Raw genomic sequence first — 110,150 nt, forward strand, 5'->3', positions numbered from 1 at the left:
TCCAATTGTCAAAGAACACGGCAGAACAAATAACCGCCGTCATACCCCAAGCAACTCACGCCGCCAGAGCGTCCAAAACTCACGGGGCCAGGCCCCAGGTTTCGATCAGATCCAACAGAACCGCCAGACAGTAGAGCGAAGTCTTCCGCTCGCCGCCGGCGCCGCCCCGTCGATGAGCGGTTTATAGATCCACCCCGACCAAACTGTCAACGCCCCATCCCACCAAAAATCAAAAAACCGCCAAAACCGCCTAACCCACTGTTCCAGCTCAGCCTTCCACTCAGCCCACCGCGTCACTCCCACGTCACCATGACAATCCCATGCAAAAATATCCGCCCTCCCAGACGGTGAGACGCGCATGGCATAGGGACGAGCCGAACGGCACCGAAGGCTCCTTCCCTTTCCGCTTACCGCCGATCGGCTGTCCCGTCGGAAAGGCGTTCTTCTCTCCCCTCCCCTCTCCGGAACGGGAATGTCGCAGGGGGCTAGGATCGCGACGGATTGACAGACCGCGCTCGGAAAACGCTTATTCCAGCGGAACGCCAATCGGTTGGACGCCTCGTCCACGTCCCGATTCCGCCAATATGTTTGTCGAAGGCCGCTGACGAAATGACGTCTTGGATGTGGGCAGCGATTTGCGGCAACCGGTGACCTTCGGCGAAGCGCCGCCTCTCGTGGCCGACCGGCGGCGCCGGCCGGACCGGCGGCAGGTCTCGGCGCGCTGGCTGGCGGGGACGCTTCTGACCGGCATCACGTCGAGCGCCCTGATGGGCATCGCGCTCGCCGCCGCCCTCGACGGCCATCGCGACCTTTCCAGTCCGCGCCGCGTGCTGATCGCCCGCAGCCAGCCGGACATCCTGCCCGACAAGGGCGAGCGCGTCGTCGAGACCGTGCTGCCGACCGTGCGCAATCGCGCGACGCTCGAACTCTCCACCATGAGCAAGGAGGGCGACCGCGAGGTCATCCGCACGCTCCCCTTCGGCTATGTGAACATGGCGCTCGCCGCGCGCCACCCGACCCCCCTCACCTATCCGCCCTTCGACGCCATGAACGTCTTCAGCAGCGGCGAGGACGCGATCGCCGCCGCGCCGGACGGCGACGGCGAGGCGCAGCTCTATGGCGCCAAGGTGGAGAGCGAGATGAGCTTCAAGGTCGAGCCCTTCTCCTTTTCCGGCGGCGATTTCGGCGAGGAGACGACGACGGACGAGGCGGAGGCGCTGGTGCGCGCGGTCGCGCCGACCCTGTCCTATGCGCCGGTGCAGGTCGCCTCGATCGAGCCCTTCGACGCCTCCCGCTTCGCGCCGGACAGCGATGTCGCGGTCTACGAGCCGGGCTCCGCCTTTCGCGTCGTCGCCGAGAACGTTTCCGTCGCGCCGCGCGGCAGCGAGGCGGAAGCCTCCCGCTATGCCGAGGAAATCATTCCGCTGCGCGAGACGACGGCGATCGCCAAGGCTCTGGCGGAGAACGGCTATGCGGACGAGAACGCCGTCGCCGCGGCGGCCAGTCTCGCCGCCGCCCTCGGCTCCGATCGGCTCGAGTCCGGGTCGGTGCTGCGGATCGGCAGCGAGATGCGCGGCGCCGCCAAGCGCGTCGTCCGTCTTTCCGCCTATCAGGGCACGTCGCATGTCGCGACGGTCGCCGAACGCGACGGCGCCGGCTTCGAGCCCGCCGCCGAGCCGGTCGGAGCCGAGGCGGTCGCCGAGGCCTTCGACGAGGACGCGACCGAGACGCCGCTGCGCTCCGACATGCCGACCGTCTATGACGGCATCTATCAGGCCGCACTTTCCTATGGGCTCAACGACCGCATGTGCCAGCAGCTGCTGCGCATGCTGGCGACCGATGTCGACTTCCAGGCGCATGTCGGCCCCGACGACCGGCTGACCGTGTTCTATTCGATGGACGAGGGCCAGGATCAGGCGACGGAGAATTCGCAGATCCTCTATGTCGAGGCGCTCTTCGGCGGCAAGGCGAAGCGCTACTACCGGTTTCGCGCCAATGGCGAGGACCATTACGAATATTACGACCAGGAGGGCCGCAGCGCGAAGCAGTTCCTCATCCGCACGCCGGTGCCCAATGGCCGCTTCACCTCGCCCTTCGGCGTGCGCACCCATCCGATCCTCGGCTATGCGCGGCCGCATTGGGGCGTCGACTGGGCGGCGCCGACCGGCACGCCGATCCTCGCCTCCGGCGACGGCATCGTCGAATCCGCAGGACAGACCAGCGGCTATGGCCGGCAGACCATCATCAAGCATGGCAACGGCTACGAGACCTCCTATTCGCACCAGAGCTCGATCGCGCGTGGCGTCGTGCCCGGCGCGCATGTGCGCCAGGGTCAGGTGATCGGCGCCGTCGGCTCCAGCGGCCTCTCCACCGGCAGCCATCTCCACTACGAGGTGATCGTGAACGGCCAGAAGGTCGATCCGATGCGCATCAAGTTCCCGTCCGGCCATATCCTGCAAGGCGAGGAGCTGGACGTCTTCCGCAAGGAGCGCGACCGGATCGACAATCTCCTGAAGGACGGCGCCGAGGCGCAGCGGATCGCCGGCCGCTGAACGCGCCGCCTCGCGTCGGCGCCTCCTCCTGCATCGTCCCGTCCGCGGCGATTCCGAGATCGGCGCGCATCTGCGGCGAGAGGCCGGAGGCGAAGCGGCGCAATCCCCGATCCGCCCGCCTCCGCCGATAGCGATCGATCAGCGTCGCGATCCGTTCGGAGAGCATCTGCCATAGCGTGATCATAGCCGTTGCCCTTTCCATCGACAGGAGAATGGACAGGAGTATCGGCCGTCCCGATTGATGAGAGAAGCGAATAGTTTTAAGCTGTTCTTCGTGTGTTTCTCACAGATGGCAGGCGATGACACCGGCGCTCGAAATCGATCTGCTGCGGACCTTTCTCGCGATCGCCGAGACCGGCAATTTCTCGCGCGCGGCGGAGCGCGTCGCACGCACGCCCTCGGCCGTCAGCTTGCAGGTGAAACGTCTGGAAGAGGCGGCCGGTCAGCGCCTGTTCCATCGCAGCACGCGCGAGATCGCTCTCAGCGAGGCGGGCGAGACGCTGCTCTTCTATGCCCGGCGCATTCTCGTCCTGCACGATGAAGCGGCGAGCCGCCTCGCCGCTCCGCGCATCGAAGGCCGCATCCGCTTCGGCGCGCCGAACGATTCCGGCATCTACGCCATTCCCCAGATGCTGCGGCGCTTCGCGCGAACCCATCCGCATGTCGACGTGGACGTGCGGCTCGGCATGAGCGCCGCGCTGCATCGCGCCTGCGACGCGGGCGAACTCGATCTGGCGATCTATACGAACGAGGCCGATCGCCCTTCGCTGGCCCGGCCGATCTTCGAGGAGGATCTGGTCTGGATCGGCTGCCGGGGCGGCGTGGCGGCGACGCGCCGGCCGCTGCCGCTCGCCGTCGCGGAAACCGGCTGCGGCTGGCGCGCCCGGGCGCTCGATGCCCTGGCGCGGACCGGGATCGGCTATCGCGTCGCCTATTCGAGCGAGCATTGCCAGGGGCAGATCGCGGCCGTGGAAGCCGATCTCGCCGTCGCGCCGCTTCCCGTCAGCATCGCGCGCGCGCCTTTTACGCGGATCGGACCGGATGCCGGCCTGCCGGAACTCGGCCGCTACGGCGTCTTCCTGCAGGTGCGGCAGGGCGCCCACCCCGCCGCCGAGGCGCTGGCGCAGCATGTGCGCGAGAGCTTCGCGGCGGCGGAAGGGCTCGGTCAGCGGCTCTTCGCCTGATCGGCGGATCGCCGCGCCGGGGTCAGGCCGGCTTGATCGCCGACTGGCTGCGCCAGAGATCGATGCCGCCTTCGGTGGCATGGGCGTCGATCTCGCGCAATTCTTCTTCGGAGAACTCCGCGCGGTTCAGGGCGTCGAGCGAATTGTCGAGCTGCTCCACCGTGCGCGCGCCGATCAGCGCCGAGGTGACGCGCGGATCGCGCAGCACCCAGGCGATCGCCATCTGCGCCAGCGTCTGGCCGCGCCGCTCGGCGATGGCGTTGAGCTGCCGCAGCCGCTCGACGTTTTCCGGCGTGACGAGGTTCTGCGAGAAGGAGGCGTTCTTGGCGGCGCGCGAATCCTCGGGCACGCCGCTGAGATAGCGCTTGGTCAGAAGCCCTTGCGCCAGGGGCGAGAAGGCGATGCAGCCGAGGCCCGTCTCGGCGAGCGTGTCGAGCAGACCGTCCTCCACCCAGCGGTTCAGCATGGAATAGGACGGCTGGTGGATGATGAAGGGCGTGCCGAGCGCCTTCAGGATGCGATGCGCCTCGCGGGTCAGTTCCGGCGAGTAGGAGGAGACGCCGACATAGAGCGCCTTGCCGGAGCGCACGATCTGGTCGAGCGCGCCCATCGTCTCCTCCAGCGGCGTCTCGGGATCGGGACGGTGATGGTAGAAGATGTCGACATAGTCGAGCCCCATCCGCTTGAGGCTCTGATCGAGACTGGCGATCAGGTACTTGCGGGAGCCGAGATTGCCATAGGGCCCCGGCCACATGTCCCATCCGGCCTTGGACGAGATGACGAGCTCGTCGCGATAGGGCCGGAAGTCGAGATCCATCCAGCGGCCGAAATTCTCCTCCGCCGAGCCGTAGGGCGGCCCGTAATTGTTCGCGAGGTCGAAATGGCTGACGCCGCGATCGAAGGCGCGGCGCAGGATCGCCCGCCCCGTCTCGAATACGTCGGTCCCGCCGAAATTCTGCCAGAGCCCGAGCGAGATCGCCGGCAGCTTCAGGCCGGAGCGGCCGCAGCGGCGATAGGGCATCGGCTCGTAGCGGTTCTCGGCGGCGATATAGGGCACCATGGCGAATCTCCTCCTTGCTCGCGCCGCCGAACTAGCACCGGCAACGGCGGACGCAACCGCCGGCCCGACTATTTACAATAGGTGGCACCGTTGCGCCGCGCCGCGATGTCGAGATGGAAATGCGTCGCGTGGTCGGGATCGGTGCCGGGTCCGAGCACCGTCTTGAACGGGCCGCAGGCGCCCGCCCGCACCGTCGCCTCGAACCGTGTCTCGGGCGAATCCTCGGGCTTCGCCGCGACGCCGATCTCCGGCCCCTTGTCGAAGACGAAGCCGCCGATGTCGATGGCACTGCCGCGCGCATGTTCCGAGATGCCGGTCTCGCTGGCGCGGGGCCGGCAGACATAGGTGGAGGCCTGACGGAATTCGGTGAGCTTGCGGTCGGGAAAATTCGCCTTGGCCGCCGGCTCGACGCTGTCGCTCATCCAGATGTCGAGCGCCAGGGCGGCGCGGCAGAGCATCTGCGTGCGCGGACCGACCTTGACCCCGGAGGACAGCCGCTCCACCGCGACGGGCCGCAGCACGCCGCATTCGCCCTCGCTGATGCTTTCCCCGACGGTGAAGGCGACGCCGCGCCGCTTCAGCTCGGCCTCGCATTCCTTGGCGTCCTCGATCGCCGCCGCCGCGACGACGCTGGTCGCCGGATCGATCACCGGCTCGCGCGACTTCAGCTTCTCGGTCGAGTTCGGCGCGTCCTGCGGCGGCGCGGGGTTGGGGGCCGGGGCCGGCGGACCGGCCGTCTCCCCGCCGGAGGGCTGGCCGGGCGCCGGGGCGGCCTCCACCGGCGCGTCGGCCGGCCGCTTCTCGGGCACCGGAATCTCCTCGACCGGCTTGGTCTCGGCGGGCGCCGGCTGAAGCTCGTTCGGCCGACCGGGCACCGGTTGCGGCTCGGCGGGCGGGGGCGGCGGGCCCGCAGGCGCCGCTTCCGGCTTGCCGTCGGCGGGCTTCGGCGCGGCCTCCTGCGGATTGGGGCTCGGCACCGGCACGTCGGCCGGCGCCGCCGCGCTCGCCGTGGGAGCGGGCAAAGCCTTCTCCTTCGCCGCCTCGCCGGGCTTTTCCTTCGGAGTCTCGGCCGGCTTCGCCGCCTCGGAGCGGGCCTCCTTGCGCGCGGGCGGCTTGGCCTTCTCCTTCGGATGCGAGCCTTCGAGCGGATTGGCGTCGCTCCAGGGCAGGTTCGACTGCGCGGCGGCGGCAGAAGGCAGCGCGAGGGCGAAGCCGCCGGCGAGCGCGAGAGCGAGGCGCAACCTCATCCCTTGAACTCGACCACGGTGCGCTGCGGCTGCACGAGGCGGGCAAGGGCATGCGCGTCCCAATTGGTCAGGCGCACGCAGCCATGGCTCGCCGTCTTGTCGATCTCGGAAGGCTCCGGCGTGCCGTGGATGCCATAGGTCGGCTTGGAGAGATCGATCCACATATTGCCGACCGGCCCGTTCGGCCCCGGCGGCAGGGTCAACGCCTTGCGGTTCTTGCCCTGCACGAAATTCTTCGGATCATATTCGTATTCGGGATCGGCCTTGCTGCCATTGACCTTCATGGTGCCCGAAGGCGACGGCGTATCGGACGAGCCGATCGTCGCCGGAAGCGCCAGGATCAGCGCCTTCTCCTTGTCATAGGCGAAAAGTTCGCCCCGGCTCTTGTCGACGACGATCCGCTCGACCTTCCTCTCCGCCTCGGGATCGGGGCCGGGCTCGGCGACGAGGAGCTTCGTCCCCGCCTTGCCGAAATCGGCATCCGGGTTCAGCCGCTTCAACAGGTCCTCGTCCATATGGAAGCGCTCGGCCAGCATCTCGGCGACGTCGCGATAGCCGAGCCATTTCAGCTCGGCGAGCTTGGCATAGTCGGCCGGCAGGTCCGGCACGTAATCGCCTCCCGCATCCTCGGCCGTGATCTTGTAGGTTTTCACGGCGGGACCTGCATCCTTCCCGAGCGCCTGCCAGAGGGCCTCGCTCGGCTGGTCGCCGGCATTCAGGTCGTGCATCTCGCCGAAGGCCCGGATCGCCTTGGCCGTGTTGCCGCCCGCCAGTCCGTCGATGACGCCGGGCGAGGCATGGGCGCGGTCGAGCAGCACCTGAAGGCGGATGAGGAAGGGGTCGGGATCGGCCTTCGGCGCCTCGGTCGCGATCTTCGCGGCCACCGGGTCGCCCTTTGCCGGATCGCTCGCCGCCCGGGCGGCATCGACCTGTGCCTTGCGGCGCGCCTCGTATCCGGCGAAATCGGCACCGTTGATCGCCGCTTCCGAAAGATCGGGCGCGGCGGGCTGCGCCGCCGGTGCCATGCTGGTCGTGGCGGCCGGCGCGCCGGGATCGGGCGCTTCAGCCGTCTGGGCCCGCACCGCCAGGGCGGAGGCGCCAAGGAGCGCGGCGGCGAGAAGGGCGGCGATGGGGCGGGAGGACATGGGAGGACACCGGCGGATCAACTGAACGCTAGAACGCCGCCGCTCGGTTTCGGCTCCTCGCCACCCCTACCAAGATTTGAGGATTGCTATTCCAGGAATTCGACGGTCGTTCCCGGCTTCACCATGCGGGCGAGTTCCGTCGCGTCCCAGTTCGTCAGGCGCACGCAGCCATGGCTGTTGGTCTTGCCGATCTTGGAGGGCTCGGGCGTGCCGTGGATGCCGTAGGTCGGCTTCGAGAGCGCGATCCACATCGTGCCGACCGGCCCGTTCGGTCCCGGCGGGATCTGGAGGATCGACTTGTTCTGCCCCTGCGTGAAGTTGATCTTCGGATTGTAGGTATAGCCGGGATCGAAGGCGATGCGCGCCACCTGCACCGTGCCGCTCGGCGAGGGCGTTTCGGAGGAGCCGATGGTGGACGGATAGGCGACGAGAAGCCGGCCGGCCGCGTCGTAGACTCGCACCTGCTCGCGCCCCTTGTCGGCGATGATCTTCGCCACCTCGCCGGTCGCCCCCTCGCCGGTGGCGGCCACCTTCAGGATCGTGCCCGGCCGGTTGAAATCCGCGTCCGGGTTGATCTCCTTCAGATAGTCCTCGTCCATGTGGAAGCGCTCGCCCAGCATTTCCGAGACGCGCGCATAGGCCATGGCCGGCAGCTTCGCCTTCTCGGCATAGTCCTCGGGGATCGAGGCGACGTAAGGCCCGGCGACGTCCTTGTCGGTGATCGTGTAGGAGACGATGGCGGGTCCGCCGGTCGCGTCGAGCTCCTCGACCAGCGCCTGCGCATTGCTCGGATCGAGCCTTTCGCCGAACTTCTCCTCATAGGCGGCGACCGCCTTGTCGACATTGGAGCCCATGCGCCCGTCGATGACGCCCGGCGAGATGCCGGCGCGGTCGAGCAGGATCTGGAAGGCGGCGATCTGCGCCTTGGCGTTCTTGCCCTTCGGCCCGACGACCTTCGGCGCGGGGCGGGATTCCGGCGCGGTGGAATCGTTCGGCCCGGTGATCGGCGCGCCGGCATCCGGCAACTGCCCGTCGAGCCCATAGGCGTCCCGGCGCGGATCTTGCGCATCGGGCGGCACGTCGTCGAAGCCCTGCAGGCCGTCGTCGGAGGGCTGGCGCTCGACCTGCCGTTCGAGATAGGCGGGCTCGGCGCGGCGCCGCTCCTGGCGCGGGCGCTCGATCGCGATGACGCGGCCGCGCTCGTCCACCGTCACCCGGCGGCCGAATTCGTCGACGAAGGTCTCGACCCGGCCGCTGTCGCGCGGCTCGTTGTCGTAGAAGGGATCGTCGTAGAACTGCGCCATGGCGGCCGGCGCGGCGGCGAGAAGGCCCGCCACCGTGGCGAGCGCCAGCCCGAGACCGTAAAAACGGCTGCGCGAGGTCCTGCTCATCCTAACTCCGTCACTGGGCGGCCGCCATCGGGGAGCGGCGTTCCGATCGCCGCCCGCTTCGGCCTCGCCGATGGCGGAGGAACCCGACATCAAGATGGCCGCCTTCGGCATTTTCGCCGCCCGACATGGCCCGGAGCTTGCCGTCCGGTCAGATGACCGCGAGCGGCCGCTTCTCCTTCGGCGGCGGAAAGGCGGCGTCGAGATCCTGCCGATCCTCGCGCGTCAGCACAATCTCGGCGGCCGAGGCGTTCTGGCGCACATGGGCGAGCGTGCCCGCCTTCGGAATGGCGACGATGTCGTCGCCCTCGACCAGGAAGGCGAGCGCGATCTGCGCCGGGGTGGCGTTGCGGCGCTTGGCGACGCGGGCCAGCGCCGGATGGTCGAGAAGCGCGCCGCCCTGCCCCACCGGCGAATAGGCCATGACCGGCACCGCGCGCTCGGCGAGCCAGGGCAGAAGGTCGAATTCGGCGCCGCGTTCCTCGAGATTGTAAAGGATCTGGTTCGTCGCGCAGTCGGAGCCGCCGGGAATCGCGAAGAGCTCCTCCATGTCCTCGACATCGAAATTCGAGACGCCCCATTGGCGGATCAACCCGTCGCGCTTCAGGCCGCGCAGCGCTTCGACCGTCTCGGCGAGCGGAATGCTGCCCGGCCAATGGAGCAGGTAGAGATCGAGTCGGTCCGTGCCGAGCCGGCGCAGCGAGGCCTCGCAGGCGCGCCGCGCGCCATCGCGCGAGGCATGATGCGGCGCGACCTTGGAAACGAGAAACACCTCGTCGCGCCGGCCGCGGATCGCCTCGCCGACGAGTTCCTCCGACTTGCCATGGGCATAGATCTCGGCGGTGTCGATCAGCACCATGCCCGCATCGATGCCGGCGCGGAGCGCGGCGATCTCGTCCTCGCGCCGATGACGCCCTTCGGCCATCATCCAGGTGCCCTGGCCGATGACCGGCACGGCGAGGCCCTCCGGCAATGTCGCAGTCTTCATCGCTCCTCTCCCTTCCGATCCGCGCGGAACGCCCCGATGCGGCCCGCGTTGCGATCGCAGAGCAGGATAATGGAGAGGATCGTCATGTCATCCACGATCGGCACGGAAGAAATGACGCCGCATCCGACTTCGGCGGACAATATCGAGGCGAGCCGCGTCAGCGGCACCGCCGTCTATTCGACCGACGGCGACAGGCTCGGCTCGATCGACGACATCGTGCTGGGAAAGCGCGACGGCCAGGTGAAATACGCGATCCTCGCCTCGGGCGGCTTTCTCGGTATCGGCGAGGACTATTATCCCCTGCCCTGGCAGGTCCTGAAGTATGACGAGCGGCAGGGCGGCTATGTCGTCGGCATCACCATCGATCAGCTTCAGGGCGGCCCAAAATACGGCCGCGACACCCGCCCCGCCTGGACCGATGCCAGCTACGGCACGCGCATCGACGATTATTACCGACCCTTCCCGATATTGTGACGGAGGGGCCGACATGAGGCGACGCTGAAGGTCAGACGAGTCCGGCTGCTATTCCCATGTCGTTCGAGATCGCTTTCGAATAGCTGTCGCCATCGCCAAGACGAATCTCTGCTCGCCCAACGCGAGCGTCGCGCGAAAAGGGCAGCCCGTCAGGCCGCCCTTCGCATGTCTCAGGCCGCGACGCGGTCGCCCGCCGCGCCGAGCTTCGAGCCGACCACATGGAAGATCAGGTGGTCGCCGCCGCCGGAAATCTTCACATGGTTCTCGTCACGGATCTCGCCGAGCAGGATCTTCTCGGCGAGCGGGTCCTGCACCTCGCGCTGGATGACACGCTTCAGCGGCCGCGCGCCATACGCGGGATCGTAGCCCTTCGCCGCCAGCCAGTCGCGGGCCGTGCCGTCGAGGTCGAGCACGATCTTGCGCTCGGCGAGAAGGCTCTCCAGCCGCTTCATCTGAATATCGACGATGGCGCCCATCTCGCTCCGCCGCAAGCGGTGGAACAGGATGGTCTCGTCGACGCGGTTCAGGAATTCCGGCCGGAAGGAGGCGCGCAGCACCTCCATGACCTGCGGCCGCACCACGTCGACATCCTGGTCGTCCGTCAGCGTCGTCAGATATTCGGCGCCGAGATTGGACGTCATGATGACCAGCGTGTTGCGGAAATCGACCGTCCGCCCCTGCCCGTCCGTCAGCCGCCCGTCGTCCAGCACCTGGAGGAGGACGTTGAAGACATCCGGATGCGCCTTCTCGATCTCGTCGAACAGCACGACCTGATAGGGCCGGCGCCGCACCGCCTCCGTCAGCGAGCCGCCCTCCTCGTAGCCGACATAGCCGGGAGGCGCGCCGATCAGCCGGGCGACGGAATGCTTCTCCATGAATTCCGACATGTCGAGCCGGACCATCGCCGTCTCGTCGTCGAAGAGGAAGCGCGCCAGCGCCTTGGTCAGCTCGGTCTTGCCGACGCCGGTGGGGCCGAGGAAGATGAACGAGCCGATCGGCCGGTTCGGGTCCTGTAAGCCGGCGCGGGCGCGGCGGATGGCGCGGGACACGGCCTGCACCGCCTCGCCCTGGCCGACGACGCGCTGCCCCAGCGCGTCTTCCATGCGCAGAAGCTTGTCGCGCTCGCCCTCCAGCATGCGGTCGACCGGAATGCCGGTCCAGCGCGACACGACCTGGGCGATATGGTCGGGCGTCACCGTCTCCTCGACCATCGAGGCGCCGCTGCCCTCCTTCGCCTCGGCCGCCGCCAGATCGCGTTCGAGCTGCGGGATCTCGCCATAGGCGAGCTCGCCGGCGCGCTGATATTCGCCGTTGCGCTGGGCGATGGCGAGGTCGTTGCGCGCCTCGTCGAGCCGCTTCTTCAGATCGGCGGCGAGCCCGAGCTTCGACTTCTCCGCCTGCCAGGCCTGGGTGATGCGGTCCGATTCCTCCTCCAGATTGGCGAGTTCGGTCTCCAGCCGCACCAGCCGGTCGCGCGAGGCGTCGTCGTTCTCGCGCTTCAGCGCCTCGCGCTCGATCTTCAGCTGCATGACGCGGCGGTCGATCTCGTCCAGGGCCTCGGGCTTCGAATCCACCTGCATGCGCAGGCGCGCGGCGCTCTCGTCCACGAGGTCGATCGCCTTGTCGGGCAGGAAGCGGTCGGTGATGTAGCGGTTCGACAGCGTCGCCGCCGCCACCAGGGCGGAATCCGAGATGCGCACCTGATGGTGCTGCTCGTATTTCTCCTTGATGCCGCGCAGGATCGAGATCGTGTCCTCGACGGTCGGCTCGCTGACGAAGACCGGTTGGAAGCGCCGGGCGAGCGCCGGGTCCTTCTCCACATGCTTGCGATATTCATCGAGCGTCGTCGCGCCGACGCAGTGCAGCTCGCCGCGCGCCAAGGCGGGCTTCAGGAGGTTGGAGGCGTCCATCGCCCCGTCCGCCTTGCCGGCGCCGACCAGCGTGTGCATCTCGTCGATGAACAGGATGACCTGACCCGCCGCGCCCGTCACCTCGGCGAGCACGGCCTTCAGGCGCTCCTCGAACTCGCCGCGATATTTCGCGCCGGCGATCAGGGCGCCCATGTCGAGGGCGAGAAGCTGCTTGTCGCGCAGCGATTCCGGCACGTCGCCATTGACGATGCGCAGCGCCAGCCCTTCGGCGATCGCGGTCTTGCCGACGCCCGGCTCGCCGATCAGGACCGGATTGTTCTTGGTGCGCCGCGACAGGACCTGGATGGTGCGGCGGATCTCGTCGTCGCGCCCGATCACCGGGTCGAGACGGCCCTCGCGCGCATCCTTCGTCAGGTCGCGGGCATATTTCTTCAGGGCATCGTAGCCCTGCTCGGCGGAGGCGGAATCGGCCGTGCGGCCCTTGCGGATCTCGTTGATCGCGGCGTTCAGCCCCTGGGCTGTGACGCCGGCATCAGCGAGGATCTGCGCGGTCTTCGCGCTCTTCTCCACTGCGAGGGCGAGAAGGAGCCGCTCGACGGTGACGAAGCTGTCACCCGCCTTCTTGGCGATCTCCTCGGCCGTGGCGAGAACCTTCTGCAAGGCCTGCGACATATAGAGGCCCTGGCCGCCCGACACTTTCGGCATCGCCGCCAGCGCCGCGTCGACGGCGAGGCGCACATCGGCCGAGCGCCCGCCCGCCTTGTCGATCAGGCCGGCCGCGAGACCCTCGCGGTCGTCGACCAGGACCTTCAGAAGATGTTCGGGAGCGAGCTGCTGGTGATCGCGCGAGACGGCCGCCGTCTGGGCCGACTGGATGAAACCGCGCACGCGCTCGGTATAACGTTCCAAATCCATGAAGTGCCTCCTTGCCACGCGCCCCCCGCAGGCGGACGCGATGATGGAAACCTGCCCCCGAAACCGGCGGGCCGTTCCGCTGCAATATGGGATGGCGGCAAGAAGCGTGAAAGTGCCCGCCGGGACGGAATTTGTTTCCGACCCGCGCGAACTCTCCGAAGCCTTGGCACAACGCGGCGGCCGGGAGCCGTTCGAACCTTCCCCGCCAAGGATTGCGGGCGATCGGTGAAAGGTCGGCGCCATGCGAAAAGGGCGCCGGATCGCTCCGACGCCCTTTCGATCTCCTGGTCTCTCGCTCAGCCGTTCGACGCGAGAAGGAAGTCCGGCAGATGGTCCGTGCCGCCCTCTTCCGCCTCGGCATCCGCCTTCTTCTTGCGGGGACGGCCGGGACGGCGCTTGGCCGGCGCCTCGGCGGCGGCCTCGCTCGGCGCCTCGCTTTCGGCGGCGGGCGCCGGCGCCTCGACGGCCGGTGCCTGCACCGGCGCCGCAGCCTCCTCGGCGGCGATCGTCTCGCCTTCGCCATAGCGCGCCCGGCGCGGGCGGCCGCGACGGCGCGTCTCGCGCTCGGCCGGCGCCGCCTCGTCGCCCGAAAGGATCGCGCCTTCCGGCTCGACCAGCACCTCACGCGCCGCCGGCGCCTGGCCGAAGCCGCTTTCCTGCTCGGTGACGGCGGAGGTCGTCACCGGCTCCTGATGCTGCGCCTCGGTGAAGCGCTCTTCGCGGCGCGGCGCATCCTCGAAGGATTGCGGGCGCGGCGCGGTCTCCTCGCCGGCCGGCGGCTCGCCGACCGAGGGCTGCGGCCCGAGGCCGTTCGGCACGGCCGAGCGGTCCTGCCAGTTCTGGCGCTCGCGGCCTTCCCAGGCGCGGCGCTCGCCGCCTTCCTGCCGATTGTCGCGGTTGCGGTCGCGGTTGTCGCGGTTGAAGTTGCGGTCGCGATTGCGGTCCTGCCGCTCGCCGCGATCCTGACGGTCGTTGTTGCGATCGAAGCGCTGCTCGCGATTGTCGCGGCCGCCGCCGTCGCGATTGTTCTGGTAGTCGCGGTTCTGATCGCGATTGCCGTTGCCATAGTCGCGATTGTCGCGGTTCTGGCCCTGGCCCTGCATCTGCGGGCGCTCGCCCTGGGCGCGCTCCGGCACGGGATAGGGATGGCCGTTCGGCCCCATCGCGCCTTCCGGCACCATGTCCTCGTCGCCGTCCTCGTATTCGCCGTCGAACACGTCCGGCTCCTCGCGCTGCAGCTGGAAGCTGCCCTGCGCGGCGGCGACGATGCGCCCGTAATGCTCGGCATGCTGGAGATAGTTCTCGGCCATGACGCGGTCGCCGGATGCCGTCGCGTCACGAGCAAGAGCGATGTATTTTTCCGCGATATGCTGCGCGTTGCCCCTGATCTTGACGTCCGGACCGTTCGACTCGTAGCTCCGCGAGAGCGGATTGGGCCCTTTGCGACCGCGTCCGCGCATGCGCTTGTTCTGCTGACCTGGCCTCATATTCATCCTGTCTTCGGGTAGGCCGGCTGCGAGCCGGTGCGGTTCGGGGTCTTGCGGCGGCGCGGTTGCCTTGCCTCACAGGGCTCGGCCCAATGCTCGCGACCGTCCACGAACCTGTCCAATCGATTGAACCAAGCGATTCCCCAATCGCCTTCGTCCCGGACGGCCCAGCCGCGTCGATCATCCTGGCCTGCCGTATCGGCAATTGCCGTCGGATGTTCCCCATCGAGTTCCGTGACGCCTTAAAATCTAGAGTGTCGCGGATGCTCCCACAAGCCCTTTTTCGCCAATAGTTCCTGATTTCCCTACGTTTCGCACCGAAACAGCAAGGCTCGCTCAATCCCCGCGAGGTCGCGGGCCCGTTCGACGGCGGCAAAACCACGGGCTGCGAAGAGGCCCACGACATCGTCGCCCTGCCCCGCCCCGATCTCCACGGCGACATGGCCCCGGCCGCCCAGCACCTGCCGCGCGCCCGCCGCGAGCGCCCGATAGGAGCGCAGCCCGTCCGGCCCGCCGTCGAGGGCGGCGCGCGGATCGTGCTCGCGCACCTCCGGCGCCAGCGTCGCGATCTCGGCGCTCGGAATATAGGGGGGGTTGGAGACGACGAGATCGACGGCGCCGCGAACGGGCGCGAGATGATCGCCGAGAAGCGGCACCATGCGCGCGGCGACGCCCGCCGCCGCCGCGTTCTCCATCGCCGTCGCCAGCGCTTCGGCGGAAATATCCACCGCCTCGGCGCGGGCCTCCGGATAGAGCGCCAGCAGCGAGACGGCGATGGCGCCGCTGCCGGTGCCGACATCGACGAAGCGGCAGACACCCGTCTCGGCGATCGCGGCCTCGATCACCGGCCGGCAGAGATCGACCAGGATTTCCGTGTCGGGTCGCGGCTCCAGCGTCGCGGGCGAGAGCTTGAACTCATGGGCATAGAAGGCGCGGCGCCCGAGGATGCGATGCGCGGGCTCGCTTTGGAGCCGCCGGGCGACGCGCGCGGCGACAAGGGCGCGGATCGCGTCCGGCACCGTCTCGCCGCCCTTCAGGATCAGTCCGGCCGCGTCGAGACCGAGCGCATCGGAGACGAAAAGTCGCGCGTCGAGATCGGGCGACGGGGCGCCGCCCGCCCGCAATCGCGCCCGCGCCTCGCGCAACAGCGCATCGACCGTCGTCGCGGTCGCCTCCGTCACGCCGGCTCGCCGGCGGCGGCCAGAAGCTGGGCGCGATGATCGGCGCCGAGCGCGTCGACCAGCTCGTCGAGATCGCCCTCCATCACCTTGTCCAGCTTGTAGAGCGTCAGGTTGATGCGGTGGTCGGTGACGCGCCCCTGCGGGAAATTATAGGTGCGGATGCGCTCCGACCGGTCGCCGGAGCCGACCTGGGCGCGCCGCGCCTCCGAACGCTCCTCGGCGGCGCGCTGGCGCTCCTGGTCGTAGAGCCGGGCCTTCAGCACCTGCATGGCGCGGGCGCGGTTCTGGTGCTGCGACTTCTCGGAGGAGGTGACGACGATGCCGGTCGGCAGGTGGGTGATGCGTACGGCCGAGTCGGTGGTGTTGACATGCTGGCCGCCGGCGCCGGAGGAGCGCATCGTGTCGATGCGGATATCCTCGGCCCGCACCTCGATGTCGATATCCTCGGCTTCCGGCAGCACGGCCACCGTCGCGGCGGAGGTGTGGATGCGCCCGCCCGATTCCGTCACCGGCACGCGCTGGACGCGGTGGACGCCGGATTCGAACTTCAGCTTGGAGAAGACGCCCTTGCCGCTGACCCCGGCGACCACTTCCTTATAGCCGCCGACCTCGCCCTCGCTGGCCGACAGGATCTCCACCTTCCAGCCGCGCCCTTCGGCATAGCGCTGATACATGCGGAAGAGATCGCCGGCGAAGAGCCCGGCTTCCGAGCCGCCGGTGCCGGCGCGGATCTCGAGGATGGCGCCCTTCTCGTCGGCCGCGTCCTTTGGCAGGAGCAGGAGACGGATCTCGTCGGACAAAGCCGTCTCGCGCGCTTCGAGCTCGAAGAGCTCGGCCTCGGCGAGCTCGCGCATCTCCCGGTCGGCGGCGGGGTCGGCGGCAAGGCCGCGCGCATCCTCGATCTCGCGGGCCAGCGCCCGGTGCCGCTCGATCGCCCGCGCGATGTCCTCCAGCGCCGAATATTCGCTGGACAGCGCGGCGAAGTCCTCGCGCCCGCCGCCCTTGGCCATCTCCGCCTCCAGATAGGCGAAGCGGCGGGCGATCTCGTTCATCCTGTCCGTCGGCAGACTTGCCATATGTCCTTCTGAATCCACTGAAGTTCCGCCGGCATGCCGGCCGGTCCGCCGCCTTTCGCGACGGCGGTCCTAGACGGGAATGCCGTTCGCCTCGGCGAAGGCCTGCAGGCGCTCGCGCACCGAGGGCCCGATGCCGGCCCCGTCCTCCAGGATCTCGGCGATCAGCGCTTCCAGCTTCGGCAGGTCGAGCGTCACCAGCATGGCCTTGACCGGGCCGATGGCGGAGGAGGTCATCGAGATCGACCGGAAGCCGAGGCCGACCAGGGCCATGGCCGAGAGCGGCCGCCCGGCCAGTTCGCCGCAGAGCGTCACCGGCACGCCGTTGCGCGCCCCGGCGTCGAGAATCCGCTTCAAGGCCCGGAAGAAGGGAGCGGAAAGCGGATCGAAGCGCGAGGCGATGCGCGCATTGCCGCGATCGGTGGCGGTGAAGAACTGGAACAGGTCGTTCGAGCCGATCGAGACGAAGTCGACGAGCTGCATCAGCGGATCGAGCTGGAAGAGCAGCGAGGGCACTTCGATCATCGCGCCGAGCTTCAGCCGGCGCGGCATGACATGGCCGAACTTCGTCAGGTACTGGAACTCGCGATTGATGAGGTCGCGCGCCTGCCGCAGTTCCGAGATCTCGGTGATCATCGGGAACATGATGCGCAATTCGCGCCCGGCCGCCGCCTTCAAGAGGGCGCGCAGCTGCGTGCGCATCAGGCCCGGCCGGTCGAGCGCCAGGCGGATGGCGCGGTAGCCGAGCGCCGGGTTCTCCTCCGGCGACTGGCGCAGATAGGGCAGAACCTTGTCGCCGCCGATATCGAGCGTGCGGAAGGTCACGGGCCGCTCGCCCGCCGCGTCCAGCACCGCCGCATAGAGCTGCTCCTGCTCGCTGGCGCGCGGCATGGAGGAGGCGACCATGAATTGCAGCTCGGTGCGGAAGAGGCCGATGCCGGCCGCGCCCGAATCCTTCAGCTGCGGCAGGTCGACAAGCAGGCCCGCATTGATCTGGAGCGAGACCGGCGTGCCGTCGGCCGTCTCGGCCGGCCGCTCGCGCAGCGCCCGGTACTGTTCCTGGCGCTTGGCGCGGAACTGCACCTTCTCGACATAGGTCCGCTCCACGTCGGCGGGCGGGCGCAGATGCGCCGAGCCGTCGTCACCATCGACGATGATCGGATCGTTGTTCTCCGACATGGAGACGGCGCCCATCGCCTGGCCGACGACGGGAATGCCGAGCGCCCGGGCGACGATCACCACATGGCTCGTCTGGGCGCCCTCCTCCAGGATCAGACCCCGGATCTGCTCGCGCCGATAGTCGAGGAGTTCCGCCGCGCCCATCGAGCGGGCGACGATGATCGCGTCCTTCGGCCCCTCGCCGTCGACCAGCCCGTCGCTCGTGCCGATCAGCTGGCGCATGAGACGATTGGCGAGATCGTCGAAATCGTGCATCCGCTCCCGGATATAGGGATCGGGCGTATGGATCATGCGCGCGCGCATGTCGCTCTGCACCTTCTCCACCGCCGCTTCGGCGGTGAGGCCGTTGCGGATCGCCTCTTCCAGCCGCCGCGCCCAGCCCCGGTCATGGGCGAACATGCGATAGGCTTCGAGCACGGCGCGGTGCTCGCCCTCCACCGCCATCTCGCGGCGCGACAGCATGTCCTCGATCGAGATGCGCAGCGAGCTCAGCGCCTTTTCCAGGCGCAGGATCTCAGTTTCGGCATCCTCGTTGAAGAGATTGGTGACGACGACGCGCGGCTCGTGCAGCACGACATGGCCGAGGCCGATGCCGTCGGCGAGCGGGATGCCCTTGAAGGAGACCGGCCGCGACAGGTCGAGCACGACGCCCGGCCGCGACAGGCCTTCCAGGCTGCCGGCGGCGATCAGCTCGGCGACGACCATCGCGACGGTCTCGAGCGCCTCGACCTCCTCCTCGCGATAGGTCCGCATGGCGCGGTTCTGCACGTCGAGAACGCCGAGCGTGCGCCCGGCCCGGAGGATCGGCACGCCGAGAAAGGCGTTGAAGGGCTCCTCGTCCGTGCCCGGAATGAAGGTGAAGGCGGGATGCTTCTGCGCCTCGGCGAGATTCAGCGGCCGCGCCGTGGCGGCGATCGTGCCGACGAGGCCCTCGCCGAGCTTCAGCTGGGCATGGTGGACGGAGCCGGGATTGAGGCCCTCGGTCGCGTAGAGTTCGAGCACGCCGTCGGCGCGCAGGACGTAAAGGGAGCAGACCTCGGCGACCATGTTGGCCGCGATCTGGCGCACGATCGCGTCGAGGCGCGCCTGGGCCTCCAAGGGCTCGGCCATGAGCTCCCGGATGCGGCGCAGGAGGACCCGAGGTCCGAAAGAATCGCTTCTCGGCAATGGCGTGGTCCAGGCAAGGGCCGCAAGGAACATCGATCCGGCCGAAGCCCGCGACGCGCCGAAGCGGCGACGCGGGTCCCTATCAGCCTATAGAGGCGGAAAAGCATCGCCGACAAGCGCCAAGCCGCCGGCGATCGTCACGCGAGCCGCCGTCAGGCGACCGCCTTGTCGAGCCCGTAGGCCGAATGGAGCGTGCGCACGGCGAGTTCCGTGAATTCCCCGTCGATCAGGATGGAGATCTTGATCTCCGAGGTGGTGATCGCGCGGATGTTGATGCCGCGATTGGCCAGCGCCTTGAAGGCCGTCGCCGCGACGCCGGTATGCGAGCGCATGCCGATGCCGATCACCGAGACCTTGGTGAGGCCGGGCTCCGACTGGAGAACGTCGAAGCGCATCTCCGGCCGCGCCTTTTCCAGAAGCGCGTTCGCCTTCGGCAGGTCGGCGGCTGGCACGGTGAAGGTCATGTCGGTGCGCGTGCCGTCCTCGGAGACGTTCTGCACGATCATGTCGACATTGACGCCGGCATCGGCCAGCGGCGCGAAGATCGCCGCGGCGACGCCCGGCCGGTCCTCGACGCGCCGGAGGGAGATCTGCGCCTCGTCCTTGGCATAGGCGATGCCGGTCACGACCTGGGCTTCCACGATTTCATCCTCGTCGCAAATGAGCGTTCCGGGCGGGTTCAGAAGATCGCCCATGCCGGGGGCGTCCGGGTCCTCGAAGGACGAGCGCACGAAGAGGCGGACCTTGTGCACCATGGCGAGCTCGACCGAGCGCACCTGCAGCACCTTCGCGCCGAGCGAGGCCATTTCGAGCATTTCCTCGAAGGCGACCTTGGTCATCCGCCGCGCCTTCGGCTCGATGCGCGGATCGGTCGTATAGACGCCGTCGACATCGGTATAGATGTCGCAGCGATCGGCCTTCAGCCCCGCCGCGACGGCGACGGCCGAAGTGTCGGAGCCGCCGCGCCCGAGCGTCGCGACGCGATTGTCCGGCGCGAGGCCCTGGAAGCCGGCGATCACCGCCACCTGCCCCTCGCCGAAGCGGCGGACGATCTCGGTGCCGTCGATCGATTCGATGCGGGCCGCGCCATGTGCGCCGTCCGTGCGGATCGGGATCTGCCAGCCCTGCCAGGACCGGGCGTTGATGCCCATGGCCTGGAGGGTGATCGCGAGAAGGCCCGCCGTCACCAGTTCGCCCGAGGCGACGACGGCGTCGTATTCGCGCGCGTCGTGCATCGGCGAGGCCTGGCGGCACCAATCCACCAGTTCGTTCGTCTTGCCGGACATGGCCGAGACCACCACCGCCACCTCGTGGCCGGCATCCACCTCGCGTTTGACGTGGCGCGCGACGTTGCGGATGCGATCGATGTCGGCGACGGAGGTTCCGCCGAATTTGAGGACGAGACGCGCCATGAAGGGACGGAGGTTCCGAAAGCGCCGCTTTGCACGGACGAATGAGCGAACGGCCCGCGCGAGGAAGCCCGCGAGGGCACCCTTCATTGCTGATGCGGGCGGGCGCGGGATAAACGAATTGGCGCGATGTCGCAAGGACGGCCGAAACGCTTGACTTGACCGCGCGCGACCAAACCTTAGGCGCTACCCACGAGAATCGAAGGCAGGACGGCCATGAGCGAAGCGCAGGCGACGACGATCGACCAGGGCGAGATCGATCGCTTCTCGCGGCTCGCCGCCGAATGGTGGAATCCGAAGGGCAAGTTCAAGCCGCTGCACAAGTTCAATCCGGTGCGCCTCGCCTATATCCGCGAGCAGGTCGGGATGAATTTCGGCCGCGACCTGACGGGCCTCACGCCGTTCGAGGGCCTGTCCTTCCTCGATATCGGCTGCGGCGGCGGCCTGATCTCCGAGCCGATGGCCCGGCTCGGCGCCGAGGTCGTCGGCGCCGACGCCTCGGCGACGAATATCGAGGTGGCGCGGCTGCATGCCTCCGAGAACGGCGTCTCAGTGGATTACCGCGCGACGACGGCGGAGGCGATCGCGGCCGGCGGCGAGCGCTTCGACGTCGTCCTGGCGCTCGAAATCGTCGAGCATGTCGCCGATGTCGACCTGTTCCTGTCCGCCTGCGCCGGCATGGTGAAGCCCGGCGGCCTTCTCCTCGTCGCCACGATCAACCGGACGCTGAAGGCCTATGGCCTCGCGATCTTCGCGGCCGAGACCATCCTCGGCTGGCTGCCGCGCGGCACGCATCGCTACGACAAGCTGGTGCGGCCGGAGGAGATCCGCCGGCCGGTCGAGGCGGCGGGCCTTGCGGTGCTGGAGGAGGTTGGCGTCGTCTACCATCCGCTCGCCGACGAATGGCGGCGCTCGCGCGACATCGACGTCAACTATATGAGCCTCGCCCGGCGGCCCTGACCTTCCTTCCGCCCGATTTCGGCGCGAATCGGCCTGTCCGGGTCGCGGAGACGCTTGGCCGCGACGCAGCGACGATGCTATAAGCTGCCCGCTTTTCTCATATTTAGGCGGCCGGCCTGACGCCCCGGTCGACGGACTTCGGAATGAGCGCATCGCATCTCGCCCTCGCGACGTCGGACATCCGGGAGGTTCCGGCCTTCCGGCCCTGTCCGACCGCCCTCCAGCTGGCGCAGCGGCACGAGCCGAGCGCGGCGGAGCGGCTCGATCTCGACCGCCTGCGCTGGATGGCGTTGCGCAGCCAGCTCGCCCCCCGCCCCGACCTCGAACGGGCCTGCTTCCTCCTTGCTGGCGAAACCGGCGTTTCCTTCGAGCGTTTCGCCATCGCCTTCTTCCGGGGCCTCCAGGCCCGGGCGCGCCTGCCCATGACGCTCTACCGACCGGGCGCCCGCCATATGAGCGACGACGAGGTCTGGCTTCTCCGCCTCGTCGCCGCCTGGCGGCGCGGCGAGGACAAGGGCGCGGCCGCCCTCGTCGCCTGGCGGGTGGAAGCCTCCGGCCGGCGCTGGATGCGCTTCCTGTCGGCGGGGATGGTGAGGGCCATGGACGAACTCTGACACGCCGGCCGGCCGTCGCGCCAGTTTAGAATCGTTCAAAAGAAGAGTTGCGTAGTCAACGAAACAGGACTAGAACTCCATTCAGTTTGGAATCGTTCTAAACTCGGCTCAAGCGGCGAGAAGGAGATGACGATGGGACTGGTTGCGGCGAAGATCGAACCGACGGCGAAGGAAGAGATCGTCAACGGCCTGACGCAGGCCCTGGCCGAGACCGCGGTCGAGACGACCAAGGCGCAGAACTTCCACTGGAACGTGACGGGCATGAGCTTCGGCCCGCTGCACGAGCTGTTCCAGGAGATCTACGAGGATCATTTCGAGGCCCAGGACTTCCTGGCCGAGCGCATCAAGGCGTTCGACGCGCATGCCGAGGGCCGCTATTCGGTCTATCTCGAGCGCAGCGCCGTGGCCGAGCATGACGGCAAGACCGATGCCAAGGGCATGATCGCGGCACTCCTCGCCGACCAGGAAACGCTGTCCTCCACCCTGTCGTCGCTGGCGCAGGTCGCCGAGCAGCATGGCGACTGGGCGACCAACGACATGGCGACCAACCGCATCGAGAAGCACGACAAGTTCGCCTGGATGCTGCGCGCCCATCTGAAGTAAGGGCGACCCGGCGGGGCTCCCCGCCGATGCACGCCGAAGACGAAGGGCCTGCCGCGGCTTCGCGCGGCGGGCCCTTGCTGTTTCCGCCGTCCGCCCCACAACGGTTTGGAGGAGAGGCGCCATCGCGGGGGCGATCGCGGCCGGCGCGACGGGCCGCTTCGGCGACGCGTCTCCGAGCGTGGGATACCGAGTTGACGGGATGGCGACGGACGCGATGATCGACCCTCTGTCGTTTCTCGCCGGCGGAGGCGAGGCGGCGCGGATGATCCGCGCGCGCGACTGGACCGGTCATCCCCTCGGCGCGCCGGAGGTCTGGCCTTCGTCCCTCAAGGTCGCGCTCAGCCTCGTCCTCAACTCGCCGGAATCGATGATCCTGTCCTGGGGACCGGATCTCCACTTCTTCTTCAACGACGCCTATTTCCCGCTGCTCGGCCCGCGCCTGTCCTGGGCGATGGGCGCCCGGTTCGACGAGGTCTGGGCCGATGCCATGGCGCAGGCCCTGCCGATCATCGAGGCGGCGATGGCCGGCGAGAGCCGGCGCTTCGTCGACCTGCCCTGGAAGCTCGCCACCGATCGCGGCGCCGCCGATACGTGGTGGACCTTCTCCTATTCCCGCGTGCTCGAAGCGGACGGCTCGATCGCCGGCCTGTTCATCTTCACCAACGAGACCACCGAGGCGGTGCTGAACGCCGCCGCCGTGCGCGCCAATCTGGAGCGGCAGGAATTCCTGCTCGGCCTCGAAGGCCAGCTCCGCCTCCATTCCGATCCGGCACCCATCATCCTCGCCGCCGTCGCGGCTCTCGGCCGGCAGCTCGGCGCCCATCAGGTCGCCTATGCCGATGTTGACGAGTGCGGCGCCGTCGCGACGGTGGAATACGATTGGAACGACGGGCCGATCCCGAGCAATGCCGGGGCGCATCGCCTGGACGATTACGGGCCCGATTTCGCGGCGGACCTGCGCGCGGGCCGCCCTATCGTCGTTGCCGATATCAGCGCCGATCCGCGCACCGCCTCGCCGCTGTCGGCGGAGAGTTTCGAGCGCGCCTCGGTCGGCGCCTTCATGCTGGTGCCGATCGCCGACGACGGCCGCCTGAAGGCTGCCTTCTGCATCAATCAGGCCGCGCCCCGCGCCTGGACGGCGGCTGAACTGGCGCTGGCCCGCGACGCGGCCGATCGCACCTGGGCGACCATCGTGCGGGCGCGGGCCGACGCGGCGCTGCGCGAGAGCGAGGGGCGGCTGCGCTTCCTGGACGAGCTGGCGCGGGCGACGGCCGGGCTGGTGGAGGCCGACGCGCTTCTCACCACCACGACGCGCATGGTCGCGACCCATATGGGCCTCTCGATCTGCGCCTATGCCGACATGGACGAGGACGAGGACGGCTTCACCATTCGGGGCGAATGGACGGCGCCCGGCGCGCCGAGCCTTCTCGGCCATTTCCGGCTGCGGGATTTCGGCGAGGCGACGCATCGCCGGCTCGGCTCCGGCGAGACGCTGGTGATCGACGACAGTCGCGCCGAACTTCCGCCGCAGGAGGCGGCGGCCTTCCAGGCCCTCGGCATCTCGGCCACGGTCTGCATGCCCCTCGTGAAGAACGGCCGCCTGACGGCGCTGATGGCCGGCCATCGTCGCGAGGCGCATCGCTGGACGGCGGCGGAGATCGCCTTGATCCGCGAAGTCTCCGAACGGTCCTGGGCGCATATCGAGCGCGCCGGCGCCGCGGCCGAGCTGAAGGCGACGGCCGGCGCCCTCGCCGCGCTCAACGCCACGCTGGAGGAGCGCGTGCGCGCGCGGACGAGCGAGCTGATGCGGATCGAGGAAGTGCTGCGCCAGTCGCAGAAGATGGAGGCCGTCGGCCAGCTGACCGGCGGTCTCGCCCACGACTTCAACAATCTTCTCGCCGGCATCTCGGGCAGTATCGAGCTGGTGGAAAGCCGTCTGGCGCAGGGCCGGGGGGACGAGGTCGCGCGCTATCTCGCCAATGCGATGGGCGCGACGAAGCGGGCCGCCGCGCTGACGCACCGGCTTCTCGCCTTCTCCCGCCGGCAGACCCTCGCGCCGAAGGCGACGGACATCAACCGCCTGGTGGCCGAGATGGCGGATCTGGTGCGGCGCACGGTCGGGCCGGCGATCGAGGTCGCGACCGCGACGGACGGAGAGCTCTGGCCCGTGCTCGCCGATCCGAACCAGCTCGAGAACGCGCTCCTCAACCTCTGCATCAACTCGCGCGACGCGATGCCGGATGGCGGCCGTCTGGTGGTGAGGACGGCCAATCTCGATCTCGGCCCCGATGCCGCCGCCGAGCGGCGGCTCGACCTGCCGCCCGGCCAATATGTCGTGCTGTCGGTGTCGGATGACGGCACCGGCATGTCGGCCGACGTGATCGAGAAGGCCTTCGACCCCTTCTTCACCACCAAGCCGATCGGCGTCGGCACCGGGCTCGGCCTGTCGATGATCTACGGCTTCGCCCAGCAGTCGGGAGGGCAGGCGCGCATCGAATCGACGCAGGGCCGAGGCACCACCGTCTCGATCGTCCTGCCGCGCCATCACAGCCCGGAAGCCCTCGCCGAGGACGTGCGGGCGGCGCCCGCCCAACCGATGGCGAAGGCGAGCGAGACGATCCTCGTCATCGACGACGAGCCGCTGATCCGCATGCTGATCGTCGATGTGGTGCAGGATCTCGGCTATGTGGCGATCGAGGCCGGCGACGGGCCGGAAGGCATGGAGGTGCTGCGCTCGGCCCAGCATCTCGACCTGCTGATCACCGATGTCGGCCTGCCGAACGGCATGAACGGCCGGCAGGTGGCGGATGCGGCCCGCGAGCTGCGGCCCGATCTGAAGGTGCTCTTCGTCACCGGCTATGCCGAGACGGCGGTTCTCGGCCACGGCCATCTCGCCCCCGGCATGGAGGTGATGACCAAGCCCTTCCAGATGGAGGAGCTCGGCCGGCGCATCGAGACGCTGATCGCGCGCGGCTGACCGGCGCCGGCATCAGGTCTCGGCGAGGTCGTCCAGCGGACAGGGCACGCCCTCGCGCTCGCATTTGCGGCGATAGCTCGCCACCCAGAAGGCGGGATTCTTGTGCTCGGCTTCGAGCCGGGCGATCAGCGTCTCGAAGAAGCGCCGCTTCGCCTCGCCGCTGCCGGAATGCGGAAAGGAATCCTTCTCCATCTTGGTCATGGAGCAGCCGATGCAGCGGCCCTGGCGCTTGTACTTGCAGATGTCGATGCAGGGCGACGGCGCATCGGCGAAGGGATCGGACATCGCGGGTTCCTCGAAGCGGGACGGCGACCGCCTCAGGCGGCGCGGTCGAGACCGTCCGGCTGTTCCAGCTTGTCGAGCGGACAATCCGCCGCCTTCTTGAGGCAGCGGCGGCGATACATGCGCGACCAATAGGCGTAGCGATCGCGCGCCACCAGCCGCTCGCGCAGCATCTCGAAGAAGGGGCGGCGTTCCGCCTTGCCCTTCAGCCGCTTGAAGCGCTTCTTTTCCGGCTTCGTCATCTGGCAGCCGATGCAGCGGCCCTCGTCGCGGAACTTGCAGACGCTGATGCAGGGAGAAGGCGCCTTGGCCCAGGTCTTCGCCATAGGGTCAGTTCTTGTCTTCCGGGAGGGGCGGCAGCGGCAGGGCGGCGATGCCCTCCTCCGCCAGGCTCTTCACTTCGGGCGGCGTCGCCTCGCCATAGATGCCGCGCGCCTGCGACTCGCCATAATGGATGCGCCGCGCCTCTTCCGCGAAGCGCGGGCCGACATATTCGGACCGGGCGCGCATCTCGCGGGCGAGATCCTGGAGGCGCGCCAGCGCCGCCGCCGCATCCGCCGACGGCGCGGGCGCGGCCTCGCGCGTGCCGGAGACGGCGGGCGCCATCAGGCCCTTGTGCACCTCGCTCGAACCGCAGGCCGGACAGGCGACGAGCTTCAGCTGGCGCTGGCGCTCGAAGTCCTCGCTCGATCGGAACCAGCCGTCGAAGGCATGGTCCGCCGGCTCGCAGCGCAGGGAATAGGTGATCACTCGGCGGCCTCGGACCGGCTCTCCGCAGGCCGCGCCGCCGGAAGCTCGAACTCGCGGGCGTTCTTCAGATTGGGAATCTTCGCCCGCGCATCCGCCACCGCAGCCGTGTCGATCCGCGCCAGCGCGATGCCCGGCTCGGCGCCGTCGACCTCGGCGAGGACGCGGCCCCAGGGATCGATGACGATCGAATGGCCGTAGGTCTCGCGGCCGTCCTCGTGCACGCCGCCCTGGGCCGCCGCGACGACGAAGGCGCCGTTCTCGATCGCCCGGGCGCGCAGGAGCACATGCCAATGCGCCTCGCCCGTCTGCCGCGTGAAGGCGGCGGGGGCGGTGAGGATCTCGGCGCCCGCCAGGGCCTCGGCCCGGAAGAGCTGGGGAAAGCGCATGTCGTAGCAGACGCCGAAGCCGAGCCGCGCCGGCCCGTCCGCGAAGGCGAGATCGGCGACGACGGCGCGCGCGCCCGGCCGATAGGTGCGCGATTCGCGCCAGCTCTCCCCGCCGGCGAGATCGACGTCGAACATGTGGATCTTGTCGTAGCTGGCGGCGGTCGAGCCGTCCGGCCGGAAGAGGACCGAACGATTGGCGACCTTGCCGTCGGACAGGAGCACCGCGACCGAGCCGATATGGAGATGGACGCCATGCGTCCGCGCAAGGTCGGCGCCCGCCCGCAGCACCGGGTCCTCCGCCTCCGGCCGGATCACCGCCATCAGCGCCGCGCGGTCGCGCTGCACGAGCCCGGTCATTTCCGGCGTCTGGAGATAGGTCGCGCCCTGCCCCGCCGCCTCGGCGACGAGTTCGTGCAACGTGGCGATGTTGCGCTCCGGCTCGGTGCCGGAACGCATCTGGAGAACGGCGGCGGTGAGAACGGTCATCGACGCCCCTCAGGCCGCGAGCAGCGGATCGAGCTCGCCCGCCTGATCGAGCGCGTAGAGATCGTCGCAGCCGCCGACATGGCGCTCGCCGATGAAGATCTGCGGAAAGGTGGTGCGGCCCCGCGCCCGCTGCGTCATCTCGGCGCGCAGGTCGGGCGAAAAGGTCGCGTCCTTTTCCTCGAAGGCGACGCCCTTCTTTTCGAGCAGTTGCTTGGCGCGCGCGCAATAGCCGCAAAGCGCGCGCGTATAGATCGTGACCTCGGCCATGATGCTCACCGCAGACAAATATCCCCAGCATATGGACGCATGGCTATGTTCCCGCAACCCTTGCGAAGACGAGGACGTCGACAGACGCCGCACCACCGCGCCGCAGCGCCAGCGTCGCGGCCTCGACCGTCGCCCCGGTGGTGAAGACATCGTCGACGAGAAGGATGCGCCGCCCTGCGATGCGGGGGCGCTGGCTGTCCGGCACGCGGAAGGCGCCGCGCACGTTCTCCTGGCGCTGCGCCCGGCCGAGCCCGACCTGCCGGCGCGTCGCGCGGGCGCGGACGAGGAGCTGCGGCGCGAAGGGGCGGCCGGCCCTGCGCGCCACCAGCCGGGCGAGTTCGGCCGACTGGTTGAAGCGCCGCCGGAGAAGACGGAAGCGGTGAAGCGGCACGGGCACGACGAGATCGGCCTCGGCCAGAAGTTCGGCCCCGGCCCGCGCCATCCAGCCGGCCAGCATCGGAGAGAGATCGGTGCGATCCGCATATTTCAGCCCCGCCGCCAGCCGGCCGGACGCATCGCCGTAAAGCACGGCGGCGCGCAGGCGGTCGTAGCGCGGCGGGGCGGCGATGGCCGCCGGCGACAGGGCGCCCTCGCCCATCTCCTCGGCGAAGGGCGTGCCGAGCCGGGCGCAATAGGGCCGCTCGATGAAGACGAGGCCCGTCCAGCAGGCGGGACAGAGGGCATGGGCGCGCGCGACGGGCGTGCGGCACAGAGCGCAATGGGGCGGAAACAGTCCGTCGCCGAGCCCGGTCATGATAGAGCGAAGGCCGAATCGCAGTTCCATTTCCCTTCGCGCCCAAGCTCCTCGATGCCTTCACGCCTTGACGATAAAGCCGCCCCGGTCAGCTACAAGCCCATGCCGAGCGCAAGCGACGATTCCTCCCCGCCGGGCGGCGCCCAGACGCTGTTCGACCGCGACCTTCTCGACCGGCGGCGCCTGCGGGCGCTCGCCGCCGGCGACACGGGCGCGCGCTATCTCCTGAAGGCGATCGGCGCCGAGCTCGCCGAGCGCCTGTCGCTGGTCGAGCGGCGCTTCGCCGAGGCGGCGGAGATCGGCGGTCATACCGGCGAGACCGCCGCGCTTCTCCAGGCAGGCGGCCAGATCGATCGTCTCCTGCGGGTCGAGCGCCATGCCGATCTTCTGGCGGACTGGCCGGGCGGGCTCGTCGGCGACGACGAGGCCTTGCCGCTTCCCGAGAACGGGCTCGATCTCGTCGTCTCGCCGCTCGCCCTCCACCTCACCAACGACACGCCCGGCGCGCTCATCCAGATCCGCCGGGCGCTGCGGCCGGACGGGCTGTTTCTCGGCGCGGCGCTCGGCGGCGACACCTTGAGCGAGTTGCGGGCGGCGCTGATCGGCGCCGAGGCGGAGCTGACGGGCGGCGTCTCGCCGCGCGTCGCGCCCTTCATCGACGTGCGCGACGCGGGCGCGCTCCTGCAACGCGCCGGCTTCGCACTGCCCGTCACCGATCAGGACCGGATCACCGTGCGCTACGATTCGATGTTCGAGCTGATGCGCGATCTTCGGGCGATGGGCATGACCAACATGCTGCGCGAGCGCAGCCGCCGCCCCGCGACGCGCGGCCTGTTCCTTCGCGCGGCGGCGCTCTATGCTGAGCGCTTCGCCGATGCCGATGGACGCGTCCGCGCCACCTTCGACATCGTCTACATGTCCGGCTGGAAGCCGCATGAGAGCCAGCAGAAGCCCCTGCGGCCGGGTTCGGCGAAGACGCGGCTCGCCGACGCGCTGCGCGACCGCTCCGGCGAGTCCGGCGCGGGCTGACGCCGCTTCAGGGCGTGAAGGCGGCGGCGATCCGGCCGAACGTGTCGGTCACGCCGGAGCTGACCGCCGGCATGCCGGCGATGATCGCCACGGCCATGGCGGCGGCGATGAGGCCGTATTCGAGCGCGACGGCCGCGCGCTCGGAATCGGCGAAGCGGCGCAGTTTCGTGATCTGGCGTTTCACCATCAGCGGCAGGCTCCGCGTTCGGTCCCGTCGGGGAACATCAGGCAGGGACCCTGGTCGAGACGGCTCGCATCCGCCCATTCGAGCCCCTGGCGCTCGGGCGCTGGAGCGATCGAACCCGTCATCGTCGCATCGAGATCGGGGGCGACCTCGGCCCCGTGATTGCGCCGGTCGATGTCCGGCAGAACGATCAGCGCCAGGGCGGCGGCGATCGAGCCGAACAGCAGCCCCGCGCGCGCCAACCCCGCCGCCGCATCCGCCAGCGAGCCGAAGCCTTTCCCGCGCCGTCTTCCCATCGCCATTCGCATGACCGGCCCCATCGTCGCATGCCATATCCGCCCGATCGGCGGTTTCGGCGACAATCGTCGGCGAGCCGTGAAGAAGCCCTTAAGCGCCCGGAGCGGTCTTTACCGGCGGTTTGCCGAGGCGGCTCTCGCGCAACTCAGCCGAGGAGATCGACCAGGAAGGGGATCAGCGGCGCGTCGGCCGGCGGCATGGGCAGGTCGCGCAGAGCGCTCGCCCGCAGCCAGCGCAGCCTCTGCCCTTCGCGCGGCTGCGGAATGCCCTGGTAGCGCCGGCACACGTAGAGCGGCATAAGTAGATGAAATGTCTCGTATTCGTGGCTCGCGAAGGTCAGCGGCGCGAGGCAGGCGGCCTGCGTCTCGATGCCGAGTTCCTCGCGCAGCTCGCGGATCAAGGAGGCTTCGGGCGTCTCGCCGGGCTCCAGTTTGCCGCCCGGAAACTCCCAAAGGCCGGCCAGCGACTTGCCGGCAGGCCGCTCGGCGACGAGCACGCGGCCGTCGGTATCCACGAGCGCGCAGGCGGTGACGAGGACGAGTTTCTTCGCGGTCATGGTGAACCCGTTCTGAACGCCACGCGGCGCGGGGCACGGAGGGCGAAAGGTTTCGGTCCGGTCAGGCCGGCGGCGCGCGATAGGCGTAGCGATAGGCTTCGCGGAAGCCGAGCCCGCGATAGAGCGCGAGCCCGGCGGCGTTCGCCGCCTCGACCTGCAGCCAGCCGATCCGCGCCCCCTTCAGCAGCGTGTAGCGCAGCGCGTTGGCCACGAGATCGCGGGCGATGCCCTGGCGCCGCCAGCCTTCGGCGACGGCGACATCGAGAACGCCGGCGAGGTCGTTGTCCTGGATGGCGAAGGCGACGGCCACCGGCGTCTTTTCCGCCGCTTCCTGCACGAAGAAGGCGGCCGGCGGCTGGATGGCGGAGAGCACCTCCAGGAGGCCCGCGCCTTCGCCGGGCGCGCGTCCGTGGACGCCGAGGCTCGCCGCGACGTAGCGCGCCGGATCGCGCCCCGGGATGCGCTCCATCGCGACGTTGAGATCGAGCGTCGCGAGCTCGGCGGTCAGGACGAGGCTTTCGCCGAAGACCGACCAGCCCTTCTCGTCGAGATGGTCGATCAGCGCCTGCGGCGCCAGCGGCGACTGGCGGAAGATGAAGGGCCGGCCGAAATCCTCGAACCGCGCCCGCGCCCGCTCGATCCGCGCCTCGATCTCCAGATGGTCGGACGGGTCGAGCGGATTGACCGAGTTCAGGCGCTTGGCCGGAAAGCCGCTCGTCAGCCGCACCGCCCAGGTGCCGTCATAGACGGTCGAGGTCGCCGGAAAGGCCCGGAAGCTTGCCGCTTCCAGCCTCCGGACGATCGCCAGCCGGTTCATGTCCTCAGCTTCGGTAATCGCCGTTGATCTCCACATAGGCCTTGGTGAGGTCGCAGCTATAGACGGTCCAGCGCCCGTTGCCGAGGCCGAGATCGGCCGTGACGCGGATCTCGTCGCGTTGCATCTCGGCCGAGGCCGCCGCCTCGTCGTAGGACGGGTCGCGCTCGCCCTCATGCGCGACGCGCACGTCGCCGAAGGCGATCGTCAGGCGGTCGCGATCGGCCGGCTCGCCGGACTTGCCGACCGCCATTACGACGCGCCCCCAATTGGCGTCCTCGCCGGCCACCGCCGTCTTCACCAGCGGCGAATTGGCGATGGACAGCGCGATGCGCCTGGCGGAGGCGTCGCTCACCGCCCCCGTCACCGTCACCTGGATCTCCTTGCGGGCCCCCTCGCCGTCGCGCGCCACCTGCCGGGCGAGGTCGAGGAGAAGGTCGGACAGGGCGGCGCGGAACTCGCCGAGCGCCTCATCCTCGGCCGTCTCGATCCGGCGGTGGCCGGCGGCGCCCGTCGCGAAGAGGAGCAGCGTATCGGAGGTCGAGGTGTCGGAATCGACGGTGACGGAATTGAAGCTCGGCTCGACCGCCGCCGAGAGCATCGCCTGGAGCGCCTCGGGCGCGATGGCCGCGTCGGTCGCGACGAAGGACAGCATCGTCGCCATGTCGGGCGCGATCATGCCGGCGCCCTTGGCGATGCCGTTGATCGTCACCTCGGCCTCGCCGAGCCGGACGCGCCGCGTCGCAACCTTCGGATAGGTGTCGGTGGTCATGATCGCCTCGGCCGCCTCGCGCCAGGAACCGCCCTTGGCGGCGGGCACGAGACCGGCGAGGAGGCCAGAGAATTTCGAGGCGTCGAGCGGCTCGCCGATGACCCCGGTCGAGGCGAGGAACACCTCACCGGGCGCGCAGCCGACTGCCGCCGCCGCCGCCTCGGCGGTAAGCGCCGTGGACTCGCGGCCCTTGCGGCCGGTGAAGGCATTGGCGTTGCCGGAATTCACCACCACGGCGCGGGCCTTGCCGCCGGGAAGATTGGCGCGGCAGAAATCGACCGGCGCCGAGGGGCAGCGCGACTTGGTGAAGACGCCGGCGACGCTCGTGCCCTCGTCCAGCACCATCAGCATCACGTCGGTACGGCCGCGATACTTGATGCCGGCCGCGGCGGTGGCGATCCGCAGGCCACGGATCTCGGGCATGGCCGGATAGGTCTTCGGCGCCAGCGGCGAGACGGGGTGCGACATGGGGCGGGCTCCTCGAAGCAGCGTCGATCCGCCGCTCCTCTGCCCGACCCGCCTGTCACCTGCAAGGGGGCGCCGCGCGGCGCCGGCTCGACCTGGGACGATCGGCGGCACATGCCGCCGACCGGAAGCGGGCGATCGGCGCTTACTGCGCCGCCGGAGCGGGCGCGGCCTCGGCCGGGGCGCCCTCTTCCTTGCCGGCCTTCTCCATCGCCTCGATCTGCGCCTTCAGCTTGGGGTCCACGTAGTCGACCTTGGCGTCCTCGCGGGCCTTGCGCACGAGCTCCACATATTTCTCGCGCATCACGACCTGGCGGAGCTGGTCCTTCACGTCGTCGAAGCTCGGCAGCTGCTGCGGCCGCTTCTCGACCACCTGGATGACGTGCCAGCCGAACTGCGTCTGCACCGGCTCCTTGGTATAGTCGCCGGGCTGGAGCGCGAAGGCGGCCTTCTCGAAGGGCGGCACCATCTGGCCGGGGCCGAAGAAGCCGAGATCGCCGCCATCCGGGCCGGAGGGGCCGGAGGACTTCTCCTTGGCCACCTCATCGAAGGACTTGCCGCCCTGGATCTCCTTGATGGCCGCCTCGGCCTCCTCCTTGGTCTTCACCAGGATGTGCTTGGCATGCACCTCCTCGCTCGGCTTCACCTTCTTGATCTCGGCGTCGTAGCGCGCCTTCAATTCGTCGTCGGTGATGCCGTCGATCGCCTGCTTCTGGAAATAGGCGTTGTGGAGGGCGCGCTCGCGCAGGAAGGCGATGCGCTCCTTCACCGCCGGATCGTCCTGGAGCTTGGCCTTCTCCGCCTCGCTCGCCAGCGCCTTGATGTCGATCAGCGCCGACAGGACGGCGAGGCGCTTCTGCTCCGGCGGCATCTGCGCGAACTGGTCGCCGAGATCGCCCTCGGCCAGCGACAGGTCCTTCTCGGTGATCTCGGACTTGCCGACCTTCGCGAGAACGTCGCCGTCGGCGGCGAGGGCCGCCCCTCCGAACCCGACAAGGGCGAGCGCGGTGGCGGCGAGAAGCGGGGCGAGCAAGCGGGTCATTGCGAGGCGATTCCTACGATGAAAGGCGGGGGAAGCGGCGGCGCGGGGGCCGGGCCGCCGATTCTGAAACGTCTGGAAGTGCCGCCTTTACGGTGTTTTCGAGGCCGGAGCGACCCCTTCGCGCGAGATTGACATCGCTTTGACCCCCTCTTATCTCTCGCGCGGCGCCGGAGTAAGCCGCCCAGCGCGCCTTGCGGCCCCATCGATCTGGAGGCATCGGCCGGGCGTCGGCCTCCTCAGGAACCGCTGTCGGGATGGGTCGGGGCGACGCGGGTGCGCCCGACTTTCGGCAGACGGAATGCCTGGGCTCACGCGAGCCTTCATTGGAAAGGCCAATTCATGGTCAGTTTCGGCGCTATCGCCCGCGCGCTGTTCGGCTCGTCCAACGAGCGGATCGTGCGGCGCCACGACGGCACGATCAAGGCGATCAGCGCGCTGGAGCCCGAGCTCGCCAAGCTCTCCGACGACGAACTGCGGGCGCGCACCGCCGCCTTCAAGGCGGAGGTCGCGGGCGGCAAGTCGCTGGACGACATCCTCGTTCCCGCCTTCGCCACGGTGCGCGAGGCCGCCAAGCGCGCGCTCGGCATGCGACATTTCGACGTCCAGATGATCGGCGGCATCGTCCTCAACTCGCGCGCCATCGCCGAGATGCGCACCGGCGAGGGCAAGACGCTGGTCGCCACCCTGCCCGTCTATCTGAACGCGCTCGCCGGCAAGGGCGTCCATGTCGTCACGGTGAACGACTATCTCGCCAGCCGCGACGCGGAATGGATGGGCAAGGTCTATCGCTTCCTCGGCCTCTCCGTCGGCATCATCGTCCACGGCATGTCGGACGAGGAGCGGCGCGCGGCCTATGCCTGCGACATCACCTACGCGACCAATAACGAGCTCGGCTTCGACTATCTGCGCGACAACATGAAGTACGAGCGCCCGCAGATGGTGCAGCGCGGGCATTTCTTCGCGATCGTCGACGAGGTGGACTCGATCCTGATCGACGAGGCGCGCACGCCGCTGATCATTTCCGGCCCGCTCGACGACCGCTCCGACCTCTACCGCCTGATCGACGGCTTCATCCCGCAGCTGGCGCCTGAGGATTTCGAGCTGGACGAGAAGCAGCGCCAGGTCTCCTTCACCGAGGACGGCACGGAGAAGATGGAGCGCATGCTGGAGGCCGCCGGCCATCTTTCCGGCACCTCGCTCTACGACATCGAGAATGTCGCGATCGTCCATCACGTGAACAACGCGCTGAAGGCGCACAAACTGTTCCAGCGCGACAAGGACTATATCGTCCGGGGCGACGAGATCGTCATCATCGACGAGTTCACCGGCCGCATGATGCCGGGCCGCCGCTTCTCGGAAGGCCTGCATCAGGCGCTGGAGGCGAAGGAACACGTCACGGTCCAGCCCGAGAACCAGACGCTCGCCTCCATCACCTTCCAGAACTATTTCCGCATGTACGAGAAGCTTGCCGGCATGACCGGCACGGCCTCGACGGAAGCGGCCGAATTCGCCGATATCTACGGTCTCGACGTGATCGAAGTGCCGACCAACCTGCCGGTGCAGCGCATCGACGACGACGACGAGGTCTATCGCACGGCGGAGGAGAAGTACCGGGCGATCGTCAAGGAGATCCGCACGGCGGCCGAGCGGCGCCAGCCGATCCTCGTCGGCACGACCTCCATCGAGAAGTCGGAACATCTCGCCGACCGCCTGCGCAAGGACGGCATGCAGGACTTCCAGGTCCTCAACGCCCGCTATCACGAGCAGGAAGCCTATATCGTGGCGCAGGCCGGCGTGCCCGGCGCGGTGACGATCGCCACCAACATGGCCGGCCGCGGCACCGACATCAAGCTCGGCGGCAATGTCGAGATGCGCGTCGAGCGCGAGCTCGCCGAGATGCCGGACGGGCCGGAGCGCGAGGCGGCGATCCGGGCGATCGAGGCCGACGTGCAGCGGCTGAAGGAGGAGGCGCTTGCCGCCGGCGGCCTCTACGTGCTCGCCACCGAGCGCCACGAATCGCGGCGCATCGACAACCAGCTGCGCGGCCGCTCCGGCCGCCAGGGCGATCCCGGCCGCTCGAAATTCTACCTGTCGCTCCAGGACGACCTGATGCGCATCTTCGGGTCGCAGCGCATGGACACGATGCTCCAGCGCCTCGGCCTCAAGGAAGACGAGGCGATCATCCATCCCTGGATCAACAAGGCCCTGGAAAAGGCGCAGAAGAAGGTCGAGGCGCGCAACTTCGACATCCGCAAGAATCTGCTCAAATACGACGACGTGATGAACGATCAGCGCAAGGTGATCTTCGAGCAGCGTCTGGAACTGATGGACGCGGAAGGGCTGACCGAGTCGATCACCGACATGCGCCATGCGACGATCGAGGGCATGGTGGCGCGGCACATTCCGGAACGCGCCTATCCCGAACAGTGGTCTACCGAGGAACTGCAGGCGGAAGCGCTGGAATTCCTCAATCTCGACCTGCCGGTGAAGGACTGGGCGGCCGAGGAAGGCATCGACGAGAACGACATTCGCACCCGCCTGATCGAGGCGGCCGATAAGGCGATGGCCGACAAGGCCGAGCGCTTCGGCCCGGATGTGATGACCTATGTCGAGCGCTCCATCGTGCTCCAGACGATCGACGCGCTCTGGCGCGAGCATCTCGTCAATCTCGACCATCTGCGCTCGGTCATCGGCTTCCGTGGCTATGCGCAGCGCGATCCGCTGAACGAGTACAAGTCGGAAAGCTTCGAGCTCTTCCAGTCGATGCTGACGACGATGCGCGAGCGCGTGACCCAGCAGCTCGCCCGCGTCGAGCTGATGCGCGAGGAGGCGCCGATCGCCCCGCCCGCCCCGCCGGAGATGGAAGCGCATCATCTCGACGCCTCGTCCGGCATGGACGAGATCGGCAATGGCGCGACGATCCTCACCGCCGACTTCAACCCGCCCGAGGCGGAACGGCTGGCCATCGATCCCGACCGGCCGGAAACCTGGGGCCGCATCGGCCGCAACGAACTCTGCCCCTGCGGCTCGGGCAAGAAGTTCAAGCACTGCCACGGCGCCTATGTCGCGCAGGCGTGAGGGATAGGACGGGGTTTCGCCGGGGGTGAAGACACGAGCATCGAACGTGTCGGCATCTCTCCGAATAGCGAGATGAGCCGATAGCGCATCTCGGACTGCGGAGCGGCGGCGGGTCGCCACTCCACCGCCGTGCGGTTCGAAGGCTTTCGCCTTCGCACCCCTCTGCCTGCCGGCATCTCCCCCTCAAGGGGGGAGATCAGGCTAAGCGCGGACGGTGGTGTCCGGCATCGCGGCGGCAGCTGGAATTGCGAGACCTCGAAGCTGCGATCTCCCCCTTGAGGGGGAGATGGGCGGCAGCCCAGAGGGGGGTGGCGAGCGTCAGCGAGGTCCACCCGTTCCACCGCCGCGTTGTCAGCCCCGCACCCTCCCCATATTCTCCCCTTCAGATTGAAAATCCTCCGATCGGCCAAACCATGACCGAACCAGCATCGGCAATGCGGACGGCCTCCGCCCTCCTGGCCGGCCTCGTCCTTCTGACGGCCGTCCCGGCCTCCGCCGACGACAGTCCCCTCCCCGCCATGGGATCGGCCTTCCGCCCGGTGGAAGCCGGCGCGATCCGCGTCGAATCCGGGTCGGTCACGGCGATGCGGCAAGGGGAAGAGGAAGGTCGGGGTCTGCTCACGATCGCCAATCGCGGCACCACGCCCGACCGTATCACCTCCGTCTCCTCGCCCTCGGCGGCCGAGACACGGCTCGTCGGCCCGGAGGATGCGGCGGAGATCCCAGCGCAGGGCCGGCTGACGATGCGGACGGACGGCGCGCATCTCGTCTTCTCGCATGTCGCCGAGCCGTTCCGGGCGGGCGGCGAGATCGCGGTGACGGTGACGTTCGAGACGGCCGGCCCGATCGGATTGCGCCTGCCGGTGGTCGGGAACTGAGGTCGGCCGCGTCCGGACTCCACCAGCGTCACATCATCAGGGGTGGCCGGCTGCGCCGCCCCTCATCGCCTGCCGGCACTTCTCCCCGTCGGGGAGAAGAACGCGGTGGCGGGGGTTCATATTCTGGAAGTCGCCGGCCGCGAGCGATCGGGCGTTGCTATCGCAGCGGCCGTCGACGGGGCCGTTCGGCCCCTGCCCGTCTCAGCGCCCCGTCAGCGGCGCGAAGACGCTGGCGGGCTTCTGCTCCACCGGCTTGCCGAGCCGGTCGAAGCCGGGGCGGCGGTGCTGTTCGGCGGCATAGGCCTCGGCGGTGATCGGCATGCCGGGCTTGTAGGCGAAGGTCGTGGTCTGGGCGAAGTCGGAGGGCTTCATCGTCGCGACGAGCTTCTCTTCCTCGGCCTCGTCGGCGATGCGCTTGGCCGCGACATTCACCGGCTCGGCGACGGACGGGCACGGGCCGTTCGGCGACAGGGTCTGGCCGGCCTCGAGCTTTGGATCGAAGACATAACGCTTCTCGCAGACGCCGATCTCGATCGGCTTCTTGGTCAGCTCGAACCGGTCCGAGCCCTGCTTCAGCATCTTCCAGAAGGCGTAATGGTCCGACTGGCGATGGCGCGCCATGTTCTTCGGCGTCATGCGGAAGGGAAAGGCCTGAAGCTGGAACTCGCGCTGGCCGCCCTTGAAGGCGTCACGAGCGAGCGCGTAGAGCTCCTCCACCTGCCAGTCGTCCATGGCGTAGCAGCCGGACGAGTTGCAGGAACCGTGCACCATCAGATGCTCGCCGGTGGCGCCATTGGCCCGGTCGTACTGGTTCGGATAGCCGATATTGAAGGCGAGATGGTAGTTGGAGGCCGGATTCATCTGGCCCTGGCTGATGCGGTAGAAGCCTTCCGGCGCCTGCCGGTCGCCCGCCTCGCGCTTCGGGCCGAGCTTGCCGGACCAGGCGCAGATCGAATAGGTCTTCAGGAGCGCGTATTCGCCGTCGGTCTTCTGCTTCCAGACCTCGAGCTGCGACTCCTCCTTGTAGAGGCGCACGAGCAGCGGCGCGGCGACGGCCATGTTCTTGGCCTGCATCTCCTTGACGAGCTTCGGCGGCACCGGGGCGTCGGCCCCGAGCAGCGAGCCGAGATCCGGCCCGCTCTTCTGGCAGGACGCCGCGGCCAGCAGCGTGAACCCGAGCGCGGCCATTCTCGCAAGACGTCCGACCCGCATTCCCTTCCCCTCGTCACCACCCGCCGAAGCGCGGGCACCTGATCCCGTCTTTTTGCAGGGATCGCGTAAAGAGAACGTTAACCGCCGAACCCCTCGCGGCCCGCATTCCCCGCAGCGCCAGACGCGCCGTTCCCGCATTCTGGCGAAGAATGGTGGTTTTTGGGAGTCGCCATCCGTGGCAGGGCGGCAACGGTTGCCCGCAAAAGCGCAGCGTTTTCAGAGGTTGCGGCCGATGGCGAGGAACTTCTCGCGCCGCTGGCGGCGCAGCGCCGGCCCGTCGAGCCCCGCGAGTTCACCCAAGGCGACGGCGACGCGCTCGCCCGTCTGGTCGATGACGGCGTCCGATTCGCGATGGGCGCCGCCGATCGGCTCGGTGACGATCTCGTCGATCACGCCGAAGCCCTTGAGGTCCTGGGCGGTGATCTTCATCGCCTGCGCCACGTCTCGCGCGCGTGTCGCGTCGCGCCAGAGGATGGAGGCGCCGGCCTCCGGCGAGATGACGCTGTAGATCGCGTGTTCCAGCATCAGGACGCGATTGGCGGTGGCGAGCGCGATCGCGCCGCCCGAGCCGCCCTCGCCGATGACGACGGAGACGAGCGGCACTTCGAGATTGAGGCAAGCCTCGGTCGAACGGGCGATCGCCTCGGCCTGGCCGCGCTCCTCCGCGCCGATGCCGGGATAGGCGCCGGCCGTGTCGACGAGGGTGAGGACCGGGATCTTGAAGCGGTCGGCGAGTTCCATGATGCGCACCGCCTTGCGGTAGCCTTCCGGCCGCGCCATGCCGAAATTGTGCTTGAGGCGGGTCTGGGTGTCCGACCCCTTCTCCTGGCCGATCACGGCGATGGACTCGCCCCGGAAGCGGCCGAAGCCGGCAATCACCGCATGGTCTTCCGCGTAGTAGCGATCGCCGGCGAGCGGCGTGAAGTCGGTGACGAGCCGGCCGAGATAGTCGACGCAATGCGGCCGGTCGGGATGGCGGGCGACCTGGGTCTTCTGCCAGGGCGTCAGCTTCTTGTAGAGATCGACCAGCGCCTCGCGCGAGCGCGTCTCGAGCCGCCGGATCTCCTCGCTGACATCGACGCCCTGACCGTCGCTGGCGAGGCCCTTCAGCGCCAGGATCTGGCTTTCGAGATCGGCGACCGGCTTTTCGAAATCGAGATAGTTGTGCATGGGGCTCGCTTGGTTGCCGGGCACATGAAGGAGGGCGAAGGCCCTGTCAAGACGGGCGGCGGGCGCTCAGTCCCGGCTCGCTTCCGACAGGGGATGGTGGTCGGCGACGAGGCGGATCAGCCGCTCCTCCAGGACATGCGTATAGATCTGCGTCGTGGAGATGTCCGCATGGCCGAGCAGTTCCTGCACGGCCCGAAGATCCGCCCCGTTCTGGAGAAGGTGGCTGGCGAAGGCATGGCGCAGCACATGGGGCGAGACGCGGCCCGGCGCAATCCCGGCGCGGATCGCGAGGTCCTTCAGGTCGCGCGCGAAGGCCTGCCGCGTCAGGTGGCCGCTTTCGGAAAGCGCCGGAAACAGCCAGACCTCCGCCTCCCCGGTCCGGCCGAGGCCGCGCATCGCCTCGCCGAAGCCCGCCAGCGCGTCGCGGGCCCGCTCGCCGATCGGTACCATGCGCTCCTTGTTGCCCTTGCCGTTGACGACGATCATCCGGCTGCGCGAGCGCAGCACGGCGCGCGGCAGGCTGACGAGTTCGGAGACGCGCAGGCCCGTCGCGTAGAGGATCTCCACTAAGGCGAGCATGCGCTTCGCCCTCGCCGAGGCGGCGGGGGCGAGATCGGCGCGCGCCGCCTCCGTGGCGGCCGCGTTCAAGAGGCGGTCGACCTCCGCCTCGCTGAGGATCTTCGGCAGGGGGCGCCCCTTCTTCGCCGACTCGATCGGCCCCATCGGGTCGTCGCCGCGCATGTTCTCGGCATAGAGGAACTTGAAGAACTGGCGGAGCGAGGACAGGCGGCGCGACTGGCTGCTGGCGGCGAAGCCCTGGGCCGCCAGATGCGAGACATAGGCGCGGATGTCGTCGGCGCCGGCCAGCGACAGGGAAAGCCCCCGGCCGGCGAGAAAGGCGGCGGCGTCCTCGAGATCGCGGCGATAGGCGGCGAGCGTGTTCAGCGCCGCGCCGCGCTCGGCCGCCATCATCTCCAGGAAGGCCTCGATATCGAAGCGGGCGCGTCCGCTCACGGCCGCATCCCGAGGCCGGAGGCCGAGACGCTGGCCGCGCCGCCGTCGAGCCGCAAGGGCACGTCGATCACGACTTGATGCGGCACCGGCTCGACGAGATAGACGAGCGCCGCCATCGCCGCGAGAACGACGGCGACGACGAGACCGAGCGTGGTGAGAAGGCGCACGAGGGTTGGCATGGCTGGTCGACCGTCTCCCTCGCCAGGCGATGCGATAGCGTGGGCATCGTCTTCGCCCAAGCCCGCCCGTCGCGCAAGCGGAGAGATGCCACGCCCCTCCTGCAATTACCGGAGCTTGACGCTCTCGAAAATTTGCTATTCCCCGTCAGCGAAGGAGAACTTGCCTTCATGCAAAGCGTGGCACCGCCGAGGGCGGAAGACATCACGGCGCGGCTGGGATCGCGCTCGATCGTGCTGGTCGGGCTCATGGGGGCCGGCAAGTCGACGGTCGGCCGCCGCCTGGCCCAGCGCCTCGCCTTGCCCTTCCACGACAGCGACACCGAGATCGAGACGGCCGCGCGCATGACGATCGCGGAGCTCTTCTCCGCCTATGGCGAGACGGAATTCCGGGCGCTGGAGGCCCGCGTCGTCACCCGGCTCGCGGCGGAAGGGCCCAAGGTTCTGGCGACCGGCGGCGGCGCCTTCATCGCCGAGGCGACGCGCACCGCGCTCGCCGCGAGTTCGATCACGGTCTGGCTGAAGGCCGATCTCGATATTCTAATGGAGCGGGTGATGCGGCGCGGCAACCGGCCGCTCCTCAAGACGGCCGATCCGCGCGCCACGATGCGCGACCTGATGGAGCGCCGCTATCCGATCTACGCCCTCGCCGACATCACCATCCTGTCGCGGCAGGTGAAGCGCGAGGTCGTGGCGGAGGAGATCGTCGAGGCGCTGGACCGCAACCTGCCGGCGGCGCGCGGGGCGGAAGCGAGAGCATGAACGAAGTGACCACCCGGACGGTGCGCGTCGAACTCGGCGCGCGGAGCTACGACATCCTCATCGGAGAAGGGCTGATCGCCGGGGCCGGCACGGCGATCGCGGCACGCCTGCCGGGGCTGCGCGCCGCCATCGTCACCGACGAGACGGTCGCGGCCCTCTATCTCGAACCGCTGCGGGCCTCGCTGAGGGCGGCCGGCATCGAGGCGACGCCGATCGTGCTGCCGCCCGGCGAGACGACGAAGAGCTTTTCCCATCTCCAGACGGCGGTCGAGGCCGTGATCGCGGCGCGGCTGGAGCGCGGCGACGCGGTGATCGCGCTCGGCGGCGGCGTGATCGGCGATCTCGCCGGCTTCGTCGCCGGCATCGTGCGGCGCGGCATGCGCTTCATCCAGGTGCCGACGACGCTCCTGGCGCAGGTCGATTCCTCCGTCGGCGGCAAGACCGGCATCAATTCGCCGCAGGGCAAGAATCTCGTCGGCGTCTTCCACCAGCCGAGCCTCGTCCTCGCCGATACGCAGGTGCTGGACAGCCTGCCGCCGCGCGAATTCGCCGCCGGCTATGCCGAGGTCGTCAAATACGGGCTGATCGACCGGCCGGACTTCTTCGAATGGCTGGAGCGGCACCGGGCGGGCATCTTCGCCGGACAGGCGGCGCGGGCCGAGGCGATCGCCGAAAGCTGCCGGGCGAAGGCCGAGGTTGTCGCCGACGACGAGCGCGAGGAAGGCCGGCGCGCCCTGCTCAATCTCGGCCATACGTTCGGCCACGCGCTGGAAAAGGCGGTGCGTTACGACCCGGCGCGGCTCGTGCATGGCGAGGGCGTCGCGATCGGCATGGCCATGGCGCATCGCTTCTCCGTGCGGCTCGGTCTCTGCTCGGGCCAGGATGCCGGCCGCGTCGCCCGTCATCTCGAGGCCGCCGGCCTGCCGACGCGGCTCGGCGAAGTCCCGGGCCCCGGCTTCACGGTCGCCGAGCTGATGGGCGCGATCCGCCAGGACAAGAAGGTGAGCCGCGAGCGGCTGACCTTCATCCTGACGCGCGGCATCGGCGAGGCCTTCATCGCGAAGGATGTCGAGCCGGCCGGGCTCGAAGCCTTCCTCGCCGACGAGATCGCCGGTCGATAGGTCTCAGCGGCCGGTCGGCGCCACGACCGGCACGAGCTCGTAGACGACGCCGCTTTCGGTGAGGAGCGTGATGCGCTGCGGCTCGACGGACAGGAGCCGGGCGAAGGTCGTCGGCGCCCGCCCATCGGTCGGCGCGCAGGTCGCGGTGCCGGTGCGGAACGGCCCGGCCGGCAGCACGATCTGCGCCGCGCTGGTCAGCGCCGCCTCGCCATAGCGGCGATGCAGCTCGTCCATCACCTCCGCTTCCGAGCCCTCGCGCGTCGAGATCGCCACCTTGCCGTCGCAATGCGCGATCATCGGCCCGGACAGTTCGACGCGCGAGATGGTGACGCGGGCGCTTCGCAGGTCCTGCGCGTGGCTCTTCGCCGCGTCGAGACAGGGCATGAAGCAGAAGCTGTCGGCGATGGCGAAGCTGCGCGGCCGCGAGAGGGCTTCGGCGGCCTCCTCCGCTCCGGCGGGCGGGCAGAGGGCGACGGCGGCGGCAAGTCCGGCGAGCGCGCGCCGGCCGGCTCGGCCGATCGTCCATTCCGCCTTCCGCCCCCGATGTCTGGTCGACGAACCGGTCATGGTCATGACGATCCTCCCAGGGCTTATCCCGGAGAAGCTAGACCGTCCGCGCCCGGCTTCAACTCGTCCGGGCGCCGCGCGCCGCGCCGGCCGACGGTCCGGGGCACCGGGCGGCGGATGAGAAAGCCCTCGCGCCAGCGCGGCGGAATGGCGAGCGAGACGAAGCCGAGCGCCATGGCCGCCCCGGCCGAGGCGAGAAAGGCGAGCCGGCCGAGGCCCGCTTCCAGAAAGGCGCCGCAGACCGTGCCGGAAAAGAGGCCGATCCAGGGAATGATCTGGAGCCACCAGCCGGGATGGTGCTGGCCGGTGAGGAGGCGGCCGAGGCCGCGCCCGAAGCGCGACAGGGCGCCGGTGACGTAGGAGACGCCGAGCGGATGGCCGCTCACCTCCTCCAGCGCCACGTTGATGAGGCCCATGGCGAAGGCGACCGAGAGGATCGCCGCCGGGTCCAGCGCCGCGAAGATGCCGAACGCGCTGAACAGGGCGACGGCGAGGAGCACGACGAGCTGCCGGCGCCCGGCGAAGCGGTTGAGGACGACACCGGCGGCATTGCCGACGACGAACATCAGCAGGATTCCCGCGAGCCGCAGCGCGGCGCCCGTCCGGTCCTCGGCGAGCGCGATCGACAGGCGCGTCGTGTTGCCGCTCATGAAGGAGACGAAGTCGCCCGCCGTCAGGAAGCCGACCGCATCCGTCATGCCGCTGATGAAGGACAGGCTGACGGCGAAGAGGCAGCCGACGACGAGGCGCCGCCGCTTGATCGCGGCGCGGCGCGAGAAGCGGCTCACCGGCGTGTGGGCTCGCCCGGCGCGCTCGCCTCGATGGCGAGCGCATGGACGCCGCTCGCGAGCTCCTCCCGCAGCGCCTCGTTCACCGCGCGGTGGCGGGCGAGCCGGCCGAGCCCGGCGAAGCCCGGCGCCACGATGCGGACGCGGAAATGGGTGCCGCCCGAGCCGTCGAAGCCCGCGTGATGGTCGCTGCCGCCGTGATGGTGGCCGGCATGGAGATGGCTCTCGTCGATCACCGCCAGGCTCTCCGGCGCGAAGGCGGCGCGCAGTCTGGCCTCGATGCTTTCGCGGGAATGGCGGCTCATGCGGCGGGTCCGGTGGCTATCGGTTTCGACCTGCCGGACAAGACCCTTTTTCCCGATCTGTCAATTCTTGTTCGCACCCGCTCCTCCCCCCATAATCGGCGAATGAAGCTCGACTCCAAACTCTTTGACGGCATCCGCGTGCGCCCCGATCGCAAAACGGCGGAAAAGGCGAAGGCGCCCACCTGCGAGTGGCAGGGCTGCGAGGCGCCCGGCATCTATCGCGCGCCGCGCGGCCGCGACCAGGAGGGGCAGTATTTCCACTTCTGCGTGGACCATGTCCGCCAGTACAACAAATCCTACAACTACTTCTCCGGCCTGAACGACAAGGACATCCAGTCCTATCTGAAGGACGCGATGACCGGCCACCGGCCGACCTGGACGATGGGCGCCGACAAGGGCACCGGCGCCGCGGCGACGACCGGCCAGCCGCCTTTGCGCGCCAAGCGCTGGAACGGCCGGCCGCGCGACGCCTTCAATCTCTTCGGCGACGAGGCCGCCGCCGCGAAGGCGCGCCGGCCGAAGCCCGTGCGCTCCCTGGAGGCGAAGGCCTTCGAGACGATGAACCTCTCCGCCGAGGCTTCCGGCGAGGCGATCCGGGCGCGCTACAAGCTGCTCGTGAAGCAGTATCACCCGGATTCCAACGGCGGCGATCGCGGCCACGAGGATCGCCTGCGCGAGGTGATCCAGGCCTACAAGCTCCTGAAGCAATCCGGCTTCTGCTGAACTCCGACGCGAGATAGCCCGTTGAGGCTCAATCGAGCGCTTGCCGTCCGGCACGGTGGGCGCTAGGCGGAATGGGTTCGGATTTCGGCCTCGCCATCGGGCGCTCGGGCCATGGAGGTAAGATGAGTGCAGCGGTCCAGGATGTGGCGCGGCTTCCCGACACCACGATCTCCGTCCGCGAGACGTTCGGTTTCGACAGCTCGCTGAAGGTTCCCGCCTTCAGCCGTCCCGACCCGCATGTGCCGGATCTCGATCCTGACTATCTGTTCGACAAGCAGACGACGCTGGCCATCCTCGCCGGCTTCGCGCGCAATCGCCGCGTCATGGTCGCGGGCTATCACGGCACCGGCAAGTCGACCCATATCGAACAGGTCGCCGCGCGGCTCAACTGGCCCTGCATCCGCATCAATCTCGACAGCCATGTGAGCCGCATCGATCTCGTCGGCAAGGACGCGATCACGGTGCGCGAGGGCATGCAGGTCACGGAATTCCGCGACGGCATCCTGCCCTGGGCCTATCAGAACAATGTCGCGCTGGTCTTCGACGAATACGATGCCGGCCGGCCGGACGTGATGTTCGTCATCCAGCGCGTCTTGGAGACCTCGGGCCGGCTGACGCTGCTCGACCAGAGCCGCGTCGTGACGCCGCATCCCGCCTTCCGCCTCTTCGCCACCGCCAACACGGTGGGTCTCGGCGACACGACGGGCCTCTATCACGGCACGCAGCAGATCAACCAGGCGCAGATGGACCGCTGGTCGATCGTGACGGTGCTGAACTACCTGCCGCATGACAACGAGGTCGGCATCGTCCTCGCCAAGGCGAAGCATTTCGACACGAAGGACGGGCGGCAGACCGTCTCGAAGATGGTGCGCGTCGCCGACATGACGCGCTCGGCCTTCATCAACGGCGACCTTTCGACCGTGATGAGCCCGCGCACGGTCATCACCTGGGCGGAGAATGCCGAGATCTTCAACGATGTCGGCTTCGCCTTCCGCCTGACCTTCCTGAACAAGTGCGACGATCTGGAGCGCCCGCTCGTCGCCGAGTTCTACCAGCGCGCCTTCGGCCAGGACCTGCCGGAATCGGCGGCGAACGTCGTCCTGGACTGAGACCGAGATGGCGGGGCGCGGCGACAACGCGAAGCAGAATCCGAAGGCCGGGGCGCCGGATCGCGAGCCGTTCCGCCGCGCGATCGCCGGCTGCATGCGCGCCATCGCCGCCGATGGCGAGCTGGAAGTCACCTATGCCAACGAGCGGCCGGGCCTCGTCGGCCAGCGCGCCCGGCTGCCGGAACTGCCGAAGCGCGCGACGCTGAACGACGTCGCCGTGGTGCGCGGCCTCGGCGACGCCATGGCGCTGCGCCGGGCGCGGCACGACGCGAAGATCCATGCGACGCTCTCGCCCGACGGCAAGGCGGCGCGCGCCATCTTCGACGCCGTGGAACAGGCGCGCGTCGAGGCGATCGGCGCCAATGCGATGCAGGGCGTCGGCGACAACCTGACCTCGATGATCGAGGACAAATATATCCGCGCCAATCTTCAGGACGTGACCGACCGCGCCGAGGCGCCGCTGGAGGACGCCGTGGCGCTGATGGTGCGCGAGCGGCTGACCGGCCGCCCGGTGCCGAAGGCCGCCGAGGCGCTGGTCGAGGTCTGGCGCGACTGGATCGAGGACAGGGCGGGGGCGCGGCTCGAGAAGCTCGGCGAGGCGATCGAGAACCAGAACGCCTTCGCCAGGGCCGTGCGCGATCTCCTCAGCGCCATGGACATGGCCGAGGAGCTCGGCCAGGAGGCCTCCGAGGACGAGAGCGACAACGAGGAACAGGGCGACAACCAGAGCCGCGACAGCGACGACGGCAGCTCGGAGCGCGAGGCCGGCGCCGAGGACGCCCAGGCCGAGGAGACCGAGAGCCAGGGCGAGAGCGAGGATGCGGCCGAGGCCGAGGATTCGCAGATCACCGCCGACGACGCGACCGAGGACGACGACCCGGATTCGGAAACGCCCGGCGAGTCGCGCCGGCCGAACCCGCCGCCCGGCGGCCCGCTGGAGACCAGCGACTATCGCAGCTTCACCACCGCCTTCGACGAGATCGTCGGCGCCGAGGATCTCTGCGACGAGGCGGAGCTGGAGCGCCTGCGCTCCTTCCTCGACAAGCAGCTCGCCAGCCTCCAGAGCGTCGTCGCGCGGCTCGCCAACCGCCTGCAGCGCCGCCTGATGGCGCAGCAGAACCGCTCCTGGGACTTCGATCTCGAGGAGGGCTATCTCGACTCGGCCCGGCTGTCGCGCATCGTGATCGATCCGACGCAGCCGCTGTCCTACAAGATGGAGCGCGACACCGACTTCCGCGACACGATCGTCACGCTGCTCATCGACAATTCGGGCTCGATGCGCGGCCGGCCGATCACGGTGGCGGCGACCTGCGCCGACATCCTCGCCCGCACGCTGGAGCGCTGCGGCGTCAAGGTCGAGGTGCTGGGCTTCACCACGCGGGCCTGGAAGGGCGGCCAGGCGCGCGAGGCCTGGCTGAAGAGCGGCAAGCCGGCCAAGCCCGGCCGGCTGAACGACCTGCGCCACATCGTCTACAAGTCGGCCGACGCGCCCTGGCGGCGCTCGCGGCGCAATCTCGGCCTGATGATGCGCGAGGGCCTCTTGAAGGAGAATATCGACGGCGAGGCGCTGATCTGGGCCCATTCGCGCCTGATGGCGCGCCCCGAGCAGCGACGCATCCTGATGATGATCTCGGACGGCGCGCCGGTCGACGATTCGACGCTGTCGGTCAATCCCGGCAACTATCTGGAGCGGCACCTGCGCGCGGTGATCGAGGAGATCGAGACGCGCTCGCCGGTGGAGCTTCTCGCCATCGGCATCGGCCACGACGTGACGCGCTATTATCGCCGCGCCGTGACGCTGGTGGATGCCGAGGAACTGGCGGGCGCGATGACCGAACAGCTCGCGGCGCTCTTCGAGAACGAGCAGACGCTGCCCGGCGCCCGCCGCCGGGCACGGGCCGGCCGGTGAGGGCTGGCCGCCGGCTGCGGCGCGCCCTCGCCCCCGCCCTGCTTCTCGCCGGCGTCCTCGTCCTCGCCGCGCCGGGCACGGCCACCCTGCAGAGCGCGACGGACATCGCCGTGACGGCGCGGGCCATTCCGCGCTTCGACCCCAATCCCGCCGCGCCGGTCCGCTTCGGCGGGCTGGAATATGTCGGCGGCTTCTCCTATTCGAGCCCGAGCCCCTGGCTGATGGGCATCTCGGCGATCCGGCTCCTGAAGGGCGGCCGGTTCCTGGCGGTGAGCGATACCGGCCTCTGGTTCGCCGGCCATCTCGACCGCGACGCGGCAGGGCGGCCCGTCGGCATCTCGCAGGCGCGGCTCGCGCCGATCCTCGATCCCGGCGGCCAGCCCTATCGCCGCAAGAGCGATGCCGATGCCGAAGGGCTGGCGATCGGGCCGGAGGGCGAGGCGCTGGTCTCCTTCGAGGTCAACCATCGCATCGCCGCCTATGCCGATGCGGCGGCGCCCTTCGGCGCCAAACCCCGTTTCCTGCCCTTGCCCATTCCGCGCAAGGAACTGCGCTCGAACCAGGGGCTGGAGACGATCGCGACGGCGCCGCGCGGCACGCCGCTGGCCGGACGCAGCATCGTCGTCGCCGAACGCTCGCTCGACGCGGACGGCAATCTTCTCGCCGGAATCCTCGGCGAGGGCGGCGGCGCCTTCGCGGTCCGGCGCGACGAGGCCTGGTCGGCGACGGACGGCGTGTTCCTGCCCGATGGCGATTTCCTGCTGCTCGAACGCCGCTTCCAGGGGCTGACCCGCGTCGGCATGCGCATCCGGCGCATCGAGGGGCGCGCGATCCGGCCGGGCGCGCTGGTCGACGGGCCGGTGCTGATGGAGGCCGATCTCAGCAAGGAGATCGACAATATGGAAGGGATCGACGCCTATCGCGCCGCCGACGGCTCGACTCGCCTCGTCCTCGTCTCGGACGACAACGGCTCCTTCCTCCAGCGCAACCTGCTGCTCGAATTCAAGCTGATCGAGCCCGGCCCGGCGGCCTCGAACTGAACGGACCCTCCCGAACGACGAAGGGCGCCCCGTTGCCGGCGCGCCCTCGATCCGCGATGCGATGATGGGTGACGGGGTTCAGAACTCTTCCCAGCTGTCGGCGGCCGGTTCCGCCTTCAGCGCGGCGCCGCCGCGACCGGTGGTGCGCGCCTGCGGCAGGCCGCGCGCCGGCGCGACGGCAGCCGGCCTGCCGGACGGCGCGAAGGCCACCCGCGAAGGCGCGGTATTGTGGGGCGTGGTCGAGAAGCGCTGGGTGAGGCCGGCCAGTTCTTCCGTCTGCTGCTGGAGCGCCTGCACGGCCGCCGTCGTCTCCTCCACCATCGCGGCGTTCTGCTGCGTCACCTTGTCCATCTGATCGGCCGCCGTCGAGACCTCCTTCAGCGAGCCGGCCTGTTCCTTGGCCGAGCGCGCGATGCCCGAGACGAGACCGGTCATCTCGCTGACGCCGCCGACGATATCCTCCAGCGACCGGCCGGAAGCGGTGACGAGTTCGACGCCGCGTCCGACCTGCGTCGTGGAGACCGAGATGAGATCCTTGATCTCCTTCGCGGCTTCCGCCGAACGCTGCGCCAGACCGCGCACTTCCTGCGCGACGACGGCGAAGCCCTTGCCCGCCTCGCCGGCGCGTGCCGCCTCGACGCCCGCGTTCAGGGCCAGAAGATTGGTCTGGAAGGCGATCTCGTCGATCACGCCGATGATCTTGCCGATCTCGGCCGAGGAGCGCTCGATCTCGGTCATCGCCGCCACGGCCTCGCCGACGATGGCGCCGCCCTTCTCGGCATTGCGCTGGGCGCCGCCGGCGGTGGTCTGCGCATGGGTCGCGGCGGTCGCCGTTCCGTCGACGCCGCCGACGACGGCGGTCAGCGCGGCGATCGTCTGTTCCAGGCTGGCCGCCTGCTGCTCGGTGCGCTGCGACAGGTCGGTCGAGGCCGTGTTGATCTCGCCGAGCCCGAGCCGGATGACCTGCGCCGCCGCGACGACGCGCCCGACCACCTCGTCGAGCTGCTCGATCGCGCTGTTGAAATCGCGGCGCAGCGGCTCGAATTCGGCGGAGAAGGGTTCCGTCAGCCGGAAGTTCAGCTCGCCTTCGGCAAGGCGCTTCAGGCCGCCCGCCAATCCCGCCGTGGCGCGGTTCAGCCGCTCGCGCGCCTCCATCTCCGCCCGCTGCTGCGTCGTCCGCCGTTCCTCTTCGACCCGGGCGCGATTGGTTTCGGCCTCGGCCTGAAGCTGCTGGTTGGCGAGCGCCCCCTGGCGGAAGATTTCGAGCGCCGCCGCCATGTCGCCGATCTCGTCCTTCTGCCCGGCGAAGGCGATCTGGATGCCGGTCTCGCCGCGCGCCAGCGCCGCCATCAAACCGGTCATGGCGCGGATCGGCCGCACGATGCTGAAGAACAGGAAGACCGACGAGCCGACGAGGAGGAGACCGACGAGCAGCGCGGAGATCGAATCGATCGTGTCGCGCCGCGCCAGCGCCCCTTCGAGCACCGTCTTCGCCTCCGCCGTGAAGCGGACCGCGTTGCCCTTCGATTCGTCGATGGCCTTCTCGACCTTCTCGGAGACCGCGACGATATCGGCGTTCGGCACCACCGCCTGCGCGGCCGCCGCCGTCGCGTCGAGGTCGTCCGCACGCGCCGGATTCTTGACGATGAAGTCCTTGATGGCATCCAGCCGCCGCCGGGCCTGTCCTTCATATTGCTTGATGGACTGACGGATATCCTCGAGCACCTGCGGCTTCAGAGCGATGGCAATCGGCTTATCCAGGGCCTTCCAGCCATTGCTGGCATGTGTGTCGATCTGTCGGAAGGCTTGATCGAGCAGGTCGCTGCGGTCCGCGCGTTCGCTCCCCTGAGCCTCGAAGCGCAGCTTCTGGAAAGCGAGCTCGGCGCCGCTGATGCCGTCGAGAATGGTCTCTTCGCGGGTCAGCGCCGCCTGCCCGGAATTGATCCCGTCATTGGAGAGCTTCTGGTTGATCGCGCTACCGACGAGAACGATGATCCCAATTCCGGCGGAAAGCGCCAGCTTCGTCCCGATTTTTATGTTTCGCAGCATTGCCGTCGCCCCTCTGCGCCATATTGTCGCATATGTGGCTAGCTATGCGCTTCGGGAGTTGCTTAAGGCTTAACTTCGTAGACGGCGAAATATCGAGGCATCGGCACCGCAAAGTCAGTCGCGGCGAAGGTTTTGTCCTTCGCGATGCAAGGAAAGGCGACGCCGCTCGTCGCAGTCCTCACCATGGCGACGCGGGTTCCCGGATCGTGCGCCTCGCGACGATTGCCGCGTCGCCGGTCAGGCGTAGCGCAGCATCGGCGCCTCGGCCGTGGTCGCGGCCAGCGCCTGCGCCACCGCCGCGCGGATCGTCGGCACGGTGAAGGGCTTGTCGACGACGCCGACGATGATGCGCGCCAGATCCTCGGCGGCTTCGCGCTGCTCGGCATAGCCGGTCATCAGCAGGATGGGCAGATGCGGCCAGGCGGCCGCGACCTCGTGGGCGAGTTCGATGCCGGTCATCGCCGGCATGCGGATGTCGGAGAGAACGAGATCATAGGCCCCGTCATCGGCCTGGAGACGTTCGAGCGCCAGCTCGCCATCCTCGCATGCGACGACCTCGTGGCCTTCGAGACGGAGGGCGCGCGAGACCAGGAGCCTCACGCCGTCGTCGTCTTCGGCGACAAGTATGCTTGCCATGCCTTCGCTCGATCCCTGTTCGTTCTCTTCGCCCCGACAGGAGGGGTCCGTGACGACCCTGGCAGACAAAGCTTGCCTCGGCCTTACTCTTCCTCGGCCTTACTCCAGGAGGCGCCCGACGAAGGGCAGTTCGCGGAAGGCGTGGCCGACATCCATGCCGTAGCCGACGACGAAATGGTCCGGGCATTCGAAGCCGACATAATCGGCCTCGATGCCGACCTGCCGCTTCATGGTCTTGTCGAGGAGCACCGCCACCTCGACGCCGCGCGCGCCGCGCGACAGCAGCAGTTCGCGGGCGAATTTCAGCGTGCGGCCGGATTCGAGAATGTCGTCGACCATGATCACCGTGCGGCCGGCGACATCCGTCTCGACATCGCGCAGCACCCGCACCTCGCCGCCCGCCGTGCCGGCGCCATAGCTCGACAGCGAGATGAACTCGACCTCGGGCGCGAGATGGGCGCCGTGCAGCGCGCGGATGAGATCGGCCGCGAAGACGAAGGAGCCCTTCAGCACCGCGACGACGAGCAGCTCGCCGCTGGCCTCGGTCGGGTGGCGCCCGGCGATCTCGCCGGCGATGCCGGAAATGCGCTCGGCAATCGCCTCGGCGGAAAAGAGCGGCTCGATACGCTTGCCGCGAACCGTGATCATTTTCTGATGGTTATCCTGTCGCCTCTGCCAGGAGCCGCCGGGGCCGCTCCAGCGGCAGTGGTAGCGGAGGGCGCGGCCTGCGTCGAGTGCGGCGCGGGCTTCGGCAGGTCCGGCACCGTCCAGGCGGCGAGCGTGGCGACGAGCGCGACCGCGACGCCGACGCTCGCCTGGCGCCGGCCGGCCTCGTCCGAAAGCCCGGCGGGGCGCGCCGTGGCGGAGGCTTCGGGACGCGGGGCCTTCGGCCGGGCATAGCCGCGCGCGGCGCCCTGGAAGAGAAGGTCCGGCCCCATCGGCCGCGGCCGGGCGAAGGGCAGGTCGGCGCGGGCATTGTCGTTGATGGGCGCGGGCTGCGCGGGGCGCAGCACCTTCTGCGGCGCGACGGAGATCCGCTCCACCACGACGGCGCTTCCCTCGATGACATGGCCCGTCCGGGCGGCTCGTGCGGTTCGGCGGGCCTGCATCGCCACCCCTTTCTCGAAAAGTCCAGGGACGGTTAAGGCTGGAGGATTAACCAGAACTGACCCCGCCACAAAGCGGCCGGGGCGGCGCGAAATCGACACGAAGTCGGCGTCTTACGAACGGACGCCGGATGGCAGGCGGATGAGGCGGGGCGCGCGGTGATACGGTTCGAGAATGTCGGCTTGCGCTACGACATGGGTCCGGAGGTGCTGCGCGACCTGAGCTTCGAGATCAAGCGCCAGTCCTTCCAGTTCCTCACCGGCCCGTCCGGCGCCGGCAAGACGAGCCTCCTGCGCATGCTGTTCCTGGCGGTGAAGCCGACGCGCGGCCTCATCACCATGCTCGGCCGCGACGTCTCGACGCTGGCGCGCACCGACCTGCCGGCGATCCGCCGGCGCATCGGCGTCGTCTTCCAGGATTTCCGGCTGCTCGACCACATGACGACCTACGAGAACGTGGCGCTGCCGCTGCGCGTGCGCGGCAAGGCGGAATCGAGCTATCGCCAGGACGTGATCGACCTCATCAAATGGGTGGGCCTCGGCGAGCGGATGCATGCCCTGCCGGTCGTCCTGTCCGGCGGCGAGAAGCAGCGCGCCGCGATCGCCCGCGCCCTCATCGACCAGCCGGACGTGCTCCTCGCCGACGAGCCGACCGGCAATGTCGATCCGCCGCTCGCCCGCCGGCTCCTGCGCCTCTTCCTCGAACTGAACCGCACCGGCACGGCCGTGGTCATCGCGACGCACGACCTGTCGCTGATGGATCAGGTCGAGGCCCGGCGCCTCATCCTCCAGGACGGGAGGCTGGAGATCTATGACTGACGCCGCCCCCTCCCCCGTTCGGCGCCGTCCGGCGCTGCCGCTCGCCCGGCTCGCCCGCCGCCCGGGCGAAGTCCGCCCGGCGCCGATCGTGCCGCCCGCCAATGTCGCCGGCCGGGCGCTGGTGACGGTGATCGGCATCATGACCTTCCTCGCCAGCCTGACCCTCGGCGCGGTGACGCTGGTCTCCGACACGGCCGCGACCTGGGAATCGGAGATCGCCCGCGAGATCACCGTCCAGATCCGCCCCGAGGACGGGCTCGACATGGCGGCGGCGATCGCCACCGTGCGCCAGATCGCCCTCGCGACGCCCGGCGTCACCAGCGCCGAAGCGATGACCGACGCGGCCACCTCGCGCCTGCTCGAACCCTGGCTCGGCGCCGATCTCGAGCTCGACGAACTGCCGGTGCCGCGCCTCGTCCTCATCGGCATCGACGAGAACGCGCCGCCGGACTTCACCAGCCTGCGCGTCGGCCTCATCGCCGCCGTGCCGCAGGCCAGCCTCGACGACCATCGCGCCTGGGTCTCGCGCCTCGTCTCGATGGCCAATGCGACCGTGCTCGTCGGCATCGGCATCCTGACGCTGGTGCTCGTCGCCACCGCCCTCACCGTCGTCTTCGCGACGCGCGGCGCCATGACCGGCAACCGCCAGATCGTCGAGGTCCTGCATTTCGTCGGCGCGCGGCCCGCCTTCATCGCCGCCGAGTTCGAGCGCCATTTCCTGAAGCTCGGCCTCTTCGGCTCGCTCGCCGGCGGCTTCGTGGGACTCCTCCTCTTCCTCGCGATGGGCTATTGGACGGAGGTGAACCAGGCGACGCCGGAAGCCGACCAGATCAGCGCGCTCTTCGGCTCCTTCGCGATCGGCTGGAAAGGCTATGCGGGCATTCTCTGCGTGGTCGCCGTCATCGGCGTCCTCACGGCGGCGACCTCGCGCTGGACGGTGATGCGACAGCTTGCCGCCATCGACATGCTGTCGCCGGTGGAAAGCTGACGGGGTCGATTTCGTTGAGAAGCTTCGCGAACGCTAAGGATCGTTAAAGAGTTTACGCGCAAGTTGAATCGATAGACCGGAATGCATTGGGCGAACCGATGCCGCATGAACCGAACCCATCCCCCCGTCCGAGGCGCCGCCATCTGCGGCGGGCGCTTCTCGCCGGCTGTCTCGTCCTCACCGTCGCCGGCGGCTATCTGACCGGCGGCTTCATCCGCTTCGCGCAGGAAGTGGCCGAGTTCTCGCGCCTGCCGGGCGTCGACCGGGCCGACGGCATCGTCGTCCTCACCGGCGGCGCGCTGCGCCTCGACCAGGCGATGGACCTCCTGAAGGACGGCAAGGGCCGGCGCCTCCTCATCAGCGGCGTCAATCCGGGCACCAGCGCGGGCACGCTGTCGCGCCTGACGGCGACGGACCGCGCGCTGTTCGACTGCTGCGTCGATCTCGACTATGCGGCGCTGAACACGATCGGCAACGCGGAGATGACCGACCGCTGGGCCCGGGCGCGCGGCTTCGACGATCTCATCCTCGTCACCAGCGACTATCACATGCCGCGCACGCTCCTGGAATTCGGCCGCGTCGCCCATGTGCCAGTGATCAAGCCCTATGCCGTCACCCGCGCCGATCTCTGGAAGGGCGAAGGCGCGGTGCCGAGCGGACGGGGCATCAAGGTGCTGCTGGTCGAATATGCCAAGCTGCTGGCGACGCGTATCCGCTTCGCGACGGGGATCGAAGACCGCAAGGCCGTCAGCGAGACGGCGCAGCTGACGCACAAGTCCTCTTCCTGAGGCGGGCGGCGCCCGAGTTTTCGGCCGCGGCGCCGCCATTATGGCCACGCCGCACTATCCTCGCCGGAAGGGATGGTGCAAATCTCCGGCGCGCCCGACGGATGGGCGCCTGCCGGGACTTCTCTTGCCGATGACCACCCTCCGCTCGATCGCGTTCGGCATCCTTCTCTACGCATCGCTCATCCTGTTCCTCATCGTCTTCCTGCCGATCTTCCTCGTGTCCGGCGACGATTTCGCCTGGCGGATGACCAGGGTCTGGGGGCGCACGGGCATGCGCCTGCAGAAGTGGATCACCGGCACGGATGTCATCTTCGAGGGGCTGGAGAACATTCCGGCCGGCGCCTCGGTCATCGCCTCCAAGCACGAGTCCTATTGGGAGACGATGGCCTATACGGCGGTTCTCGACCGCCCAGCCTTCATCCTGAAGAAGGAGCTGATGCGCATTCCGCTCTTCGGCACCTATATGCGCCGGCTCGGCATGATCCCGGTCGATCGCACCCGGCGCGGCGCGACCATGGCCTCGATGATGGCGGGTGCCCGCAAGGCGATCGCCGAGGGCCGGCCGATCGTGATCTTTCCCGAAGGCACGCGCACGCCGCCCGGCACGATCGGCGAGCCGCGTCCCGGCGTCTATCTGATCGCGGCCGAACTCGGCCTGCCGATCGTGCCGGCGGCGCTGAATTCCGGCACCTTCTGGCCGAAGAAGCACGGACCCTATCGCGGCGGCACGATCCGCGTGCGCTTCCTGCCGCCGATCGCGCCGGGGCTCGGCCGGCCGGAACTGCTCGCCCGCGTGAAGACCGATATCGCGGGCGCGGCCTTCGACCTCCTCGCAGCCGCCCATCACGAAAATCCGAAGCTGCCCGCCTCGCCGGACGTCGCGGCGGCGCTCGCCGCCGGGGCGCTTCAGAGCCGGGCGACGACGGCCTCCAGCCAGCGGTCGGTCAATCCGAGCGCCGCGATCTCGGCGAAGGAAGAGCGCACATAGTCGACATTCGCGCCGGAGCGGCCATGCGCGCCCCCGACGATGGTCGCGGCCTCGGCCGGGTCCAGCCGGCCGGCATATTGCGGATGGCCGCGATCGGCGACGAAGGTCACGGCGCGCACGCGCCGGCCGTCCGCCAGAACGACGGGCAGGTGCTGCTCGCGATAGACATTGGTGACGAGCTCGCGCTCGCGCAGATAGGCGAGCACCGCCTCGCCGGCCTCCGGCGTGACGCGGAAGGCCATGCCGATGCAGGAGCCGCCCCGGTCGAGCCCGAAGACGAGGCCCGGCCGCTCCGGCGTGCCGCGATGCACGTAGGAGCGGATGCAGAGCGCCCGGTGATAGCCGGCCAGCCGCGCCTTCCGCCGCTCCTCGAAGGCGAAGCCGGGTTGCCAGATGAGCGAGCCATAGCCAAAAACCCAGAGATCGGTCATGGCCACAGGTAAAGAGGGAAACGGCATGGCGGCGTCAAGCGCGCGAAGACCCGGCGGAGCGCGGCGCGCCTTCGTCGCGGTGGCGGCGATCGCGATCCTTCTGGCGGCGGCGTTGTCCGGCGTCTGGTACTATCTGGCGAACCGGCTCGACGGCGCCGTCCAGGCGGCGATCGAGGCCGCCGCCGGCACCGGCACCACGATCGCCTGCGAGCGCCAGGAGGTCTTCGGCTATCCCTTCCGCCTCGGGCTCCGCTGCGAGGCGGTGGGCGTCGAGGCGCCGGCGAAAGAACTGAAGGCCGCCGCCGGGGCGCTGCGCACCGCCGCGCAGGTCTACGATCCGAGCCGCATCGTCGCCGAGCTGGACGGACCGCTTCTCCTCGACACGCCGAAGACCCCGCCGCTCGACATCCGCTGGCGGCTCTTCCAGGCGAGCGCGCATTTCTGGACCGAAGGCGTCGATCGCCTGGCGCTGGTGATCGAAGGGCCCGACGTGGCGCTGGCGGGCCGCGCCGGCACGCGTACGACGCTCGCGACCTCCGATCACCTGGAAGTCCATGCGCGGCGCAACGGCGCCGATCTCGATTTCGCGCTGAGCGACGACGGGGTGAAGGCGGCGCAGCCCGAACTGGCCTCCCTGCCGCCCTTCGGCGTCGCGGCGGACCTTTCGGTGACGGGCGCCGCCGACTGGCTGTCGGGCGAGCGGCCGGGCGACACGCTTGGCGAGGCGCTGCGCGGCCGGGCCGGCACGATCCGCTCGCTGAAGCTCGCCTTCGCCGGCACGGGCGCCGGCAGCGCCGAGGTTTCCGGCCCCTTCTCCGTCGACGGAGACGGCCAGATCTCCGGCCGGTTCGCGATCGCCCTCACCGATCCGGCGGCGATCGCCGATCTTGCCGGCCGTCTCGTCCCCGAGGCCGAGGGCATCGCCGGCACGATCGCCTCCGGCATCGGCCTCGTCGGCCGCACCGAGAACGGGCGCACGCTGGTCGAGATCGACGTGAAGCGCGGCCGCGCCTCGCTCGGCTTCATCCCGCTCGGCAAGCTGCCGCAGATCGAGTGAGCGCGCGTCGGCGACCTCGCGATAAGGCACCCGCGCATTGCCTTCGCTGAGATACGATCTTATTTTCGTGAAGGGTCCCGGCCGTTTCGGACGTTCATGGTGAGGCGCGCGCAAGCGCGGCATGCGCCCCCGGGGCCCGTCACACGGGCTTTCGCTTCCACATCGTCTTCAACGCGACGTGCCGCTGGCCGGTGCGAACCGTTTCCACATAGATGTAGAGGTTGGACCCGATCCTCGCTTCGTATTTCAGCGATGTCGGCCCGCGCTTCGAGGACCAACCGCCGCTGATGCGGAAGGCCGACTCGACGATCTGCGGAATGCGTTCGAAATCCTTCCGGTCGATCGCGATCTGAGGCGGCCGGCGCGACTGCTCGCGCAAGGGATCGCCATGATCCTTCATCACCTTGCGGATCTTTCCGCTGTCGAGCACCCGTCTGAAGCCCGTGACGTCGATACCGGTCGCGTCCATGATCGCCAGACCGTTGCCGACCGGTCCGAGATCGCGTCGCAGCACGATGCCGTCGCGCTTTTTCAGGGCACGGTTGACGAGGTTGCGGATACGCCGGTTCCGGGCACCCGTCGCCGGACGGTCACCAGCCATGGAATACGGTCCGTCGCTCGGTGTCGGTGAAGACCCTTACGCTGTCCGCTTCGCAGCCCATGCCCTAGGGGCCGGCTTTCAATGCCCCTTCGGCGAGCGGCCGAAATCGGGCTGGGCGGTGTCCTGCCCGGCTTCCACGATGCCGCGCCGGATCGCCCTCGTGCGGGTGAAGAGGTCGAACAGCGCGTCGCCGTCGCCCCAGCGGATGGCACGTTGCAGGGAGGCGAGGTCCTCCGAGAAGCGCGCCAGCATCTCCAGCACCGCGTCGCGGTTGTTGAGAAAGATGTCGCGCCACATGGTCGGGTCCGAGGCCGCGATGCGGGTGAAGTCGCGAAAGCCCGAGGCCGAGAACTTGATCACTTCGGCCTTCGTCACCTCCTCCAGATCCGCCGCCGTGCCGACGATGTTGTAGGCGATGAGATGCGGCACGTGGCTGACGATGGCGAGGACCAGATCGTGATGCTCGGCCGTCATCGTCTCGACGCGCGCGCCGCAGGCGCGCCAGAGCGCGGCGAGCCGGGCGACCGCCTCCTCCGAGGCGCCCTCGACCGGGGTCAGGATCGTCCAGCGGTTCTCGAAGAGTTCGAGGAAGCCGGCATCCGGGCCCGACTGCTCGGTGCCGGCCACCGGATGGGCCGGCACGAACTGGACATGATCCGGCAGATGGGGGCGCATCGCGGCGATCACCGAGGCCTTTACCGAGCCGACATCGGAGACGACGGCGCCCGGCTTCAGCGCCGGGCCGATCTGTTCGGCGATCGGGCCGCAGGCGCCGACCGGCACCGACAGGATCACGAGATCGGCGTCGCGCACGGCCTCCGCCGGATCGAGATGATAGCTGGTGCCGAGCCGCAGGTCCTCGGCCCGCGCCAGCGTCGGGGCGGTGCGGGTCGAGATCGCCACCGATCCGGCCAGGCCGCGATCGCGCAGGTTGATGGCGATCGAGGAGCCGATGAGGCCGATGCCGATCAGGGCGACCTTGCCGAACAGCGGCTCGCTCATCGGGCCATGAACTCCGCCAGCGCCGCGACGGCGCCGCGATTGGCCGCGTCGGAGCCGATCGTCATGCGCAGCGCGTTCGGAAAGCCATAGGCCGAGACGCGGCGCAGGATGAAGCCGCGCGCCGTGAGGAAGGCGTCCGCCTCGGCCGCGCCGTGCCGCCCGTCCTCCGGGAAATGGATCAGCACGAAATTGGTGACGCTCGGCGTCACCGTCAGCCCGAGCGCCGTGATCTCGGGCGTCAGCGTGTCGAGCCAGGCGAGATTGTGCTCGGCCGCCCGATCGACATGGGCGCGGTCGGCGACGGCGGCCGTCGCGGCGGCGAGCGCCACCGCGTTGAGATTGAAGGGCGGGCGGACGCGCTCCACCGTCTCGATGACGTGGTCCGGCGCATACATCCAGCCGACGCGCAGCGAGGCGAGCCCGTGGATCTTCGAGAAGGTCCGCGTCATCACGACATTGTCGCTCGAGGCGACGAGCTCGATCCCGGCCTCGTAGTCGTTGCGCCGGACATATTCGGCATAGGCCGCGTCGAGGACGAGGAGCACGTTGCCGGGCAGCGCGGCTTGGAGGCGGCGGATTTCGTCGAAGGGCACGTAGGTGCCGGTCGGATTGCCCGGATTGGCGATATAGACGAGCCGGGTGCGCTCGGTGACGCGGGCGAGGATCGCGTCGACATCGACGCGCGCGTCGCGCTCCGGCGCCATCACGGCTTTCGCGCCGGAGGCGACGATCGCTGCCTTGTGAAGCAGGAAGGCATGCTCGGTATGGATGCCCTCCATGCCCTCGCCGAGATAGGCGAGCGCGAGAAGGCTGAGGCATTCGTCCGAGCCGTTGCCGCAGAGGATGTTGGCGGGGTTGAGGCCGTAGCGCGCGCCGATCGCGGCCCGGAGGGCCTTCGCCTGACCGTCGGGATAGAGTTCGAGACGCGCCAGCGCCTCGGCGGCAGCGGCCTGCGCGGCGGCGGAAGCGCCGAGCGCGCTCTCGTTCGAGGAAAGCTTGTGCAGCGTCACGCCGGGCGGAGCGTGGCTCTTGCCCGGAACGTAGAGGTCGAGATCGAGCACCGCTTGTCTCGGCGCGGGCCGGACCGTCGCACTGGCCATGACGGAAATCCTGCAGAGGATGGGGGGATCAGGGCTCCACCCGGAATGGGGCCGCATAGCCGCCGAGGGGGCGGATGTCGAGCCCGGCGCGCGTCGCGGCCTCGACGAGGGACGCCCCGTCGCGCGTCGCGACCAGCGCGGTGCCCGGCGCGTGGCCGATGACGTCCAGCGGCTCGGCGACCAGCGTCCCGAGGCGCGGCGCCTCGCAGCCGATGGCGAAACAGCCGATCTCGAAGGGCACGGGATCGGCGAGCGGCGGAGCGAGGACGAGGGCCGGCAGGTTTGCCTCGCGCGGATTGTTCTCGAAGAAGGGCAGGCGCGCCACGACCTGCGCCCGCAGCATCGCCCGCCACCAGGGCCGGCGCGCCGCCGTCTCCAGCGGCACCAGGCCGAGCTTGTCGGTGCCCCCCTCCTCCATCCAGGCGACGACGTCCTCAGCGCCCTCCAGCACCGTGACCGGCACGGTGAAGCCGAAGGTGAAGCGGCCGGCCTCGATCGCCGCCACCGCGTCGCCCTCCGCCGCGACGGCGACGCGGAACGGCGCCTGGAGGGCGGTGAAGGTGGAGATGATCTCGCGCCAGAGATGCTCGACCGCGCCGAGCGGCAGGTTGCCGGCATGGCGGGCGGCGAGCCGACGCATCATGTCCGCCTCGCGGCCGGGCCGGAAGGCGGCGCCGTTCTTCGCCGTGCCCTTCACGTCGATCAGCTCGTCGATCACCGTCGCGCGCTGGATCAGGAGGCGATGCACCGACTCGTCGATGGCATCGATCATGGCGCGCAGTTCCGCGAGCCGCTGCGGATCGGCTTCCTTCATCGTCGGCATGGAAGATCCCGGCGGATTTCGTTCCCGCTGCTCTACGCGCCTCGCAACCGAGATGCAAAGCCGCCGGCATGGCTTGCCAGCACGCCCGTCTCATGGTGGAAGCAGGGCAAAGGCCGCGCCCGCCTTGGGGCTTCCCGTCGCGGCCCCCATATGAAGGCGGCGAAGAGCGCCATGACCATCGAAATCCTGCAGGACAGCCCGGACAAGGTCCGCGAGACGGAAGACGCCGCGACGCGCGAAGCGCGGATGCCGTCCAGCCTCGTCGCGCATTTCGGCCCGGACGAGCCGCTCCGCCTCGATGCCGGCCGCGCGCTCTCCCCTTTCCAGATCGCCTATACGACGCATGGCACGCTGAACGCCGACAAGTCGAACGCGATCCTCGTCTGCCATGCGCTGACCGGCGACCAATATGTCGCGAGCCGCAATCCGGTGACGGGCAAGCCCGGCTGGTGGTCGACGCTCGTTGGCGAGGGCAAGCCGCTCGATCCCTCGCGCTACTTCATCATCTGCTCGAACGTCATCGGCGGCTGCATGGGCTCGACCGGCCCCGCCGCGCTCGATCCGGCGACGGGCGAACCCTATGCGCTGGACCTGCCCGTCCTCACCATCCGCGACATGGTGCGGGCGCAGGCGATGCTGGTCGACCGGCTCGGCATCGACACGCTCTTCGCCGTGGTCGGCGGCTCGATGGGCGGCATGCAGGTGCTGGAATGGGCGGTCACCTACAAGGACCGCGTCTTCGCGGCCCTGCCGATCGCCACCGGCGCGCGCCATTCCTCGCAGAACATCGCCTTTCACGAGGTCGGCCGGCAGGCGGTGGTCGCCGATCCCGAATGGCGCGCCGGGCGCTACATTCTCGAAGGCACGCGGCCGCACAAGGGTTTGGCCGTCGCCCGCATGGCGGCGCATGTCACCTATCTGTCGGAAGCCGCCCTCCAGCGGAAGTTCGGCCGCAATCTCCAGGACCGCGAGGCGCTCGGCTTCGGCTTCGACGCCGATTTCCAGATCGAGAGCTATCTGCGCCACCAGGGCATGACCTTCGTCGATCGCTTCGACGCCAATTCCTATCTCTACATGACGCGGGCGATGGACTATTTCGACATCGCGGCCGAGTATGGCGGCAGCCTCGCCGAGGCCTTCCGGGGCACTAGGACGCGCTTCTGCCTCGTCTCCTTCTCGTCCGACTGGCTCTTCCCGACGGAGGAGAACCGCGCGGTCGTCCACGCGCTGAACGCCGCCGCCGCGTCCGTCTCCTTCGTCGAGATCGAGACCGATCGCGGCCATGACGCCTTCCTGCTCGACGAGCCGGAACTCTTCGACGCGATCCGGGGCTTCATCTCCTCGGCCGCGCGGCTCCGGGGGCTCTGATGGATACGCTCGTCTCGCAAGGCCCCGTCCCGACCAGCGCCACCGTCGAGGAGGCGGCGCGCCAGCGCATCGATCTCCAGGTCATCGCCGATCTCGTGCGGCCGGGCGCCCGGGTGCTCGATGTCGGCTGCGGCGACGGCGCTCTCCTCAGCCTTCTTCAGGAAAAGCGCGGCGTCGACGGGCGCGGGGTCGAACTCAGCCAGGTCGGCGTCAACGAATGCGTGGCGCGCGGCCTGTCCGTCATCCAGGGCGATGCCGACCGCGATCTCGTCCACTATCCGGACGACGCCTTCGACTACGTGATCCTGTCGCAGACCATCCAGGCGACGCGCCAGCCCAAACTCGTCTTGTCGGAACTCCTCCGGATCGGCGAGCGGGCCATCGTCTCCTTCCCGAATTTCGGGCATTGGACGATCCGCCTGTCGCTCGGCTTCACCGGCCGCATGCCGGTGACGCGCAACATCCCCTATTCCTGGCACGACACGCCGAACATCCATTTCTGCACCATCCGCGACTTCGTCGAACTGACGAAGGAACTCGGCGCGCGCATCGAGACCTCGGTCGCGCTCGATGCCAATGGCAACCGGCTCGGCATGAAGCTGCCCTGGGAATTCTGGAACCTCTTCGGCCAGCAAGGCGTGTTCGTGCTGAGCCGGTGAGGCTCAGCGAAGACGGAAGAGGACGAAAGCGACGAAGGCCCGTCGATCCGCCTCGGGCGCTGCCATGAACGTCTGGATCGCCGCCTCGCACTCGTCGATATCGTCGGCGACTTCCTGCGCCGTGAACGAGCAGATCGGATCGTAGTCCGCCAGATGGCGCTTCGTCTGCATGCGCGGGATGAGCGGGGCCATTTCGGCGAGGACCTTCGGCAATTGCCGGAGAATGTTCGAATTCACGCAGGCATTGCGTAGCGGACCGTGTTCGACGGCTCGATAGACGAGATGCCAAGCATTGTCGTGAACGTCCGACGGCCGACTAGGCAGCACACTGTCTGCGGCCATCCGCGAGAACATATGGAACAGCGCATAATATGCGCTGCTCGTCGCCCGACGTAGATCGGCTTCAGATGGCGAGCCCGCTACAAGCCGGCGAGCAAGTGCGATCAGCTCAAGCGGCAGCAGGATAGAGCCTCTTATAGTCTGATTCCGGATAGAAGAACGTCACCGGATAGGCCGCATCGCCCCAATCGTCGAAGGCGAGGCGCAGCCGCAAGCCGAAGCCGAGCTTCACCTTCGCGTCGAGCGGCATCCGTCCTTCGGCGACGACGAAGCGCGTCCAGACCACGGGCTCGTAGACGTGATCGAGGCCGCGCTCGCAATGCACGGCGAGGATCACGTCGGCCGAGAAGGTCTCCACCGCCATGGCGAGGATGCGGCGTTCCAGTTCCTTCGTATCGAGCACGGCCCGTCTCCTTCGATGCGGGATCATACCGGATCCGGACCGCGCAGGATACGATCAGAGATTGACCATCTTCATCCCGGCTTCGGGGTAGCGCGTGCCGGCGGCGGCGTCCTTCGGGAAGGCGGCATCGAGTTCCTCGAGATCGGCGGCGGAAAGCGTCAGGCCCGCGCCTTCGGCATTCTCCTCCAGGTAGCGGACGCGCTTGGTGCCGGGGATCGGCACGATGTCCTCGCCCTGCGCCAGCACCCAGGCCAGCGCCACCTGGCTCGCCTTGGCGTCATGCTTCCGGGCGATCGCCTCGACCACGGCGACGAGCTTCAGGTTCCTGTCGAAGTTCTCGTCCGAGAAGCGCGGCGAGTTCTTGCGGAAATCGTCGTCCGGCAGATCGGCCGGCGATCTGAAGCGGCCGGTGAGGAAGCCGCGTCCGAGCGGCGAATAGGGCACGAAGCCGATGCCGAGCTCGCGGCAGGTGGCGAGGATCTCGTCTTCCGGGTCGCGGCTCCAGAGCGAATATTCGGTCTGGAGGGCCGCGATGCGCGCTTCCTTCCGGGCGCGCCGGATGGTCGCCGGTCCGGCTTCCGACAGGCCGAGATGGCGCACCTTGCCCGCCTGGACGAGCTCGGCCATCGCGCCGACCGTCTCCTCGATCGGCACGTTCGGGTCGACGCGGTGCTGGTAATAGAGGTCGATGATCTCGACGCCGAGCCGCTTCAGGCTGGCGTCGCAGGCCTGGCGCACATAGTCCGGCCGCCCGTTGACGCCGAGCCGCTCGCCCTTCGGACCCCGGACATTGCCGAATTTCGTCGCGAGCACGACGCTCTCGCGCCGCCCCTTGATCGCCCGGCCGACGAGCTCCTCGTTGCGCCCGACGCCGTACATGTCGGCCGTGTCGAGAAAGGTGACGCCGAGATCGAGCGCCCGATGGATGACCTCGATCGATTCCTTCTCCTCGCCGGTGCCGTAGAATTCGGACATGCCCATGCAGCCGAGACCGATGGCCGAGACCGTGAGGTCGCCGAGTTTGCGGGTTTCCATGTCTGCCCCTTTCGCTGGAGAGCCGCCGATATAGGGCGCCGCGCCGCGCGGGGCGACGGGAATCAGCGGCCGAAGCCCGCCCCCGCCCCTTGCGGCAGCAGCACTGGCTGCATGAGGCGCCGTCTTTCGCGCCGCTCGCTCGCCACCGGGATGCCGCGATAGATCTGCTTCGTCGCCTCCAGGATGACGACGCCCGAGAAGAGCGGCCAGGCGCGGCGGCCGAGCCGCTCCAGCGCCGGGGCGAGCGCCAGCATGGACCGGCGCCGGAAGGGCGCGAAATGCAGGGCCTCCGAGGCGGCGGCCGGCGTGAACAGCGCCTCGCGCAGGAGGCGGACGAGCTGGCCGCGCGACCAGGGCCGGCCGGAGCCGAAGGGCGTGTGCTCGAAGCGCGACCAGACCCCCCGCCGGTTCGGCACGACGATGACGAGATGGCCGCCGGGCGCCAGCACGCGCCAGATCTCGTTCAGGAATTCGAGCGGGCTTTCGGCGAATTCGAGCGCGTGGACGAGCAGAATCCGGTCCACCGAGGCATCGCCGAAGGGCAGTTCCTCGATATCGACCAGGGCCGTCAGCGAGCCCTGCGGCGAGGGCCAGGGAATCGCCCCCTGCCCGCCCGGCATCAGGGCGATGGCGCGGTCGCAGTCCTGCCCGAACCGTTCGAGAAAGGGCACGGCATAGCCGATGCCGACGAGGCGCTCCTCGTGGATCGGCCGCCAGAGCGAGGCGAGCGCCGCCGTGATTGCCCGCTCCGCCGCCCGGCCGAGGCGCGAGGCGTAGAATTCCCGCAGTTCCAGGATGTCGGCATTCATGTTGAGAGGCATCGCGGTTCGGCTCAACGCGCTTTCCCTCTCTTCCGCCCGCCGCCGATGGGCGGATGCCAAGTCACCACCGATGCTCTAGATCGAATCCGTCCGCCGCCAAAGCAGGATTCGCCATGCCGCGTGCCATCGTCCGCCAGTTTTCTTGCCGAAGCGACAATTTCGGCGTTCTCGTCCACGATCCGTCGAGCGAGGCGACGATCTCGATCGACGCGCCGGAGGAAGGGCCGATCCGCGCCGCGCTGGAGCGCGAGGGCTGGACGCTCACCCATATCCTGACGACACATCACCATGGCGACCATGTCGAGGCGAATCTGGCGCTGAAGGCGGCGTTCGGCGCGCAGATCATCGGTCCGGCCGGCGAGCGCGACAAGATTCCGGGCCTCGACTGCGCCGTCGCCGGCGGCGATCGCTTCGAGGTCGGCGCGTTTGCCGTCGAGGTGATCGACACGCCCGGCCATACGCTCGGCGAGATCTCCTTCCATCTGCCGGAGGAGAAGCTGCTCTTTGCCGGCGACGCCCTGTTCTCGCTCGGCTGCGGACGGCTGTTCGAAGGGGACGCGGCGATGATGTGGGCCTCGCTCCAGCGCCTGCGCGCCCTGCCGGACGACACCATGCTCCATTGCGGCCACGAATATACGGCGACGAACGCGCGCTTCTCCGTCGATGTCGATCCCGGCAATCCGGCGCTGCGCAACCGCGTCGAGGAGGTGGAGCGGCTGCGCGTCGCCGGGCGGTCCACCCTGCCGGTGGCGCTCGGCACGGAGAAGCTGACCAATCCGTTCCTGCGCGCCGACAATCCCGAATTGCAGCGCGAGCTCGGCATGGCGGAGGCCGATCCGGTCGCCGTCTTCGCGGCGCTGCGCGAGAAGCGGAACCGCTATTGATGCTGCCGGCCGAAGTCGAACGGCTCGTCCGCCGCCTGAACCTTGCGGCCCATCCCGAGGGCGGCTGGTATCGCGAGACCTTCCGCGACAGCGAGACGGACGGCGCCGGGCGTCCGCGCTCCACCGCGATCTACTATCTCCTCGCCGCCGGCGAGACCTCGGAATGGCACCGCGTGACCGACGCGGCCGAGGTCTGGCACTGGTATGGTGGCGCGCCGCTCGTCCTCACCGTCTCGCCGAACGGCCACGACGCCTCGGCGCATCGGCTGGGGCCGGATCTTCTCGGCGGCGAGGCGCCGCAATTCGCGGTGCCGGCCGGCTGGTGGCAGACGGCGACGAGCCTCGGCCTCTATACGCTGGTCGGCTGCACCGTCGCGCCGGGCTTCGTCTTCGAGAGCTTCGAAATGGCACCGAAGGACTGGCGGCCGACACCGCGCAAGGGCCTCGTCACGCCGCCTGGCGGCGCGCGAGGATCCGCCTGAAGGTCGGCCAGGCGGCGAGCACCGCCCCGGCGGTGATGAGCAGGGCGGCGAGCGCCAGCGCGGCGCTCGGCTGCGCCTCGCCGGCACCGACGAGGACGAGCGTCGAAAGAAGCGGCGCGGCGTAGCTCGCCGCGCCGAGGAGCTGCACGTCGCCGCGCTTCATGCCGATGTCCCAGACATAGAAGGCCGCGCCGACCGGCAGGAGCCCGAGCGCGACGACGGCGGCCCATTCGAGGCCGGTGGTCGGCCAGACCGTCGTCTCGAACAAGAGATGGGCGAGAAGCGACAGGATGGCGGTCGCGGCGCAGAAGCCGGCGACGATCTCGGTCGGCACCGCCGCGAGGCGCCGCGACAGGAGCGAATAGCCCGACCAGAAGAAGGCGCAGATAAGCGCCAGAACATAGCCGAGCATATGGTCGCCGGAAAAGCCGACGCCGCCGCCCCGGCCGGCGAGGATGACGCCCGCCCCGGCGAGACCGAGCACCGCGCCCGCCACATGGTGGAGGCGCAGCCGCTCGCCCGGCAGAAGGGCGGAGCCGAGCACGATGAAGAGCGGCCAGAGATAGGCGATGAGGCTCGCTTCTGCCGCCGGCGCGTTGCGCAGCGCCGCGAAATAGAGCGCGTGATAGCCGAAGAGCCCGCCGATGCCGACCGCCCAGACGGCGAGCGGCCGGCGGAAGGTGGCGAGGATGGCGCGCGGGCCGGCCCCCTTGGCGATAAGCCAGCCGAGCCCCACCAGCGTGCCGATGGCGAAGGTGATCGCCGCGAGCTGGAAGGGCGGCATCGCTCCGCTGCGCGCCGTCATCAGCGCCAGCAGCGACCACATGAGAATCGCGGAGAAGCCGGCGAGCGACGCCCGACCCCGTTCGCCGCCCATGGCACTCATCCCTTGGCGAAGGTGGAGGCGTTGAAGGTCAGGGGGCCGATCTGCGTCGGCACGCGGGCATAGACCGGCGCGTAGATGCCGGTCGCCCCGATCGGCGCGAACCAGATCTGCACCGTCTGGCGCACGATGAACTTCACGCCGCTCGACGTCACCTTATAGCCGCTGACGGGCTGGATGCGGACGTCGCAGGCGATCGCCTCGCCCTTGAAGCCGTCCGTCTCGATCGGCTTGCGGCCGGCGGGGCTGAACTTCAGATCGACGCGCGACCAGCCGTCGTAAAAGGGCAGCGTGCGGGTGCAGAGATCGTCCGGCGTCTTCACCGGCTTCAGCATCAGCCCGCTCAGCGGGTCGACGACCTGCCGCAGCTGTTCCGGCTGCACCGGCACGAAATCCTTGTTCACCTTCGCCTTCGGCTGCACCTCGGCCGAGGCGACGCGGCCCGACTGGAAGGCGACGTCGCTCTTGTAGACCTTCTTGCCGGACTTGTAGTCGAGGCCGTAGCGCGTGGCGAAGAGCTTGTCGCCGGCGATGCGGCCGGCGACCGAGCTCGTGCCCTTGATCGTCGTCAGAAGATCGGCGAGCCCCGAGGAGCTCAGCGTCCCGTCGACCGAATAGGCATTGCCGGAAATCTCGGTTTTGAACTCCGCCCGGCCGACCGGCAGGCCGATCAGTGAGACGTCGTAGCGCGTCGACAGCGTATCGGCGGCGGCCGGAACGAGCGCCGCTCCGAGAAAGGCGGCGGGAAGGAGGAACCGTCCGGAAAGTCTCGACCGCATCGCGCGTCCGTTCTTTGAGAGGGAACGCGAGCCGTCCCCCGCCGCATGTTCGGCTTCGGCGCGCAAGATTCAAGAGGCGTGCGACGGTTGACCTCGCGGAGCCGCGCGACTATAGAGCGGATCGATTTTCCGATCATGACTTTCGTGGATTGATCGCGCCGGCAAGCCGGCGGCGCACCGCGATGCTCTTGCTCGGATGCAGCTTCTTGAGGATTGACCCATGTCGCGCGCGTGCGAACTCACCGGAAAGGCCGTCCAGTACGGCAACAATGTCAGCCACGCGAACAACAAGACGCGGCGCCGCTTCCTGCCGAACCTGTCGAACGTCACGCTGATCTCCGATGCGCTCGGCCAGCGTGTCCGCCTGCGCGTCAGCGCCGCCGGCCTGCGTTCGGTGGAGCATCGCGGCGGTCTCGACGCCTTCCTCCTGAAGGCCGACGAGCGCGAGCTCTCCTCCCGCGCCCGCCTTCTCAAGCGTCAGATCGTCAAGAAGGTCTCGGCCGAAGCCTCGGCCTGATCCCGTCTCCGGCGCGGAGCGATCCGCGCCGGCTTTTCCGATCGACGCTGGTTCCATCACCCAGGATAAAAAAATGAACATCCGACCCTATGCCCTGCCGGTCGCGGCCATGGCGCTCGTCGTCGTCGCCTCCAACGTGCTGGTCCAGTTTCCGATGGCGGGAAGCCTCGGTCGCCTCCAGCTCGCCGACCTCCTCACCTGGGGCGCCTTCACCTATCCCTTCGCCTTTCTGGTGACCGACCTGTCGAACCGCTGGCACGGCCCGGCCTTCGCGCGCCGCGTCGTCTATATCGGCTTCGCCGTCGCGGTCGCGGCCTCGATTCTGGCGCCGCCGCTGCTGTTCCAGGCGGGACTGCTCGAATTCTCGACGGCGGGCGACCGGCTGGTGCGCATCGCCGCCGCCTCCGGCGCGGCTTTCCTCCTCGCGCAGCTTCTCGACATCTTCGTCTTCAGCCGGCTGCGCCAGCAGCGCTGGTGGCAGGCGCCGGCCTTCGGCTCGCTGGCGGGCTCCGTCCTCGACACGGCGACCTTCTTCACCATCGCCTTCGCCCCGGCCTTCGCCTTCGTCGGCCCGAGCGACGACTTCGCGCTCCAGACCGCGCCGCTGCTCGGCCTGTTGCAGACGGACGCGCCGCGCTGGATCTCCTGGGCGATGGGCGACTTCACGGTGAAGCTCCTGATCGCCGCCTTCGCGCTGATCCCCTACCGCGTGCTGATGCAGCGCGTCCTGCCCTACCGGACGACGCAGATCGCCTGACGGAAGAGCCCGCTTCGGCGGGCTTTTTCCATGCCTCACATCAGGTCGCGCGGGATCGTCTCGCCGAAATCCTTGCGATGAACTTCCGTCTCGCCCTCGAAGGCGGTGACGGAGGCGGAGACGATCCAGTCGCTCGCCGTGCAGGAGAGCCGCGCCACGCTTTCCGTGCGCGTGTTCCAGCCATCGGTGCGGCGCATCTCCGTCGTCCAGAGGGTCGTTCCCGTCATCGACAGCGGATCGTCGGGCGCGATCGTCCAGACCTCCTCCCGCACCTGCCGCGTCGACAGGCCCGTTTCGGGATGTTCGGCGAGGCCCGTATCCTCGAAGAGGCGGTAGCGCGTCACGCCGGCCTGGAGGTCGCGCTCGACGCTGCGCCGCGAGGCGCCCGGCGCGTGCTCGATATAGCGCGGCAGGGGATCGGGATCGTCCGGCTCCGGCACCGCGACCGGCTCGGCCCCGGCGAGCAGCGGCAGGGCGAGGCGCAGCGAGCCGCAATCCACCGTGACGCCGCCCGCCGTCGGCCCCGGCAGGATCGTCGGCCAATAGGCGGTGGACAAAGCGAGTCTCAGGCGATGGCCGGGCCCCAGCCGATAGCCGCAGGCATCGAGCGCCATCGCGATCTCGAGCCGCTCGCCGGGCACGACCGGCCGTGGTTCGGCCTGTCCCGCGCGATGGGCGAGGTTGAGCGTGCCGAAGGCGATGCGCGTCGCCGTCCCGTCCGGGTGGATGTCGACGAGGCGGGCGACCAGGTTGGCGGATGCGGTGCGCGGCACGAGCCCGAGGGTCAGACCGGGAAAGCCGAGGAGTTCGAGCGCCTCGGTCAAAGGCTCGGTCTCGAAGACCAGCGATCCCGCATCGTCCGGCCGCTGGTCGCCGGGCAGTTCGGCATCGGGCTTCAGCGTGAACCACTCGCCCGCCATCACGCCGGTATCCTGCGGCGATTCCAGATAGATGTGATCGGAGGACGGCGCGCCGGCGCCGAGCGACAGAGCCCGCCCGGCGCCGACATGCAGAACGAGCGGCTCCGGCGCCTGCCAGTTCGCGAGCGCCACCCAGCGGCCCGGCTCCTCGGCCCGCCAGCGGGCGGGGCGCGGCGCATCGACGATATAGGCCCGGACCTGCGGCAGGTCCTCGACCCCGTTCGGCTCGTTCTTCAGCCAGCGGTCCCACCAGCGGATCGCCTCGTTCAGGAAATCGGCGCGCGGCTTCGGCCAGGCGAAATGCGGATATTTGTGCACCCAGGGGCCGATCAGCGCCTTCGCCTTGGCGCCCAGCCCTTCCACCGCCTTCAGCGGCGTGTTGCGATAGCCGTCGAGCCAGCCGGCGATGACGAGGGCCGGCACCGGAAAGCCGGGGAAATCCTCGCAGATGGAGCCGTGGCGCCAGAAGGCGTCGCGCCGCTGATGCGCCAGCCATTCCGGCAGGAAGAAGGGCTCCTCCGCCAGCCGCTCCAGCCACATCGCGCGCCAGCGCGCGCCGACCAGCGCCGGGTCGGGCGCCCGCGACTGATAGGCCAGCATATAGGACGCCCAGGAGAGATTGGCGGAAAGCTGGCAGCCGTTCTTGTAGTGGATGTCGTCATTGTAGCGATCGACGGTGGAGGCGATGGAGATCACCGCCTTCAGCGCCGGATGGTTCAGCGCCGCGATCTGGAGCGAATTGAAGCCGCCCCAGGAAATGCCCATCATGCCGACGGCGCCGCTCGCCCAGGGCTGCGCCACGATCCAGTCGATCACCTCCAGCGCGTCGGAGAATTCGCGCGGCGTATATTCGCCGTCGATGACGCCCTCCGATTCGCCCGAGCCGCGAATGTCGACGCGCACGCCGGCATAGCCGGCCCCGGCGAGGGTCGGATAGGTCGATTCGTCCCGAACGCTGGTGCCGTCGCGCTTGCGATAGGGCAGATATTCGAGGATCGCCGGCACCGGCGCCTCCTCCGCCCCGGCCGGTAGCCAGATGCGGGCGGCGAGCCGCGTGCCGTCCTTCAGCGGGATCCATTCGTTCTCGATGACGCGATGGGCGCGAATCGTCATGCCATGCTCTCGATGCGGAAAAGCGTCAGTTGCCGGCGGCGGCCATGCGGCGGCCGTCGCGCACCTCCTCCAGCCAGCCGATGCGCATTTCCGGCACGGACTTGAGGAGAAGGTCGGTATAGTCGTCGAAGGGCGGCGCCAGAACCTCGGATTTCGGCCCGAAGCGCACGAGGCGGCCGCGATACATCACCGCCACCGAATCGGCGATGGCCCGCACCGTGGCGATGTCATGGGTGATGAAGAGATAGGAGACATGCGTCTCGGCCTGGAGCTTCAGGAGAAGCTTCAGGATGCCGTCGGCGACGAGCGGATCGAGCGCCGAGGTCGGCTCGTCGCAGAGGATGAGTTCAGGCTCGGCGGCGAGCGCCCGGGCGATGGCGACACGCTGCTTCTGGCCGCCGGAGAGTTCGGCCGGATAGCGCGCGGCATAGTCCGGCTTGAGCTCGATCGCCGCCAGCAGTTCCTGCACCCGCGCCCGCTTCTTCTCGCCGCGCAGGCCGAAATAGAAGGTCAGCGGCCGGCCGATGATCTCGCCCACCGTCTGGCGCGGATTCATCGCCGTATCCGCCATCTGGTAGATCATCTGGATGCGGCGCAGATCGTCGCGCGAGCGCTGGTCGAGCCGCGCCGGCAATTCCCGCCCGGCAAAGGCGATGCGGCCGCTCTTCGGCGGCAGGAGGCCGGTGATCACCCGGGCGAGCGTCGACTTGCCGGAGCCCGACTCGCCGACGATGGCCAGCGTCTGGCCCTTGGGCAGATGCAGCGACACGTCCTTCAGCACGGTGAGGCCCGAAGGATAGCCGGCCTCCACGCGATCGACGGTGAGGAGCCGGTCGCTCTGGTCCCTCGCCTCCTCGCGGCCGAAATGGCGCATCTCGACGAGGCGCCGCGTATAGTCCTCGCGCGGCGCTTCGAGGATCTGCCGGGCCGAGCTGTATTCCACCGTCCGGCCGTGGCGCAGCACCATGATGTCGTCGGCGACCTGGGCGACGACGGCGAGATCGTGCGTCACGTAGATCGCCGCCGTATGGGTCTCCTCGATCGCGCGCTTGATGGCGACGAGAACGTCGATCTGGGTGGTCACGTCGAGCGCCGTCGTCGGCTCGTCGAAGACGATGAGGTCCGGCGAAGGCATCAGCGCCATCGCCGTCATGGCGCGCTGGAGCTGGCCGCCGGAGACCTGATGCGGATAGCGGCTGCCGAAGCGCTCCGGCTCCGGCAGGCCGAGGCTGCGGAACAGCTCCACCGCCCGCGCCCGCGCCGCCTCGCGCGTCAGCAGCCCGTGCTTCAGGCTGGCCTCGATCACCTGATCGCCGAGCCGGAAGGCGGGGTTGAAGGAAGCCGCCGCCGACTGGGCGACATAGGCGACCTTGGCGCCCCGGATGCGGCGGAGCCGGCCGGGCGAGAGCCCCACGAGATCGGTGCCGGCGAGATGCACCGTGCCGCCGGCGATCCGCACGCTGCCGCGCCCGTAGCCGAGCGTCGACAGGCCGATGGTGGACTTGCCGGCGCCGGATTCGCCGATGAGGCCGAGCACCTTGCCCTTGGCCAGGGTGAAGGAGACGCCGTCCACCAGGGTCACCTTGCGCGGGCGCTCGCCCGGCGGGCTGATCTCCGCCTCGATGGTCAGCCCGCGCACGTCGAGAAGTTCGGCCATCAGGCGCGGCCTCCCTTGAGGCTCGCCGTGCGGTTCAGGAGCCAGTCGACCACGAGATTCACCGAGACGGCGAAGAGCGCGATGGCGAGGCCCGGATAGAGCGCGGCCGAGACGCCGAAGATGATGCCGTCCTTGTTGTCCTTCACCATGCCGCCCCAATCGGCGGCCGGCGGCTGGATGCCGAGACCGAGGAAGGACAGAGTGGAGAGAAACAGGACGGCGAAGGCGAAGCGCAGCCCGAATTCGGCGAGAAGCGGCGACAGGGCGTTCGGCAGGATCTCGCGGAAGACGATCCACAGCGTCCCCTCGCCGCGCAGCCGCGCCGCCTCGACGAAATCCATCACCGCGATGTCGGTCGCGACCGCCCGGCCGAGGCGGAAGACGCGGGTGGAATCGAGGACCGCCATCACGCCGACGAGGATCCACAGGCGCTGCGGCAGGACGGCGAGCACGACGAGGGCGAAGATCAGCGTCGGGATCGCCATCATCAGATCGTTGAGGCGGGACAGGAGCTGGTCGGTCCAGCCGCGCAGCACCGAGGCGGTGAAGGACAGGACGATGCCGAGCGAGAAGGAGAGGACCGTGGCGGAGGCCGCGACGAAGATCGTCGTCCGCGCGCCGTAGACGAGCCGCGACAGGAGATCGCGGCCGAGATTGTCGGTGCCGAGCAGGAAGGCCTCGCTCGGCAGGTCCCACACGCCGCCGACGATCTCCTCCTCGCCATGCGGGGCGATGAAGGGCGCGAAGAGCGCGCAGCCGAAGGCGATGGCGAGGCCCGCCAGGCCGATCCAGGCGCTCGGCGGAATGGCGCGCAGTCTCATCGCGGATGCCTCAGGCGCGGATTGGCGACGATCGCCAGGATGTCGGCCAGCATGTTGAGGAAGATGTAGACGCCGGCGAAGAGGAGGCCGCAGGCCTGCACCACCGGCATGTCGCGCACCGTCACCGCGTCGACCATGTACTGGCCGATGCCGGGATAGACGAAGACCACCTCGACCACGACGACGCCGACGACGAGATAGGCGAGGTTCAGCGCCACGACATTGATGATCGGCGCGATGGCGTTGGGCGCGGCATGGCGCACGATGGTGCGCCAGCGCGACAGGCCCTTCAGCTCCGCCGTCTCGATATAGGGCGCTTCCATGACGTTGAGGATCGCGGCCCGCGTCATGCGCAGCATATGGGCGAGCACGACGAGGACGAGCGTCGCGCCGGGCAGCAGGATGGCGCCGAGCCGATCGAGGAAGGGCATGCCGTCATAGACGGTGGAGGGGAAGGTGACGATCGGGAACTGGATCGCGAAGAGGAAGATCAGGACATAGCCGACGAAGAATTCCGGCAGCGAGATCGCCGCGAGCGAGAAGATGTTGACGAGCCGGTCCGGCAGGCGGTCGCGGAAGAGCACCGAGACCATGCCGAGGCCGACGGCCAGCGGCACCGAGACGAGCGCGGCGAAGAAGGCGAGGAAGAGCGTGTTGCCGAGGCGCCGGCCGATCTGCTCGGCGATCGAGTTGCGGCTCGCCCAGGACAGGCCGAAATCGCCCTGGAGGGCATGGCCGAGCCAGGAGAAGTAGCGGGTGATCGCCGGCTGATCGAGGCCGAGCTCGCGGCGGATGTTCTCCACCGCCTGCGGCGTCGCCGACTGGCCGAGATAGGTCTGGGCGAAGTCGCCGGGCAGCGCCTCGACGCCGAGAAAGAGCACGACCGAGACGGCGAGGAGCAGGAGCAGGCTGAGCCCCAGCCGCTGGGCGATCATCGCGCTGAGCGGCGAGGCCGCCCGCCACCGGCCGAAGCTCGAGCGGGGCGCGGCGCTCGGCGTCGTCTCGGCGGAGATGAGCATGCCGCCGGCGAGCCCCGCCGAGGCGATGGGATCGCCCGCCGGCAGGACCGCCGCGCCCGCCGGTCCTTCCGAGAGACCTGGCCCGGTCGTCACGCTCAGCCTTCCAGCCAGACGCGGTTCGCGACGTAGCCGTTCGACATGTCGTTGCCGATGTCGTGGACATAGCCCTTCACCGTCTTGCGGGCGGCGTTCACGAAGTCGTTGAACATCGGCAGGATGACGCCGCCCTCGTCGCGCACCATCATCGCCATGGTGCGGTACATCTCGCGGCGCTTGGCCTCGTCCAGCTCGGCCCGCGCTTCCAGCAGGAGCTTGTCGAAGTCCGGCCGGAGGAAGCGCGTGTCGTTCCAGTCGGCCTTCGAGTAATAGGCCGTGGTGTACATCTGGTCCTGGGTCGGCCGCCCGCCCCAATAGGAGGCGGAGAAGGGCTGGACGTTCCAGACGTTCGACCAGTAGCCGTCGCCGGGCTCGCGCTTCACCTCGATATTGATGCCGGCCTTCTTGGCGGTCTGCTGGTAGAGCACCGCCGCGTCGACGGCGCCCGGGAAGGCGACCTCGGAGGTGCGCAGGAGCACCGGGCCGTCATGGCCGGACTTCTTGTAGTGGAAGGCCGCCTTGTCGGGATCGTAGGCGCGCTGCTCGATGCCCTCGGGAAATAGCGCATAGGTCGAGTTGATCGGGAAGTCGTTGCCGACCTTGCCGTAGCCGGACAGGATCGTCTTCACCATCGCCTCGCGGTCGATCGCGTATTTCAGGGCGAGGCGCAGGTCGTTGTTGTCGAAGGGCGCCGTGTTGCAATGGGCGATGAAGACGTAGTGGCCCCGGCCGGCGGTGGAGAGGATGTCCACGGTCGGCGCCCGCTTCAGGAGCGCCACCGTCTTCGGATCGACGCGGTTGATGAAATGGACCTGGCCCGAGGACAGGGCCGCGACGCGCGCCGTCGCGTCGTTGATGACGATCAGCTCGACCGAGTCGACATAGCCGCGATCCTTGCGCCAGTCGTTCGCATTGTGCTCGAAGGTGGTGCGCACGCCGGGCTCGTGCTTCACGAGCTTGAAGGGGCCGGTGCCGATCGCCGCCGTCGGATTGTCGTAGCCGCCGTTCGGCTGGATGATCAGGTGATAGTCCGAGAGGAGCAGCGGCATGTCCGCATTGCCCTCCTGGAGGGTGAGGACGAGATTGCCGCCCTCCGCCTTGATCTCCGAGATCGACTTCACGACGCCGAGCGCGCCCGACTGCGACTTCTCGTCGGTGTGGCGCTGCAGGGTCTTCACCACGTCCTCGACGGTCAGTTCCTTGCCGTCGTGGAACTGCACGCCCTTGCGGATCTTGAAGGTCCAGACCTTGGCGTCCGGCGAGGCTTCCCAGCTTTCGGCGAGGGCCGGCACGGCGGCGCCCGTCAGCGGATCGCTCTCGACGAGAAGGTCGCCCCAGCAGCGGCCGATGCAGAAGAGCACCTGCGAGAGATAGAGGGCGGGGTCGAGCCCGTCCTTCGCCGAGCCGCCTTCGAGGCCGAGCTTCAGATGGCCGCCGCGCTTGGGTTCGGCGGCGGCGGCGCTTTCGGCGAAGAGGCTGCCGGCCAGCGTCAGCGAGATGCCGGCGGCGAGCGCCCGGCCCATGAATTCGCGGCGGTCGAGGCCGCCCCGGCGCAGTTCGTCGGCGAGAAACTTCCGATCGTCGCTCATGTCGTTTTCCCGTCCCCAACGCCGCCGCGCCCTCTGGCCGGCTGGATTCATGCCGGCAATCGCTCAGGCGCGACTTGATGCGGCCAAGCTATCGCCCGGACAATTCAGCGAAAGTCAGGTTACGACACGAATTGTCGCAAATACAGACAAGCCTTGAGGAACCCACAAGACTTCGCGGGAAAAGAGAAAAACAAGAGAGAGATGGAGGATATACTGGAAAAACGCAAGTATCGACGCCGCGCGCTCGATCCTGGTCTGGACAAGCTGCGTCGGGGCGTCGATCTGGGCTGAAGTGCCCACGAGAGAGGCACGACCGGTTCGGCATCAGGTGACGCCAATTCGGGTCCACATGCAAGCCTTTTCTCCACGGCGCGTTTGGCATAGCCAGCGTCGCAGTCAGCATGGCCCGTTCGGCACGGCCGGACGACAAATCGAGCCAGGCCACCTGCCGGGAGACGTGCCATGCCGCTCGCCATGAATCGCGAGGTCTTCATCACCTGCGCCGTGACGGGCTCCGGCGACACGGCGGGGCGCTCCGACAAGGTGCCGGTGACGCCGGAGGCGATCGCCGCCGCCGCGATCGAGGCGGCCGAGGCCGGCGCCGCCGTCGCCCATCTCCATGTCCGCGACCCCGAGACCGGCAAGGGCGCGCGCGGTCTCGATCTCTATCGCGAGACGGTGCGGCTGATCCGCGCATCCGGCACCGACGTCATCCTCAACCTCACCGCCGGCATGGGCGGCGACATCACCTTCGGCTCCGTCGAAGAGCCCCTGCCCCCGTCGCCGGCCGGCACCGACATGGCGGGCGCGACGGAGCGGCTCGCCCATGTCGCCGAGCTTCGCCCGGAAATCTGCACGCTGGATTGCGGCACGATGAATTTCGGCGAGGGCGACTACGTCATGACCAACACGCCCGCCATGCTGCGCGAGATGGCGCGGCAGATCCAGGCGCTCGGCGTGCGGCCGGAGATCGAGATCTTCGACACCGGCCATCTCGTCCTCGCCAAATGGCTGAACGATCAGGGCCTGCTCGACGGGCCGGTGCTGGTGCAGCTCTGCATGGGCATTCCCTGGGGGGCGCCGGACGATATTGGCACCCTGATGGCCATGGTGAACAATCTGCCGTCGGACTGGATCTTCTCCGCCTTCTCCATCGGCCGCAACCAGTTGCCCTACGCGGCGCTGGCGGCGCTGGCGGGCGGCAACGTGCGCGTCGGGCTGGAGGACAATCTCTGGCTGCGCAAGGGCGTCCTCGCCTCCAACGGCGATCTCGTCGCGGCCGCGTGCCAGACGCTCGAAGGCATGGGCGCGAAGGTGCTCGGCCCGGCCGAGACGCGGGCGAAGCTGAAGCTGGAAAGGCGGGCCTGACCATGGCGACCCTCACCAAGGCCGCCGTCATCGGCGGCGGCGTCATCGGCGGCGGCTGGATCGCCCGCTTCGCCCAGAACGGGCTCGATGTCGCGGTCTACGATCCCGACCCGCAGGCGGAGGCGAAGTTCGGCCGGCTGATGGAAAACGCCGCCCATGCCTTCGGCCGGCTGATCGACGGGGCGCGCCCGAGGCTCGGCGCGATCCGCTTCGTCAGCTCGCTGGCCGAGGCCGTCGCGGGGGCCGAGATCGTCCAGGAAAGCGCGCCGGAACGGCTCGACCTGAAGCAGCGGATCCTCGCCGAGATCGACGCCCATGCGCCGCCCGAGGCGATCGTCGCCTCCTCGACCTCGGGCCTCCTGCCGAGCGAGTTACAGGCGACGATGACGCGGCCCGAACGCCTCGTCGTCGCCCATCCCTTCAATCCCGTCTATCTCATCCCGCTGGTAGAGCTCGTCGGCGGCGCGCGGACCGCGCCGGCGACGATCGAGCGGGCGCGCGCCTTCTATGCCGCGCTCGGCATGAAGCCGATCCACATCCGCAAGGAGATCGAGGCCTTCGTCGGCGACCGGCTTCTCGAAGCGCTCTGGCGCGAGGCGCTCTGGCTCGTCCAGGACGACATCGCCACCGTCGAGGAGATCGACGAGGTGATCCGCTATTCCTTCGGCCTGCGCTGGGCGCAGATGGGCCTGTTCCAGATCTACCGCATCGCCGGGGGCGAGGCCGGCATGCGCCATTTCATGGCCCAGTTCGGCCCCTGCCTCCAATGGCCCTGGACCAAGCTGACCGACGTGCCGGAGCTGACCGAGGCGCTGATCGATAAGATCTCCCACCAGTCGGACGCGCAGGCGGCGGGCCTGTCGATCCGCCGGCTCGAACGCATTCGCGACGACAATCTCGTCGCGATCCTGAAGGCGCTCGAAAAGGAGGATTGGGGCGCCGGCGCCCTGCTGAAGGCCTATCGCGCCGGCCTCGCCGGCGCGCCGGCCGCGACGCCGGCCGAGCCGCTGCGCCTTCATGCGGCGGAGGTGCCCGAGGACTGGCTCGACTATAACGGCCACATCACCGAGCACCGCTATCTCCAGGTCCTCGGCGACGCGACGGATGCCGTCCTCGCCCATCTCGGGCTCGATGCCGCCTATCTGGCGAGCGGGCGCAGCTTCTTCACGGTCGAGACGCATATCCGCCATCTCGGCGAGGGTCATCGCGGCGACCGGCTCGGCGTGGAAAGCCGCGTCCTCTCCGCCGATGCCAAGCGCCTCCATCTCTTCCACGCGATCCGGCGCGAGAGGGACGGGGCGCTCCTCGCCACCGGCGAGCACATGCTCCTCCATGTCGACACGAAAGCCGGGCGCGCCGTCGCGACGGAAGGCGCGATGGCGGAGCGGATCGCGGCGCTCGCCGCCGCCCATGCGGGACTGCCCGCGCCGGACGGGGCGGGCCGCCGCGTCGGCGAGCGCGGCTGAGGCTCCCGCCGCTACGAAGATTTAAGCCTTTCGCGCGAGGCTGCGCGGAGGGACTTCGAACTCCACGGGCCCTTCGCGCCCGCCGGCCCCGTCCGGCGGGAGGGGCGAAAGGCCGGGATGGAGGGCATTCTTCGAGGCGGTGCCCCGTTGCGTACACGTCTATTCCGCCGCGCGCCCGGGCTCGTCGCCCTCGGGCTTCTGACCGGCCTCTCCGCCTGCTCGCGCCTGTCGCACCTCACCGAGGAGGACTGCCTGACGCGGGCGATGTATTTCGAATCGAACCGCACCAGCCATGACGGCATGCTGGCGGTCGGCACCGTGGTGATGAACCGCAAGGCCTCCGGCCGCTATCCGCGTTCGGTCTGCGGCATCGTCGGGCAGAAGAACCAGTTCGCGCCGGGCGTCCTGACGAAGCCGATGGCGCAGGGCAAGGACCTCGCCCGCAAGACGGCGCGGGAAGTGCTGCGCGGCGCGCGCCACACGGAGGTCGGCCGGCGCGCCATGTTCTTCCACACGGCCGGCTATTCCTACCCCTACAACAACATGCACTATGTCGCGATCGCCGGCGGCAACGCCTTCTACGAGAAGCGCCGCAATCCGACGCAGACGCAGGAGGACGTGGCGCGGCGCGGCGACCGGCTGATCTACGAGCCGCCGGTGCGCGAGGCGGCGCGGCAGCGGGTGATCGCGACGCGCATCGCCGATGCCGCGCCGATGCCGGCCGCCACCGCCGGCCAGCCGATCCTTCTGGAGCCGCTTCCCGCCCCGACGCCCGCCCAGACGCTCGGCACCCTCAGCGAGGTGCCGCTGCCCGCCATCACGATCGAGCAGGCGATCGCGGGCGAAGGACTTTACTGAAGCTTAACGCGATCGTTCAAAGGCAAGCTTTCCTTCACCATAACAAGCGACGGGGCAATTGACTCAAAGGCCGCACGAAACTTACCGGCCGAATCGGCATTCCTCGGGCATGTGCTGCTCGTCGCGCCCCTCCTCCTGCAAGGTCCTCGTCGTCGAGGACGACCCGCTCTTGCGGCTGGACGCGGTCGACCTCGTGGAGGAGGCCGGCTTCGAGGCCGTGGAAGCGGCCAATGCCGACCATGCGCTGCGGCTGCTCGAAGCCGATCCGACGATCGGCGTCCTCTTCACCGATGTCGACATGCCGGGCTCGATGGACGGCGTCGGCCTCGCCCATCTCGTGCATCGCCGCTGGCCGCCCGTCGCGATCCTCGTCACCTCCGGCCATTTCGCGCCGGGCGGCCGCGGCCTGCCGGAGAACGGCCAGTTCTTCGCCAAGCCCTATCGGCCCCATGCGGTGCGCGACGCCATCTTCCGCGCCGCGACGACGAGCGTGCGCACGGCGGCTTGAACCCGACTTCGGTGGCCTTTCCGCCGGCGGAGCGCTAGAGCTTCGGCCGCGCAGCGCGTATCGAGGTCATGGAGCAGAAACTCAGCCCCGCCCCGCCGCCCGTCACCGCCTCGGACGCCGGCAACCGGGTTCCGAGCCGCTTCCGCGCGCTCGTGCGCGGCAACGAGATCGGCCTCGCCCTCGTCGCCATCCTCATTGGCAGCATCGCCGGCCTCCTGGTGATCGGCATCAGCAGCGCCGCGCAGGCGCTGCATGTCTTCCTGTTCAAGCTCTCGCCCGGCGAGCGGCTGAGCGGCGCGGCGGGATTCGAGCTGCCGGCGCTCGTCTTCGTGCCGGCCGGCGGCGGGCTGCTGCTCGGCCTCGTCCTGTTTCTTCTCGCGCGGCGGCGGCGCAAGCGCGCCCTCGTCGACCCGATCGAGGCGAACGCGCTGCATGGCGGCAGGATGTCCTTGACCGACAGCCTGATCGTCGTTCTGCAGAACCTGATCTCGAACGGCTTCGGCGCCTCGGTGGGCCTCGAGGCCGCCTATACGCAGATCGGCTCCGGCATCGCCTCGCGGATCGGCATCGCCTTCGAGATGCGGCGCGGCGACATGCGCACCCTCGTCGGCTGCGGCGCCGCCGGCGCCATCGCCGCCGCCTTCAACGCGCCGCTGACCGGCGCCTTCTACGCCTTCGAACTGATCATCGGCACCTATTCCATCGCGACGCTGACGCCGGTCGTCGCGGCGGCGCTCGCCGGCACGCTGGTGGCGAGGCTCTTCGTCGGCAATGCCTATCTGATCGATATCGGCCATCCCGGCCCCGTCGGCGCCACCGACTATCCTTCGGCGATCGCGCTCGCCATCCTCGCCGCCGGCCTCGGCATCCTCGTCATGCAGACGGTGACGCGGACGGAGATCCTGTTCCGCAAGAGCCGCGTGCCGCTGCCGCTGCGCCCGGCGCTCGGCGGACTCGTGCTCGCCGGCCTCGCCATGCTGACGCCGCAGGTCCTGTCCTCCGGCCATGGCGCGATGCACATGACCTTCGATCTCGACCTGTCGGTCCACACGCTGGTCCTGCTTCTCGGGGCCAAGGCGCTGGCCTCGGCGATCTCGATCGGCAGCGGCTTTCGCGGCGGGCTGTTCTTCGCCTCGCTGTTTCTCGGCTCGATCCTCGGCAAGCTCTTCGCCGTCCTCGCGCTGCACCTCTTCGGCGCCGACGCGCTGACGCCCGCCACCTATGCGCTGGTCGGCATGAGCGCGATGGCCGTCTCGATCATCGGCGGCCCGCTGACCATGACCTTTCTGGCGCTGGAGATGACCGGCGACCTGCCGATCACCGCGCTCGTCCTCGCGGCGGTGGTCGCCGCCTCGCTCACCGTGCGCAAGACCTTCGGCTATTCCTTCGCCACCTGGCGCTTCCATCTGCGCGGCGAGAGCATCCGCAGCGCCCATGACGTCGGCTGGATCCGCAACCTTTCCGTCGGGCGCATGATGCGGCGAGACCTGCGCACCGCGCCCATCGACACGGCGCTGAAGGTCTTCCGCCGCGAGTTCCCGCTGGGTTCCACGCAGCGCGTCGTCATCACCGATCGCGCCGATGCCTATGTCGGCATCGTGCTCGTGCCGGACGCCTATTCGGAGGATATCGACGATCTCGACGCGACGGTCGAGAATCTCGTGCGCTTCAAGGACTTCATGCTGCTGCCGCAGATGAACGCGCGCGAGGCGAGCCGCCTCTTCGACGCGGCCGAGAGCGAGGCGCTCGCCGTCGTCGACGATCCGAAGACGCGCAAAGTGCTCGGCCTTCTCACCGAAAGCCATCTCCTGCGCCGCTACAGCGAAGAGCTGGAAGCGCGGCGCCGGGAGGCCGCCGGCGAGACGGCCTGATCCTCACGAGCGAAGGCTCAGTGCGGCTTGGCGCCGTCCACCACATGGGTTTCCGGCCGGTCGGCGCCGTCCGCCACTTCCTCGTGCCAGCGCCCTTCCGCGTCCTGCCAGGAGATGCCGTCCGTCTCGCCGGCGAGGCCCTGGCGCTCGGCGGCGTCGCGCGCCGCGGCCAGCGCATGGTCATGCGTCGGGAAGGTCTCGGAAAACACGTCGCCGACCTTATAGGCCCAGCCGCCGTCGTGCTTGACGATCTCGTAGTTCAGTTCGCTCATCGCCGCGATCCTCCTCTTCTTGCGCCGGACGGGGCGTCCGTCCTCGCGTCAAAGGTCGGGCGCAGCGTCCCCTTCGGCAAGGGCGAGAAGCGCCGCCGGCAGCTCCTCCAGCCGATCGATCGCCCGATCGGCGCCGAGCGCTTCCGGCATCAGCTCCGTATAGCCGCCGGCGACCGCCACGACGGCCATGCCGGCGGCGCGCGCCGCGAGGACGTCGTTCTCGCTGTCGCCGACGAAGACCGCCTCGCCGGGCTCTATGCCGAGCTCCCGGCAGGCATGGAGGATGAGGCCGGGCTCCGGCTTGCGCGGCGGCCCGGCATCGCCGCCGACCACCACCGCCATCAGGTCGAGCAGGCCAAAATGCTCCAGCACCGTGCGCGTCGCCGCGCCCGGCTTGTTGGTGACGGTGCCGAGCCGCACGCCCTTCGCCGCGAGGTCGCGCAAGAGATCCGAGACGCCGGCCATCAGCACGGTCAGTTCCGTGGCGCGCGCCTCGTAGAGCTTCGTATAGCGCTCGGCGACGCGGTCGCGCGTCGCCGGATCGATCTCGATGCCGAGGGCCGCATAGGCACGCTCGATGAGGACCGGCACGCCGCGCCCGATCATCTTCGTCACCGCCTCCAGCGTCAGCGGCGGCTCGCCATAGCTTTCCAGCGTCTGGTTCAGCGCGGCATGGATGTCGGGCGCGCTGTCGACCAGGGTGCCGTCGAGATCGAAGAGAATGGCGCGCGGCCAGCCGGCAGGTTTCATGTCGAACAGTCCGCTTCTCATTCGGTCGGCGGATCGAGCACCGCCACCGTCGTCCAATGCGCCGTGAGGGCGGGCTTGGCCGCGCCCTCGATCTCGATCGTCGCGTCCCAGGAGGATTGCAGCGAGACGGCGCGCTCGACAAGGCCGATCAGCCGGAAGCGCCCGCGCACCCGCGCGCCGCTCTTCACCGGCGCGATGAAGCGCACCTGCTCGAAGCCGTAATTGATGCCCATCCGCGTCCGCTCCACCCCCGGCAAGGCCTCGAAGGCCAGCGTCGACAGAAGCGAAAGCGTCAGGAAGCCATGGGCGATCGTGCCGCCGAAGGGCGCCTCCGCCCGCGCCCGTTCGGGATCGACATGGATGAACTGGTGATCGCGCGTCGCGGCCGCGAAGGTGTCGATCATCGCTTGGTCGACCAGGAGCCAGTCGGAAACGAAGGCCTCGGCGTTCAGATGGCGGCGATAGTCCTCGATGGGCACCAACCGCGCCCGGAGTTGCGCCTCGAATGTGGCATCGCTCGGCAAACCGCTTCGTCCTTTCCTCGTCGCCCGCCGCGCCGCAGCGCGAGCCGGGCCCCTGTTCGGCGATCATCGCCCTGTTGACATCGCGGCGCCCGCCCCGTCCACTCCAGCCCGCTTCGGGAGAGTCTCGGAAAGATGGACCAGACGACGAGAGCCTCGCCGCGCCCGCCCCGCCTTTCGGCGCGCCGCGCCGCCTTCGCGAGCGGGCGGCTGGAGCGCCTCAGTCCCGCCGGCGAGGCGACGCGCGCGGGGCTGCTCCGCGCCGCCGCCGAGATCTTCGCCGAGAAGGGATATGCGGAAGCCTCGATCGACGACGTCGCCCGCCGCCTCGGCGCCACCAAGGGGCTGGTCTATCACCATTACCGCTCGAAGGGCGATCTTTATCTCGATGCCGCCGCCTGGGGCCTTGCCTATCTCGACCGCGCCGTCAGCGAGGCCGCCGCCCCGCGCGAGCGCGCCGCGACGCGGCTGAAGCGCATGGCGGAAGCGCATCTCGCGGCGCTCGCCGCCGAGCCGGCCGCCCGGCACGGCAGGCGCGGCCCGCCGCCCATGGCCCTCGCGCGCGACGCGGGCGCGGAGGCCGAGCGCCTCGCCGCGCTTCGCCAAGCCTACGAGGCGCGTTTCCACGCCATGCTGGAGGCGGCGCGGCGCGAGGGCGACGCGGAGGCGAAGCCCGACGCCGCTACCGCCTGCCGCGCGCTTCTCGCCATTCTCGACCTGCCGGCGCGCGGCCCGCCGGCCGAGCCCGCCGCCCTGGCGCTCGCGGCGCTGCGCGCCGCCGGGATCGACCGCGCGGTCCTCGCCGAGGAATTTTCCTGAACCATGTCGCAGATGCGCCAGCGCGATGTTTCCGATCCGTTCTAGCTCGTGCCGAGGACAGCCAGCGGACAGCGAATCGGCCATGGGCGATGATCGGAACCGGATGCGGGGCCTCGTGCTCGTCTTCGCCGCGACGATCCTCTGGAGCTCGGTCGGCTTCTTCGTCCGCCTTCTCGATCTCGACGTGTGGACGGTGCTCGGCTGGCGCTCCTTCTTCGGCGCGATCGGCCTCTTCCTGATCATGCTCTGGCAATATGGGCGCGGTTCCGGCCGGGCGATCGCCGGCCTGTCGCGGGCGGGGCTCGTCGCGATTCCCGTCGCGGCCCTGTCGATGTTCGCCTATGTCGCCTCGCTGACCCTCACCGATGTCGCGAATGTCATGACGATCTACGCCACCGTGCCCTTCGTCGCGGCGGGCATCGCCTTTCTCTGGCTCGGCGAGCGGCCGAGCCGGCGCGTCGTGATCGCCAGCGCCCTGTCCTTCTGCGGCATCGCCCTGATGGCGGTCACCGCCCTCGGCGGCTCGGACATGCGCGGCAACGCGCTGGCCTTCGTGATGACGCTCGGCTTTTCCTTCATGCTCGTTCTGGCGCGGCGCGAGCCGGGCCTGCCGATGGCGCCGGTCAATCTCGCCGGGGCGCTGATCTGCTTCTTCGCCGCCCTGCCGCTGATGCCGGCGGCCTGGCCGACGCCCGGCCAGTTCCTGATCCTCGCCGTCTTCGGCCTGTCCACCAACGCGCTGGCCTATATCCTCTTCCTCACCGGCGGTCGCCACATCCCGTCCGGCGAGGCGAGCCTCATCACCCTTCTCGACGTCGTGCTCGGGCCGCTCTGGGTGTTCCTCGCCTTCGGCGAAGTGCCGAGCCCCATGGCGCTCGTCGCGACGGCCACCGTGCTCGCCGCCACCACCTGGTACATTCTCGGCCTGCGCTTCGACCGTCCGGGCCTCGCCGAGACGGAGGCCTGCCGCTCCTGAGGCGCGGTCGCCTCAGCCGGCCGCGCGGCCCGGAGCCGGGGTGGACCGGCGCTCGAAGGTGACGTGGCGCCCGCGCCCGTAGGTCTTGGCCTGATAGAGCGCCTCGTCCGCCCGCTTCATCATCGCGTCGAGATCGGCCTCCTCGGCGCCGAAGCGGGCCGAACCGATGCTCGCGCCGATATCGATGTCGAAATCTCCGATGGCGAAGGGCTTGGCGAGGGCGCGGAGCAGCCGCAGCGCGACGCGCTCCAGCCCGTCATGGCGCTCGGTCCGCGCCAGGAGGATGATGAACTCGTCGCCGCCGAAGCGGGCGATGAAATCCGTCTCGCGGACGCAATCGCACATCCGGACCGCCGCCGCGCGCAGCACCTCGTCGCCGACGGCATGGCCGTAGCGGTCGTTCACGCCCTTGAACCCGTCGAGATCGACATAGAGCAAGGCCTCGACCGACCGGCGCCGGCAGGCCTCGTCGAAGCGGTGCTGGAGCATCAGGCGATTGCCGAGCCCGGTCAGCCCGTCATGCAGCGCCATGTGGAAGATGCGGTCCTCGGCGAGGCGCTGTTCGGTGACGTCCTCGGTGGTCGTCATCCAGCCGCCGCCGGGCAGCGGCACATGCTGGAGGCGGATCCGCCGTCCGTCCGGCCGCTGCTTGTCGCCGCCGAAGGCGCCCGCCGCCAGACGGCGGTGGCGGTCGGCGACGATCTCCTCGTCGCTCATTCCCTCGAAGAGGCCGAACCAGCGCCCGACCCGGATGACGTCGAGAAAACTGATCCCGATCCGCACATCCTCGCGCGGCAGGCCGAGATGCCGGACATAGCTGTCGTTGACGAAGGTGAGGCGATCCTCGGCATCGTAGACGGCGAAACCGAAGGGCAGATGCAGCATCGCGCTGGCGAAGAGCGCCGCCTCGGTCCGATCCGGACCATCGGCCTCCGGCCGCATGCCATGACCCCGAGACTGCTCGATCTGCACGATCCTGCTCATCCAGCTTCCCGCAAACGAGTTGAGCGCGCCCTCAGTCTGAAACGCTTTTGCGAAGGTTGCACGCGAATACTGAACGGAACGTTACAAATCTGTCGCTTTGTTGGCTTGCCCTTAAGCTAGTCGCACGAATTCAAGGTGTTAGCATGGCGGCCGGATGGCGGGCGCAGCCTCGACGACGAGCGGATGCAATCCGGTCGCCCGACCGCCCTCGACGAGAGCCAGCAGCGCCACGCGCATGCGCGGGTCCCAGAACTTGTTGATATGCTCGGCAAGCGCCGGGGCGCGCGCCTCCGCCCTCGGATTCGAGGCGCAGAAAATGGCGATCTGATTCGCCATGCGCAGGAGCTTGTCGTCAGCCTGCATCGCGCGTCTCCCCGTCCTTCGCCGCCGCGCCGAGGATGCGGCGCGGATGGGTGAAGACCTCGAATTCCCCGCCCCGCGCGACGGCGACGAGGGTGAGGCCGCAGGCATCCGCCTGATCGAGCGCCAGCGCGGTCGGCACCGAGACGGCGACAAGCACGGGCACGCCCATCACGGCGCATTTCTGGACGAGTTCGACCGAGACGCGGCTGGTGATGGCGACGATGCCGCCCGCCGCCGGAACGCCTTGCTCCGCGAGACGGCCGGCCACCTTGTCGAGCGCGTTGTGGCGGCCGACATCCTCGCGCAGGACGAGGAGCCCCTCCCCTGGCACGAAGAAACCGGCGGCATGGACGGCGCGCGTTTCCTGGCCGAGCCGCTGGGCCCGGCCCATGGCGGCCACCGCCTCGACCAGGGCGGCCGGCGGCACGCGCATCTCCGCCGAGAGGACGGGCAGCGGCGGCGCGGCGAGTTCCAGCGATTCGACGCCGCAAAGGCCGCAGCCGACCGGCCCCGCCATCTGGCGCCGCCGGGCCACATAGGTCGCGCCCCGTGCCGGCGCGAGCCGGATCTGGCAGTCGAAGCCGAGTTCCGTCTCCACGATCTCGATCCGCTCGATCTCGCTCCGATCGGCGACGATCCGCTCGTTGAGGGCGAGACCGAGGCCGAGATCGACGAGATCGCGCGGGCTCGCCATCATCACGGCATGGGTCGAGCCGTCGATCGAGATCGCGACCGCCACCTCCTCCGGCACGGCGCGGGCGCCGGCCTCGAAGCGCCCGTCGCGAAAGACGAGCGAGGCATGGCGGCGGGCGGGCAGATCGGGCGGAGCCGTCACTCCGCCGCCTCGGTCGCGACGCGCCGGCTCGCCTCGGCGAGCGAGCGATAATCCGCCTGCCAGTCGCTCGGCCCGTTGGAGGGCGCCACCTGCACGGCCGTCACCTTATATTCCGGGCAGTTCGTCGCCCAGTCGGAATAGTCGGTGGTGACGACATTGGCCTGCGTCAGCGGATGGTGGAAGGTCGTATAGACGATGCCGGGCGCGACGCGGTCGCTGATCCTCGCCCGCAGCGTCGTCGCCCCAGCCCGGCTCTGGAGCTTCACCCAGTCGCCGTCGCGCAGGCCGCGATCCTCGGCATCGTGCGGATGGATCTCCAGGCGGTCCTCCTCGTGCCAGGCGACATTGGCGGTGCGCCGCGTCTGGGCCCCGACATTGTATTGCGACAGGATGCGCCCCGTCGTCAGGAGAAGCGGGAAGCGCGGGCCGACCCGCTCGTCCGTCGGCACGTATTCGGTGACGACGAAGCGGCCCTTGCCGCGCATGAAGGCGTCGACATGCATGATCGGCGAGCCGTCCGGATGGGCCGCGTCGCAGGGCCACTGCACCGAGCCCTTTTCGTCCAGCAGCGCATAGGAGACGCCGGCGAAGCTCGGCGTCGCCCGCGCGATCTCGTCCATGATCTCGGAGGGATGGGCATAGGCCATGTCCATGCCGAGCGCCCGTGCCAGGAGCTGCGTCACCTCCCAGTCGGCATAGGTGCTCTTCGGCGCCATCACGCGGCGGACGCGGTTGATGCGCCGCTCGGCATTGGTGAAGGTGCCGTCCTTCTCGAGGAAGGTCGAGCCCGGCAGGAAGACGGTCGCGTAATTCGCCGTCTCGTTGAGGAAGAGGTCCTGCACGATCAGGAGTTCGAGATTGGCGAGGCCCGCCGCGACATGGCGCGTGTCGGGATCGGACTGGAGAATGTCCTCGCCCTGGACATAGAGCCCCTTGAACGTGCCCTCGACCGAGGCGTCGAACATGTTCGGAATGCGCAGGCCAGGCTCGGAATCGAGCGGCACGCCCCAAAGGCTCTCGAAGGTGGCGCGCACCTCGTCGCCCGCGACATGGCGATAGCCGGTGAACTCGTGCGGGAACGAGCCCATGTCGCAGGAGCCCTGCACGTTGTTCTGGCCGCGCAGCGGATTCACGCCGACGCCGGGCCGGCCGATATTGCCGGTCGCCATCGCGAGATTGGCGATGGCCATCACCGCCGTCGAGCCCTGGCTGTGCTCGGTGACGCCGAGGCCGTAATAGATCGCGCCGTTGCCGCCCGTCGCATAGAGCCGCGCCGCGCCGCGCACGAGGTCGGCCGGAACGCCGATCACCGCCTCGACCGCTTCCGGCGCGCGGGCGGGTTCGGCGACGAAAGCCGCCCAGTCCTGGAAGGCGTCCCAGTCGCAACGCTCGCGCACGAAGGCCTCGTCCACCAGCCCCTCGGTGACGATCACATGGGCGAGCGCCGTCAGCAACGCGACATTGGTGCCCGGCCGCAGCGGCAGATGGAAGGCGGCCTCGACATGCGGGCTGCGCACGAGATCAATGCGGCGCGGGTCGAGGACGATCAGCTTCGCCCCCTGGCGCAGCCGCTTCTTCAGGCGCGAGGCGAAGACCGGATGGCCGTCCGTCGGATTGGCGCCGATGACGAGGACGACATCCGCCGCCTCGACCGAATCGAAGTCCTGCGTGCCGGCCGAGGTGCCGAAGGCGGTGGAGAGGCCATAGCCGGTCGGCGAATGGCAGACACGGGCGCAGGTGTCGATATTGTTGTTGCGAAAGCCCGCCCGCACCAGTTTCTGGACGAGATAGACCTCCTCGTTGGTGCAGCGCGAGGAGGAGATGGCGCCGACGGCGCCACGCCCGTGGCGCGCCTGGATGTCCCGGATCTTCGCCGCCGCATGGCCGATCGCCTCCTCCCAGGAAACGGTGCGCCAGGGATCGGTATGGCGCTCGCGGATCATCGGCTGGAGGATGCGGTCGGGATGGGTCGCATAGCCGGTGGCGAAGCGGCCCTTGACGCAGGAATGGCCGCGATTGGCCTTGCCGTCCTTGAAGGGCACCATGCGCACGAGCTCCTGGCCGCGCATCTCCGCCTTGAACGAGCAGCCGACGCCGCAATAGGCGCAGGTCGTCACGACCGAATGTTCGGGCGTGCCGATGGCGACCACCGCCTTCTCCTCCAGCGTCGCGGTCGGGCAGGCCTGGACGCAGGCGCCGCAGGAGACGCATTCGGAGGAGAAGAAGTCGTCGGAGGCGAGGCCCGCCGAGACCTTGGCGTCGAAGCCGCGTCCGGCGATCGTCAGCGCGAAGGTGCCCTGCACCTCCTCGCAGGCGCGCACGCAGCGCGAGCAGACGATGCATTTCGACGGATCGAACTGGAAATAGGGGTTCGAGACGTCCTTCGCCTGGTCGAGATGCGTTTGCCCGCCCGCGCCGTAGCGCACCTCACGCAGGCCGACCGCCCCCGCCTGGGACTGCAATTCGCAGTCGCCATTGGCCGCGCAGGTGAGGCAATCCAGCGGGTGATCGGAGATATAGAGCTCCATCACGCCCCGGCGCAGGCGTTGCAGCCGCTCGGTCTGGGTCGAAACGCGCATGCCCGGCGCGACCGGCGTGGTGCAGGAGGCCGGCGTGCCGTTCCGCCCTTCGATCTCGACGAGGCAGAGGCGGCAGGAGCCGAAGGATTCCAGCATGTCGGTGGCGCAGAGCTTCGGCACGGCGATGCCGGCCTCCTGCGCCGCGCGCATGACGGAGGTCCCCTCCGGCACGGTGACGGCGAAGCCGTCGATCGACAGCGTCACCTCGCCTTCCGCGCGCGAAGCCGGCGTGCCGTAGTCGATCTCGCGAACGAGGCTCATGCCGTGATCCTCCCTTCGATGGTTGGCAGGGCGCGGCGCGTCGAAGCCGCGGCCTTCTCCCGAGCCGGGAGAAGGTGCCGGCAGGCGGATGAGGGAAGCGTCGGGCGTCGACGTCGGTGCCCTGCGGCTCCCTCACCCGACTGCTTCGCAGCCACCCTCTCCCGGCTCGGGAGAGGGAGCCGCGCCCATTTCTGAAAGGACGCCGTCATTCCGCCGCCTCCCGCAGCGCCGCGCCTTCGAAGTCCTCCGGGAAATGGCGCAGGGCGCTCATGACCGGATAGGGCGTGAAGCCGCCCAGCGCGCAGAGCGAGCCGAACTTCATCGTCTCGCAGAGATCCTCGACCAGCCGGCGCTGGAATTCGGGCCGGTCGCCGGCGATCAGCCGCTCCATCGCCTCCCGTCCGCGCACCGCGCCGATGCGGCAGGGGGTGCACTTGCCGCAGGATTCCTCGGCGCAGAACTCGAAGGCGAAGCGCGCCTGCGCCGCCATGTCGACGCTCTCGTCGAAGACGGTGACGCCGGCATGGCCGATCAGCCCGTCGCGGGCGGCGAAGGCCTCGTAGTCGAAGACCGTGTCGAAGAGGGCCGGCGGGAAATAGGCGCCGAGCGGGCCGCCGACCTGCACGGCGCGCACCGGGCGGCCGGAGGCCGTGCCGCCGCCGATCTCCTCGACGATCTCGCCGAGCGTCAGGCCGAAGGGCGCCTCGAACAGCCCGCCGAAGCGGACATTGCCGGCGATCTGGATCGGCATCGTGCCGCGCGAGCGCCCGGTGCCGAGCTCCTTGTAGCCCGCCGCGTCGCCGAGCGCCGCCGGCACGGAGGCGAGTGTCAGCACGTTGTTGATGACGGTCGGGCGCCCGAAGAGGCCCTTCATCGCCGGCAGCGGCGGCTTGGCGCGCACCTGCCCGCGCCGTCCTTCCAGGCTTTCGAGAAGCGAGGTCTCCTCGCCGCAGACATAGGCGCCGGCGCCGACGCGCAGTTCGATGTCGAAGGCCTGGCCCGAGCCGAGCAGCGAGGCGCCGAGGAGGCCCCCGCGCCGCGCCGCCTCCAGCGCCGCGCCGAAGACCCGGATCGCGACGGGATATTCCGAGCGCAAATAGACGAAGCCCTTCGCGGCGCCGGTGGCGAGGCCGGCGATCGCCATGCCCTCGATCAGGGCGAAGGGATCGCCCTCCATGATCATGCGGTCGGCGAAGGTGCCGCTGTCGCCCTCGTCGGCATTGGCGACGATATATTTGCGGTCCGCCACGGCCTCGGCGACGGTCTTCCATTTCACGCCGGTCGGAAAGCCGGCGCCGCCCCGGCCGCGCAGGCCGGATTCGATGACGGCGGCAACGATCGCCCCCGGCGCCATCGCGAGCGCGGCTTCGAGCGCGCCAAGCCCGCCATGGGCGCGATAGTCGGCGAGGGACAGGGGATCGATCACGCCGCAACGGGCGAAGGTGAGGCGCGTCTGGCGGGCGAGGAAGGGCTGGTCCTCCGGCCGGCCGATGCGCTTCTCATGCGCCCCGCCCCGCAGGAGCCCGGCATCGAGAAGCGCCGCCGCCTCGCCCGGCTCGACCGGGCCGTAGCCGATGCGCCCTTCCGGCGTCTCGACCTCCAGCAGCGGCTCCAGCCAGGCCATGCCGCGCGAGCCGGTGCGGACGATCTCGATCTCCAGCCCCCGCGCCGCCGCAGCCTCGCGCAGCTCAGCCGCGATCTCGTCCGCCCCGCAGGCGACGGCGAAGGTGTCGAGCGGCAGGAAGAGGCGGGTCACGACAGCGCCTCCGCCGCGAGCCGCGCCGCCTTCGCCGGGTCGAGCCGCGCCACCGGCCGCCCGTCCACGAGCGCGTTCGGTCCGATGGCGCAGAGGCCGAGGCAATAGACGGCCTCGAGGCTCACCCGGCCGTCGGGCGAGGTCTCGCCGACCGGCAGTCCGAGCGAGGCGGCGAGCGCCGCCTCCACCGCCGCGCCGCCCCGCGCCTGGCAGGCCTCGGCACGGCAGACCTTCACGACGCGCCGGCCGGCGGGCTCGGCGCGGAAGTCGTGATAGAAGGACATGGTGCCGTGCACTTCGGCGCGGCTGAGATTGAGCTCGGCCGCGACGAGCCGGATGGCCGCCTCCGGCACATGGCCGAAGCGCGCCTGGATCGCATGGAGGATCGGCAGAAGCGGACCCTCCAGATCCTTCAGGCCGGCCACGATCCCGGCCGCCTCGTCGGGCGCGAATGGGGCATGAGACATCGAAACGGTGGCCTCCCGACCACGTCTGGAACGACTTTCGAGGGTGGCGCCCCGCCGCGACCAAATCAAGGCGCGGGCGGCGCTCGCCTTCCGAGCCTTGCGTCCTATCACAGAGGCGAGGCCTCACCGTTCCGGTCAGCGACGCAGCCCGCTTCGCCCGCGACACGGGCGCCGGGCGGCGGGGATCGCGCGTGGACGAGACATTCTGGGCGGCGGAAGGCGCGGCGCTCCTTCAGGTTCTGCTGATCGACGTGGCGCTCGCCGGCGACAACGCCGTCGTCGTCGGCATGGCGGCGGCGGGCGTGGAGGAGTCGCGGCGCGCCCGCGTCATCCTCTGGGGCATCGGCGCGGCGGTGGTGATCCGCATCGCCCTGGCGCTCGTCGCCGTCGAGCTTCTCGACATCATCGGCCTCACCCTCGCGGGCGGCCTGCTGCTCCTCTACGTCGCCTATCGGATGTTCCGCCAGATCCGTGCCGGCGGCGTCGATACGAAGGCGGTGGAGCGGGAGGCGAAGGCGGCGGGGCACAAGAGCTTCCGCACCGCCTTTCTCCAGATCGTCGCGGCCGATGTCTCGATGTCGCTCGACAATGTCCTCGCCGTCGCCGGGGCGGCGCGCGACCATCCGAGCGTCCTCGTCGTCGGCCTTCTCATCTCCGTCGTCCTGATGGGCGTCGCGGCGAGCCTCATCGCGCGGCTCCTCCAGCGCTTCCGCTTCGTCGCCTGGCTCGGCCTCCTCGTCATTCTCTTCGTGGCGCTGGAGATGATATGGGGCGGCTACAACGAAGTGGCCGATGCCGTGCCGGCCCTTCCCGCCCTCGAAATGCCGGGACAGACCGACCCATGACCGACGATCTCCATCTCAGCCAGCTCGGCGCCGAGGCGCGCCCGGCCGCTTCGCCAGAGGAAGCGGTGCTCGAGACCGTGCCCTTCGAACGCCCCGCCGGGCCGCCGACCATCGTGCGCTTCGCCTGCCCGGAATTCACCTCGCTCTGCCCCGTCACCGGCCAGCCGGACTTCGCGCATCTCGTCATCGACTACGCGCCCGACCGACGGCTGGTCGAATCGAAGTCGCTGAAGCTCTTCCTCACGAGCTTCCGCAATCACGGCGCCTTCCACGAAAGCTGCACGACCATGGTCGGGCGGCGGATCGTCGAGGCGACGCAGCCGCTCTGGCTGCGCATCGGCGGCTACTGGTACCCGCGCGGCGGCATTCCGATCGACGTGTTCTGGCAGACCGGCGCGCCGCCGGAGGGCGTCTTCCTGCCCGACCAGGGCGTGCCGCCCTATCGCGGCCGGGGCTGAGTCCGGCACCGTTTGACCGGACCGTCCGGTCTGATATTCCGCTCGCCGAGACAGAGGATCGCGCCGATGGAATTCGAACTCGATACGATCGACGACGCCGTGGCGGCGATCGGGCGGGGCGAGCTCGTCGTCGTCGTGGACGACACCGACCGCGAGAACGAGGGCGACCTGATCATGGCGGCGTCGAAGGCGACGCCGGAGACCATGGCCTTCATGATCCGGCATACGAGCGGCATCCTCTGCGTGCCGATGACCGGCGAGCGCGCGGCGCGGCTGCACCTGCCGCCGATGGTCGCCAACAATCTCGATCCGATGCGCACCGCCTTCACCGTCTCGGTCGACTACCGCGTCGGCATGACGACGGGCATCGCCTCGGACGAGCGGGCGAACACCGCCCGGGCGCTCGCCAACGACAATGCCGTCGCCACCGACTTCCTGCGTCCCGGCCACATGTTTCCGCTGATCTCGCGCGAGGGCGGCGTCCTCACCCGGTCCGGCCACACGGAAGCGGGCATCGATCTTGCAAGTCTCGCCGGCCTGCCGCCGGTCGGCGTCCTGGCCGAGGTGGTGAACGACGACGGCACGGTGAAGCGCCTGCCCGAGCTCGTCGCCTTCGCCCGCGAGCACGGGCTGCCGATCGTCTCCATCGAGGACCTCATTTCCTGGCGCATCCGGCGCGAGAGCTTCGTCACCTGCCGGGGCGAGGAGGCGATGACGATCGCCGGCCTGAAGGCGCGAGTGCGCGTCTACGAGACGCCCTTCGATCCGATGCAGCATGTCGTCGCCGTGTTCGGCGAGGTGGCCGGGGCCGAGCGGGTGCCGACGCGCATCCATCGCGAACAGCCGATCGCCGATCTCTTCGGGCGCGGCGCCCGCGAGCGGAACTGGGTGGAGGCGGCCGTCGCCGCCCTGAAGCCCGAGGGGCGCGGCGTGCTGATGCTGCTGCGCCAGCCGCAGGTGGACGATTTCGAGACGCCGCCGGCCGGCGCGACCCCGGCGCCGCCCGGCGACGGCGAGCGCCATGCGAGCGCCAAGGCCCGCCAGCAGCGCTGGCGCGAGATCGGCGTCGGGGCGCAGATCCTGCGCGACCTGAAGGTCCGCTCCATCGCCGTGCTCGCAACGCGCGAGCGCGCCTATGTCGGCCTCACCGGCTTCGGCATCGATGTCGCGGGAACGATTCTCGTCGAGGATTGACGCCGCACGCCGCGACGGCGCTTGTTAGACACTGGAACGAAAGGGCGCGGGAGAGGCGCCCGGAGGGAGAAAAGCCATGTCGGCCCTGCTGAAACCGTCCGCCCCGAGCGACGATCCCCGCGCGCTGGTGCTGGAAGCCAAGGACAGGCTCAGCCTGCGCGAGTTCAAGCTCGACGAGGTGCTCGGCCCGCGCGACGTGCGGATCGCGATCCACACCGTCGGCATCTGCGGCTCGGACGTCCACTACTACACCCATGGCGCCATCGGCCCCTTCGTCGTGAAGGAGCCGATGATCCTCGGCCACGAGGCTTCGGGCATCGTGACGGAGATCGGCTCCGACGTGACGAGCCTTGCCGTCGGCGACCGGGTCTGCATGGAGCCGGGCATTCCCGATCCCGCCTCGCGCGCGACGCGGCTCGGCCTCTACAATCTCGATCCCGCCGTGCGCTTCTGGGCGACGCCTCCGGTCCATGGCGTCCTGCGCTCCAGCGTCGTCCATCCCGAGGCCTTCACCTTCAAGCTGCCGGACAGCGTCTCCTTCGCCGCCGGCGCGATGGTCGAGCCGCTGGCCGTCGGCGTCCATGCCGCGACCAAGGCGAAAGGCGCGCCCGGCCATGTGGCGGTGGTGATCGGCGCCGGGCCGATCGGCCTCGTCACGGTGCTCGCCGCCCTCGCCGCCGGCGCGGCGCGCGTCATCGTCTCGGATGTCGACGACACCAAGCTCGCCATCGCCGCCAAGCTCGGCGCCGTGTCCACGGTGAACGTCACCCAGCAGGATCTCGCCAGTGCCGTGAAGCGCGAGACGGCCGGCTGGGGCGCCGACGTCATCTACGAATGCGCCGGCTCGGAACGGGCGATCGCCAATATCTTCGAGCCGCTCTGCCCGGGTGGTGCCGTCGTCTTCGTCGGCATTCCGCTGCATCCCGCCGCCTATGACGTCTCGGCCGCGATGCTGAAGGAAGCGCGGGTCGAGCATGTCTTCCGCTATGCCCATGTCTTCCCGCGCTGCGTCGAGATGCTGGCCTCCGGCGCCATCGACGTCTCGTCGCTGATCACCCGCGTCTTCCCCTTCGCCGAAAGCGTCAAGGCCTTCGAGATCGCCGCCGGGGCGCCGAAGGGCGAGGTGAAGATGCAGATCGAGATGGGGATTTAAGTCAGGCCGGCCGGACCTCGCGTCCGGCCCCCTCCCCGCCGCGCCGGTGCAGCGCGGCGGCGACGAAGTTGCGGATGGCGGGGCTCATCGCCTTCGGATGGACGAGGGCGAGCCGCGCCACCGGCCGCGCGTCGGCGATGGCGCGGAAGGCGACGCCCGGCAGCGACACCTGCCGGAGCGAGGCGAGCACGATCGAGACGCCGAGCTCGGCCGCGACCAGCATCAGAAGCGAATTCATCTGCGGCGCCGCCTGGCCGAGGATCGGCTCGAAGCCGGCCGCCCGGCAAGCCGCCACCGCCGCGTCGAAGACCGTCGGCCCGTTGGAGCGCGGGGTGAGCATGAAGGGATCGTCCTTCAGGCGCAGGAGGTCGATCATGCCGTCGTCGCGCTCGGCGAGCGCCGGATGGTTCGCCGGCAGCGCCGCCACCATCTCCTCGTCGGCCAGCGGATGCACGGTCAGCCCGCCGAGATCGAGCGCGTCCGGCCGCAGGAAGGCGATGTCGAGGCTGCCGTCCTTCACCGCCTCGCCGAGCGCCGCGCTATTGCGCTCGGCGAGCGTCAGCGCCACCGCCGGATAGGCGCGGCGAAAGGCGCGGATGATGCCGGGAAAGAGCGGGCTGATCGCCGTCGATCCGACGAAGCCGATCCGCAGCGAGCCGGTCTCGCCGCGCGCCGCGCGCTGGGCGTCGCGCATCGCGCCGGCCACCTGTTCCGGGATGCGCTGGATGCCGGCGCGAAAGGCCCGGCCCGCCTCCGTCAGCTCCGCCCCGTGCGGCACGCGATGGAAGAGCGGAGCGCCGATCTCCGTCTCGAGATCGCGGATCTGCTGGCTGAGCGGCGGCTGGCCGATGCCGAGCCGCGCCGCCGCGCGGGTGAAATTGCCCTCCTCGGCGACGGCAAGGAAATAGCGAAGATGCCGCAGCTCCATGAGCCATATCCAAAAGCGATCATGATCGCCTGCATCATATATTAGACCGAAGGCTCCCGCACCGTTATCTCGAACGGGCCATGAGCCTCTCCGCCACCCATTCCCCCGCCCGTCCGTCCGCGCCGCTCGCGCCGCCGGTCTGGATCGAGCGCGGCAGCCGCGACTACGGGCGCGTCGGGCTGGCGCTGTTTCTCGCCGGCTTCTCGACCTTCTCGCTGCTCTATTGCGTGCAGCCGCTCCTGCCGGAATTCGCCCGCAGCTTCGCCATCGGCCCGGCGGAAAGCGCCCTCGCTTTGTCGCTGACGACGGGCTTCCTCGCCTTCGCGATCTTTCTCGCCGGCGCCCTGTCGCAGACCGTGCCGCGGCGCGGGCTGATGTTCGCCTCCATGGCGGCGGCGGCGATCCTCAATTTCGTCGCGGCCCTCGCGCCGAACTGGCATGCCTTCCTGGCGGCGCGCGCCCTGGAAGGGCTGGTGCTCGGCGGCGTGCCGGCGGTCGCCATGGCCTATCTCGCCGAGGAGATCGATCCGCGCCATCTCGGCCGCTCGATGGGCCTTTATGTCGCCGGCACCGCCTTCGGCGCGATGATGGGCCGGGTCGGCATGGGCGTTCTCACCGAGATCGCCTCCTGGCAGACGGCCATGGCGCTGCTCGGCCTGGTCGATCTCGCGGCGGCGGTCGGTTTCGCCCTCCTCCTGCCGGCCTCGCGCAATTTCGTCGCGCGGCGCGGCCTCGATGCCCGCCATCATGCCGCGACCTGGGGCACGCTTCTGCGCCACCGCCCGCTCCTTCGCCTCTACGGGGTCGGCTTCGTGCTGACGAGCGTCTTCGTCACCCTCTTCAACTATGCGAGCTTCCGGCTGTCCGAGCCGCCCTACGGTCTCGGCCAGACGGCGATCAGCCTGATCTTCCTCGTCTACGGCTTCGGCATGTTCGCCTCTTCGCTGGCCGGCGGTCTCGCCGACCGCTTCGGCCGGCGCCCGGCTCTGGCGGCGGGACTGGCGCTGATGGCGGCGGGCATTCTCCTGACGCTGCTGGCGCCGCTGCCGCTCATCGCCGCCGGCATCGTTCTCGTGACGATCGGCTTCTTCACCGCCCATTCGGTGGCGAGCGGCTGGGTCGGGCGACTCGCCGGCGCCTCGAAGAGCCACGCGGCCTCGCTCTATCTCCTGTTCTACTATGTCGGCTCCAGCGTCACCGGCTCGGTCGGCGGCTGGTTCTGGGAACATGGCGGCTGGCCGGCGGTGGTGGGCCTCACCGGCGCGCTGGCCCTTGCCGGCCTCGCGCTGGCGCTCGGCATCGCGGATCGCCGCGCCGCCTGAACGCGAACCGCATCCCGATCGAACGCGCGGGAATTGCATTCAAGTCTCTTTCATGGTGTTCAATCAGGGAGTCACAATCGCGGCCGACCCGTGTCGGCCGCCGCTCGGAGTCCGCCCCGCGTGTCGGAAACCTCTCCTCGATCGCCGAAGCAGCTGAACGACAACGGCGCCAAGCTCGGCCTCCGGCTGAAGCTCGCCCGTCAGACGCAAGGGATGACGCTGAAAGAAGTGGCGCTCGCCGCCGGCTGCTCTGAAAGCCTGCTCTCGAAGGTCGAGAACGGCAAGGCCTCGCCCTCCCTGCCGATGCTGCATCGGCTGGTGGAAGTGCTCGAAACCAATATCGGCCGGATGTTCGAGGAAACGGACGACGAGGAGGGCATCATCTTCCGGGCCGGACAGCGCCCGCTGATCGCCCTCGACCCGCTGCGCCAAGGCGACGGCGTCGCGCTGGAACGGGTGATCCCCTATTCCGCCGGCCATCTCCTGCAATGCAACATCCACCATATCGGCCGCGGCGGCACCAGCGCCGGGCCGATCAGCCATGCCGGCGAGGAGGTCGGCTATGTGATCGCCGGCACGGTGGAACTCATCGTCGACGACCAGTCCTTTCTCATCAAGGCAGGTGATTCCTTCGCCTTCCGCTCCGAACGCCCGCATCACTACCGCAATGCCGGCGACGTGCCCGCGAGCATCTTCTGGGTGAACACGCCACCGACCTTCTGACGCGCTCGGCTCAAGAATTCATCACGCACCGCACAAGATCCCAGCACGATCCGCCGAAAACTTGTGCAAAGCAAAAAGCGATCGAAACTTCGGCAATTCGCTTGACATAAATTCAAGTCTCTTGAATGCTCCCCCTCGCGCCAGGACGGCGCGGCGCCCGCTGCCGGGCAGGATCGCAAGAGGGGAATCGAAATGCGTCTCTCCACGAAATTCGGCCTCGGCGTCGCCGCGCTCAGCCTCGCCGCCGCGCTCGGCACGGCGGCGGCGCGGGCCGAGACCTTCGCACTCGTGACGATCAATCAGCAGGCTCTGTTCTTCAACCAGATCAACGACGGCGCGAAGGCCGCCGCCAAGGCCGCCGGCGCCGATCTCGTGATCTTCGACGCCAACAACGTGCCGGCCGCCCAGAACACCGCGATCGAGAATTACGTGACACAGAAGGTGGACGGCATCATCCTCGTCGCCATCGACGTGAACGGCGTGAAGCCGGCCGTCACCGAGGCGAAGAAGGCCGGCATCCCGGTGATCGCGATCGACGCGCAGATCCCGGACGGCGACAACGTGGCCTTCGTCGGCGTCGACAACACCAAGGCCGGCGCGCTGATCGGCCAGCATTATGCCGATTACGTGAAGAAGGAGATGAAGGGCGAGGCGAGCGTCGGCGTCATCGGCGCGCTGAACTCCTTCATCCAGAACCAGCGCCTCGACGGCTTCAAGCAGGCGGTCGCCGCCAGCGGCGCCAAGGTGAAGTTCCTCGACACGGTGGACGGCCAGAACGTGCAGGACGTCGCGCTCGGCGCGGCCGAGAACCTGATGACCGCCAATCCGACCATGACGACCCTCTACGCCACCGGCGAGCCGGCGCTGATCGGCGCGGTCTCGGCGGTCGAGAGCCAGGGCCGCCAGAGCGACGTCAAGGTCTTCGGCTGGGACCTCACCGCCCAGGCGGTAAAGGGCATCGACGAAGGCTGGGTCGCCGCCGTCGTGCAGCAGGACCCGGCCGGCGAGGGCAAGGCCGCCGTCGAGGCGCTCTCGACGCTCAAGAAGGGCGGCAAGGTCGAGCCGATCATCAACGTGCCGGTGACGATCGTCACCAAGGAGAATGTCGATCAGTTCCGGGGCATGTTCAAGTAACGCCGCCCTTTCCGCACGAGCCTCCTTCTCCCGAGCCGGGAGAAGGTGCCGGCAGGCGGATGAGGGAGCGACGGGGCGCCTCGCCGCGAAAGCGGACGCCCCACGGCTCCCTCACCCGGCTGCTTCGCAGCCACCCTCTCCCGGCTCGGGAGAGGGACGGGCGCGAACCCTCCCCTTGCAGAGAGACCTGAGCATGAGCGCAACGCCTCCCGACCGCGTGCGGATGACCGGCATCTCGAAACGCTACGGGCCGATCCAGACCCTTGCCGAGGTCGATCTCTGGCTGGCGCCGGGCGAGGTGCTCGGCCTCGTCGGCGACAATGGCGCCGGGAAGTCGACGCTGTCGAAGGTCCTGTCCGGCGCGGTCGTGCCCGATTCCGGCACGATCGAGATCGATGGCCGCGAGGTGCGCTTCGCCTCGCCCGCCGATGCGCGGGCCGCCCATGTCGAGATGGTCTATCAGGACCTGTCGCTCTGCGACACCGTGGATGTCGCCGGCAATATCTTCCTCGGCCGCGAGCCGGTGAAGAGCCTCGGCGGCGTCCGCCTTCTCGACAAGCGCCGCATGCATGACGAGGCGAAGGCGATGCTGGAGAAGCTCGGCATCGTCATCGCCGACACGCGGCTGAAGGTCGAGAACCTCTCCGGCGGGCAGCGCCAGTCGATCGCCATCGGCCGCGCCGCCTCCTTCGATCCGAAGGTGCTGATCATGGACGAGCCGACGGCGGCGCTGGCCGTCGCGGAGGTCGAGGCGGTGCTGGATCTCATCCGCACCGTATCGGCGCGCGGCGTCAGCGTGATCCTCATCACCCATCGCCTTCAGGACCTCTTCCTCGTCTGCGATCGCATCCAGGTCATGTACGAGGGCCGCAACGTCGCCGAGCGCCATGTGGCGGACACCAATATCGAGGAGGTCGTGAACCTCATCGTCGGACGGAAATTCGCGGCGCGCTCGGCCCGGCACGGCGCGGCCGACATCGAGGGAGCCCGCCCATGAGCCCCACCACCGGCCTCACCACCGGCGACGCGCCGCTCCATGCCCCGGCGGCGAATGCGCGGGTGCGCAAGGCGACGCTGCACGACCGCTTCATGGCCAATGGCAGCGTCGGCTCGATCGCGATCTTCTTCGTGGCCGTCTGCCTGCTCTTCACCTTCACGACCGACGCCTTCCTGACGGCGCCGAACCTTCTCAACATCGTCCGGCAGGCGGCGCCGCTCCTCATCGTCGCCGCCGCCATGACGCTGGTGATCACCACCGGCGGCATCGACCTGTCGGTGGGCTCGGTCCTCGCCATCGTCTGCGCCCTGTCGGCGGCCCTTCTCCAGATGGGCGTGCCCTGGCCTGTCGTGATCCTCGCCATGCTGGCGCTGGGTGCCGCGATCGGCGCGCTCCAGGGCTTCTTCATCGCCTATGAGGGCATCCCCGCCTTCATCGTCACCCTGGCCGGCCTGTCGGTGATCCGGGGCGTGGCGCTGCTCGTCACCGGCGGCTATTCGATCCCGATCGCGCCGGACAGCCCCTTCGTCACCATGGGGCGCGGCTGGTTCCTTGGCGTGCCGATCCCGGCCTGGATCGCCGTCGCCGCCCTGCTCGCCGCGACGCTCACCTTCAACGGCACCCGCTTCGGCCGCTACGTGACGGGCATCGGCGCCAACAAGGAGGCGGTGCGCCGCGCCGGCATCGACACGCGCCGCACGCTTCTCATGGTCTATGTCCTGTCCTCGACGGCGGCGGCGCTCGCCGGCATCGTCCTCGCCGGCCGGCTCGGCTCGGGCTCGTCCAATTCCGGCCAGGGCTTCGAGCTCGACGTCATCGCGGCGGTCGTCCTCGGCGGCACCTCGCTCTTCGGCGGGCGCGGCACGATGGTCGGCACGGTTCTCGGCGCCCTCACCGTTTCGGTGATCGCCAACGGCCTCATCCTGTCGCATATGTCGCCCTTCCTCACGCCGATCATCACCGGCTGCATCATCCTCGTCGCGATCTGGCTGAACTTCCGCCTGTTCCGCGGCGGCGCGCGAAAGGTCTGACGCGATGGCGCTCGACTTCCAGCCTCCCGGCGCCCGCGACGCCGCCCTCGGCATCGGCGTCCGCTCCGGCCATGTCATGACGGTGGAAGGCCCGCTGCCCGTCGCCGAGATGGGCGTGACGCTGATGCACGAGCATATCCTGATCGACGGCGCCAAGGCCTGGCGCTGTCCCTGCCATCCGCCGGACCCGGTGCTGAACGAGGGACCGGTCCGGATCGAGATCATCGGCGAATTGCGGATGAACCCGTATATGAACCGGGACAATGTCTCGCTGACCGATTCCGACCTCGCTCTCTCCGAACTGAAGCTCTTCCAGGCGCTCGGCGGGACGACCGTGGTCGATCCCACCAATTTCGGCATCGGCCGCGATCCCGAGAAGCTGCGCCGCATCGCCCGGATGGGCGGGCCGAAGATCGTGATGGGCTCGGGCTTCTATCTCGAATTCAGCCATCCCGAATGGCTGAAGGCCATGGATGTGGACGAGGTCGCCGAGCTCATCGTCCAGGATGTCGGCGGCGGCGCGGAGAAGCCGGAGATCATGGCCGGCATCATCGGCGAGGTCGGCGTCTCGAAGGACTTCACGCCGGAGGAGAGGAAGTCCCTCACCGCCTCGGCCAGGGCGTCCGCCCGCACCGGCGTGCCGCTCTCCATCCACCTGCCCGGCTGGGAGCGCCTCGCGCACGAGGTGCTCGACATCGTGGAGGCCGAGGGCGCCGATCTCAGGCACACCGTGCTCTGCCACATGAATCCGAGCCATGACGACCTGCCCTACCAGACGAGTCTGGCCGAGCGCGGCGCCTTCCTGGAATATGACATGATCGGCATGGACTATTACTATGCCGACCAGGACGCGCAGTCGCCCTCCGACGAGGAGAACGCGCGGGCGATCCGCGCGCTCGTCGATGCCGGCTTCGCCGACCGCCTGCTGCTCAGCCAGGACGTGTTCCTGAAGATGATGCTGACCCGCTTCGGCGGCTTCGGCTATGCCCATATCCTGCGGCATTTCGTGCCGCGCCTGCGGCGCCACGGCGTCCAGGATGCCGTGATCGACCGCATGATGGTCGACAATCCGCGCGCGGTCTTCTCGGCCGCCTGACCTCCTTATCCATCACGAGAGACGACATGAGCACCAAGAAGGTTCTGCTGGCCGGCGAGTCCTGGGTTTCCACCGCGACCCATATCAAGGGCTTCGACCAGTTCCCGACCGTGACCTATCACCAGGGGGCCGACGAGCTCCTCGCCGCGCTGAAGGGCAGCCCCTTCGACATCACCTTCATGCCCGCCCATCAGGCGCAGCGCGACTTCCCGCAGACGCTGGAGGCGCTCTCGGCCTATGACGCCGTGGTCCTGTCGGATATCGGGGCTAACACGCTCCTCCTCCATCCCGACACCTGGATCCATTCGAAGGTGACGCCGAACCGCCTGAAGCTCATCCGCGACTACGTCGCCGGGGGCGGGGCGCTCCTGATGTTCGGCGGCTACTACTCCTTCCAGGGCATCAATGGCGGGGCGCGCTATCGCAAGACCGCCGTGGAGGACGTCCTGCCGGTGCGCTGCCTGCCCGTCGATGACCGCGTCGAGGTGCCGGAGGGCTTCACCCCGGTCGTCACCGGCACGGGAAGCCATCCGATCCTTAAGGGCCTCGGCACCGACTGGCCGGTGCTTCTCGGCTTCAACGAGGTGGAACTGAAGGACGGGGCGGAGGTGCTGGCCACGGTCTCCGACGAATACGGCGCCCTGCCGCTCCTCGTCACCGGCACCCATGGCAAGGGCCGCACCGTGGTCTGGACCTCCGATGTCGGCCCGCACTGGCTGCCGGGCGATTTCATCCGCTGGGAGGGCTATGCCAAGCTCTTCGGCGCCATGCTCGCCTGGGCGACCGAAGACAGGGGCTGACCATGGCGAGCCAACCCATCGGACGCGCCGGCGCCGACACGATCCGCGCGATCTTCGGCCGGACAAAGGCGGTGATCGGCGTCGTCCATCTCCTGCCGCTGCCCGGCGCCCCGCGCTTCGATGGGGAAAGCGTCGAGGCGATCTACGCCCAGGGCCTCGCCGACGCGCGCGCCTATCTCGAAGGCGGTTGCGACGGGGTGATCGTCGAGAATCACGGCGACGTGCCCTTCGCCAAGCCCGACGCGATCGGCCCGGAAACGGCGGCCCACATGGCCGTCGTCTCCGACCGCATCCGACGCGAGCTCGGCCGGCCGATCGGCGTCAACGTCCTCGCCAATGCCGCGATCCCGGCGCTCGCCATCGCCAGCGCCGCCGGCGCGGCCTTCGTCCGCGTCAACCAATGGGCCAATGCCTATGTGGCGAACGAGGGCTTCGTTGAGGGCGAGGCGGCGCGCGCCATGCGCTATCGCGCGCAGCTGCGGGCGAAGGGCGTGCGCATCTTCGCCGACGCCCATGTGAAGCACGGCGCCCATGCCATCGTCGCCGACCGCCCGGTCGAGGAGCAGGTGAAAGACCTCGTCTTCTTCGACGCCGATGTGGTGATCGCCACCGGCCAGCGCACCGGCCATGCGGCCGATCTCGGCTATATCCAGATGATCAGGGAGGCCTCGGGCTTGCCGACCCTGGTCGGCAGCGGCGTGACGCCCGAGAACGCCAACGACATCCTCGCCATCACCGATGGCGTCATCGTCGCCAGCTCGCTGAAGCATGACGGCGTCTGGTGGAACGCCGTCGATCCCGACCGCGTGAAGCGCTTCGTCGCCGGACTGCGGCGATGACTCCGCTGCCGGCGATCCGGCCCGAACGGCTTCTGGACCGGCTGGCGGCCTTCGCCGCCATCGGCCGGACGGCGAAGGGCGGCGTCGACCGGCAGGCGTTGACGGAAGGCGACCGCGCCGCCCGCGCCCTGCTCGCGCGGCTGGCGCGGGCGCGCGGCTTCGCCCTGTTCCAGGACGCGGCGGCCAATCTCTTCGTCCGCCGCGAGGGCGCCGATTCCGGCCTGCCGCCGCTCCTCGTCGGCAGCCATCTCGACACGCAGCCGACGGGCGGCCGCTTCGACGGCGCGCTCGGCACGCTCGCCGCCTTCGAGCTGCTGGAAGCGTTGGAGGATGCGGGTCTCGCGACACCGCGCGCGGTGGAGCTGGTCGCCTGGACGAACGAGGAAGGCAGCCGCTTCTCCCCCGGCTGTCTCGGCTCGCAGGCCTTCGCGGCGGGGCGCCTCGCGCCGGAATGGCTGGAGGCCCGCGCGCCCGACGGCGCGCGGCTGGGCGAGGAACTGGCGGCGACGCTCGCCGCGCTGCCGGAAGTGGCGATGCGCCCGCTCGGCACGCCGGTCGCCGCCTATCTCGAACTCCATATCGAACAGGGACCGGTGCTGGAGCGCGAAGACGTGCCGATCGGCGCGGTCTCGGCGATCCAGGGCACGCGCTGGCTCGAAGTGACGATGGAGGGCGCCGCCGCTCATGCCGGCACGACGCCCCTCGCCTTCCGCCGCGACCCGATGGTGGCGGCGGTGGCGGCGCTGCACCATCTTCAGACGCGGGTGATGCCGGAGGACCCGGCGGCGCGGCTGACGGTCGGGCGCATCCGCGCCGAGCCGGGCTCGATCAACGCCGTGCCGGAGCGCGTGAGTTTCTCGGTCGACATCCGGCACCCGGATGCGGGGCGCCTTGCCGCGATCGAAGCCGAGGTGCGGGACGTCTGCACCGCGTCCGCGACGGCGCAGGATTGCACGGCCCGGGTGGCGGTGCGCTTCGACATGGCGCCGCTCGCCTTCGCCGAGGAGATGATCCGTGCCGTCGAGACGGCGGCGGCGAAGGCGGGGCTCGCCTCGCGGCGTCTCGTTTCCGGCGCCTTCCACGATGCGCTGTTCCTTGCCCGCGTCGCCCCGGCCGGGATGATCTTCGTGCCCTGCCGCGACGGCGTCAGCCATAACGAGGCGGAGGATGTCGAGCCGCGCTTCTCGGCGGCCGGCGCCACCGTCCTTCTCGGCGGCGCGCTGGAGCTTCTCGGCCTCGCCGGCTGACGGGCCGTCCGTCCGCTCCCACTCCCGAAACGACAACGCCCGCCGGGGGAGGAACCGGCGGGCGTCGTGGATAGGCCTGCGACGGGAGGAGTTCGCAGGCGGATCGCGAGGGCCCTGGGAGGAGGAGAGGCCCCGCGAAGCTCTGGAAGTCTTAGCGGACCGCGCGGCGCGCGATGGTCGGGATGTCCGAGCGGCAGATGCCGAGATCGGCGAGCTCGCGCTGGTTGAGGCTGTTCAGCTCGTTGACCGTCGCACGATACTGGCGCCAGGTCTGGAAGGAGCGGGAGAGGTTCATCTTGGTTCCTTTCGCGTTTCCCGGCTGGAAGCGCCCGGTTCGCGATTTCTTTGGACAAGTGATGAATAGCCCCTGGCCCGCCCCGGCAGTAGCGCTAAAACGGAATGGCAGACCCGTCGTTTCTCGCTATGTCTTGAAGAATAGGCGGTCATGCGCGGGGCGAATGGATGGCCTCGATCGCGCCGCATCGGCCGAACCGTGCCGACGCATCGCGCGAGCGGACGTCCTCCCTTCCCTCGGACGGACCTTCGTGCGGAAAGTATCAAGTCGATGAAGATCTGGATCGCCCTCTCGCTCGCCGCCGCGACGCTCAGCGGCTGCAACAGCGTGCCCTACGAGGGGCGCTACGGCGCGAGCGGCTATGTCGAGTCGCAATGCGCGGCCATCCGGCAGTTCGTGCCGTTGCAGGAGCGCGGCACGCGGGCCGATCCGACGACCTCGCGCTCCTCGCTCTGCTACGGCACGGCGCCGGTCGAGTATCGCACCGGCGGCATCGGCGCCGACAGCCCGTTCTTTCCGCTCCGCGCCTTCGTCGACGCCGCCAATACGAACTGAGGCGGCACCGCCGCCCGGCGCCATCGCGCCGCCGCTTGCCCGCCCGCCTGGGGCGGGTCATGCTCACCGCTTTCCGACCGGACGCGGGACGGGCAGCCATGCTCTACGACACGCGATGGGACCGAAGATTCGAAGAGCCGCCGCCGCGCGGCAACGGCTGGTTCTGGTTCTTCGTCGCCGCCTTCGTGCCGGTGCTGATCGGCGCCTATACCCTGGCGACGGCCTTCGACAGCCTGACGCTTCTGGCGGCGCCGCTCGGCGTCAACCTCGCCGCGATCGTCTGGGCCCGCTTCGCCGGCTGGTAGCGGCCGACGCGGCCCACGCGGCCGAAGGACCGGCGGGATCGAGCGAATATAAGGGAAGAGGCGCGAAACGGCGGCCGAGGGCCTGGCCTTCGCGGTCAGGGATGGAGAAAGCGGAGCGGCGCGGCATCGCGCATGATGGCGGCGGCGGCCTCGATCCGCTCGGCCGCGGCGCGCTCCTCCAGCGCCCTCACGGTCTCGACCAGACCCTGGTCGATGGCTTCCCATTCGGTGATGAGCCCGTCTTCGAGCGCTTCGAGCGTTTCCGTCCTCGACATCGAAGTCCCCTGATCGATGGTTAACGAGGGGCGGAATCCGCGAAAGCCGCATCGGTTCCACGTAATTTTCGCGCGGCGGGGCCGATCGGTCGGCCGGGTCCGACGCATTTCGTCACAGGCACGACGAAAAAGAGGCGGATTTTCTTCATTGTGGCCGCACTTCGCGCCTTCGACGCTTGAGTTCCGGGCCCCGCGCCCCAAACACTACTTCATGGCTGGACTTATCGATCGGCCGCAAAGGGGGCTTCAACCGTGCAGATCCTTCGTCTCGCTTCCGTCGCCGCTCTGGCGCTCGGCCTGTCGCTCGGCGCGGCCGTGGCCGCGCCGGTGGTTGTCTCGTCCAAGATCGACACCGAGGG

The 110,150-nt window shown here is 69.3% G+C and carries 112 protein-coding genes (1 of these 112 running past the window's edge); 50 read left to right on the plus strand and 62 right to left on the minus strand.

Annotation, left to right across the window (positions count from 1 at the left end):
* Positions 1-635: 635 nt before the first annotated feature.
* Together IEY14_RS17545 and IEY14_RS17550 are read left to right on the plus strand one after the other, a co-directional pair.
* Positions 636-2,552 (plus strand): M23 family metallopeptidase, encoded by a 1,917-nt coding sequence (locus IEY14_RS17545; protein WP_244639551.1) that lies wholly within the window; start codon positions 636-638, stop codon positions 2,550-2,552.
* A gap of 299 nt (positions 2,553-2,851) precedes the next feature.
* Entirely contained in the window at positions 2,852-3,736 is an 885-nt protein-coding gene (locus tag IEY14_RS17550) for a LysR family transcriptional regulator (RefSeq protein WP_188910834.1), read from the plus strand.
* Between the two features lie 22 nt (positions 3,737-3,758).
* Here the strand turns inward: IEY14_RS17550 and mgrA are convergent, their stop codons facing one another.
* From mgrA to IEY14_RS17575, 5 genes are all read right to left on the minus strand, one after another.
* Positions 3,759-4,793, minus strand: coding sequence for an L-glyceraldehyde 3-phosphate reductase (gene mgrA / locus IEY14_RS17555; protein WP_188911393.1), 1,035 nt, complete (start codon positions 4,791-4,793; stop codon positions 3,759-3,761).
* 71 nt (positions 4,794-4,864) lie between these two features.
* Positions 4,865-6,037, minus strand: a complete 1,173-nt coding sequence (locus IEY14_RS17560) for an extensin-like domain-containing protein (protein WP_188910836.1) — start codon at positions 6,035-6,037, stop codon at positions 4,865-4,867.
* A 2-nt stretch (positions 6,038-6,039) separates the two neighbouring features.
* Entirely contained in the window at positions 6,040-7,188 is a 1,149-nt protein-coding gene (locus IEY14_RS17565; RefSeq protein WP_244639552.1) for a L,D-transpeptidase family protein, read from the minus strand.
* Positions 7,189-7,274: 86 nt separating this feature from the next.
* Positions 7,275-8,579, minus strand: a complete 1,305-nt coding sequence (locus IEY14_RS17570) for a L,D-transpeptidase family protein (protein ID WP_210318482.1) — start codon at positions 8,577-8,579, stop codon at positions 7,275-7,277.
* Positions 8,580-8,727: 148 nt separating this feature from the next.
* On the minus strand, positions 8,728-9,564 hold the full coding sequence (locus IEY14_RS17575; protein WP_188910838.1) for an aldo/keto reductase: 837 nt from the start codon (positions 9,562-9,564) through the stop codon (positions 8,728-8,730).
* Positions 9,565-9,648: 84 nt separating this feature from the next.
* On the opposite strand from IEY14_RS17575, the gene IEY14_RS17580 reads away from it, so the two are divergent.
* Entirely contained in the window at positions 9,649-10,038 is a 390-nt protein-coding gene (locus IEY14_RS17580; RefSeq protein WP_244639553.1) for a PRC-barrel domain-containing protein, read from the plus strand.
* Between the two features lie 170 nt (positions 10,039-10,208).
* Here IEY14_RS17580 and clpB read toward each other — a convergent pair whose 3' ends face one another.
* The 6 genes from clpB to IEY14_RS17610 form a co-directional block, all read right to left on the minus strand.
* Complete coding sequence (gene clpB / locus IEY14_RS17585; RefSeq protein WP_188910840.1) at positions 10,209-12,824, minus strand: ATP-dependent chaperone ClpB; 2,616 nt, start codon at positions 12,822-12,824, stop codon at positions 10,209-10,211.
* A gap of 296 nt (positions 12,825-13,120) precedes the next feature.
* Positions 13,121-14,284 carry a DUF4167 domain-containing protein gene (locus IEY14_RS17590; RefSeq protein ID WP_188910842.1) on the minus strand — a complete coding sequence of 388 codons (1,164 nt, stop codon included), beginning with the start codon at positions 14,282-14,284 and terminating at the stop codon, positions 13,121-13,123.
* 332 nt (positions 14,285-14,616) lie between these two features.
* A complete protein-coding gene (gene prmC / locus IEY14_RS17595) occupies positions 14,617-15,492 on the minus strand; it encodes a peptide chain release factor N(5)-glutamine methyltransferase (RefSeq protein WP_244639554.1) in 876 nt (291 codons plus the stop codon).
* A complete protein-coding gene (prfA, locus tag IEY14_RS17600) occupies positions 15,489-16,568 on the minus strand; it encodes a peptide chain release factor 1 (RefSeq protein WP_188910844.1) in 1,080 nt (359 codons plus the stop codon). Before prfA ends, prmC begins: the two co-directional genes overlap by 4 nt.
* A 69-nt stretch (positions 16,569-16,637) precedes the next feature.
* Positions 16,638-18,854, minus strand: a complete 2,217-nt coding sequence (ptsP, locus tag IEY14_RS17605) for a phosphoenolpyruvate--protein phosphotransferase (protein ID WP_244639556.1) — start codon at positions 18,852-18,854, stop codon at positions 16,638-16,640.
* 209 nt (positions 18,855-19,063) lie between these two features.
* Positions 19,064-20,323: an aspartate kinase gene (locus IEY14_RS17610; protein ID WP_188910848.1), complete on the minus strand. Its 1,260-nt coding sequence runs from the start codon at positions 20,321-20,323 to the stop codon at positions 19,064-19,066.
* Positions 20,324-20,536: 213 nt separating this feature from the next.
* Between IEY14_RS17610 and ubiG the strand changes: the two genes are divergently transcribed.
* The 4 genes from ubiG (at position 20,537) to IEY14_RS17630 (ending at position 25,474) form a co-directional block, all read left to right on the plus strand.
* The gene (gene ubiG / locus IEY14_RS17615; RefSeq protein WP_188910850.1) at positions 20,537-21,280 is read left to right on the plus strand and encodes a bifunctional 2-polyprenyl-6-hydroxyphenol methylase/3-demethylubiquinol 3-O-methyltransferase UbiG; all 744 of its coding nucleotides are present in this window, start codon (positions 20,537-20,539) and stop codon (positions 21,278-21,280) included.
* Between the two features lie 143 nt (positions 21,281-21,423).
* Complete coding sequence (locus IEY14_RS17620; RefSeq protein WP_188910852.1) at positions 21,424-21,894, plus strand: hypothetical protein; 471 nt, start codon at positions 21,424-21,426, stop codon at positions 21,892-21,894.
* Between the two features lie 132 nt (positions 21,895-22,026).
* Entirely contained in the window at positions 22,027-22,497 is a 471-nt protein-coding gene (locus tag IEY14_RS17625; protein WP_188910853.1) for a Dps family protein, read from the plus strand.
* Between the two features lie 214 nt (positions 22,498-22,711).
* Entirely contained in the window at positions 22,712-25,474 is a 2,763-nt protein-coding gene (locus IEY14_RS17630) for a GAF domain-containing protein (protein WP_210318484.1), read from the plus strand.
* Positions 25,475-25,486: 12 nt separating this feature from the next.
* On the opposite strand, the gene IEY14_RS17635 is transcribed toward IEY14_RS17630, so the two are convergent.
* The 6 genes from IEY14_RS17635 to IEY14_RS17660 are packed head-to-tail and all read right to left on the minus strand — an operon-like array spanning position 25,487 to position 28,429.
* Positions 25,487-25,759 (minus strand): DUF1289 domain-containing protein, encoded by a 273-nt coding sequence (locus IEY14_RS17635; protein ID WP_188910857.1) that lies wholly within the window; start codon positions 25,757-25,759, stop codon positions 25,487-25,489.
* 32 nt (positions 25,760-25,791) lie between these two features.
* Entirely contained in the window at positions 25,792-26,082 is a 291-nt protein-coding gene (locus IEY14_RS17640) for a DUF1289 domain-containing protein (protein ID WP_188910859.1), read from the minus strand.
* 4 nt (positions 26,083-26,086) lie between these two features.
* Complete coding sequence (locus IEY14_RS17645; RefSeq protein WP_188910860.1) at positions 26,087-26,506, minus strand: DUF1178 family protein; 420 nt, start codon at positions 26,504-26,506, stop codon at positions 26,087-26,089.
* On the minus strand, positions 26,503-27,378 hold the full coding sequence (locus tag IEY14_RS17650; RefSeq protein ID WP_188910862.1) for a carbon-nitrogen hydrolase family protein: 876 nt from the start codon (positions 27,376-27,378) through the stop codon (positions 26,503-26,505). The genes IEY14_RS17645 and IEY14_RS17650 overlap by 4 nt, the downstream gene beginning before the upstream one ends.
* A 9-nt stretch (positions 27,379-27,387) precedes the next feature.
* The gene (gene grxC / locus IEY14_RS17655) at positions 27,388-27,645 is read right to left on the minus strand and encodes a glutaredoxin 3 (RefSeq protein ID WP_188910864.1); all 258 of its coding nucleotides are present in this window, start codon (positions 27,643-27,645) and stop codon (positions 27,388-27,390) included.
* Positions 27,646-27,688: 43 nt separating this feature from the next.
* Entirely contained in the window at positions 27,689-28,429 is a 741-nt protein-coding gene (locus tag IEY14_RS17660) for a ComF family protein (RefSeq protein WP_188910866.1), read from the minus strand.
* Positions 28,430-28,501: 72 nt separating this feature from the next.
* Here IEY14_RS17660 and IEY14_RS17665 point away from each other — a divergent pair, with 72 nt between their 5' ends.
* Positions 28,502-29,428 carry a methyltransferase domain-containing protein gene (locus tag IEY14_RS17665; RefSeq protein WP_188910867.1) on the plus strand — a complete coding sequence of 309 codons (927 nt, stop codon included), beginning with the start codon at positions 28,502-28,504 and terminating at the stop codon, positions 29,426-29,428.
* A 7-nt stretch (positions 29,429-29,435) separates the two neighbouring features.
* Here IEY14_RS17665 and IEY14_RS17670 read toward each other — a convergent pair whose 3' ends face one another.
* From IEY14_RS17670 to IEY14_RS17695, 6 genes are all read right to left on the minus strand, one after another.
* Positions 29,436-29,615, minus strand: a complete 180-nt coding sequence (locus tag IEY14_RS17670) for a Flp family type IVb pilin (protein WP_188910869.1) — start codon at positions 29,613-29,615, stop codon at positions 29,436-29,438.
* On the minus strand, positions 29,615-29,908 hold the full coding sequence (locus IEY14_RS17675) for a hypothetical protein (RefSeq protein ID WP_188910871.1): 294 nt from the start codon (positions 29,906-29,908) through the stop codon (positions 29,615-29,617). Before IEY14_RS17675 ends, IEY14_RS17670 begins: the two co-directional genes overlap by 1 nt.
* 146 nt (positions 29,909-30,054) lie before the next feature.
* Positions 30,055-30,465, minus strand: a complete 411-nt coding sequence (locus IEY14_RS17680; protein WP_188910873.1) for a (deoxy)nucleoside triphosphate pyrophosphohydrolase — start codon at positions 30,463-30,465, stop codon at positions 30,055-30,057.
* Between the two features lie 61 nt (positions 30,466-30,526).
* Positions 30,527-31,282, minus strand: coding sequence for a GNAT family N-acetyltransferase (locus tag IEY14_RS17685; protein ID WP_244639557.1), 756 nt, complete (start codon positions 31,280-31,282; stop codon positions 30,527-30,529).
* A 4-nt stretch (positions 31,283-31,286) separates the two neighbouring features.
* On the minus strand, positions 31,287-32,519 hold the full coding sequence (gene argJ / locus IEY14_RS17690) for a bifunctional glutamate N-acetyltransferase/amino-acid acetyltransferase ArgJ (RefSeq protein ID WP_188910877.1): 1,233 nt from the start codon (positions 32,517-32,519) through the stop codon (positions 31,287-31,289).
* A 142-nt stretch (positions 32,520-32,661) separates the two neighbouring features.
* Positions 32,662-33,558 (minus strand): peptidylprolyl isomerase, encoded by an 897-nt coding sequence (locus tag IEY14_RS17695; RefSeq protein WP_188910879.1) that lies wholly within the window; start codon positions 33,556-33,558, stop codon positions 32,662-32,664.
* A 339-nt stretch (positions 33,559-33,897) separates the two neighbouring features.
* On the opposite strand from IEY14_RS17695, the gene secA reads away from it, so the two are divergent.
* Both secA and IEY14_RS17705 read left to right on the plus strand, forming a co-directional pair.
* Positions 33,898-36,636 (plus strand): preprotein translocase subunit SecA, encoded by a 2,739-nt coding sequence (gene secA / locus IEY14_RS17700; protein WP_188910881.1) that lies wholly within the window; start codon positions 33,898-33,900, stop codon positions 36,634-36,636.
* Positions 36,637-37,049: 413 nt separating this feature from the next.
* A complete protein-coding gene (locus IEY14_RS17705; protein WP_188910883.1) occupies positions 37,050-37,514 on the plus strand; it encodes a copper chaperone PCu(A)C in 465 nt (154 codons plus the stop codon).
* Positions 37,515-37,715: 201 nt separating this feature from the next.
* On the opposite strand, the gene IEY14_RS17710 is transcribed toward IEY14_RS17705, so the two are convergent.
* The 4 genes from IEY14_RS17710 to IEY14_RS17725 all read right to left on the minus strand — a co-directional run bounded on the left by IEY14_RS17710 (position 37,716) and on the right by IEY14_RS17725 (position 41,089).
* Complete coding sequence (locus IEY14_RS17710) at positions 37,716-38,726, minus strand: L,D-transpeptidase family protein (protein ID WP_373289000.1); 1,011 nt, start codon at positions 38,724-38,726, stop codon at positions 37,716-37,718.
* 216 nt (positions 38,727-38,942) lie between these two features.
* Positions 38,943-39,896: an acetyl-CoA carboxylase carboxyltransferase subunit alpha gene (locus tag IEY14_RS17715; protein WP_188910887.1), complete on the minus strand. Its 954-nt coding sequence runs from the start codon at positions 39,894-39,896 to the stop codon at positions 38,943-38,945.
* 66 nt (positions 39,897-39,962) lie between these two features.
* Positions 39,963-40,910, minus strand: coding sequence for a site-specific tyrosine recombinase XerD (locus IEY14_RS17720; protein WP_188910889.1), 948 nt, complete (start codon positions 40,908-40,910; stop codon positions 39,963-39,965).
* Positions 40,907-41,089, minus strand: coding sequence for a hypothetical protein (locus tag IEY14_RS17725; RefSeq protein ID WP_188910891.1), 183 nt, complete (start codon positions 41,087-41,089; stop codon positions 40,907-40,909). The genes IEY14_RS17720 and IEY14_RS17725 overlap by 4 nt, the downstream gene beginning before the upstream one ends.
* A gap of 168 nt (positions 41,090-41,257) precedes the next feature.
* On the opposite strand from IEY14_RS17725, the gene IEY14_RS17730 reads away from it, so the two are divergent.
* Entirely contained in the window at positions 41,258-41,848 is a 591-nt protein-coding gene (locus IEY14_RS17730) for a shikimate kinase (RefSeq protein ID WP_188910893.1), read from the plus strand.
* Positions 41,845-42,969: a 3-dehydroquinate synthase gene (aroB, locus tag IEY14_RS17735; protein WP_188910894.1), complete on the plus strand. Its 1,125-nt coding sequence runs from the start codon at positions 41,845-41,847 to the stop codon at positions 42,967-42,969. Before IEY14_RS17730 ends, aroB begins: the two co-directional genes overlap by 4 nt.
* A gap of 3 nt (positions 42,970-42,972) precedes the next feature.
* On the opposite strand, the gene IEY14_RS17740 is transcribed toward aroB, so the two are convergent.
* The 3 genes from IEY14_RS17740 to IEY14_RS17750 are packed head-to-tail and all read right to left on the minus strand — an operon-like array spanning position 42,973 to position 44,629.
* Complete coding sequence (locus tag IEY14_RS17740; protein WP_188910895.1) at positions 42,973-43,542, minus strand: hypothetical protein; 570 nt, start codon at positions 43,540-43,542, stop codon at positions 42,973-42,975.
* A 17-nt stretch (positions 43,543-43,559) separates the two neighbouring features.
* A complete protein-coding gene (locus IEY14_RS17745; RefSeq protein WP_210318486.1) occupies positions 43,560-44,324 on the minus strand; it encodes a YoaK family protein in 765 nt (254 codons plus the stop codon).
* Positions 44,321-44,629: a BolA family protein gene (locus IEY14_RS17750; RefSeq protein WP_188910896.1), complete on the minus strand. Its 309-nt coding sequence runs from the start codon at positions 44,627-44,629 to the stop codon at positions 44,321-44,323. Before IEY14_RS17750 ends, IEY14_RS17745 begins: the two co-directional genes overlap by 4 nt.
* Before the next feature lie 102 nt (positions 44,630-44,731).
* On the opposite strand from IEY14_RS17750, the gene IEY14_RS17755 reads away from it, so the two are divergent.
* From IEY14_RS17755 to IEY14_RS17770, 4 genes are all read left to right on the plus strand, one after another.
* Complete coding sequence (locus IEY14_RS17755; RefSeq protein ID WP_188910897.1) at positions 44,732-45,352, plus strand: J domain-containing protein; 621 nt, start codon at positions 44,732-44,734, stop codon at positions 45,350-45,352.
* 122 nt (positions 45,353-45,474) lie between these two features.
* A complete protein-coding gene (gene cobS, locus IEY14_RS17760) occupies positions 45,475-46,461 on the plus strand; it encodes a cobaltochelatase subunit CobS (protein ID WP_188910898.1) in 987 nt (328 codons plus the stop codon).
* 7 nt (positions 46,462-46,468) lie between these two features.
* On the plus strand, positions 46,469-48,370 hold the full coding sequence (cobT, locus tag IEY14_RS17765) for a cobaltochelatase subunit CobT (protein ID WP_188910899.1): 1,902 nt from the start codon (positions 46,469-46,471) through the stop codon (positions 48,368-48,370).
* Complete coding sequence (locus IEY14_RS17770) at positions 48,367-49,410, plus strand: esterase-like activity of phytase family protein (RefSeq protein ID WP_244639558.1); 1,044 nt, start codon at positions 48,367-48,369, stop codon at positions 49,408-49,410. Before cobT ends, IEY14_RS17770 begins: the two co-directional genes overlap by 4 nt.
* 78 nt (positions 49,411-49,488) lie before the next feature.
* On the opposite strand, the gene IEY14_RS17775 is transcribed toward IEY14_RS17770, so the two are convergent.
* The 4 genes from IEY14_RS17775 to IEY14_RS17790 form a co-directional block, all read right to left on the minus strand.
* Positions 49,489-51,459, minus strand: coding sequence for a methyl-accepting chemotaxis protein (locus tag IEY14_RS17775; protein ID WP_188910900.1), 1,971 nt, complete (start codon positions 51,457-51,459; stop codon positions 49,489-49,491).
* A gap of 237 nt (positions 51,460-51,696) precedes the next feature.
* On the minus strand, positions 51,697-52,095 hold the full coding sequence (locus tag IEY14_RS17780) for a response regulator (RefSeq protein ID WP_188910902.1): 399 nt from the start codon (positions 52,093-52,095) through the stop codon (positions 51,697-51,699).
* A gap of 99 nt (positions 52,096-52,194) precedes the next feature.
* Positions 52,195-52,743 (minus strand): hypoxanthine phosphoribosyltransferase, encoded by a 549-nt coding sequence (hpt, locus tag IEY14_RS17785; protein WP_188910904.1) that lies wholly within the window; start codon positions 52,741-52,743, stop codon positions 52,195-52,197.
* The gene (locus tag IEY14_RS17790; protein ID WP_188910906.1) at positions 52,740-53,204 is read right to left on the minus strand and encodes a hypothetical protein; all 465 of its coding nucleotides are present in this window, start codon (positions 53,202-53,204) and stop codon (positions 52,740-52,742) included. The genes hpt and IEY14_RS17790 overlap by 4 nt, the downstream gene beginning before the upstream one ends.
* A 156-nt stretch (positions 53,205-53,360) precedes the next feature.
* On the opposite strand from IEY14_RS17790, the gene ftsE reads away from it, so the two are divergent.
* The 4 genes from ftsE (at position 53,361) to IEY14_RS17810 (ending at position 56,784) form a co-directional block, all read left to right on the plus strand.
* On the plus strand, positions 53,361-54,020 hold the full coding sequence (ftsE, locus tag IEY14_RS17795) for a cell division ATP-binding protein FtsE (RefSeq protein ID WP_188910908.1): 660 nt from the start codon (positions 53,361-53,363) through the stop codon (positions 54,018-54,020).
* Complete coding sequence (locus IEY14_RS17800) at positions 54,013-55,008, plus strand: cell division protein FtsX (RefSeq protein ID WP_244639559.1); 996 nt, start codon at positions 54,013-54,015, stop codon at positions 55,006-55,008. The genes ftsE and IEY14_RS17800 overlap by 8 nt, the downstream gene beginning before the upstream one ends.
* Positions 55,009-55,106: 98 nt before the next feature.
* On the plus strand, positions 55,107-55,796 hold the full coding sequence (locus IEY14_RS17805; protein WP_188910910.1) for a YdcF family protein: 690 nt from the start codon (positions 55,107-55,109) through the stop codon (positions 55,794-55,796).
* A 130-nt stretch (positions 55,797-55,926) separates the two neighbouring features.
* Entirely contained in the window at positions 55,927-56,784 is an 858-nt protein-coding gene (locus tag IEY14_RS17810) for a lysophospholipid acyltransferase family protein (RefSeq protein ID WP_188910912.1), read from the plus strand.
* Here the strand turns inward: IEY14_RS17810 and IEY14_RS17815 are convergent.
* Complete coding sequence (locus IEY14_RS17815; protein WP_188910914.1) at positions 56,703-57,215, minus strand: gamma-glutamylcyclotransferase; 513 nt, start codon at positions 57,213-57,215, stop codon at positions 56,703-56,705. The two genes, IEY14_RS17810 and IEY14_RS17815, sit on opposite strands and share 82 nt — an antisense overlap.
* Positions 57,216-57,240: 25 nt before the next feature.
* Here IEY14_RS17815 and IEY14_RS17820 point away from each other — a divergent pair, with 25 nt between their 5' ends.
* Positions 57,241-58,272 (plus strand): DUF2125 domain-containing protein, encoded by a 1,032-nt coding sequence (locus IEY14_RS17820; RefSeq protein WP_188910915.1) that lies wholly within the window; start codon positions 57,241-57,243, stop codon positions 58,270-58,272.
* 139 nt (positions 58,273-58,411) lie between these two features.
* Here IEY14_RS17820 and IEY14_RS17825 read toward each other — a convergent pair whose 3' ends face one another.
* The 4 genes from IEY14_RS17825 to pheA all read right to left on the minus strand — a co-directional run bounded on the left by IEY14_RS17825 (position 58,412) and on the right by pheA (position 61,798).
* On the minus strand, positions 58,412-58,873 hold the full coding sequence (locus tag IEY14_RS17825) for a PBECR3 domain-containing polyvalent protein (RefSeq protein WP_188910917.1): 462 nt from the start codon (positions 58,871-58,873) through the stop codon (positions 58,412-58,414).
* 78 nt (positions 58,874-58,951) lie between these two features.
* Positions 58,952-59,875: a prephenate/arogenate dehydrogenase family protein gene (locus IEY14_RS17830; RefSeq protein ID WP_188910919.1), complete on the minus strand. Its 924-nt coding sequence runs from the start codon at positions 59,873-59,875 to the stop codon at positions 58,952-58,954.
* Positions 59,872-60,975, minus strand: a complete 1,104-nt coding sequence (locus tag IEY14_RS17835) for a pyridoxal phosphate-dependent aminotransferase (protein WP_188910921.1) — start codon at positions 60,973-60,975, stop codon at positions 59,872-59,874. Before IEY14_RS17835 ends, IEY14_RS17830 begins: the two co-directional genes overlap by 4 nt.
* A gap of 28 nt (positions 60,976-61,003) precedes the next feature.
* Positions 61,004-61,798 carry a chorismate mutase gene (gene pheA / locus IEY14_RS17840; protein WP_188910922.1) on the minus strand — a complete coding sequence of 265 codons (795 nt, stop codon included), beginning with the start codon at positions 61,796-61,798 and terminating at the stop codon, positions 61,004-61,006.
* 246 nt (positions 61,799-62,044) lie between these two features.
* Here pheA and metX point away from each other — a divergent pair, with 246 nt between their 5' ends.
* Together metX and metW are read left to right on the plus strand one after the other, a co-directional pair.
* Positions 62,045-63,166, plus strand: coding sequence for a homoserine O-acetyltransferase MetX (gene metX, locus IEY14_RS17845; protein WP_244639584.1), 1,122 nt, complete (start codon positions 62,045-62,047; stop codon positions 63,164-63,166).
* Positions 63,166-63,825 (plus strand): methionine biosynthesis protein MetW, encoded by a 660-nt coding sequence (gene metW, locus IEY14_RS17850; RefSeq protein WP_188910924.1) that lies wholly within the window; start codon positions 63,166-63,168, stop codon positions 63,823-63,825. Before metX ends, metW begins: the two co-directional genes overlap by 1 nt.
* Before the next feature lie 3 nt (positions 63,826-63,828).
* Here metW and IEY14_RS17855 read toward each other — a convergent pair whose 3' ends face one another.
* The 4 genes from IEY14_RS17855 to IEY14_RS17870 all read right to left on the minus strand — a co-directional run bounded on the left by IEY14_RS17855 (position 63,829) and on the right by IEY14_RS17870 (position 66,411).
* A complete protein-coding gene (locus tag IEY14_RS17855) occupies positions 63,829-64,017 on the minus strand; it encodes a hypothetical protein (RefSeq protein WP_210318488.1) in 189 nt (62 codons plus the stop codon).
* 256 nt (positions 64,018-64,273) lie between these two features.
* A complete protein-coding gene (locus tag IEY14_RS17860) occupies positions 64,274-64,567 on the minus strand; it encodes a hypothetical protein (protein ID WP_188910926.1) in 294 nt (97 codons plus the stop codon).
* 54 nt (positions 64,568-64,621) lie between these two features.
* A complete protein-coding gene (locus IEY14_RS17865) occupies positions 64,622-65,602 on the minus strand; it encodes an aldo/keto reductase (RefSeq protein ID WP_188910927.1) in 981 nt (326 codons plus the stop codon).
* A gap of 62 nt (positions 65,603-65,664) precedes the next feature.
* Positions 65,665-66,411: a class I SAM-dependent methyltransferase gene (locus tag IEY14_RS17870; RefSeq protein ID WP_188911410.1), complete on the minus strand. Its 747-nt coding sequence runs from the start codon at positions 66,409-66,411 to the stop codon at positions 65,665-65,667.
* 125 nt (positions 66,412-66,536) lie between these two features.
* On the opposite strand from IEY14_RS17870, the gene gloB reads away from it, so the two are divergent.
* Together gloB and IEY14_RS17880 are read left to right on the plus strand one after the other, a co-directional pair.
* The gene (gene gloB, locus IEY14_RS17875) at positions 66,537-67,307 is read left to right on the plus strand and encodes a hydroxyacylglutathione hydrolase (RefSeq protein WP_188910928.1); all 771 of its coding nucleotides are present in this window, start codon (positions 66,537-66,539) and stop codon (positions 67,305-67,307) included.
* A complete protein-coding gene (locus tag IEY14_RS17880; protein WP_188910930.1) occupies positions 67,307-67,789 on the plus strand; it encodes a cupin domain-containing protein in 483 nt (160 codons plus the stop codon). The genes gloB and IEY14_RS17880 overlap by 1 nt, the downstream gene beginning before the upstream one ends.
* Here IEY14_RS17880 and yddG read toward each other — a convergent pair.
* Together yddG and IEY14_RS17890 are read right to left on the minus strand one after the other, a co-directional pair.
* Entirely contained in the window at positions 67,755-68,666 is a 912-nt protein-coding gene (gene yddG / locus IEY14_RS17885; protein ID WP_188910932.1) for an aromatic amino acid exporter YddG, read from the minus strand. The two genes, IEY14_RS17880 and yddG, sit on opposite strands and share 35 nt — an antisense overlap.
* Before the next feature lie 5 nt (positions 68,667-68,671).
* Positions 68,672-69,451 (minus strand): DUF3108 domain-containing protein, encoded by a 780-nt coding sequence (locus IEY14_RS17890; protein ID WP_188910934.1) that lies wholly within the window; start codon positions 69,449-69,451, stop codon positions 68,672-68,674.
* 220 nt (positions 69,452-69,671) lie between these two features.
* Here IEY14_RS17890 and rpmB point away from each other — a divergent pair, with 220 nt between their 5' ends.
* Positions 69,672-69,968: a 50S ribosomal protein L28 gene (rpmB, locus tag IEY14_RS17895; RefSeq protein ID WP_188910936.1), complete on the plus strand. Its 297-nt coding sequence runs from the start codon at positions 69,672-69,674 to the stop codon at positions 69,966-69,968.
* A 73-nt stretch (positions 69,969-70,041) separates the two neighbouring features.
* Positions 70,042-70,725, plus strand: a complete 684-nt coding sequence (locus IEY14_RS17900; RefSeq protein WP_244639560.1) for a queuosine precursor transporter — start codon at positions 70,042-70,044, stop codon at positions 70,723-70,725.
* A 35-nt stretch (positions 70,726-70,760) separates the two neighbouring features.
* Here the strand turns inward: IEY14_RS17900 and IEY14_RS17905 are convergent, their stop codons facing one another.
* From IEY14_RS17905 to IEY14_RS17925, 5 genes are read right to left on the minus strand one after another with little or no spacing between them, the layout of a single operon-like run.
* Positions 70,761-72,758 (minus strand): CocE/NonD family hydrolase, encoded by a 1,998-nt coding sequence (locus tag IEY14_RS17905; RefSeq protein ID WP_188910938.1) that lies wholly within the window; start codon positions 72,756-72,758, stop codon positions 70,761-70,763.
* A gap of 25 nt (positions 72,759-72,783) precedes the next feature.
* A complete protein-coding gene (locus IEY14_RS17910) occupies positions 72,784-74,415 on the minus strand; it encodes an ABC transporter ATP-binding protein (RefSeq protein ID WP_188910940.1) in 1,632 nt (543 codons plus the stop codon).
* Positions 74,415-75,236, minus strand: coding sequence for an ABC transporter permease (locus IEY14_RS17915; protein ID WP_188910942.1), 822 nt, complete (start codon positions 75,234-75,236; stop codon positions 74,415-74,417). Before IEY14_RS17915 ends, IEY14_RS17910 begins: the two co-directional genes overlap by 1 nt.
* The gene (locus tag IEY14_RS17920; protein WP_373289002.1) at positions 75,233-76,348 is read right to left on the minus strand and encodes an ABC transporter permease; all 1,116 of its coding nucleotides are present in this window, start codon (positions 76,346-76,348) and stop codon (positions 75,233-75,235) included. Before IEY14_RS17920 ends, IEY14_RS17915 begins: the two co-directional genes overlap by 4 nt.
* A 2-nt stretch (positions 76,349-76,350) precedes the next feature.
* A complete protein-coding gene (locus IEY14_RS17925) occupies positions 76,351-77,940 on the minus strand; it encodes an ABC transporter substrate-binding protein (RefSeq protein WP_188910944.1) in 1,590 nt (529 codons plus the stop codon).
* Between the two features lie 462 nt (positions 77,941-78,402).
* Between IEY14_RS17925 and bcoG the strand changes: the two genes are divergently transcribed.
* From bcoG to IEY14_RS17950, 5 genes are all read left to right on the plus strand, one after another.
* Positions 78,403-79,308, plus strand: coding sequence for a 3-dehydrocarnitine:acetyl-CoA trimethylamine transferase BcoG (bcoG, locus tag IEY14_RS17930; RefSeq protein WP_188910946.1), 906 nt, complete (start codon positions 78,403-78,405; stop codon positions 79,306-79,308).
* Positions 79,309-79,310: 2 nt separating this feature from the next.
* Positions 79,311-80,774, plus strand: a complete 1,464-nt coding sequence (locus tag IEY14_RS17935) for a carnitine 3-dehydrogenase (RefSeq protein WP_188910948.1) — start codon at positions 79,311-79,313, stop codon at positions 80,772-80,774.
* A gap of 147 nt (positions 80,775-80,921) precedes the next feature.
* Positions 80,922-81,632 carry a cell wall hydrolase gene (locus tag IEY14_RS17940; protein WP_373289003.1) on the plus strand — a complete coding sequence of 237 codons (711 nt, stop codon included), beginning with the start codon at positions 80,922-80,924 and terminating at the stop codon, positions 81,630-81,632.
* A 109-nt stretch (positions 81,633-81,741) separates the two neighbouring features.
* Positions 81,742-82,140: a response regulator gene (locus IEY14_RS17945; RefSeq protein ID WP_188910952.1), complete on the plus strand. Its 399-nt coding sequence runs from the start codon at positions 81,742-81,744 to the stop codon at positions 82,138-82,140.
* A gap of 68 nt (positions 82,141-82,208) precedes the next feature.
* A complete protein-coding gene (locus IEY14_RS17950) occupies positions 82,209-84,011 on the plus strand; it encodes a chloride channel protein (RefSeq protein ID WP_188910954.1) in 1,803 nt (600 codons plus the stop codon).
* Positions 84,012-84,028: 17 nt separating this feature from the next.
* Here the strand turns inward: IEY14_RS17950 and IEY14_RS17955 are convergent, their stop codons facing one another.
* The 3 genes from IEY14_RS17955 to IEY14_RS17965 are packed head-to-tail and all read right to left on the minus strand — an operon-like array spanning position 84,029 to position 85,515.
* Positions 84,029-84,283: a DUF2188 domain-containing protein gene (locus IEY14_RS17955; protein WP_188910956.1), complete on the minus strand. Its 255-nt coding sequence runs from the start codon at positions 84,281-84,283 to the stop codon at positions 84,029-84,031.
* Between the two features lie 48 nt (positions 84,284-84,331).
* Positions 84,332-85,033 carry a phosphoglycolate phosphatase gene (gph, locus tag IEY14_RS17960; protein ID WP_188910957.1) on the minus strand — a complete coding sequence of 234 codons (702 nt, stop codon included), beginning with the start codon at positions 85,031-85,033 and terminating at the stop codon, positions 84,332-84,334.
* Between the two features lie 17 nt (positions 85,034-85,050).
* A complete protein-coding gene (locus IEY14_RS17965) occupies positions 85,051-85,515 on the minus strand; it encodes a MaoC family dehydratase (RefSeq protein ID WP_244639586.1) in 465 nt (154 codons plus the stop codon).
* 174 nt (positions 85,516-85,689) lie between these two features.
* Here IEY14_RS17965 and IEY14_RS17970 point away from each other — a divergent pair, with 174 nt between their 5' ends.
* Together IEY14_RS17970 and IEY14_RS17975 are read left to right on the plus strand one after the other, a co-directional pair.
* Positions 85,690-86,373 (plus strand): TetR/AcrR family transcriptional regulator, encoded by a 684-nt coding sequence (locus IEY14_RS17970; protein ID WP_188910961.1) that lies wholly within the window; start codon positions 85,690-85,692, stop codon positions 86,371-86,373.
* A gap of 82 nt (positions 86,374-86,455) precedes the next feature.
* Positions 86,456-87,349, plus strand: a complete 894-nt coding sequence (locus tag IEY14_RS17975) for a DMT family transporter (protein ID WP_244639562.1) — start codon at positions 86,456-86,458, stop codon at positions 87,347-87,349.
* A 12-nt stretch (positions 87,350-87,361) separates the two neighbouring features.
* Here the strand turns inward: IEY14_RS17975 and IEY14_RS17980 are convergent, their stop codons facing one another.
* The 6 genes from IEY14_RS17980 to IEY14_RS18005 form a co-directional block, all read right to left on the minus strand.
* Complete coding sequence (locus IEY14_RS17980) at positions 87,362-88,333, minus strand: sensor domain-containing diguanylate cyclase (protein WP_188910963.1); 972 nt, start codon at positions 88,331-88,333, stop codon at positions 87,362-87,364.
* Between the two features lie 138 nt (positions 88,334-88,471).
* Positions 88,472-88,696, minus strand: a complete 225-nt coding sequence (locus IEY14_RS17985) for a formate dehydrogenase subunit delta (protein ID WP_188910965.1) — start codon at positions 88,694-88,696, stop codon at positions 88,472-88,474.
* Entirely contained in the window at positions 88,686-89,531 is an 846-nt protein-coding gene (gene fdhD, locus IEY14_RS17990; protein WP_188910967.1) for a formate dehydrogenase accessory sulfurtransferase FdhD, read from the minus strand. The genes IEY14_RS17985 and fdhD overlap by 11 nt, the downstream gene beginning before the upstream one ends.
* On the minus strand, positions 89,528-92,371 hold the full coding sequence (gene fdhF, locus IEY14_RS17995; RefSeq protein ID WP_188910969.1) for a formate dehydrogenase subunit alpha: 2,844 nt from the start codon (positions 92,369-92,371) through the stop codon (positions 89,528-89,530). Before fdhF ends, fdhD begins: the two co-directional genes overlap by 4 nt.
* Positions 92,372-92,576: 205 nt before the next feature.
* A complete protein-coding gene (locus IEY14_RS18000) occupies positions 92,577-94,127 on the minus strand; it encodes an NADH-ubiquinone oxidoreductase-F iron-sulfur binding region domain-containing protein (protein WP_188910971.1) in 1,551 nt (516 codons plus the stop codon).
* Positions 94,124-94,594 (minus strand): formate dehydrogenase subunit gamma, encoded by a 471-nt coding sequence (locus tag IEY14_RS18005; protein WP_188910973.1) that lies wholly within the window; start codon positions 94,592-94,594, stop codon positions 94,124-94,126. Before IEY14_RS18005 ends, IEY14_RS18000 begins: the two co-directional genes overlap by 4 nt.
* Positions 94,595-94,785: 191 nt before the next feature.
* Between IEY14_RS18005 and IEY14_RS18010 the strand changes: the two genes are divergently transcribed.
* The 4 genes from IEY14_RS18010 to IEY14_RS18025 all read left to right on the plus strand — a co-directional run bounded on the left by IEY14_RS18010 (position 94,786) and on the right by IEY14_RS18025 (position 98,244).
* Positions 94,786-95,439: a YjbE family putative metal transport protein gene (locus IEY14_RS18010; RefSeq protein WP_244639563.1), complete on the plus strand. Its 654-nt coding sequence runs from the start codon at positions 94,786-94,788 to the stop codon at positions 95,437-95,439.
* Entirely contained in the window at positions 95,436-95,897 is a 462-nt protein-coding gene (gene queF, locus IEY14_RS18015) for a preQ(1) synthase (RefSeq protein WP_188910977.1), read from the plus strand. The genes IEY14_RS18010 and queF overlap by 4 nt, the downstream gene beginning before the upstream one ends.
* Before the next feature lie 66 nt (positions 95,898-95,963).
* Complete coding sequence (gene ribB, locus IEY14_RS18020; RefSeq protein ID WP_188910979.1) at positions 95,964-97,091, plus strand: 3,4-dihydroxy-2-butanone-4-phosphate synthase; 1,128 nt, start codon at positions 95,964-95,966, stop codon at positions 97,089-97,091.
* A 76-nt stretch (positions 97,092-97,167) separates the two neighbouring features.
* Positions 97,168-98,244 carry an NAD(P)-dependent alcohol dehydrogenase gene (locus tag IEY14_RS18025; RefSeq protein WP_188910981.1) on the plus strand — a complete coding sequence of 359 codons (1,077 nt, stop codon included), beginning with the start codon at positions 97,168-97,170 and terminating at the stop codon, positions 98,242-98,244.
* Between the two features lies 1 nt (position 98,245).
* On the opposite strand, the gene IEY14_RS18030 is transcribed toward IEY14_RS18025, so the two are convergent.
* Entirely contained in the window at positions 98,246-99,172 is a 927-nt protein-coding gene (locus IEY14_RS18030) for a LysR family transcriptional regulator (protein ID WP_188910983.1), read from the minus strand.
* Positions 99,173-99,252: 80 nt separating this feature from the next.
* On the opposite strand from IEY14_RS18030, the gene IEY14_RS18035 reads away from it, so the two are divergent.
* The 9 genes from IEY14_RS18035 (at position 99,253) to IEY14_RS18075 (ending at position 108,361) form a co-directional block, all read left to right on the plus strand.
* Complete coding sequence (locus tag IEY14_RS18035) at positions 99,253-100,494, plus strand: MFS transporter (RefSeq protein WP_188910985.1); 1,242 nt, start codon at positions 99,253-99,255, stop codon at positions 100,492-100,494.
* A 120-nt stretch (positions 100,495-100,614) separates the two neighbouring features.
* Positions 100,615-101,217, plus strand: coding sequence for a cupin domain-containing protein (locus IEY14_RS18040; protein WP_244639564.1), 603 nt, complete (start codon positions 100,615-100,617; stop codon positions 101,215-101,217).
* 192 nt (positions 101,218-101,409) lie between these two features.
* Entirely contained in the window at positions 101,410-102,351 is a 942-nt protein-coding gene (locus IEY14_RS18045; protein ID WP_188910989.1) for an ABC transporter substrate-binding protein, read from the plus strand.
* Positions 102,352-102,544: 193 nt separating this feature from the next.
* Positions 102,545-103,348, plus strand: coding sequence for an ATP-binding cassette domain-containing protein (locus tag IEY14_RS18050; protein ID WP_244639566.1), 804 nt, complete (start codon positions 102,545-102,547; stop codon positions 103,346-103,348).
* A gap of 92 nt (positions 103,349-103,440) precedes the next feature.
* Entirely contained in the window at positions 103,441-104,379 is a 939-nt protein-coding gene (locus IEY14_RS18055) for an ABC transporter permease (protein ID WP_244639588.1), read from the plus strand.
* Positions 104,380-104,383: 4 nt separating this feature from the next.
* Positions 104,384-105,475 carry a phosphotriesterase family protein gene (locus IEY14_RS18060; RefSeq protein ID WP_188910993.1) on the plus strand — a complete coding sequence of 364 codons (1,092 nt, stop codon included), beginning with the start codon at positions 104,384-104,386 and terminating at the stop codon, positions 105,473-105,475.
* Positions 105,476-105,501: 26 nt separating this feature from the next.
* Positions 105,502-106,275, plus strand: coding sequence for a glutamine amidotransferase (locus IEY14_RS18065; protein ID WP_188910995.1), 774 nt, complete (start codon positions 105,502-105,504; stop codon positions 106,273-106,275).
* Positions 106,276-106,277: 2 nt separating this feature from the next.
* On the plus strand, positions 106,278-107,114 hold the full coding sequence (locus IEY14_RS18070; RefSeq protein ID WP_188910997.1) for a BtpA/SgcQ family protein: 837 nt from the start codon (positions 106,278-106,280) through the stop codon (positions 107,112-107,114).
* Complete coding sequence (locus IEY14_RS18075; protein ID WP_188910999.1) at positions 107,111-108,361, plus strand: Zn-dependent hydrolase; 1,251 nt, start codon at positions 107,111-107,113, stop codon at positions 108,359-108,361. The genes IEY14_RS18070 and IEY14_RS18075 overlap by 4 nt, the downstream gene beginning before the upstream one ends.
* A 151-nt stretch (positions 108,362-108,512) precedes the next feature.
* Here IEY14_RS18075 and IEY14_RS18080 read toward each other — a convergent pair whose 3' ends face one another.
* A complete protein-coding gene (locus tag IEY14_RS18080) occupies positions 108,513-108,656 on the minus strand; it encodes a DUF1127 domain-containing protein (protein WP_188911001.1) in 144 nt (47 codons plus the stop codon).
* A 270-nt stretch (positions 108,657-108,926) separates the two neighbouring features.
* On the opposite strand from IEY14_RS18080, the gene IEY14_RS18085 reads away from it, so the two are divergent.
* Together IEY14_RS18085 and IEY14_RS18090 are read left to right on the plus strand one after the other, a co-directional pair.
* Entirely contained in the window at positions 108,927-109,211 is a 285-nt protein-coding gene (locus tag IEY14_RS18085; protein WP_188911003.1) for a hypothetical protein, read from the plus strand.
* A gap of 98 nt (positions 109,212-109,309) precedes the next feature.
* Positions 109,310-109,516: a hypothetical protein gene (locus IEY14_RS18090; protein WP_188911005.1), complete on the plus strand. Its 207-nt coding sequence runs from the start codon at positions 109,310-109,312 to the stop codon at positions 109,514-109,516.
* A 95-nt stretch (positions 109,517-109,611) separates the two neighbouring features.
* On the opposite strand, the gene IEY14_RS18095 is transcribed toward IEY14_RS18090, so the two are convergent.
* Complete coding sequence (locus IEY14_RS18095) at positions 109,612-109,791, minus strand: hypothetical protein (protein ID WP_188911007.1); 180 nt, start codon at positions 109,789-109,791, stop codon at positions 109,612-109,614.
* A gap of 258 nt (positions 109,792-110,049) precedes the next feature.
* Here IEY14_RS18095 and osmF point away from each other — a divergent pair, with 258 nt between their 5' ends.
* Positions 110,050-110,150, plus strand: partial view of a glycine betaine ABC transporter substrate-binding protein OsmF gene (gene osmF / locus IEY14_RS18100; RefSeq protein ID WP_505625265.1) — the start only. It continues 808 nt past the right edge of the window; 101 of the gene's 909 nt are visible here — the first part of the coding sequence; its start codon is at positions 110,050-110,052; the stop codon falls past the right edge of the window.

Origin of the sequence: Aureimonas endophytica, from assembly GCF_014642635.1 — a bacterium.
In the GTDB taxonomy this organism is placed as follows: Bacteria; Pseudomonadota; Alphaproteobacteria; order Rhizobiales; family Rhizobiaceae; genus Plantimonas; species Plantimonas endophytica.

What these genes read in the sequence shown, in the direction of transcription:
- IEY14_RS17550 (WP_188910834.1), top strand. Translation starts at nt 2,852, where the DNA reads ATGACACCGGCGCTCGAAATCGATCTGCTGCGGACCTTTCTCGCGATC.
- IEY14_RS17565 (WP_244639552.1), bottom strand. Translation starts at nt 7,188, where the DNA reads ATGTCCTCCCGCCCCATCGCCGCCCTTCTCGCCGCCGCGCTCCTTGGC.
- IEY14_RS17570 (WP_210318482.1), bottom strand. Translation starts at nt 8,579, where the DNA reads ATGAGCAGGACCTCGCGCAGCCGTTTTTACGGTCTCGGGCTGGCGCTC.
- IEY14_RS17575 (WP_188910838.1), bottom strand. Translation starts at nt 9,564, where the DNA reads ATGAAGACTGCGACATTGCCGGAGGGCCTCGCCGTGCCGGTCATCGGC.
- IEY14_RS17580 (WP_244639553.1), top strand. Translation starts at nt 9,649, where the DNA reads ATGTCATCCACGATCGGCACGGAAGAAATGACGCCGCATCCGACTTCG.
- clpB (WP_188910840.1), bottom strand. Translation starts at nt 12,824, where the DNA reads ATGGATTTGGAACGTTATACCGAGCGCGTGCGCGGTTTCATCCAGTCG.
- IEY14_RS17590 (WP_188910842.1), bottom strand. Translation starts at nt 14,284, where the DNA reads ATGCGCGGACGCGGTCGCAAAGGGCCCAATCCGCTCTCGCGGAGCTAC.
- prfA (WP_188910844.1), bottom strand. Translation starts at nt 16,568, where the DNA reads ATGGCAAGTCTGCCGACGGACAGGATGAACGAGATCGCCCGCCGCTTC.
- ptsP (WP_244639556.1), bottom strand. Translation starts at nt 18,854, where the DNA reads ATGGCCGAGCCCTTGGAGGCCCAGGCGCGCCTCGACGCGATCGTGCGC.
- IEY14_RS17610 (WP_188910848.1), bottom strand. Translation starts at nt 20,323, where the DNA reads ATGGCGCGTCTCGTCCTCAAATTCGGCGGAACCTCCGTCGCCGACATC.
- ubiG (WP_188910850.1), top strand. Translation starts at nt 20,537, where the DNA reads ATGAGCGAAGCGCAGGCGACGACGATCGACCAGGGCGAGATCGATCGC.
- IEY14_RS17620 (WP_188910852.1), top strand. Translation starts at nt 21,424, where the DNA reads ATGAGCGCATCGCATCTCGCCCTCGCGACGTCGGACATCCGGGAGGTT.
- IEY14_RS17625 (WP_188910853.1), top strand. Translation starts at nt 22,027, where the DNA reads ATGGGACTGGTTGCGGCGAAGATCGAACCGACGGCGAAGGAAGAGATC.
- IEY14_RS17630 (WP_210318484.1), top strand. Translation starts at nt 22,712, where the DNA reads ATGATCGACCCTCTGTCGTTTCTCGCCGGCGGAGGCGAGGCGGCGCGG.
- IEY14_RS17635 (WP_188910857.1), bottom strand. Translation starts at nt 25,759, where the DNA reads ATGTCCGATCCCTTCGCCGATGCGCCGTCGCCCTGCATCGACATCTGC.
- IEY14_RS17640 (WP_188910859.1), bottom strand. Translation starts at nt 26,082, where the DNA reads ATGGCGAAGACCTGGGCCAAGGCGCCTTCTCCCTGCATCAGCGTCTGC.
- IEY14_RS17650 (WP_188910862.1), bottom strand. Translation starts at nt 27,378, where the DNA reads ATGACCGTTCTCACCGCCGCCGTTCTCCAGATGCGTTCCGGCACCGAG.
- grxC (WP_188910864.1), bottom strand. Translation starts at nt 27,645, where the DNA reads ATGGCCGAGGTCACGATCTATACGCGCGCGCTTTGCGGCTATTGCGCG.
- IEY14_RS17660 (WP_188910866.1), bottom strand. Translation starts at nt 28,429, where the DNA reads ATGGAACTGCGATTCGGCCTTCGCTCTATCATGACCGGGCTCGGCGAC.
- IEY14_RS17665 (WP_188910867.1), top strand. Translation starts at nt 28,502, where the DNA reads ATGCCGAGCGCAAGCGACGATTCCTCCCCGCCGGGCGGCGCCCAGACG.
- IEY14_RS17670 (WP_188910869.1), bottom strand. Translation starts at nt 29,615, where the DNA reads ATGGTGAAACGCCAGATCACGAAACTGCGCCGCTTCGCCGATTCCGAG.
- IEY14_RS17675 (WP_188910871.1), bottom strand. Translation starts at nt 29,908, where the DNA reads ATGGGAAGACGGCGCGGGAAAGGCTTCGGCTCGCTGGCGGATGCGGCG.
- IEY14_RS17680 (WP_188910873.1), bottom strand. Translation starts at nt 30,465, where the DNA reads ATGACCGCGAAGAAACTCGTCCTCGTCACCGCCTGCGCGCTCGTGGAT.
- IEY14_RS17685 (WP_244639557.1), bottom strand. Translation starts at nt 31,282, where the DNA reads ATGAACCGGCTGGCGATCGTCCGGAGGCTGGAAGCGGCAAGCTTCCGG.
- argJ (WP_188910877.1), bottom strand. Translation starts at nt 32,519, where the DNA reads ATGTCGCACCCCGTCTCGCCGCTGGCGCCGAAGACCTATCCGGCCATG.
- IEY14_RS17695 (WP_188910879.1), bottom strand. Translation starts at nt 33,558, where the DNA reads ATGACCCGCTTGCTCGCCCCGCTTCTCGCCGCCACCGCGCTCGCCCTT.
- secA (WP_188910881.1), top strand. Translation starts at nt 33,898, where the DNA reads ATGGTCAGTTTCGGCGCTATCGCCCGCGCGCTGTTCGGCTCGTCCAAC.
- IEY14_RS17705 (WP_188910883.1), top strand. Translation starts at nt 37,050, where the DNA reads ATGACCGAACCAGCATCGGCAATGCGGACGGCCTCCGCCCTCCTGGCC.
- IEY14_RS17710 (WP_373289000.1), bottom strand. Translation starts at nt 38,726, where the DNA reads ATGCGGGTCGGACGTCTTGCGAGAATGGCCGCGCTCGGGTTCACGCTG.
- IEY14_RS17715 (WP_188910887.1), bottom strand. Translation starts at nt 39,896, where the DNA reads ATGCACAACTATCTCGATTTCGAAAAGCCGGTCGCCGATCTCGAAAGC.
- IEY14_RS17725 (WP_188910891.1), bottom strand. Translation starts at nt 41,089, where the DNA reads ATGCCAACCCTCGTGCGCCTTCTCACCACGCTCGGTCTCGTCGTCGCC.
- IEY14_RS17730 (WP_188910893.1), top strand. Translation starts at nt 41,258, where the DNA reads ATGCAAAGCGTGGCACCGCCGAGGGCGGAAGACATCACGGCGCGGCTG.
- aroB (WP_188910894.1), top strand. Translation starts at nt 41,845, where the DNA reads ATGAACGAAGTGACCACCCGGACGGTGCGCGTCGAACTCGGCGCGCGG.
- IEY14_RS17740 (WP_188910895.1), bottom strand. Translation starts at nt 43,542, where the DNA reads ATGACCATGACCGGTTCGTCGACCAGACATCGGGGGCGGAAGGCGGAA.
- IEY14_RS17750 (WP_188910896.1), bottom strand. Translation starts at nt 44,629, where the DNA reads ATGAGCCGCCATTCCCGCGAAAGCATCGAGGCCAGACTGCGCGCCGCC.
- IEY14_RS17755 (WP_188910897.1), top strand. Translation starts at nt 44,732, where the DNA reads ATGAAGCTCGACTCCAAACTCTTTGACGGCATCCGCGTGCGCCCCGAT.
- cobS (WP_188910898.1), top strand. Translation starts at nt 45,475, where the DNA reads ATGAGTGCAGCGGTCCAGGATGTGGCGCGGCTTCCCGACACCACGATC.
- cobT (WP_188910899.1), top strand. Translation starts at nt 46,469, where the DNA reads ATGGCGGGGCGCGGCGACAACGCGAAGCAGAATCCGAAGGCCGGGGCG.
- IEY14_RS17775 (WP_188910900.1), bottom strand. Translation starts at nt 51,459, where the DNA reads ATGCTGCGAAACATAAAAATCGGGACGAAGCTGGCGCTTTCCGCCGGA.
- IEY14_RS17780 (WP_188910902.1), bottom strand. Translation starts at nt 52,095, where the DNA reads ATGGCAAGCATACTTGTCGCCGAAGACGACGACGGCGTGAGGCTCCTG.
- hpt (WP_188910904.1), bottom strand. Translation starts at nt 52,743, where the DNA reads ATGATCACGGTTCGCGGCAAGCGTATCGAGCCGCTCTTTTCCGCCGAG.
- IEY14_RS17790 (WP_188910906.1), bottom strand. Translation starts at nt 53,204, where the DNA reads ATGCAGGCCCGCCGAACCGCACGAGCCGCCCGGACGGGCCATGTCATC.
- IEY14_RS17800 (WP_244639559.1), top strand. Translation starts at nt 54,013, where the DNA reads ATGACTGACGCCGCCCCCTCCCCCGTTCGGCGCCGTCCGGCGCTGCCG.
- IEY14_RS17805 (WP_188910910.1), top strand. Translation starts at nt 55,107, where the DNA reads ATGCCGCATGAACCGAACCCATCCCCCCGTCCGAGGCGCCGCCATCTG.
- IEY14_RS17810 (WP_188910912.1), top strand. Translation starts at nt 55,927, where the DNA reads ATGACCACCCTCCGCTCGATCGCGTTCGGCATCCTTCTCTACGCATCG.
- IEY14_RS17815 (WP_188910914.1), bottom strand. Translation starts at nt 57,215, where the DNA reads ATGACCGATCTCTGGGTTTTTGGCTATGGCTCGCTCATCTGGCAACCC.
- IEY14_RS17820 (WP_188910915.1), top strand. Translation starts at nt 57,241, where the DNA reads ATGGCGGCGTCAAGCGCGCGAAGACCCGGCGGAGCGCGGCGCGCCTTC.
- IEY14_RS17825 (WP_188910917.1), bottom strand. Translation starts at nt 58,873, where the DNA reads ATGGCTGGTGACCGTCCGGCGACGGGTGCCCGGAACCGGCGTATCCGC.
- IEY14_RS17830 (WP_188910919.1), bottom strand. Translation starts at nt 59,875, where the DNA reads ATGAGCGAGCCGCTGTTCGGCAAGGTCGCCCTGATCGGCATCGGCCTC.
- IEY14_RS17835 (WP_188910921.1), bottom strand. Translation starts at nt 60,975, where the DNA reads ATGGCCAGTGCGACGGTCCGGCCCGCGCCGAGACAAGCGGTGCTCGAT.
- pheA (WP_188910922.1), bottom strand. Translation starts at nt 61,798, where the DNA reads ATGCCGACGATGAAGGAAGCCGATCCGCAGCGGCTCGCGGAACTGCGC.
- metX (WP_244639584.1), top strand. Translation starts at nt 62,045, where the DNA reads ATGCCGTCCAGCCTCGTCGCGCATTTCGGCCCGGACGAGCCGCTCCGC.
- metW (WP_188910924.1), top strand. Translation starts at nt 63,166, where the DNA reads ATGGATACGCTCGTCTCGCAAGGCCCCGTCCCGACCAGCGCCACCGTC.
- IEY14_RS17855 (WP_210318488.1), bottom strand. Translation starts at nt 64,017, where the DNA reads ATGGCCCCGCTCATCCCGCGCATGCAGACGAAGCGCCATCTGGCGGAC.
- IEY14_RS17865 (WP_188910927.1), bottom strand. Translation starts at nt 65,602, where the DNA reads ATGGAAACCCGCAAACTCGGCGACCTCACGGTCTCGGCCATCGGTCTC.
- IEY14_RS17870 (WP_188911410.1), bottom strand. Translation starts at nt 66,411, where the DNA reads ATGAATGCCGACATCCTGGAACTGCGGGAATTCTACGCCTCGCGCCTC.
- gloB (WP_188910928.1), top strand. Translation starts at nt 66,537, where the DNA reads ATGCCGCGTGCCATCGTCCGCCAGTTTTCTTGCCGAAGCGACAATTTC.
- IEY14_RS17880 (WP_188910930.1), top strand. Translation starts at nt 67,307, where the DNA reads ATGCTGCCGGCCGAAGTCGAACGGCTCGTCCGCCGCCTGAACCTTGCG.
- yddG (WP_188910932.1), bottom strand. Translation starts at nt 68,666, where the DNA reads ATGGGCGGCGAACGGGGTCGGGCGTCGCTCGCCGGCTTCTCCGCGATT.
- IEY14_RS17890 (WP_188910934.1), bottom strand. Translation starts at nt 69,451, where the DNA reads ATGCGGTCGAGACTTTCCGGACGGTTCCTCCTTCCCGCCGCCTTTCTC.
- rpmB (WP_188910936.1), top strand. Translation starts at nt 69,672, where the DNA reads ATGTCGCGCGCGTGCGAACTCACCGGAAAGGCCGTCCAGTACGGCAAC.
- IEY14_RS17900 (WP_244639560.1), top strand. Translation starts at nt 70,042, where the DNA reads ATGAACATCCGACCCTATGCCCTGCCGGTCGCGGCCATGGCGCTCGTC.
- IEY14_RS17905 (WP_188910938.1), bottom strand. Translation starts at nt 72,758, where the DNA reads ATGACGATTCGCGCCCATCGCGTCATCGAGAACGAATGGATCCCGCTG.
- IEY14_RS17910 (WP_188910940.1), bottom strand. Translation starts at nt 74,415, where the DNA reads ATGGCCGAACTTCTCGACGTGCGCGGGCTGACCATCGAGGCGGAGATC.
- IEY14_RS17915 (WP_188910942.1), bottom strand. Translation starts at nt 75,236, where the DNA reads ATGAGACTGCGCGCCATTCCGCCGAGCGCCTGGATCGGCCTGGCGGGC.
- IEY14_RS17925 (WP_188910944.1), bottom strand. Translation starts at nt 77,940, where the DNA reads ATGAGCGACGATCGGAAGTTTCTCGCCGACGAACTGCGCCGGGGCGGC.
- bcoG (WP_188910946.1), top strand. Translation starts at nt 78,403, where the DNA reads ATGCCGCTCGCCATGAATCGCGAGGTCTTCATCACCTGCGCCGTGACG.
- IEY14_RS17935 (WP_188910948.1), top strand. Translation starts at nt 79,311, where the DNA reads ATGGCGACCCTCACCAAGGCCGCCGTCATCGGCGGCGGCGTCATCGGC.
- IEY14_RS17945 (WP_188910952.1), top strand. Translation starts at nt 81,742, where the DNA reads ATGTGCTGCTCGTCGCGCCCCTCCTCCTGCAAGGTCCTCGTCGTCGAG.
- IEY14_RS17950 (WP_188910954.1), top strand. Translation starts at nt 82,209, where the DNA reads ATGGAGCAGAAACTCAGCCCCGCCCCGCCGCCCGTCACCGCCTCGGAC.
- IEY14_RS17955 (WP_188910956.1), bottom strand. Translation starts at nt 84,283, where the DNA reads ATGAGCGAACTGAACTACGAGATCGTCAAGCACGACGGCGGCTGGGCC.
- gph (WP_188910957.1), bottom strand. Translation starts at nt 85,033, where the DNA reads ATGAAACCTGCCGGCTGGCCGCGCGCCATTCTCTTCGATCTCGACGGC.
- IEY14_RS17970 (WP_188910961.1), top strand. Translation starts at nt 85,690, where the DNA reads ATGGACCAGACGACGAGAGCCTCGCCGCGCCCGCCCCGCCTTTCGGCG.
- IEY14_RS17975 (WP_244639562.1), top strand. Translation starts at nt 86,456, where the DNA reads ATGGGCGATGATCGGAACCGGATGCGGGGCCTCGTGCTCGTCTTCGCC.
- IEY14_RS17980 (WP_188910963.1), bottom strand. Translation starts at nt 88,333, where the DNA reads ATGAGCAGGATCGTGCAGATCGAGCAGTCTCGGGGTCATGGCATGCGG.
- IEY14_RS17985 (WP_188910965.1), bottom strand. Translation starts at nt 88,696, where the DNA reads ATGCAGGCTGACGACAAGCTCCTGCGCATGGCGAATCAGATCGCCATT.
- fdhF (WP_188910969.1), bottom strand. Translation starts at nt 92,371, where the DNA reads ATGAGCCTCGTTCGCGAGATCGACTACGGCACGCCGGCTTCGCGCGCG.
- IEY14_RS18005 (WP_188910973.1), bottom strand. Translation starts at nt 94,594, where the DNA reads ATGTCTCATGCCCCATTCGCGCCCGACGAGGCGGCCGGGATCGTGGCC.
- queF (WP_188910977.1), top strand. Translation starts at nt 95,436, where the DNA reads ATGACCGACGATCTCCATCTCAGCCAGCTCGGCGCCGAGGCGCGCCCG.
- ribB (WP_188910979.1), top strand. Translation starts at nt 95,964, where the DNA reads ATGGAATTCGAACTCGATACGATCGACGACGCCGTGGCGGCGATCGGG.
- IEY14_RS18025 (WP_188910981.1), top strand. Translation starts at nt 97,168, where the DNA reads ATGTCGGCCCTGCTGAAACCGTCCGCCCCGAGCGACGATCCCCGCGCG.
- IEY14_RS18030 (WP_188910983.1), bottom strand. Translation starts at nt 99,172, where the DNA reads ATGGAGCTGCGGCATCTTCGCTATTTCCTTGCCGTCGCCGAGGAGGGC.
- IEY14_RS18035 (WP_188910985.1), top strand. Translation starts at nt 99,253, where the DNA reads ATGAGCCTCTCCGCCACCCATTCCCCCGCCCGTCCGTCCGCGCCGCTC.
- IEY14_RS18045 (WP_188910989.1), top strand. Translation starts at nt 101,410, where the DNA reads ATGCGTCTCTCCACGAAATTCGGCCTCGGCGTCGCCGCGCTCAGCCTC.
- IEY14_RS18050 (WP_244639566.1), top strand. Translation starts at nt 102,545, where the DNA reads ATGAGCGCAACGCCTCCCGACCGCGTGCGGATGACCGGCATCTCGAAA.
- IEY14_RS18055 (WP_244639588.1), top strand. Translation starts at nt 103,441, where the DNA reads ATGGCCAATGGCAGCGTCGGCTCGATCGCGATCTTCTTCGTGGCCGTC.
- IEY14_RS18060 (WP_188910993.1), top strand. Translation starts at nt 104,384, where the DNA reads ATGGCGCTCGACTTCCAGCCTCCCGGCGCCCGCGACGCCGCCCTCGGC.
- IEY14_RS18065 (WP_188910995.1), top strand. Translation starts at nt 105,502, where the DNA reads ATGAGCACCAAGAAGGTTCTGCTGGCCGGCGAGTCCTGGGTTTCCACC.
- IEY14_RS18070 (WP_188910997.1), top strand. Translation starts at nt 106,278, where the DNA reads ATGGCGAGCCAACCCATCGGACGCGCCGGCGCCGACACGATCCGCGCG.
- IEY14_RS18075 (WP_188910999.1), top strand. Translation starts at nt 107,111, where the DNA reads ATGACTCCGCTGCCGGCGATCCGGCCCGAACGGCTTCTGGACCGGCTG.
- IEY14_RS18080 (WP_188911001.1), bottom strand. Translation starts at nt 108,656, where the DNA reads ATGAACCTCTCCCGCTCCTTCCAGACCTGGCGCCAGTATCGTGCGACG.
- IEY14_RS18085 (WP_188911003.1), top strand. Translation starts at nt 108,927, where the DNA reads ATGAAGATCTGGATCGCCCTCTCGCTCGCCGCCGCGACGCTCAGCGGC.
- IEY14_RS18090 (WP_188911005.1), top strand. Translation starts at nt 109,310, where the DNA reads ATGCTCTACGACACGCGATGGGACCGAAGATTCGAAGAGCCGCCGCCG.
- IEY14_RS18095 (WP_188911007.1), bottom strand. Translation starts at nt 109,791, where the DNA reads ATGTCGAGGACGGAAACGCTCGAAGCGCTCGAAGACGGGCTCATCACC.